General features: G+C 73.2%; 89 protein-coding genes and 2 pseudogenes (1 of these 91 running past the window's edge). 40 read left to right on the top strand and 51 right to left on the bottom strand.

Annotated elements, in window-relative coordinates; genetic code table 11:
• From infB to rimP, 4 genes are all read right to left on the bottom strand, one after another.
• Positions 1–2,228: the 5' portion of a translation initiation factor IF-2 gene (gene infB / locus ACFQRF_RS17515; protein ID WP_379872184.1), read on the bottom strand. The gene continues 733 nt to the left of window position 1, outside the view; only the first 2,228 of its 2,961 coding nucleotides appear in the window; the start codon lies at positions 2,226–2,228; its stop codon lies off the left edge, out of view.
• Between the two features lie 221 nt (positions 2,229–2,449).
• Positions 2,450–2,713, bottom strand: coding sequence for a YlxR family protein (locus ACFQRF_RS17510; protein WP_379872384.1), 264 nt, complete (start codon positions 2,711–2,713; stop codon positions 2,450–2,452).
• Positions 2,714–2,747: 34 nt separating this feature from the next.
• On the bottom strand, positions 2,748–3,788 hold the full coding sequence (gene nusA / locus ACFQRF_RS17505) for a transcription termination factor NusA (RefSeq protein ID WP_379872183.1): 1,041 nt from the start codon (positions 3,786–3,788) through the stop codon (positions 2,748–2,750).
• 24 nt (positions 3,789–3,812) lie between these two features.
• Positions 3,813–4,295: a ribosome maturation factor RimP gene (gene rimP / locus ACFQRF_RS17500; protein WP_379872182.1), complete on the bottom strand. Its 483-nt coding sequence runs from the start codon at positions 4,293–4,295 to the stop codon at positions 3,813–3,815.
• A 380-nt stretch (positions 4,296–4,675) separates the two neighbouring features.
• Here rimP and ACFQRF_RS17495 point away from each other — a divergent pair, with 380 nt between their 5' ends.
• Both ACFQRF_RS17495 and ACFQRF_RS17490 read left to right on the top strand, forming a co-directional pair.
• The gene (locus tag ACFQRF_RS17495; RefSeq protein ID WP_379872181.1) at positions 4,676–5,179 is read left to right on the top strand and encodes a hypothetical protein; all 504 of its coding nucleotides are present in this window, start codon (positions 4,676–4,678) and stop codon (positions 5,177–5,179) included.
• A 16-nt stretch (positions 5,180–5,195) separates the two neighbouring features.
• Positions 5,196–5,666 (top strand): ferritin-like domain-containing protein, encoded by a 471-nt coding sequence (locus tag ACFQRF_RS17490; RefSeq protein WP_379872180.1) that lies wholly within the window; start codon positions 5,196–5,198, stop codon positions 5,664–5,666.
• 26 nt (positions 5,667–5,692) lie between these two features.
• Here the strand turns inward: ACFQRF_RS17490 and ACFQRF_RS17485 are convergent, their stop codons facing one another.
• Positions 5,693–7,447: a proline--tRNA ligase gene (locus ACFQRF_RS17485; protein ID WP_379872179.1), complete on the bottom strand. Its 1,755-nt coding sequence runs from the start codon at positions 7,445–7,447 to the stop codon at positions 5,693–5,695.
• A 226-nt stretch (positions 7,448–7,673) separates the two neighbouring features.
• The gene (locus ACFQRF_RS17480) at positions 7,674–8,294 is read right to left on the bottom strand and encodes a hypothetical protein (RefSeq protein ID WP_379872178.1); all 621 of its coding nucleotides are present in this window, start codon (positions 8,292–8,294) and stop codon (positions 7,674–7,676) included.
• A 253-nt stretch (positions 8,295–8,547) separates the two neighbouring features.
• Here ACFQRF_RS17480 and ACFQRF_RS17475 point away from each other — a divergent pair, with 253 nt between their 5' ends.
• A complete protein-coding gene (locus tag ACFQRF_RS17475) occupies positions 8,548–9,393 on the top strand; it encodes a spermidine synthase (RefSeq protein ID WP_379872177.1) in 846 nt (281 codons plus the stop codon).
• A gap of 180 nt (positions 9,394–9,573) precedes the next feature.
• Here ACFQRF_RS17475 and ACFQRF_RS17470 read toward each other — a convergent pair whose 3' ends face one another.
• Entirely contained in the window at positions 9,574–10,260 is a 687-nt protein-coding gene (locus tag ACFQRF_RS17470; protein ID WP_379872176.1) for a hypothetical protein, read from the bottom strand.
• A gap of 303 nt (positions 10,261–10,563) precedes the next feature.
• Between ACFQRF_RS17470 and ACFQRF_RS17465 the strand changes: the two genes are divergently transcribed.
• Positions 10,564–11,517 (top strand): DMT family transporter, encoded by a 954-nt coding sequence (locus tag ACFQRF_RS17465; RefSeq protein ID WP_379872175.1) that lies wholly within the window; start codon positions 10,564–10,566, stop codon positions 11,515–11,517.
• A 43-nt stretch (positions 11,518–11,560) separates the two neighbouring features.
• Here ACFQRF_RS17465 and ACFQRF_RS17460 read toward each other — a convergent pair whose 3' ends face one another.
• A complete protein-coding gene (locus tag ACFQRF_RS17460; RefSeq protein WP_379872174.1) occupies positions 11,561–12,607 on the bottom strand; it encodes a methyltransferase domain-containing protein in 1,047 nt (348 codons plus the stop codon).
• 146 nt (positions 12,608–12,753) lie between these two features.
• Positions 12,754–12,879, bottom strand: a complete 126-nt coding sequence (locus tag ACFQRF_RS17455; protein WP_379872173.1) for a hypothetical protein — start codon at positions 12,877–12,879, stop codon at positions 12,754–12,756.
• Positions 12,880–13,976: 1,097 nt separating this feature from the next.
• Between ACFQRF_RS17455 and ACFQRF_RS17450 the strand changes: the two genes are divergently transcribed.
• Positions 13,977–14,342 carry a hypothetical protein gene (locus tag ACFQRF_RS17450; protein WP_379872172.1) on the top strand — a complete coding sequence of 122 codons (366 nt, stop codon included), beginning with the start codon at positions 13,977–13,979 and terminating at the stop codon, positions 14,340–14,342.
• Between the two features lie 46 nt (positions 14,343–14,388).
• On the opposite strand, the pseudogene ACFQRF_RS17445 reads toward ACFQRF_RS17450, so the two are convergent.
• The 3 genes and pseudogenes from ACFQRF_RS17445 to ACFQRF_RS17435 all read right to left on the bottom strand — a co-directional run.
• Positions 14,389–14,562: pseudogene (locus ACFQRF_RS17445) on the bottom strand (VOC family protein); the annotation flags it as partial.
• Positions 14,563–14,566: 4 nt separating this feature from the next.
• Positions 14,567–15,616, bottom strand: coding sequence for an FkbM family methyltransferase (locus ACFQRF_RS17440; RefSeq protein WP_379872171.1), 1,050 nt, complete (start codon positions 15,614–15,616; stop codon positions 14,567–14,569).
• Between the two features lie 370 nt (positions 15,617–15,986).
• Positions 15,987–16,289 carry a Dabb family protein gene (locus tag ACFQRF_RS17435; protein WP_379872170.1) on the bottom strand — a complete coding sequence of 101 codons (303 nt, stop codon included), beginning with the start codon at positions 16,287–16,289 and terminating at the stop codon, positions 15,987–15,989.
• A 428-nt stretch (positions 16,290–16,717) separates the two neighbouring features.
• Here ACFQRF_RS17435 and ACFQRF_RS17430 point away from each other — a divergent pair, with 428 nt between their 5' ends.
• Positions 16,718–17,920, top strand: a complete 1,203-nt coding sequence (locus ACFQRF_RS17430) for a serine hydrolase domain-containing protein (protein WP_379872169.1) — start codon at positions 16,718–16,720, stop codon at positions 17,918–17,920.
• A gap of 744 nt (positions 17,921–18,664) precedes the next feature.
• On the opposite strand, the gene ACFQRF_RS17425 is transcribed toward ACFQRF_RS17430, so the two are convergent.
• The 17 genes from ACFQRF_RS17425 to ACFQRF_RS17345 all read right to left on the bottom strand — a co-directional run bounded on the left by ACFQRF_RS17425 (position 18,665) and on the right by ACFQRF_RS17345 (position 39,908).
• Positions 18,665–18,934: a DUF6406 domain-containing protein gene (locus ACFQRF_RS17425; protein WP_379872168.1), complete on the bottom strand. Its 270-nt coding sequence runs from the start codon at positions 18,932–18,934 to the stop codon at positions 18,665–18,667.
• Positions 18,935–19,598: 664 nt separating this feature from the next.
• On the bottom strand, positions 19,599–20,708 hold the full coding sequence (gene bar / locus ACFQRF_RS17420) for a barbiturase (RefSeq protein WP_379872167.1): 1,110 nt from the start codon (positions 20,706–20,708) through the stop codon (positions 19,599–19,601).
• Positions 20,709–20,723: 15 nt separating this feature from the next.
• Positions 20,724–21,710, bottom strand: a complete 987-nt coding sequence (locus ACFQRF_RS17415) for a carbamate kinase (RefSeq protein WP_379872166.1) — start codon at positions 21,708–21,710, stop codon at positions 20,724–20,726.
• A 192-nt stretch (positions 21,711–21,902) separates the two neighbouring features.
• A complete protein-coding gene (locus tag ACFQRF_RS17410) occupies positions 21,903–22,856 on the bottom strand; it encodes an SDR family oxidoreductase (RefSeq protein ID WP_379872165.1) in 954 nt (317 codons plus the stop codon).
• Positions 22,853–24,742 carry a hydantoinase B/oxoprolinase family protein gene (locus tag ACFQRF_RS17405; protein ID WP_379872164.1) on the bottom strand — a complete coding sequence of 630 codons (1,890 nt, stop codon included), beginning with the start codon at positions 24,740–24,742 and terminating at the stop codon, positions 22,853–22,855. Before ACFQRF_RS17405 ends, ACFQRF_RS17410 begins: the two co-directional genes overlap by 4 nt.
• Complete coding sequence (locus tag ACFQRF_RS17400; protein ID WP_379872163.1) at positions 24,739–26,877, bottom strand: hydantoinase/oxoprolinase family protein; 2,139 nt, start codon at positions 26,875–26,877, stop codon at positions 24,739–24,741. The genes ACFQRF_RS17405 and ACFQRF_RS17400 overlap by 4 nt, the downstream gene beginning before the upstream one ends.
• Before the next feature lie 303 nt (positions 26,878–27,180).
• A complete protein-coding gene (locus ACFQRF_RS17395) occupies positions 27,181–27,468 on the bottom strand; it encodes a hypothetical protein (protein ID WP_379872162.1) in 288 nt (95 codons plus the stop codon).
• Between the two features lie 371 nt (positions 27,469–27,839).
• Positions 27,840–28,244: a hypothetical protein gene (locus ACFQRF_RS17390; RefSeq protein WP_379872161.1), complete on the bottom strand. Its 405-nt coding sequence runs from the start codon at positions 28,242–28,244 to the stop codon at positions 27,840–27,842.
• On the bottom strand, positions 28,241–28,888 hold the full coding sequence (locus ACFQRF_RS17385; protein ID WP_379872160.1) for a response regulator: 648 nt from the start codon (positions 28,886–28,888) through the stop codon (positions 28,241–28,243). Before ACFQRF_RS17385 ends, ACFQRF_RS17390 begins: the two co-directional genes overlap by 4 nt.
• Positions 28,879–30,282 (bottom strand): sensor histidine kinase, encoded by a 1,404-nt coding sequence (locus tag ACFQRF_RS17380; protein WP_379872159.1) that lies wholly within the window; start codon positions 30,280–30,282, stop codon positions 28,879–28,881. The genes ACFQRF_RS17385 and ACFQRF_RS17380 overlap by 10 nt, the downstream gene beginning before the upstream one ends.
• A gap of 275 nt (positions 30,283–30,557) precedes the next feature.
• Positions 30,558–32,855: an accessory Sec system translocase SecA2 gene (secA2, locus tag ACFQRF_RS17375; protein ID WP_379872158.1), complete on the bottom strand. Its 2,298-nt coding sequence runs from the start codon at positions 32,853–32,855 to the stop codon at positions 30,558–30,560.
• A gap of 215 nt (positions 32,856–33,070) precedes the next feature.
• Positions 33,071–33,652, bottom strand: coding sequence for a GTP-binding protein (locus ACFQRF_RS17370; protein ID WP_379872157.1), 582 nt, complete (start codon positions 33,650–33,652; stop codon positions 33,071–33,073).
• Between the two features lie 147 nt (positions 33,653–33,799).
• On the bottom strand, positions 33,800–34,474 hold the full coding sequence (locus ACFQRF_RS17365) for an SRPBCC family protein (RefSeq protein WP_379872156.1): 675 nt from the start codon (positions 34,472–34,474) through the stop codon (positions 33,800–33,802).
• Complete coding sequence (gene cutA, locus ACFQRF_RS17360) at positions 34,471–36,924, bottom strand: aerobic carbon-monoxide dehydrogenase large subunit (protein ID WP_379872155.1); 2,454 nt, start codon at positions 36,922–36,924, stop codon at positions 34,471–34,473. The genes ACFQRF_RS17365 and cutA overlap by 4 nt, the downstream gene beginning before the upstream one ends.
• Entirely contained in the window at positions 36,921–37,454 is a 534-nt protein-coding gene (locus tag ACFQRF_RS17355; RefSeq protein WP_379872154.1) for a (2Fe-2S)-binding protein, read from the bottom strand. The genes cutA and ACFQRF_RS17355 overlap by 4 nt, the downstream gene beginning before the upstream one ends.
• Positions 37,451–38,368, bottom strand: a complete 918-nt coding sequence (locus ACFQRF_RS17350) for an FAD binding domain-containing protein (RefSeq protein ID WP_379872153.1) — start codon at positions 38,366–38,368, stop codon at positions 37,451–37,453. The genes ACFQRF_RS17355 and ACFQRF_RS17350 overlap by 4 nt, the downstream gene beginning before the upstream one ends.
• 34 nt (positions 38,369–38,402) lie before the next feature.
• Positions 38,403–39,908 carry a solute carrier family 23 protein gene (locus ACFQRF_RS17345; RefSeq protein WP_379872152.1) on the bottom strand — a complete coding sequence of 502 codons (1,506 nt, stop codon included), beginning with the start codon at positions 39,906–39,908 and terminating at the stop codon, positions 38,403–38,405.
• A gap of 455 nt (positions 39,909–40,363) precedes the next feature.
• Between ACFQRF_RS17345 and ACFQRF_RS17340 the strand changes: the two genes are divergently transcribed.
• Positions 40,364–40,804 (top strand): hypothetical protein, encoded by a 441-nt coding sequence (locus ACFQRF_RS17340; protein ID WP_379872151.1) that lies wholly within the window; start codon positions 40,364–40,366, stop codon positions 40,802–40,804.
• 1,218 nt (positions 40,805–42,022) lie between these two features.
• On the opposite strand, the gene ACFQRF_RS17335 is transcribed toward ACFQRF_RS17340, so the two are convergent.
• A complete protein-coding gene (locus ACFQRF_RS17335) occupies positions 42,023–43,747 on the bottom strand; it encodes a PucR family transcriptional regulator (RefSeq protein WP_379872150.1) in 1,725 nt (574 codons plus the stop codon).
• A gap of 275 nt (positions 43,748–44,022) precedes the next feature.
• On the opposite strand from ACFQRF_RS17335, the gene ACFQRF_RS17330 reads away from it, so the two are divergent.
• The 8 genes and pseudogenes from ACFQRF_RS17330 (at position 44,023) to ACFQRF_RS17295 (ending at position 57,903) form a co-directional block, all read left to right on the top strand.
• Positions 44,023–44,814, top strand: a complete 792-nt coding sequence (locus ACFQRF_RS17330; RefSeq protein ID WP_379872149.1) for an oxamate carbamoyltransferase subunit AllH family protein — start codon at positions 44,023–44,025, stop codon at positions 44,812–44,814.
• A 1,297-nt stretch (positions 44,815–46,111) separates the two neighbouring features.
• Positions 46,112–47,638 (top strand): FdrA family protein, encoded by a 1,527-nt coding sequence (locus ACFQRF_RS17325; protein ID WP_379872148.1) that lies wholly within the window; start codon positions 46,112–46,114, stop codon positions 47,636–47,638.
• Positions 47,639–47,703: 65 nt separating this feature from the next.
• Positions 47,704–49,125, top strand: a complete 1,422-nt coding sequence (locus ACFQRF_RS17320; protein ID WP_379872147.1) for a YlbE family protein — start codon at positions 47,704–47,706, stop codon at positions 49,123–49,125.
• Between the two features lie 126 nt (positions 49,126–49,251).
• A pseudogene (locus ACFQRF_RS17315) lies at positions 49,252–49,392 on the top strand (DUF397 domain-containing protein); the annotation flags it as partial.
• Between the two features lie 95 nt (positions 49,393–49,487).
• Positions 49,488–50,813: a histidine--tRNA ligase gene (hisS, locus tag ACFQRF_RS17310; RefSeq protein ID WP_379872146.1), complete on the top strand. Its 1,326-nt coding sequence runs from the start codon at positions 49,488–49,490 to the stop codon at positions 50,811–50,813.
• A gap of 573 nt (positions 50,814–51,386) precedes the next feature.
• The gene (locus ACFQRF_RS17305) at positions 51,387–53,939 is read left to right on the top strand and encodes a helix-turn-helix transcriptional regulator (protein ID WP_379872145.1); all 2,553 of its coding nucleotides are present in this window, start codon (positions 51,387–51,389) and stop codon (positions 53,937–53,939) included.
• A 120-nt stretch (positions 53,940–54,059) separates the two neighbouring features.
• Positions 54,060–56,555 carry a LuxR C-terminal-related transcriptional regulator gene (locus ACFQRF_RS17300; RefSeq protein ID WP_379872144.1) on the top strand — a complete coding sequence of 832 codons (2,496 nt, stop codon included), beginning with the start codon at positions 54,060–54,062 and terminating at the stop codon, positions 56,553–56,555.
• A gap of 469 nt (positions 56,556–57,024) precedes the next feature.
• A complete protein-coding gene (locus ACFQRF_RS17295; RefSeq protein WP_379872143.1) occupies positions 57,025–57,903 on the top strand; it encodes an AMP-binding protein in 879 nt (292 codons plus the stop codon).
• Between the two features lie 218 nt (positions 57,904–58,121).
• Here ACFQRF_RS17295 and ACFQRF_RS17290 read toward each other — a convergent pair whose 3' ends face one another.
• Positions 58,122–58,616, bottom strand: a complete 495-nt coding sequence (locus ACFQRF_RS17290; RefSeq protein WP_379872142.1) for an ATP-binding protein — start codon at positions 58,614–58,616, stop codon at positions 58,122–58,124.
• 437 nt (positions 58,617–59,053) lie between these two features.
• On the opposite strand from ACFQRF_RS17290, the gene ACFQRF_RS17285 reads away from it, so the two are divergent.
• The 3 genes from ACFQRF_RS17285 to ACFQRF_RS17275 all read left to right on the top strand — a co-directional run bounded on the left by ACFQRF_RS17285 (position 59,054) and on the right by ACFQRF_RS17275 (position 62,127).
• The gene (locus ACFQRF_RS17285; protein WP_379872141.1) at positions 59,054–60,028 is read left to right on the top strand and encodes an ATP-binding protein; all 975 of its coding nucleotides are present in this window, start codon (positions 59,054–59,056) and stop codon (positions 60,026–60,028) included.
• 496 nt (positions 60,029–60,524) lie between these two features.
• Positions 60,525–61,244 (top strand): Crp/Fnr family transcriptional regulator, encoded by a 720-nt coding sequence (locus ACFQRF_RS17280; protein WP_379872140.1) that lies wholly within the window; start codon positions 60,525–60,527, stop codon positions 61,242–61,244.
• Between the two features lie 88 nt (positions 61,245–61,332).
• On the top strand, positions 61,333–62,127 hold the full coding sequence (locus ACFQRF_RS17275) for a hypothetical protein (RefSeq protein ID WP_379872139.1): 795 nt from the start codon (positions 61,333–61,335) through the stop codon (positions 62,125–62,127).
• A 197-nt stretch (positions 62,128–62,324) separates the two neighbouring features.
• Here ACFQRF_RS17275 and ACFQRF_RS17270 read toward each other — a convergent pair whose 3' ends face one another.
• Together ACFQRF_RS17270 and ACFQRF_RS17265 are read right to left on the bottom strand one after the other, a co-directional pair.
• On the bottom strand, positions 62,325–63,167 hold the full coding sequence (locus ACFQRF_RS17270) for a GNAT family N-acetyltransferase (protein WP_379872138.1): 843 nt from the start codon (positions 63,165–63,167) through the stop codon (positions 62,325–62,327).
• A 150-nt stretch (positions 63,168–63,317) separates the two neighbouring features.
• Positions 63,318–64,895: an alpha/beta fold hydrolase gene (locus ACFQRF_RS17265; RefSeq protein WP_379872137.1), complete on the bottom strand. Its 1,578-nt coding sequence runs from the start codon at positions 64,893–64,895 to the stop codon at positions 63,318–63,320.
• 404 nt (positions 64,896–65,299) lie between these two features.
• Here ACFQRF_RS17265 and ACFQRF_RS17260 point away from each other — a divergent pair, with 404 nt between their 5' ends.
• The gene (locus ACFQRF_RS17260) at positions 65,300–65,866 is read left to right on the top strand and encodes a M23 family metallopeptidase (protein WP_379872136.1); all 567 of its coding nucleotides are present in this window, start codon (positions 65,300–65,302) and stop codon (positions 65,864–65,866) included.
• A gap of 84 nt (positions 65,867–65,950) precedes the next feature.
• Here the strand turns inward: ACFQRF_RS17260 and ispG are convergent, their stop codons facing one another.
• The 3 genes from ispG to dxr form a co-directional block, all read right to left on the bottom strand.
• Positions 65,951–67,108 (bottom strand): flavodoxin-dependent (E)-4-hydroxy-3-methylbut-2-enyl-diphosphate synthase, encoded by a 1,158-nt coding sequence (ispG, locus tag ACFQRF_RS17255; protein WP_379872135.1) that lies wholly within the window; start codon positions 67,106–67,108, stop codon positions 65,951–65,953.
• Positions 67,109–67,334: 226 nt separating this feature from the next.
• Positions 67,335–68,702 carry a M50 family metallopeptidase gene (locus ACFQRF_RS17250; RefSeq protein WP_379872134.1) on the bottom strand — a complete coding sequence of 456 codons (1,368 nt, stop codon included), beginning with the start codon at positions 68,700–68,702 and terminating at the stop codon, positions 67,335–67,337.
• Positions 68,703–68,844: 142 nt separating this feature from the next.
• The gene (gene dxr, locus ACFQRF_RS17245; RefSeq protein ID WP_379872133.1) at positions 68,845–70,104 is read right to left on the bottom strand and encodes a 1-deoxy-D-xylulose-5-phosphate reductoisomerase; all 1,260 of its coding nucleotides are present in this window, start codon (positions 70,102–70,104) and stop codon (positions 68,845–68,847) included.
• 205 nt (positions 70,105–70,309) lie between these two features.
• Between dxr and ACFQRF_RS17240 the strand changes: the two genes are divergently transcribed.
• Together ACFQRF_RS17240 and dacB are read left to right on the top strand one after the other, a co-directional pair.
• Positions 70,310–71,392, top strand: a complete 1,083-nt coding sequence (locus ACFQRF_RS17240) for a trypsin-like serine peptidase (RefSeq protein ID WP_379872132.1) — start codon at positions 70,310–70,312, stop codon at positions 71,390–71,392.
• A 407-nt stretch (positions 71,393–71,799) separates the two neighbouring features.
• Entirely contained in the window at positions 71,800–73,455 is a 1,656-nt protein-coding gene (gene dacB, locus ACFQRF_RS17235; RefSeq protein WP_379872131.1) for a D-alanyl-D-alanine carboxypeptidase/D-alanyl-D-alanine endopeptidase, read from the top strand.
• Positions 73,456–73,540: 85 nt separating this feature from the next.
• On the opposite strand, the gene ACFQRF_RS17230 is transcribed toward dacB, so the two are convergent.
• Both ACFQRF_RS17230 and ACFQRF_RS17225 read right to left on the bottom strand, forming a co-directional pair.
• Positions 73,541–74,533 carry an aldo/keto reductase gene (locus tag ACFQRF_RS17230; RefSeq protein ID WP_379872130.1) on the bottom strand — a complete coding sequence of 331 codons (993 nt, stop codon included), beginning with the start codon at positions 74,531–74,533 and terminating at the stop codon, positions 73,541–73,543.
• 183 nt (positions 74,534–74,716) lie between these two features.
• Entirely contained in the window at positions 74,717–75,430 is a 714-nt protein-coding gene (locus ACFQRF_RS17225) for an OmpA family protein (protein ID WP_379872129.1), read from the bottom strand.
• A 330-nt stretch (positions 75,431–75,760) separates the two neighbouring features.
• On the opposite strand from ACFQRF_RS17225, the gene ACFQRF_RS17220 reads away from it, so the two are divergent.
• The 4 genes from ACFQRF_RS17220 to ACFQRF_RS17205 all read left to right on the top strand — a co-directional run bounded on the left by ACFQRF_RS17220 (position 75,761) and on the right by ACFQRF_RS17205 (position 81,996).
• Positions 75,761–76,897 (top strand): hypothetical protein, encoded by a 1,137-nt coding sequence (locus ACFQRF_RS17220; RefSeq protein WP_379872128.1) that lies wholly within the window; start codon positions 75,761–75,763, stop codon positions 76,895–76,897.
• A complete protein-coding gene (locus tag ACFQRF_RS17215) occupies positions 76,894–79,134 on the top strand; it encodes an ATP-binding protein (protein WP_379872127.1) in 2,241 nt (746 codons plus the stop codon). The genes ACFQRF_RS17220 and ACFQRF_RS17215 overlap by 4 nt, the downstream gene beginning before the upstream one ends.
• A 166-nt stretch (positions 79,135–79,300) precedes the next feature.
• The gene (locus tag ACFQRF_RS17210) at positions 79,301–81,238 is read left to right on the top strand and encodes a hypothetical protein (RefSeq protein ID WP_379872126.1); all 1,938 of its coding nucleotides are present in this window, start codon (positions 79,301–79,303) and stop codon (positions 81,236–81,238) included.
• A gap of 131 nt (positions 81,239–81,369) precedes the next feature.
• On the top strand, positions 81,370–81,996 hold the full coding sequence (locus ACFQRF_RS17205) for a hypothetical protein (RefSeq protein ID WP_379872125.1): 627 nt from the start codon (positions 81,370–81,372) through the stop codon (positions 81,994–81,996).
• 76 nt (positions 81,997–82,072) lie between these two features.
• Here the strand turns inward: ACFQRF_RS17205 and ACFQRF_RS17200 are convergent, their stop codons facing one another.
• The 3 genes from ACFQRF_RS17200 to ACFQRF_RS17190 form a co-directional block, all read right to left on the bottom strand.
• Positions 82,073–83,080 carry an ABC transporter substrate-binding protein gene (locus tag ACFQRF_RS17200; RefSeq protein WP_379872124.1) on the bottom strand — a complete coding sequence of 336 codons (1,008 nt, stop codon included), beginning with the start codon at positions 83,078–83,080 and terminating at the stop codon, positions 82,073–82,075.
• The gene (locus ACFQRF_RS17195; protein WP_379872123.1) at positions 83,077–83,844 is read right to left on the bottom strand and encodes an ABC transporter permease; all 768 of its coding nucleotides are present in this window, start codon (positions 83,842–83,844) and stop codon (positions 83,077–83,079) included. Before ACFQRF_RS17195 ends, ACFQRF_RS17200 begins: the two co-directional genes overlap by 4 nt.
• Positions 83,845–83,968: 124 nt before the next feature.
• The gene (locus ACFQRF_RS17190; RefSeq protein ID WP_379872122.1) at positions 83,969–84,796 is read right to left on the bottom strand and encodes an ABC transporter ATP-binding protein; all 828 of its coding nucleotides are present in this window, start codon (positions 84,794–84,796) and stop codon (positions 83,969–83,971) included.
• 296 nt (positions 84,797–85,092) lie between these two features.
• Between ACFQRF_RS17190 and ACFQRF_RS17185 the strand changes: the two genes are divergently transcribed.
• Positions 85,093–85,683, top strand: coding sequence for a hypothetical protein (locus tag ACFQRF_RS17185; RefSeq protein WP_379872121.1), 591 nt, complete (start codon positions 85,093–85,095; stop codon positions 85,681–85,683).
• 254 nt (positions 85,684–85,937) lie between these two features.
• Here the strand turns inward: ACFQRF_RS17185 and ACFQRF_RS17180 are convergent, their stop codons facing one another.
• Positions 85,938–86,885 (bottom strand): D-2-hydroxyacid dehydrogenase family protein, encoded by a 948-nt coding sequence (locus tag ACFQRF_RS17180; RefSeq protein WP_379872383.1) that lies wholly within the window; start codon positions 86,883–86,885, stop codon positions 85,938–85,940.
• A gap of 385 nt (positions 86,886–87,270) precedes the next feature.
• Here ACFQRF_RS17180 and ACFQRF_RS17175 point away from each other — a divergent pair, with 385 nt between their 5' ends.
• Positions 87,271–87,798 carry a phospholipase gene (locus ACFQRF_RS17175; protein ID WP_379872120.1) on the top strand — a complete coding sequence of 176 codons (528 nt, stop codon included), beginning with the start codon at positions 87,271–87,273 and terminating at the stop codon, positions 87,796–87,798.
• 46 nt (positions 87,799–87,844) lie between these two features.
• Here ACFQRF_RS17175 and ACFQRF_RS17170 read toward each other — a convergent pair whose 3' ends face one another.
• Together ACFQRF_RS17170 and ACFQRF_RS17165 are read right to left on the bottom strand one after the other, a co-directional pair.
• Positions 87,845–88,516 (bottom strand): YceI family protein, encoded by a 672-nt coding sequence (locus tag ACFQRF_RS17170; protein ID WP_379872119.1) that lies wholly within the window; start codon positions 88,514–88,516, stop codon positions 87,845–87,847.
• A 177-nt stretch (positions 88,517–88,693) separates the two neighbouring features.
• Positions 88,694–89,575, bottom strand: a complete 882-nt coding sequence (locus ACFQRF_RS17165) for an Fpg/Nei family DNA glycosylase (RefSeq protein ID WP_379872118.1) — start codon at positions 89,573–89,575, stop codon at positions 88,694–88,696.
• Positions 89,576–89,882: 307 nt separating this feature from the next.
• On the opposite strand from ACFQRF_RS17165, the gene ACFQRF_RS17160 reads away from it, so the two are divergent.
• The 5 genes from ACFQRF_RS17160 (at position 89,883) to ACFQRF_RS17140 (ending at position 94,079) form a co-directional block, all read left to right on the top strand.
• Positions 89,883–90,662 (top strand): DeoR/GlpR family DNA-binding transcription regulator, encoded by a 780-nt coding sequence (locus tag ACFQRF_RS17160; RefSeq protein ID WP_379872117.1) that lies wholly within the window; start codon positions 89,883–89,885, stop codon positions 90,660–90,662.
• Positions 90,659–91,606, top strand: coding sequence for a 1-phosphofructokinase (pfkB, locus tag ACFQRF_RS17155; protein ID WP_379872116.1), 948 nt, complete (start codon positions 90,659–90,661; stop codon positions 91,604–91,606). Before ACFQRF_RS17160 ends, pfkB begins: the two co-directional genes overlap by 4 nt.
• A gap of 165 nt (positions 91,607–91,771) precedes the next feature.
• Positions 91,772–92,230 (top strand): PTS sugar transporter subunit IIA, encoded by a 459-nt coding sequence (locus tag ACFQRF_RS17150; RefSeq protein ID WP_379872115.1) that lies wholly within the window; start codon positions 91,772–91,774, stop codon positions 92,228–92,230.
• A complete protein-coding gene (locus ACFQRF_RS17145; RefSeq protein WP_379872114.1) occupies positions 92,227–93,744 on the top strand; it encodes a PTS fructose transporter subunit IIC in 1,518 nt (505 codons plus the stop codon). Before ACFQRF_RS17150 ends, ACFQRF_RS17145 begins: the two co-directional genes overlap by 4 nt.
• Positions 93,745–93,809: 65 nt before the next feature.
• Positions 93,810–94,079, top strand: coding sequence for an HPr family phosphocarrier protein (locus ACFQRF_RS17140; RefSeq protein ID WP_379872113.1), 270 nt, complete (start codon positions 93,810–93,812; stop codon positions 94,077–94,079).
• A 78-nt stretch (positions 94,080–94,157) separates the two neighbouring features.
• Here ACFQRF_RS17140 and ACFQRF_RS17135 read toward each other — a convergent pair whose 3' ends face one another.
• Complete coding sequence (locus ACFQRF_RS17135; RefSeq protein WP_379872112.1) at positions 94,158–97,949, bottom strand: AAA domain-containing protein; 3,792 nt, start codon at positions 97,947–97,949, stop codon at positions 94,158–94,160.
• 273 nt (positions 97,950–98,222) lie between these two features.
• Between ACFQRF_RS17135 and ACFQRF_RS17130 the strand changes: the two genes are divergently transcribed.
• Positions 98,223–98,525, top strand: coding sequence for a VOC family protein (locus tag ACFQRF_RS17130; protein WP_379872111.1), 303 nt, complete (start codon positions 98,223–98,225; stop codon positions 98,523–98,525).
• Positions 98,526–98,735: 210 nt separating this feature from the next.
• Here ACFQRF_RS17130 and ACFQRF_RS17125 read toward each other — a convergent pair whose 3' ends face one another.
• A complete protein-coding gene (locus ACFQRF_RS17125) occupies positions 98,736–99,107 on the bottom strand; it encodes a hypothetical protein (protein ID WP_379872110.1) in 372 nt (123 codons plus the stop codon).
• Positions 99,108–99,214: 107 nt separating this feature from the next.
• On the bottom strand, positions 99,215–99,877 hold the full coding sequence (locus ACFQRF_RS17120) for a hypothetical protein (protein WP_379872109.1): 663 nt from the start codon (positions 99,875–99,877) through the stop codon (positions 99,215–99,217).
• A 622-nt stretch (positions 99,878–100,499) separates the two neighbouring features.
• On the opposite strand from ACFQRF_RS17120, the gene ACFQRF_RS17115 reads away from it, so the two are divergent.
• Both ACFQRF_RS17115 and ACFQRF_RS17110 read left to right on the top strand, forming a co-directional pair.
• Entirely contained in the window at positions 100,500–102,257 is a 1,758-nt protein-coding gene (locus ACFQRF_RS17115; RefSeq protein WP_379872108.1) for an ABC transporter transmembrane domain-containing protein, read from the top strand.
• A 290-nt stretch (positions 102,258–102,547) separates the two neighbouring features.
• Positions 102,548–104,401 carry an ABC transporter ATP-binding protein gene (locus tag ACFQRF_RS17110; RefSeq protein ID WP_379872107.1) on the top strand — a complete coding sequence of 618 codons (1,854 nt, stop codon included), beginning with the start codon at positions 102,548–102,550 and terminating at the stop codon, positions 104,399–104,401.
• A 266-nt stretch (positions 104,402–104,667) separates the two neighbouring features.
• On the opposite strand, the gene ACFQRF_RS17105 is transcribed toward ACFQRF_RS17110, so the two are convergent.
• Positions 104,668–105,510, bottom strand: a complete 843-nt coding sequence (locus ACFQRF_RS17105) for an oxidoreductase (protein WP_379872106.1) — start codon at positions 105,508–105,510, stop codon at positions 104,668–104,670.
• Between the two features lie 213 nt (positions 105,511–105,723).
• Between ACFQRF_RS17105 and ACFQRF_RS17100 the strand changes: the two genes are divergently transcribed.
• Positions 105,724–106,617 carry a helix-turn-helix transcriptional regulator gene (locus ACFQRF_RS17100; protein ID WP_379872105.1) on the top strand — a complete coding sequence of 298 codons (894 nt, stop codon included), beginning with the start codon at positions 105,724–105,726 and terminating at the stop codon, positions 106,615–106,617.
• Positions 106,614–107,450 carry an SDR family NAD(P)-dependent oxidoreductase gene (locus ACFQRF_RS17095; RefSeq protein WP_379872104.1) on the top strand — a complete coding sequence of 279 codons (837 nt, stop codon included), beginning with the start codon at positions 106,614–106,616 and terminating at the stop codon, positions 107,448–107,450. Before ACFQRF_RS17100 ends, ACFQRF_RS17095 begins: the two co-directional genes overlap by 4 nt.
• Positions 107,451–107,593: 143 nt before the next feature.
• On the opposite strand, the gene ACFQRF_RS17090 is transcribed toward ACFQRF_RS17095, so the two are convergent.
• Positions 107,594–109,054, bottom strand: coding sequence for a PucR family transcriptional regulator (locus ACFQRF_RS17090; protein ID WP_379872103.1), 1,461 nt, complete (start codon positions 109,052–109,054; stop codon positions 107,594–107,596).
• Between the two features lie 711 nt (positions 109,055–109,765).
• Between ACFQRF_RS17090 and ACFQRF_RS17085 the strand changes: the two genes are divergently transcribed.
• Positions 109,766–110,014 (top strand): hypothetical protein, encoded by a 249-nt coding sequence (locus tag ACFQRF_RS17085; RefSeq protein ID WP_379872382.1) that lies wholly within the window; start codon positions 109,766–109,768, stop codon positions 110,012–110,014.
• Positions 110,015–110,226: 212 nt separating this feature from the next.
• On the opposite strand, the gene ACFQRF_RS17080 is transcribed toward ACFQRF_RS17085, so the two are convergent.
• Positions 110,227–111,525 carry an aspartate aminotransferase family protein gene (locus ACFQRF_RS17080; protein ID WP_379872102.1) on the bottom strand — a complete coding sequence of 433 codons (1,299 nt, stop codon included), beginning with the start codon at positions 111,523–111,525 and terminating at the stop codon, positions 110,227–110,229.
• A gap of 238 nt (positions 111,526–111,763) precedes the next feature.
• Here ACFQRF_RS17080 and ACFQRF_RS17075 point away from each other — a divergent pair, with 238 nt between their 5' ends.
• Complete coding sequence (locus ACFQRF_RS17075; RefSeq protein ID WP_379872101.1) at positions 111,764–113,374, top strand: PucR family transcriptional regulator; 1,611 nt, start codon at positions 111,764–111,766, stop codon at positions 113,372–113,374.
• 18 nt (positions 113,375–113,392) lie between these two features.
• On the opposite strand, the gene ACFQRF_RS17070 is transcribed toward ACFQRF_RS17075, so the two are convergent.
• Entirely contained in the window at positions 113,393–114,019 is a 627-nt protein-coding gene (locus ACFQRF_RS17070) for a TetR/AcrR family transcriptional regulator (RefSeq protein WP_379872100.1), read from the bottom strand.
• A 109-nt stretch (positions 114,020–114,128) separates the two neighbouring features.
• Between ACFQRF_RS17070 and ACFQRF_RS17065 the strand changes: the two genes are divergently transcribed.
• Positions 114,129–114,917, top strand: a complete 789-nt coding sequence (locus ACFQRF_RS17065; protein ID WP_379872099.1) for an SDR family oxidoreductase — start codon at positions 114,129–114,131, stop codon at positions 114,915–114,917.
• Positions 114,918–115,343 lie beyond the last annotated feature (426 nt).

The following is a 115,343-nucleotide window of genomic DNA, read 5'->3' as shown; positions in this document are numbered from 1 at the left end:
CGGTCGTCCTTGACGACCAGGAAGTTGTCGCCCGCGCTGGGCACGTTGGTGAGACCGAGGACCTGCACCGGACGGGACGGCTCCGCGACCTGCACGTTCTTGCCGTTCTCGTCCAGCATCGCCCGGACGCGCCCGTAGGCGTCGCCGCAGACGATGGAGTCGCCCACCCGCAGCGTTCCGCGCTGCACGAGCACGGTGGCCGTGGAACCGCGGCCGCGGTCGAGGAACGCCTCGATGGCGAGCCCCTGCGCGTCCTGGTCGGGGTTGGCCCGCAGGTCCAGGGCGGCGTCGGAGGTCAGCACCACGGCTTCGAGCAGACCGTCGATGTTGGTGCCCTGCTTGGCGGAGATGTCGACGAACTGGATGTCGCCGCCGTACTCCTCGGCCACCAGGCCGTACTCGGTGAGCTGGGCGCGGACCTTCTGCGGGTCGGCCCCCTCGACGTCGATCTTGTTGACCGCGACCACGATCGGCACGTCGGCCGCCTTGGCGTGGTCGATGGCCTCGGCGGTCTGCGGCTTCACACCGTCATCGGCCGCGACCACGAGCACCGCGATGTCCGTGGCCTGCGCACCACGGGCACGCATGGCGGTGAACGCCTCGTGACCCGGGGTGTCGATGAAGGTGATCTTGCGCTCTTCGCCGTCGACCTCGGTCGCCACCTGGTAGGCACCGATGTGCTGCGTGATGCCACCGGCCTCACCGCTCACCACGTTGGTGTTGCGGATGGCGTCCAGCAGGCGGGTCTTACCGTGGTCGACGTGACCCATGACGGTGACCACCGGCGGCCGCGGGAGGAGGTCCTCCTCGCCGCCGTCGTCCTCACCGAACTCGATGGAGAACGACTCCAGCAGCTCGCGGTCCTCGTCCTCCGGGCTGACGACCTCGATGCGGTACTTGAGCTCCTCGCCCAGCAGCATCAGGGTCTCGTCCGGCAGGGACTGGGTCGCGGTGACCATCTCGCCCAGGTGCATCATCACCTGGACCAGGGACGCCGGGTTGACGTCGATGCGGTCGCCGAAGTCGGACAGCGAGGCACCTCGCGGCAGCCGGATGACCTGGCCGTTGCCGCTCGGGATCTTGACGCCGCCGAACGACGGCGCCTGCATGTCGTTGAACTCCTGGCGCCGCTGCTTCTTGGACTTGCGCGCACGGCCGGGACGGCCACCGGGACGCCCGAAGGCACCCGCCGTGCCGCCGCCGCGGCCGCGACCGCCGCCACCGGGACGGCCACCGAAGCCGCCCGGACGCGGACCGCCGCCACCGGCGCCGCCGCCCGCACCACGCGGGCCGGCGCCGACGGGACCGCCACGACCGGCACCACCGGGTCGGCCGCCAGCGCGCCCGCCACCGGCACCGCCGCGGCCACCGCCACCGGCGGGGGTCGGGCGCGAGGACGGCATGTTCATCGGGCTCGGCCGCGGGCCGCCGGGACGCGGGCCCATGCCGGCCGGGCTGGGCCGCGGACCACCGGCGCCGGGACCACCCGGACGCGGGGCCTGCGGGCGTGGAGCCTGCGGACGCGGCGGACCACCGGCGCCCGGACCCGGACGCGGGCCGCCGCGTTCACCGGCGCCACCGCCGGGACGCGGTGCGCCCTGACCCCCCTGACCGCCGGGCCGGGGGCCCGGACGCGGCGCGGGCTTGGCGCCCATGCCGGTGGCCGTGGACGCGAACGGGTTGTTCCCCGGACGCGGGCCGGTGGGACGCGGACCCGGACGCGGGCCCTTTCCGGCCTCGGGACGCCCGGTGCGCTCGGGACGGCCGCCCCGCTCGGGGCGTCCGCCGCGGTCGTCCTGGCCGCCGCGCTCCGGACGGGCGGGCTGACCCGGCTTGGGCGTGCTGCCGGGACGCGGGCCGGGCTTGGGGCCCGGCTTGGGGGCGCCGCCGCCGGCGGGGGTGCCGGGACGCGGCGCGCCGGGCTTGGGGCCCGGCTTGGGCACACTGGGACGCGGCGTCGGTGCGCCGCCCTGGCCCTGGGCAGGCGCCGACGGCCTGGCGTCACCGCGCGGACGCGGCTTCGGCTCCGCGGGGCGGGGCTTGCGGTCGCCGCCCTTCTTGTCGCTGGAACCGTTGTTGAAAGCTTCCTTGAGCCGACGTACGACCGGTGCCTCTATCGTCGAGGACGCCGAACGTACGAACTCACCCATTTCGTTGAGCTTGGCCAGCACGGCCTTGCTCTCTACCCCGAACTCCTTCGCGAGCTCGTAAACCCGGACCTTCGCCACTGCTCTCCTCTACTTCGGTCCGGGACATGGGCTTGTGCCGGACCGTCGCTAGCTTGAATTACTCATCGCTGCGTACTCATCGAGCGCTCATCGCAATCTCGACCCGCTTCCGACTCGTCGCTACACAACAATGGGCCAATTTCGTCTGACCTGGCGGCACAGCAAGACCCGCCGACCCGGTCGGTAATTTCAACCGACAGACCGGCGTGATCATTCCAACCTTATCTGGAACCCGGCTCGACTCCAACGCGTGGGGCACCCTCGAAACAGGCCGCAACGCGCGTGGTGTCGAGTCCGTCCCGAGTCCGGAACGCCCTTCCCCACACCCTGCGTCGTTCGGCCAACTCCCAACACCGCAGGTCACGGTGGAGGTACGCCCCTCGGCCAGGAGTCCGCTGGGCGGTGTCCGGCGTGATCACCGCACCGACCACCACCAGCCGCAACAGATCCGACTGGGCTGCGCGCGATCGGCAGCCCACGCACATGCGTACGGGGACGGCACGATCGGTGCCCACCAGTCTATCGCGCCGAGGTGTCATCGGAGGACGCCGGACGCCGCGGCCCCTGCGCCGGCGCGGACGCCCCCGAACCGCCCGCCTGTTCGGCGAGCTCGGCGTCGGACCGGATGTCGATGCGCCAGCCGGTGAGCCGGGCCGCCAGCCGGGCGTTCTGCCCCTCCTTGCCGATCGCCAGCGACTGCTGGTAGTCGGGCACGGTCACGCGGGCGACCCGGGCGGCGGCGTCGAGCACCTCGACGTGCGTCACCCGCGCCGGCGACAGGGCGTTTCCGACGAACACGGCCGGATCATCGGAGTAGTCGACGATGTCGATCTTCTCCCCGTGCAATTCGGCCATCACGTTGCGGACCCGGCTGCCCAGCGGCCCGATGCAGGCGCCCTTGGCGTTCACACCGGCCTTGTTCGACTTCACCGCCATCTTGGTGCGGTGGCCGGCCTCGCGGGCGATGGCCGCGATCTCCACGGTGCCGTCCGCGATCTCGGGCACCTCCAGCTGGAACAGCTTGCGCACCAGGTTGGGGTGGGTGCGCGAGAGCGTCACGGACGGGCCGCGGTGGCCCTTGCGGACCTGCACGACGTAGGCGCGCAGCCGGTCGCCATGGTTGTAGCTCTCGCCGGGCACCTGCTCCTGCGGCGGCAGCACGGCCTCGATCTTGCCGAGGTCCACGAGCACGTTCCGCGGGTCCTTGCCCTGCTGGATGATGCCCGAGACCACCTCGGACTCGCGGCCGGCGAACTCGCCCAGCGTCAGCTCGTCCTCGGCGTCGCGCAACCGCTGCAGGATGACCTGCTTGGCGGTGGAGGTGGCGATGCGGCCGAAGCCCGAGGGGGTGGCGTCGTACTCGCGCAGGACCTCGCCCTCCTCGTCGGTCTCGGCCGCCCAGACGGTGACGTGCCCGCTGGCCCGGTCGAGCTCCACCCTCGCGGTCGCCTCGGTCCCCTCCTGGCGGTGGTAGGCGATCAGCAGCGCGTCCTCGATCGCCTTGACGACGAGGTCCACCGAGATGTCCTTCTCGCGCTCCAAGCTGCGCAGGACACTCATGTCGATATCCACGGGGCTCCCCCTCTAGTCCGCCGCGCCGGCGTCGGCGTCGCGGCGGAATTCCACCTGGACCTTGCCGCGCCCCAGGTCAGAATAGCCGTACACCCGGCTCTCGCCGTCGATGTCCACGGTGACGCCCTCGTCGTCGGCGTGGCTGATCCGCCCCCGTACCTCGGTGCCGTCGGCGAGCGTGGCCTGGACCAGGCGCCCTCGGGCCCGCCGCCAGTGCCGGGGCTGGGTGAGCGGCCGGTCCACTCCGGGCGAGGTCACCTCCAGCACGTAGGGGGACCCGCCCATGACGTCGGAGGCGTCCAGGGCGCTGGAGATCTGCTGGCTCACCGTCCCGACGGAGTCGAGGTCCACGCCCTCGTCGGAGTCCACCACGACGCGCAGCACACGGCGCCGGCCGGCCGGAGTGATGTCGACGGCCTCCAGGTCAAGCCCGGCTTCGGCCAGGACCGGCTCCAGCAGCTGCGCGAGACGGTCGTGGCGAGCCTGCGCGCCCATCGGTGCTCCTCCTCAGCAGTCTTCCCGCTCCGCGGCCGCTCGGCGGCCTTCCCGCTCCGCAGGGGTGGTCCAGCGGTGCACGGTGCATGTTGTCGACCGCGCGTCGTCTCCGACGGCGGTTTGAACCAAGAGTATCCACAGTCTGCCGATACCCGCGCCGGTCGCGGATCCACCCCGCGCGGGGGCGGACCCCGGACCGCCACACGTTCCGCGGGTCGGGGCGCGCGAACGCCCCCTCCGGCATGGAAAGATGGATCGTGGCCGGCTCGCCGGCCATGGCCGCCGCCCCACCCGTGCGCCCGGTGCGATGCGCGGCCGTGTTCTCCGGTCTCCCGGATCTCGGTTCTCCTGGTTCTCCCGCTCCGCACGGAGGAGGCTCGTTGCGCCAGAACGCGGTCAGCCGCCGCACGGTGGTCGTCGGCGCCATCATGGGACTGGCCGCGGCCGGACTGACCGGTTGCCGCGGGGCGCAGTGGTATCCGAGCGACATCACCCCGGACGAGTACGTGCTGCGCGGCGCCATCGCGCAGAAGGAACGCGTGATCGCCCGCTACCGGGCGACCATCGCCGCCGGCGGGGAGCCGCCTGACCTCCTGCGCTTGCTGCGCACCCTGCTCGCCAACCACGAGCGCCATCTCGACGCCCTCCGCGAGCGGCTGCCCGCGGACTCCGCGCCGGAGGACGACGCGGCGACGGCCGGGCCCACGCCGGACCCGGTTCCGGAGACGGCGCTGTCGGTCGCCGCGCTGCGGGTCGCGGAGACGACGGCCGCCGGCGCCCGCGGACGGCAGCTCGCGGACGTCACCGAGGCCAGCCTCGCGCAGCTACTCGCCAGCGTCGGCGCCTGCGAGGCCGGCCACGCCCAACTGCTCGCCCAGGTCTGAGGAGCCCGGAGCCACGATGAGCGCCAGCCCCGATCCGGTGGTGTCCCCCCAGTCGTCCGACCCCGGCGAGTTCAGCGACGTGGTCGCGCTGCAGAACGCGCTGCTCGCCGAGCACGCGGCGGTGTACGGGTACGGCTTCGTGGGGGCGAACAGCACCGACGCGGCACGAGAACTCTGTTACGCGCACCTGGACGCGCACCGCGCCCAGCGCGACACGCTACGCGCGGAACTGCTGGAACGCGGCGCCGAGCCACCGGCGGCCGCGGCGGCGTACCGGCTCCCCACGGAGACCGACGCCGAGACGCTGAGCGGCTTCGCGGTCCGGCTGGAGGAGCAGACCGCGCAGGCCTACCTGGAACTCGCGGGAGCGGGCTCCCCGGACCTGCGCGACCTGGCCGGCCGCTCGCTGCAGTCGGCGACGCTGCGCTCCCTGGCGTGGGGTGCGGGTCTCCCGGCGTTCCCGGGCTACCCCGGCGGCGAGCCGTGACCGCCGCCGGGGTAGCCCGGCACGCCTCAGCCGCCCTGCCCGACCCTGGCGACGACCCGCTCCACGGCGTCGTCGAGCGCGATCTCCTCGCGGGTGCCGGCGGCACGGTCGCGTAGCTCCACCACTCCGCTGGTCAGCCCCTTGCCGACGATGAGCGCCGTCGGCACGCCGAGCAGTTCGGCGTCGGTGAACTTCACGCCGGGCGAGACGCCCTTGCGGTCGTCGACGAGGACGCGCAGGCCCCGCTGCTCCAGCTCGCCGGCGAGCCGCAGCGCCACCTCGATCTGCTCTCCCTTGCCGGTGCCGACCACGTGCACGTCGGCGGGCGCGACCTCGCGCGGCCAGATGATGCCGCGCTCGTCGTGGGACTGCTCGACGATCGCGGCGACCACCCGTGAGACGCCGATGCCGTAGGAGCCCATGGTGATGCGGCGCGGCTTGCCGTCGGGGCCGAGCGCATCGACCTCGAAGACGTCGGCGTACTTGCGGCCGAGCTGGAAGATGTGGCCGATCTCGATGCCGCGCGCGGCGTAGAGGGTGCCCTCGCCGTCGGGAGAGGGGTCGCCCTCGCGCACCTCGGCGGCCTCGATGGTGCAGTCGGGGGTGAAGTCGCGACCACAGACGAGGCCGACCACGTGGTGGTCGGGCTTGTCGGCACCGGTGACCCAGCTGGTGCCCTCGACCACGCGGGGGTCCACGAGGTAGCGCAGCTTGTTGCCGAGCAGCGCGCCGGGACCGATGTAGCCCTTGACCAGGAAGGGGTGGGCGGCGAAGTCCTGCTCGTCCAGCAGCTCCACCTCGGCCGGCACCAGCGCGGCCTCCAAGCGCCGCATGTCGACCTCGCGGTCGCCGGGGACCCCGATGCCGAGGATCTCCCAGTCCTTCTCCCCGGGCGCCCGCGTCTTGACGAGCACGTTCTTCAGCGTGTCGGCGGCGGTGAAGGTGCGGCCCAGGCCGGCGGCGTTGAGGAAGTCCACCAGCGACTCGATGGTGGGGGTGCCGGGGGTGTGGTGGACCTCGGCCTCGGGCAGCCCCGCCACGGGCCGGGCGGGCGGGGCGGGCACGCGCACCGCCTCGACGTTGGCCGCGTAGTCCGACGCGGTGCTGCGTACGAAGGTGTCCTCGCCGGTGGGCGTCTCGGCCAGGAACTCCTCGGAGGCCGAGCCGCCCATGGCGCCGGACATGGCCGAGACGATCACGTAGTCGAGGCCGAGCCGGTCGAAGATCCGGATGTAGGCGTTCCGGTGCAGCTCGTAGGAGCGGGCCAGCCCCTCGTCGTCGATGTCGAAGGAGTAGGAGTCCTTCATGTGGAACTCCCGGCCGCGCAGGATGCCGGCGCGCGGCCGGGCCTCGTCGCGGAACTTCTCCTGGATCTGGTAGAGGATGACCGGGAAGTCCTTGTAGGAGGAGTACTCGCCTTTGACCAGGAGCGCGAACAGCTCCTCGTGCGTGGGGGCCAGCAGGTAGTCGGCTCCCTTGCGGTCGGCCAGGCGGAAGAGGGTGTCGCCGTACTCGGTCCACCGGTTGCTGGCCTCGTAGTACTCGCGGGGCAGCAGCGCCGGCAGCAGCACCTCCTGGCCGCCGATCCGGTTCATCTCCTCGCGCACGACGGCAGCGACGTTCTCCAGCACGATCTTGCCGAGCGGCAGCCACGTGTAGACGCCGGGCGCGGCCCGGCGCACGTACCCGCCGCGGACCAGCAGCTTGTGGCTCGGCACCTCAGCGTCCGCCGGGTCCTCGCGCAGGGTGCGCAGGAACAGGGTCGACATCCGCAGCAGCACGGCCACTCCTTGAAGACAATGCGAGAGAACAGAGAACTCGGTGGTTGCGAGAGGAGTTCCAGGCTAGCGGCCCGGCGGGACGCTCGCAGCCCGGAACGGGCCGGACCCGGCTGGGCACGGGACGGGCGCGTACGCGAGTGCGCGCGGAGGCGCCAGAGGAGGTTCGGCACCGCCCGCCCTCGGCACATGGCGGTCGGGCGGACGGGTCTGCTCTCCCGTCCGGCGGTCAGCAGGTCCGTCCGGATTTCACGGCGACCGACCCCACGGTCATGGGCGGGCTGACCCGCGTCACGCGCGTGGGCTTGGGCGCCGCTCCCCGGTCCGGCCCGGCCGCCGCGGGACTGCTGGGCACCTCGACGCCGCGTCCCTGCCCGCGCGGCTCGTCGTAGGCGCAGATGTCGAGTCCGGTGGAGTTGGTGATCGCCACCGTCTCCTGGGAGTTCTCGCCGGTTCCCAGGTCGCGGGCGTTCTCCCGGCCCACGGGGTAGGAGTCGAGCCCCTTGAAGTAGCCGTCGTCGCCGTTGAGACCGCCCCAGCGGACGCCCTCCAGGTCCGCGTTGTTGAAGAAGCACAGTTCGCCGTTCTCGCGCGGTTCCATCCGGTCCGGGTAGCCCGCCGACTCCGTCGGCTCGCCGGTTGCGTTCGGCGGAACCTGCCGGCACGCTTCCAGTTCGGTGAGCGCGGGTACGGTGCCGGCCTGACGCGGCGCGCTCGACGTCGGGCGCGCGCCGGGCGTGTGCTCGCCGCCGGACGGCTGCCCCTGCTGCGAGCACCCGGCCACGGCGGCGACCGCCGTCGCGACCCCGGCTGCCGCGCTCAGCCCCAACCGCTGTCTCCGCGACATCATCGGCGCTCTCCTCTGCTCCACTTCGGCCATATCGGCCTCCCCCGTGCGACAGTCCACCCAATGGCGGAACAGTAGCCAGCCCCGAGAACGATCACAACAGCTCCACGTCGCGGCCCCGTCCCCATTCCGCGGGAGCCGGTGCGCCCCGCGCTGCGTCTACTGTGAAGGCGGGCCGGAAGGGCCCGGCGGGTTCGGGGCCGGGAGACCCGCGGTCTCCGCGGCGAATGAACGGGGCGGTCGGCAGGTGGCGGTCATGGACGGGCGGGACTCCGAGGTGCCGGGGCCGACGGCGGCACGCGAGGTGATGGTGCTGCGCGACGCGGACCGCCCGGGGTCCTGGTACCTGGTCGTGGACGGCACCCCACAGTCGCACGTCGACCTCGCCGACCCCACGCAGCTCGTCATCGGGTACGTACGGACGATCGGGCACGTGGTCGACCTCGCGGCGCCGCCGCGTGCGCCGCTCGACGTCCTGCATCTGGGCGCCGGCGCACTGACACTGGCCCGCTACGTGGCGGCCACCCGCCCCGGCTCCCGGCAGCGCGCGGTGGACGACGATGCGGACCTCGTCGAGCGGGTGCGCCGGGAGTTGCCGTGGGACCGTCGCGCCGGCATCCGCGTCGGCATCGGCGACGCCCGTGAGTGGCTGACCGCGCGACGGGACGGCGTCGCCGACCTCGTGGTCGCCGACGTGTTCGCGGGCGCCCGCACCCCGGCGCACCTGACGTCGGTGGAGTTCCTGCGCGAGGTCGCACGGGTGCTGCGGCCGGACGGCGTGTACACGGCCAACATCGGTGACGGGGGCGCGCTACGGCACACCCGCGCACAGGTGGCGACCGCCCGTGCGGTGTTCCCGCATGTGGCGATCGTCGCCGAGCCGGGAGTGCTGCGCGGGCGGCGGTTCGGCAACGTGGTGCTCACGGCGGCGGGCCGGGACCTGCCGGAGGAGGAGCTGGGGCACCGTGCGCACCGCGACCCCGACATGGCGCGGCTGCTCGGCGGCGAGGAGCTGGCGCGGTTCGCGGCCGGCGCGGCGCCGGTGCGGGACGCCGACGCCCGGCCGTCGCCCGCGCCACCGCCGGAGGTCTTCACCCGCTGACGACCGGCGCTCGCTGCCTCCGGTCACGCTCGCCCTCTCGCTCCCCTCCACCGCCAGCGCGAACCGGCCTACGGCGACCAGCGCCGACGGCTCCGGACGCTCAACGACTCGCGCTCCGCCCCCCGGTCGCACTCGCCCTCTCGCTCCCCCTCCACCACCGACACGGTGGGGCTCCCCGGTCTAGCCCGGGAGTTCGTGGTCCAGGAGGAACGAGAACTCCCGGTTCTGGTTGATCTGCACGCTGCCGCCGTCGCCCGGCCGGGTGGCCATACCGGTGACCTGCCCGTTGCGCCACCAGATGAGCTGGTCGGTGAGCGGTTCGTTGTCCTCGACCAGGCTCCGGAAGGTCTGGTAGATGAAGGGGATCATCGGCCGGGACCGTTGGCTGTGCAGCACCGCGTACAGCATGGTGTTCGGGTTGGGGAGCATGACGATGGCCCCGAACGGCGCCGGCTCCCGCATGATCTCCACCAGGCGCATCACGTGCGCGCTGCCCGGCCAGGTGATGCCGTGCACGACGTTCACCATGGTGTCGGCGTTGGTGGGGAAGCTCTGCTGGTCGTACTGGTCGTGCGCCATGTTGCCCAGCGCGGTGAACCACAGGTCCTGCTTGGTGAGCCCCCACGCCTCGGCGTGCCGCTTGTCCAGGATGGCCGCTTCATAGCTGGTGGGGTTGAGGCGGTAGCACAACAGGGCGGTCAGCATGGGATTGACCGAGTACGCCAGCTTGTCGGTGCCCAGGGCCGTCGGGTCGCCGGTCAGGATCACCCGCAGGTAGGGCGCGGCGTTCTGGAACGGCTCGGTCAGCAGCCGGGCGTGGATGTCGTGGCTCGGTCCGTTGTGCGGGCCCCCGTACGGGACGTTCATCGGTGTCGACTGCTCCTCGGGATGGTTACGGCGCGCCCGGCGGCAACGGGCCGGGACGTGACCCATTCTCCGACGCCGAGTCCGGTGATCGCGTTCCCTTGGCGCTTCCGGGACGGCCCCGCACTCCGGGGCGCCGGACGGACGAGTTAGAGTCGGGGCCATGCAGGAGCACCGGTTGTTCGTCACTCCGCCGCCCCGGATCTGACCGGGGCGTCCCGGCGCCGTGCGCGCCGCACGACCGCATCATCGTGACGCCCCACGCCGACGGTTCTCGTTCACCCTCGTCGACGTTGGAGCACCGCTGTGCCCGCATGTCCCGAATCCGTCTCTCACGATTCTTCCGGCCCGGCCCTCGCGGGGCCCGATCATGCCGCCGCGCACCGCGGCTTCCTGCTTCTGCTGACCGCCGGCCTGCTGTGGGGCACCGGCGGACTCGCCGGTCACCTGCTGCAGAGTGCGGTGGGTCTGCACCCGCTCGCGGTGGCGACCTATCGGCTGCTGGTCGGCGGTCTGCTGATCTCGGCCTTCCTCGCCGTCTCCGGTCGGCTGCGCCGGGTCGCGTGGTCGCGGACGCTGGTGCGCAGGCTGGTCGGCAATGGCGTTCTGCACGCCGCGTTCCAGAGCCTGTACTTCGCCTCGCTCGCCCTCGTGCCGGTCGGGCTGGCCACGCTGGTAAAGATCGGCAGCGTGCCGGTGTTCGTCACGATCGGGATCTGCCTGCTCACCCGCCGGCCGCCCGGGGCGCGGCTCGGCGGCGCGCTGGTGGCGGCCGTGCTCGGGCTGGCGCTGCTCGCCGGGTTCCCGAGCGCGGACGCCGGCCCGCTGCGGCTGGCGGCCGGGCTGGGGTGCGCGCTCGGTGCCGGGCTGGTGTTCTCGGTGCTGACGTTGCTGAACCGGCGGCCGGTCGCCGGCCTGGACCCGCTGGTGAACGTGGGTCTGGGCTGCCTGCTCGGTGGTCTGCTGCTGACCCCGGCCGGGCTGTGGGTGGGCATGCCGCTGCCCGCCGAGCCCGGCGGCCTGGCGCTGCTGGCGTTCCTGGGCGTGGTGCCCACCGCCCTCGCCTACGCGGCGTACTTCGGCGGGCTGCGCAGCTCGACCGACGCGGCCACCGCGATGGCCACCATCACCGAGCCGCTGACGGCCGCGCTGCTGTCGCTGGCGCTGTTGGGTGAACGGATGACGCCGCTGGGCGGTGTCGGCGCCGCGCTGCTGGTGGCCGCGATGCTCGCGGAATACGTGGGGCCGCGCCGACGGTGATATGGGGCGGGCGGCCGCTCCAGCGGGGTGGCCGCCCACATCCTCACCCGTGCGTGGCGGCGGTCCTCCGGGCGCTGCCGGTGACGTCGGAGGGGGATCCGATCGGGTGCTCCGGATGGTCCAGCCACACGGTCTGGCCGTCCGGCCGCACGGTCAGGCCGAACCGGGTGTGCGGCGGCTTGCCCGCGGCCTCCCACCACGCGTAAGCCGTAGCGAGCTCATCGAACAACCGCCGCGCTCCGTGCTGGCGAACGCCGTAGGAACGCGCACCGGTCCCGACCCGCCATGACGCCCACGATCCGGCGAACGTGTCCATGAGGTAGGCCGTGTACGCGCCGCCGTGTGGATCGTCGTTGTCGTACACCACCACTGACGTCATTTCGGGCACTCGCAGACCGATGGCGAACGAGGCGTCGAAGACGGACAGCGCGTGGTAGGGGTGCAGCTCCGTCGTCGTCTCTACGTAGTCATGTTCTGGACGAACATGTTCCCTCACCACTCCGTGGGGAGGACGTTGGTCGCGCACCCACATGAATGCCACGTTTCCGCCAAAGTGGCCGGACGCGGTGCCGTCCTCTCCGACCCGGAGCCGCAGCAGCGCGCCGTTGTGGAAGACGGTCCCCCAGGGAGCGACGATCCGCCCACCCGGGACGGTCTGCCGGACCCACGCGTACGGGACACGTTGGACGGCGGCGGTGGCCAGCACGCGGTCGTAGGGAGCGCCCAGGGAATGGCCCCCGGTCCCGTCAGCCGTGACAACACGCACCGGCCAGCCTGTGGCTTTCAGCGCTGCCGCGGCCGCCTCGGCGACGGCCGGATCCACCTCGACGCTGGTGACGTTCTCGGCACCGGTTCTGGAGGCCAACAGCGCGGCATTGTACCCCGTTCCCGTCCCGATCTCCAGGACGCGCATCCCCGCGTCCAGGTGCAGCGCGTCCAGCATCATCGCGACCGTCGTGGGCATGGACGCCGACGAGGATACGTAGCCCCGCCCGTTGCCGTCGCCGTCATCAAGTTGCGTGATGATCGGCTGGTCGGTGTAGCAGACCGCCAGCCACTCCTCAGGAGAATCAGCGCGGCGGACCGGCACGAGGTCTCCGTCCCGGTCGACCCACACACTGTTTGGTATGAACCGATGTCGAGGGATTTGCACGAAGTTCTCCCGCCAGTCCTCGGGGAGGCGTCCGGCTGACGCCAGGTCCGCGACAAGGCGGGAGCGCGCGTGGTCAGGAAGGGTCACTTGTCCTCTTCGTCGTCCCGTTCGTGCTTACCTCCGCCACTGCCGCCATCATTTGGGGTCGGCGGCGGGATGGGGCTGGACCACTGGCTGTCGGAGTTCGTCTTGTCCTCGTGCTTACCCATGCGCAACCTCCGTCGAATCCTGGATCGCGTTTGACCAGGGTCTTCCCGCCCGTTGATCATTGGGAAACCGTCCGATGTCGGCCAACAGCAGGTCGGGCCACGCGCTCCGGAGCCGATCGCGGCGCACCGTCCCCGCCCACTCACCGGATTCGGGGCGGAGCGGCCGACGTTCCGTCCCCGCCGAAACCGCGTCAGACGCTCCGGCCGCGCCCGGATTCGGACTCAGGTGGCTGCTGATACCGGTGCGATGCCCCCTGGCAGCACACGGTTTCCGAAAACCTCCCACGACGGTTGCTGATCTCACGAGCCGGGCATGTCACGAACGGCGCCGGGCGCGCCCCATCGCCACCCGACGCGACCGACGCCCCGCCCGCACCCGTCGGCAACGCTAGGAGGGACCATGAACCGGCCGACCATCTCTCCCCCACCCCCCGGCTGCACGTGCGGCCCAGGCTGCAGCTGCGGCTGCCAGAGCGGCGGCTCGTGCCAGTGCGGAGGCTGAAGGGACCCGCCGGCACCGCCCGGTAACCGAATTCGGCCAGCACGGTTGGTGATCTCACGAACCGGGCATGTCACGAAAGGCGACGGGCGCACCCCACAGCGCCACCCCGCGCGATCCGGCCGCCCGCTGCCGCCAGCGACTCCAGGAGGCACTATGGACCGGTCCACCGCTTCTCCCCCGCCCCCCGGCGGTTGCAACTGCGGCTCCGGTTGCGGTTGCGGCTGCCAGAACGGCGGTTCCTGCAGCTGCGGAGGCAACTGCGGTTAGCCTCCCGGGAAACGTGATCAGGTCACGATTCCGAGCGGCGGCCTCCCCCTCTCCGCTCGCTCAGGCGCGGGCCGTCCCTCGCCCCCTGGGACGGCCCGCGCCGCCTCGTCGTCGCGCAGGTCGTGCGGATCCGCTCAAGGCCGTTCGGCCGTCCCCCGGAGGGGCGCTTCTCCACTACGCTTTGTCGACATCCGACATGCTGGATTTCCGGCGCGTCAGGGTGCTTTTCGGCTTTGTCGAATGCGACAATACGTGACGCCCGCCCCACTCGGTGTCACCAGCGACGGAGCCACAGGGCGGTGTCACTTCGGCCGGGGGGATGAGCCTGATGTCCATCGACATGTTCGCATCCGCGGCGGGACAGCTCGACGATCACGAGCGGCTTCGGCTCTACATCGAGGGCGTCCGCGAGCGCGCCGCACAGGCGGTGCCGTGGGGACCGGACACGGTGGGGATACCAGCGCAGCCGACCGAGAACACGATCCTGCGGATCAACGACGCGGCCTTCTACGCCAACGCACGCACCGAGATCGCCGCCTTCGCCGACCTCTGCCTCTCCCTGCTCAGCCTGCACCGCCCGCGCGACGGCGGCGGCCTGAGCAGCGGCCCGACGACCGCCGCCCAGCGCTGCAACTGCTGCATGCTGCGCTGGCCGTGTCCGACGATCCGGGAGATGTCCCAGTTGCTGAAGTGAACACGCCCGGCGCGGCCGGATACCGGAGGTGCCGCTGGCGCGCCGGTCAGCGGTGGCTCACCACGTTGATCACCCGGCCGTTCGGGTCCCGGACGAAGAACCGGCGCACGCCCCATTCCTCGTCCGCCGGTGGACGCAGGACCTCCGCGCCGCTGTCCAGCACCGCCCGGTAGACGGCGTCCACGTCGGTGACCTCCACGCTCATGTCGGGGCAGACCGGCTCGTCAGGCGACCGGGATGCCCAGCCGCTCCAGCTCGCCGGTGTCGCGGGTGGTGAGGAACCAGTCGCGGAATCGGGTGTGCGGCGTGAGGTCGCTCGCCGGGGCCAGCGCGTGCTCGCCGACGAGGTGGAAGCGGTACCCGTGCGGCTCCAGCAGGGCGCGCAGGCGGCGCCCGTCGGCCTCGGGCAGCACTTCGCACAGGATGTCCGGCCGGTGGGCGGCGAGGAAGTCCTGGCCGTGCGCGAAGACGGCGTCCTCGGTCCCCTCGACGTCCACCTTGACCAGCACGCGGGTGCCCCGCTCGACCGCGCCGGTGAACTCGTCCAGCGCGACGACGTCGATGGGCACGCCGTCGGCGAAGGTGAGGCCGCTGGAGTAGAAGCACGGCAGCGCGGAGTCTCCGGACCGCGCGGGCATCCGGACGGCGGTCTCCGGGTCGCCCACACCGACGTGGTGCAGCGTGCAGCGGTGCAGGACGCGGTTGCGCACGCAGTTGTCGAAGAGCGTGTGGTACACCTCCGGCACGATCTCGAAGGCGTGCGCGCGCAAGTGGGGGTTGACCGCCGTGCCCACGAGGGTGAACAGGCCGGTGTAGGCCCCGATGTCGAACATCATGCCGGCCTGGCGGGCCGCGCGGGCGAACAGCCGCACCGCGAAGTCGTCGGCCGGCTGCGGGCGACGGCCCTCGCCCCAGTACAGTTCCTTGGCCACCACGCACCGGGCGGGGCGCAGCATCGTGTACTCGGCGCCGTCGACCCGTCCCACCACCTCGGGGATGGCCGCCGGGACCGGGAGCCGGCCGGTGTCGCGCAGCCGCGGAGCGGCCAGCCGCACCGCGCCCCGCATGGCGAGGTTGGGCAGCCGCCAGCCCAGGACCCGTTTGACGTGCCGCTTGGCGCCGTACCAGCTCCGCCGGCGGCCGACCGCGGTGGCCCGGTAGTCGACGTCCGCCGGTGCGGCCGCGGGGTCGGCCGGCGGGTCGGCGGGGCGGGGATCGCCACCGGGCGCCTCCTCCCGGACCTCGCCGTCACGCGTCGTCGTCCGCTGCCCCATCATCGCTCCCCTGTGGCACGCTGTCGCCCTGGCACCCACCCAGCGTAACGGCCGCACCCGCGGATATCTCGGTACCGCCGCGGTAAGGCGGATCTCACGGGGCCGCTGGCTCGCGATGCGCGCCGGGCCGAGGCGGGCGTCACCCGCCGGGAGCGGGGCGCGATCCATCTCTCCGGCGGGTGGCGCGGCCGGGCGCACCGAGGGGGCGCCCGATGCCCGGACCGTATAACTGGAACGCGTTCTAACACAAGGCACGCCGTGGCCACAGGACGGTCACCCGGCGGAGTGCGCGTGCGTGACGGGCCATGGAGCGGACGGCGATCGGGGCGGCGATTCCGCTCGCCGCCCCGATCACGAGAACATGATCCTGCTAGCCCTCGACGGTGTTGAACTGCACCGAGGCGCGGTCGGCGAGCAGCGGGCGGATGAGACGGAGGGCGGCCTGGTGCTCCGGGTGGTCCCGGTAGGCGAGGTAGTCCGACTCGCTCGCGACGTCGGCGACGACCGCGAAGTCGTAGTTGCCGGATCCGATACCGAGGTCGGCACCGTAGACGTACCCCCGGAGCTGCGGAATCCGCCCGGGCAGCCGCGACAGGACCTCCTCGACCTCCTCCACCTGCTCGGGCGTGGTGCCCGCGATCCACCGGAACAACGCGATGTGCCGAATACCCATGCGAAAAACCTACGGCACCCTGGGCGGACGGCGATGCCCGCCCTCGGTGGCCGGTGGCCGTTGGTGCGCGTCTTCGTGTGCCGGGGACGTACGTGGCCGTGGCTCGCGTTGGCCTGGTGGCCGCGACCGGGCACGGTGTTCGGTCCACGGCCGCGCACACCGGCTTCGCGTCGGAGAGCGGCCGGATCGGCGTGTGCCCATCGGCCGGGCCGAAGGCGGGACATGGCCGTCGAGACGGAACTGACGTAGCGGACCTGGAGTGCCATGAGCGGGCTGTCCAGGTGCGTCGGCATCTCACCGATCGTGGGTGCTCTTCGCCATGCCCGCGGCCGGTTCAGCGAACTCCCGCCCACGACCTAAGGTCGTACCGGCGCCCCGCCGCTCCTGGAGGCGAGGCGGGGCGCCCGTGTCGCGAGAGGAAGGTGTGCATGACCCGCATGCCCACGGGGGTGGAGATCCACGGCGCCTGCGATCCGGCGTTCGCGCGGGTGCGCCGGGTCTTCGAGAACAACTTCGCCCGGGAGATGGAGACGGGTGCGGCGATCACCGTTCACGTGGGCGACGAGCCGGTGGTGGACCTGTGGGGCGGCGTCGCGGACGAGCGCACCGGGCGGTCCTGGGATCGCGACACCCCCTGCTTCGCGTTCTCCTGCACCAAGGCGGTGACCGCGGCGGCGGCACTGCGGGTCGCCGAGCAGGGCGGGCACGACCTGACGGCGCCGGTGGCCTCGTGGTGGCCGGAATTCGGCACCGCCGGCAAGGAACGGACCACCGGGGAACACCTGCTCTCGCACCAGGCCGGGCTGCCGGTGTTCGACCGGCCGGTGTCGGTGGCGGAGGCGGCGGACCCGGCGGCCATGGCCGGTCTGCTCGCCGCGCAGCGCCCCCAATGGGAGCCGGGCACCGCCCACGGCTACCACACGTTCACCTACGGCTGGCTGGCCGGCGAGATCGTGCGCCGGCTGGACGGCCGGACCGTCGGTGACTACGTGGCGGCGGAGATCGCCGGTCCGCTCGGCCTCGACCTGTGGGTCGGCTCCCCGGACGAGGTGATCGACCGCGCGGCCCGGCTGACGACGGGTCCCGGACGCCGGAGCACCGCGCCGTCCGGGACCTCCGGGGCTTCCGCCACCGGTCCGGTGGCGGCGCTGACCCGCGCGACGCACGACCCCGGCAGCCTGCTCTCCCGCAGCATGGCCGCGCCGGACGTCGGCGCGGTCCCGGGCCGGTTCAACAGCCGGGAGGTGCTCGCGGCCGGATGGCCCGCCGCGGGGCTGCTCACCTCGGCCGGTGGGCTCGCGGGGTTCTACCGCGACCTGCTGGCCGGCCGGATCGTCTCGCCGGACACGCTGCGCGACGCCCTCGTTCCGCGCGCCACGGGTCCGGACCGGGTCATGGTGCTGGACAGTTCGTTCGGGCTGGGGTTCATGCGCCCGTCGCTCGTGTTCGCGGTACCGCGCGCCGCGTGGCCGGGCGCGTTCGGTCACACGGGCTCCGGCGGTTCCATCGGGCTGGCCGACGTGGACCACGGGATCGCCATCGGGTACGTCATGAACCGCACCGGGACCGAACTTTCGGGCGGCACCCGGGCGATGCGTCTGATCAAGGCGGTGTACGACAGTCTCGGCTGATCCGGCCGGTGCCACCGCGCCAGGCCCAGGGGCACGGAGCCCGGCCGCCGCGCCCGGACCGGGGTTTCGGTTGGGCGGCGTGGCGGCGGACCGCGGGCCGGAGCACGGCCCGACCGGGGATTCGGTCAGGAGTCCACGGCGGTCCGCCGAGCGCCCCGTCGCGGGGGGGGTGGTCCGGCACCGTCCGTCGCGAAATTCGGTGTCACGGGCGTCACACGACCACTCACTGTGACCATATGTGCAGATTGTCTGGCATTTCACAGAAAAACGAGCAGACCGGAGCACGGCAATTCCCGAACGACGGTATTCGGAGAATGGTGGACTGTGTACACCTTCGGGTGGCCATTCTCACCGGCCGGGATGCGGGAATCGGCCGGTCCACGGCCGCACGCGCTCCGGAGACAATTGGCACGGTGGCCGAGTGGCATGACCACCACGTCTCGCACCGTTTCCGCCTCCGGCGGACGGTGCCGGGCCACGGCCGGACGCACCCGGTCCGGCGGGAGGCGACGATCGTGGGGAAGGCGGCCAGAAGGGGGCCGGTCGCCGCGCCCGCAGGGCCCCGGCACCTCGGCCCGGGGGCTTCCGCTCCTCCCCCGCGCCCGGCCGGGGAGCCGGGCCCCGGACATACGGAAGCCGTCGCCGTGGACGACGGGCGACGGCGGATCGGGGCGCGGCCCGGAGGGCGCTCGCACGGGCCGCGGAAGCACCGGCGGGGCGCCGGGCCGCGCCGGGAGTTCCGGCTCAGCTGACTCGGGTGGTCAGCAGATATGCGTCCGGACTGTCCGCGTCGACGATCTCCGTCACCTTCCAGGTCTGCCCGCCGACGGTGAACGTGTCACCAACGCGGACGTCGATCATGACGTTGGGCCGCCAGTCCCGAGGGCCGCCGATCTTCGCCACCGACCGTCCCTGCTCGTCCACCCAGAACCGGCCTCCTCCCACCGGACCGCCTTCGAACCGGTCATTCCGGCCATAGGTGATCTTCTCTTGTGCGCCGACTTCGTGGGCCACGTTGGACTCTTTCCCTGCCAATTGGATGAGCCTCAGTCATGGTAGTACGGCAATGCCCGCCATTTCCGGGCATTGATTTCCTGCGCGGATTCCCCGCACTTTACCTCGCGCCGGTGAAATTGCATACCTGGGAGTTACCTCCGTTTCGGTCAGGCCGAGCCGCCTTTCCGGCCTTCGACATGCGCCGATTGCGGTCCCCGTTCCCTCCGTCACTTTCCGCTACACCTTCGTGCCGTGGCACATGCCACAGCGTCCGCGCCGGCGTCCGGCGCGCCCGGGTCGCCGACACGTGGGCCGCCCACCTCGGGCCGGGGCCGGCGCCTTCGAGGTCCGTTCGTGAGCGGTGGGCCGGTCAATGTGCCGCCCGATACGTCCCTCCCCCGCCGTCCGCATCGCGGCGGGCTCGGTGATCCCCGGCCGAACGCGTGGCCCACTCCGGCCGGTGGCCTGGAATTCCACGTGCGCGGCCACGGCCGGGCTTCCGGTCCGGGCCCGGAACAGCCGAGCGGCCCCGGACCGAGGTCCGGGACCGCCGACGCGGTGGCCGCGGCGGTCTCGCCGCTCGTGTTCCCCAGGTCTCCCTAGGCCGCGCTCACCGCCTCACTCCCCTCCACCGCCGACACGGGAAGGGCCTCCGGCCACCGGTGTCGACGGCTTCGGACGTTCAGGTTCCCAGGTCGACGATCGCGGCCACCGGCCCGCCGCCCGAAGGTCCCTGGTGCACCGCCGCGACCGAGACGAACACCGCCGGGTCGCCGGTGACCGCCGCCGTGACGCCGCCGACCGTGGCCTTGATCTGGCGGTGCCAGTGCACGTCGGAGTCGTCCAGCATGATGTTGCGCCGGCCGCGCACCCGCCCGCGGGGGTCGGCCTCGCACTTGAGGAAGACGTTCACCAGGCGGTCCGCCAGGTCCTCGCTGCGCGGACGGTCGGGCAGGGGCAGTCCGGCCGAACGGATGGCGTCCCAGATGCCGTCGGCGTCCAGGGCGTCGCGCATCACCCCGTGGCCGACCCGGAACCGGCCGCCCACGCCGCGCGCGTTGCCCACGACCACGATCTGCGCCCGGTCCAGTTCCACACCGGACGAGCAGGACGCCACCGAGGAGTAGAGCGAGAGGTCGGAGTGGATCTGCTCGGCGGCCGGCTCCTCGATCTCCCCCAGCGCGGTCGCGATGCCCAGCGCCGTGGTGGAGTTGGAGACGTCCATGGACTTCAGCGTGTCCTCGGTGAACACGTCGTGCCCGCGCGCCTTCGCGTCGTTGATGGTCTCCAGGACCAGCAGCGGGGTCTTGGTCTGCACGTAGTGGACGTCGGCCGGATCGGTGATCCCCGCCGTCCGCATCGCCGAGCGCACGCCGTCGGCGACCTTGCGCACCATCGCCGGGCGGCCGATGTCCTCGGGAAGGATCGCCTCGCTCATCGCGACGCCGACCACCACCCGGGGCTCGTCGCTCGGCCAGTACCGGCCCTCGGGCGCGTGCGCGAACACGGTGGCGTGCGGCGACAGGACACCGTCGGTGCCCCCGGACCACACCAGCGGCACCCGCGCCACCTCCTCGGCGTCCCGGCCGCCCCGGGCCAGCAGCACTTCGCGGAACGCCCGGTCGGCGAGGATCCGGGTGTAGTCGTTCACGCCGCCGTTGCCCTCGGTCTTGCCGACCACCGCGAGGACGTCGTCGGCCGCGAACACGCCGTCGTCGATCAGCCGGGCGAACCCGGACGCGTCCGTCACGCTCTCGATCGGCACCTTGTGGACTTCAACCGGTCTGGCCATCTGCCGCCGCCTCTCTCACCTGGGGTCGTGGGTCGTCGGTCCCATCCGCGCGGTCTCGCTCCTGGTCACGATCGTCCCGGCCCGGCCGGCCAGGCCGTCCGCCATCTGCGCCAGCCCGGTGATGACGGCACGCTCGCCGCCGTGGGAGACGAACCGCAGCGCCGCCTCCACCTTCGGGCCCATGCTGCCGCGCGCGAAGTGGCCGGCGGCGTGGTAGGCGGCGAGTTCGTCGGTACTCACCGTGCCGAGCGGCCGCGCCTGCGGGGTCCCGAAGCCGAGCACGGCGTTGGGGACGTCGGTGGCGATGAGCAGTGTGTCGGCCCGCACCAGGTGCGCGAGCAGCACCGCCGTGCGGTCCTTGTCCAGTACCGCCTCGACGCCGCGAAGCGCGCCGTGCTCGTCCCGGATCACCGGGATGCCGCCGCCCCCGGCGGCGACCGTCGTCACCCCCGCGGCGACCAGTGCGCCGATGGCGACGGCGTCCAGGATCTCGCGGGGTTCCGGCGACGGGACGACCCGCCGCCAGCCGCGTCGGCCCTGGTCGACCCAGTTCTGCCCGAGGGCGATGAACCGGGCCGCCTCGTCGGCGTCCAGATACCGGCCGACCGGCTTGCTGGGGGCCGTGAACGCGGGGTCGTCGGCGTCGACCAGCGTGCGGGTCACGACCGCCGCCACCGGACGCGCGGCGCCGCGACGGCGCAGCGCCTGCTCCAGCGCGTCCACCATGGTGAACCCGATGGTGCCCTGCGTCTGGGCACCGCACCAGTCCAGGGGCACCGGCGGCACGACGTGCGCAGCCAGCTCGTTCTTCACGAGGAGGTTGCCGACCTGCGGGCCGTTGCCGTGCGTGAGCACCACCTCGGTGCCACCGGCGACGAGGTCCGCCACGTGATCCATGGCGGTGGCGATCGCGGCCCGCTGGTCGCCGGGGCGGGCGCTGCCGTCGGGGGCGGTCATGGCGTTGCCGCCCAGCGCGACGACCACGCGGCGCGGTTCGGGCATCGCCCCTCCCCTCCCCGTTCGCTCGCCACGGCGGGCTCTCATCCGGACCGGCGGACGGGAAGCCCGCCTCCGGGCGGACGGTGCCGACTCTAGAGAACGGCGCCGCCCCGTCTCCTGAGCGATTGTTGCCCAACGGTCCCGGAAATCTCGCGGTTTCCTGCCGAACCGGCGCGCCGGGCCGGGGCGCCGGCGTCAGCGCGGCGCCGAGTCGAGGTCCCGTACCTCCCGGCGGACGCACTCACGCAGGGCGGTGCCCGGGCGGCGCAGTAGACCGCGCAGCGTCCGGCCGTTGCCGGGCAGGCCGTAGACGTCGTAGTAGTCGAACATGGCCGCCAGCCCCGCGACCACGTGCTCCGCGGCACCGGCGGACAGGGCGTCGCGCCGCCAGTCGTCGATCGGCACCGCCACCGGGCGGACCGGCCGGTCCATCGCCTCGGCGAGCGCCCCGGCGTAGTGCCGCACCGAGATGTTGGCCGGCCCCACGAGCTCGTACACGGCGAACGAGTGGTCGTCGTCGCCGCCCCGGTCGTCCAGCGCGGCGAGGCCGCCGACGGCCGCCCGGCCCCGCCGGACCGGGGCCGGCTCGGTGAGGCAGCGCACCGCCACCGCCGCGACGTCCCACAGGTCGACCATGCCGAACCGGACGTCGATCGAGTAGGGGACGGCCAGCCGCCCGGTCTCCCGGACCGCGGGGATGCGCGGGAGCAGGTTCTGCATGTACGGTCCGGGCTGCAGCACCGTGACGTCCAGGCCGGAGCGGAACAGTGCCTCCTCGACCCGGAGCTTGGCCCGGTGGTGCGGCATCGCCTCGGCCTGCGGTCGCAGGACCGAGTGGTACACCACCCGCCACACGCCCGCGGCGCGCGCCGCCGAGATCAGCGTCTCCCCCATCTCCTGCTCGTCGGGGCTCATGTTGGGCGCGATATGATAGAAGGCGGTGACCCCCTGGGCCGCCTCCTTGAGCACCGCCCGGTCGCGCATGTCGCCCACCACCGCCTCGTCGGCGCCGTGCGAGCGGATCTCCCGCACCTGTCCGGGCCGGTGCACCAGCGCGCGGGCCGGCACCCCGGAGTGCCGCAGCGCGGCGATGACCGCGCGTCCTGTTCTCCCGGCCGCGCCCGTCACCAGGACACGTGCTTCCGTCACAGTCGATCCACCTCCGCGTGTGCCGCGCCCCCGGACAGCAGCGCGTAGCCGGGTCCCCTGTCGAAGAAGGGGCGGTCGGCGGGGCGCTCGGCACGCAGACGGGCTCGCAGCCGTTCGGTGGCGGCGTGGTCGGGCCGGGGGTCGTCGGTCGGGCCGTTGATGACCACACCGTAATCGGCGCTCGCGGCGTCCCGGGACACTTTGCGGCAACGGACGTCCCGGACGACGGCGTCGACGTCGCGGTCCAGGGGGTCGCCCCAGCCGCCGCCTCCGGTGGTGCGGATCCGGATCACCTCTCCGGCGCGTACCGGTTCGGCGTCCACCAGCCCCGGCATCTCCCGCTCGTTCGGGCCGCCCGGGTCGATGGTGACCTGGAACGGCCGCCCGGCACGCCCGCCGTTCACTCCCCAGCAGGCGAGAATGGAGCGGTCGGCGACGGACATGAACGAGGCGTCGCGCAGCATCCGGATGTGCTTCTCGTAGCCGAGCCCGCCACGGTGCAGGCCCGGACCGCCGGAGTCGACGGCCAGAGCGAGCCGTTCCACGATGAACGGGAACCGTGACTCGGTGAACTCGGTGGGCAGGTTGCGGGAGTCCGGCACGATGTGGATGGTGTCCTCCCCGTCGGCGTGCGGCCGGCCGCCCGAACCGCCGCCGAGCACCTCGCGCATGAGGTACGGCCGGCCGGCGGCGTCGGTGCCGTGCACTCCGGTGTAGCGGATGGTCTCCTGGTCGGCGGGCATCCGGCCGCCCACGGCCTTGGCGAGGGCGCCGGCCAGCACGCCGAGCAGCCGCAGGATGACGAAGGTGCGGGCGTTGGTCGGGGCGGGGAAGACGGGGGTGAGCAGCGTGCCTTTGGGCGGGAACCGCATCTCGATCAGCGGCACCACGCCCTCGTTGACGTCGAGCTCGGCCATCCGCTCCGGGGTGTCGGCCAGGTTGCGCAGGACCGGGGCCAGCCACTTCTTGAGGAAGTTGCCGTCGGCGTAGTCGCCACAGTGGTTGATGGGGCCGCGGGCCTGCGGCGATGTACCGGTGAAGTCGATGGTGAGCCGGTCGGGCACCTTGGTGAGGGTGATGCGCTGGGCGTGCAGCCGGGGCGGGTCCACGCCGTCGTGCTCGGCGTAGTCCTCCCACACGTAGCTGCCGTCCGGGATTTTGGCGAGGATCTCGCGGCGGTAGGTCTCGGTGGTCTTGTCGAGGATCGCGTCGAAGCATGCCTCGACGGCGGCACGGCCGTAGCGGCCGAACAGCTCGGCGAGCCGGCGGGCGCCCATGAGACAGGCGGAGCACTCGGCGTCGAGGTCGGCGGCCAGCGACTCCGGCATCCGGGAGTTGCGGGTCATGATGCGCAGCGCGGCCCGGTTGGGCACGCCGCGGTCCCACAGCCGGATGGGCGGCACCATCAGGCCCTCCTCGAAGACGGAGGTGGCCCCGGACGGCATCGAACCGGGGCAGGCCCCGCCGATGTCGTCGTGGTGCCCGAACGCCTGCACGAACGCCACCACCCGCGGGCCGTCCGACCCGCCACCGTCGTCGTGGAACACCGGGACGGTGACGCACAGGTCCGGCAGGTGGCCGATGCCGCCCTCGGACTCGTAGACGTCGTTGTGGAAGAACACGTCGCCGGGCCGCATGGTGTCCAGCGGGAAGTCCCGCGCGACGGGGTGCACGAGCGCGGAGTAGGACCGCCCGGTGAGCTTGCGCAGCCGCCGGTCGTGGATGCCCACGCGGAAGTCGTGGGCGTCGCGGATCATGGGCGAGCGGGACGTGCGGGCGATGGCGGTCTCGACCTCGCGCTCCACCGAGGCGAGGGTCCCTTCGACGATCTCCAGCACCACGGGGTCGGCGGCGCGCACGCCGCCGGTCGGGTGTGCGGCGGTCATGGGCGGCGCTCCTCCTGGGTCGGCATGGCGGGCCGGTCGCCCGAGGTGACGAGCACGTTGCCGTACCGGTCGACCTCCGCGGCGCAGCCCGGATGGACGGGGATGGTGCAACCGAATTCCTCGATGACGGCGGGGCCCACGAGGCGGTCGCCCGGCGCCAGGCCGGGACGCCAGTAGACGGGTGTGTCGTGTCCGGGGTCGTCCGCGCCGCCCGCGCCGAAGTACACCCGCCGGGTGCCGGTCCGCGCGCGGGCGGGATCGCCGTCGCCGGGCGGCGCGGACACCGGTTCGGGGCGCCGGATCGGCCCGACTCCGGACACCCGCAGGTTCACCCACTCGACCTGCTGGGCCGGGTCACCGCGGAAGTCATAGCCGTACAGCCGGTGGTGCGCCTCGTGGAAGGCGGTCGCGACGCGCTCGGTGAGGAGGTGGTCGATGGGCCCGCCGGGCACCGGCACCCGGACCTCGTACGCCTGGCCGACGTAGCGGAGGTCGGCGCTGCGGTCGTGGCGCTGCGCCGGCCGGTCGAAGCCCTCCGCGTCGAGGGCGCGGGCGGCCTGCTCGGTGAGGTCGGCGTAGATCGCGGCGACCCGGTCCGGGTCGAGGTCGGCGTGCGGGCACACCGCCGTGCGCACGTAGTCGTTGCGCACGTCCACCGTGAGCAGCCCGTACGCCGAGACGTTGCCGGGGTCGCGCGGCACCAGGACACCGGCGAGGCCGAGGATGTCGATGAGGCGGCAGAGCAGCAGCGCCCCCGAGCCGCCGAAGGCGACCATGTGAAAATCGCGCACGTCCAGGCCGCGCTGCACGGTGACCTGGCGCAGCGCGTTCGCCTGATTCCACGCGGAGATCTCCAGGACGCCGGCCGCGGCCTGCTCGACGCCGAGGCCGAGCCGGTCCCCGAGCTTCGCCAGCCCCTCGCGCGCCGCCGCAGCGTCCAGCGGAATCCGGCCGCCCAGCAGGTGCGGCGGGATGCGGCCGAGGACCAGGTGCGCGTCGGTGACGGTGGGCTCCGTGCCGCCCGCGCCATAGCAGATGGGGCCGGGGTCGGCGCCGGCGGAGCGCGGCCCGACCTTGAGGGTCTCCTCGGCGGAGATCCAGGCGACCGAGCCGCCCCCCGCGCCGACGGTCACGATGTCGATCATCGGGATCTTGGACGGGAAGCGGCCGATCGTCCCCTCCGTGGTGAGGCCCGGCTCGCCGTCGAGCACGACCGAGACGTCGGTGGAGGTGCCGCCGCCGTCGAGGGTCAGCACCCGGTCGAATCCGGCGCGGTGCGCGACCAGCGCGGCACCGAGGGCGCCCGCCGCCGGGCCGGACAGCACGGTGCTGACGGGCTGGTGCACGACCTCCTCGGCGGACAGCACGCCGCCGTTGGACTTCATGATGTGGAACGGCACGCGACGGCGGTCCGTCGTGAGCCGGGCCGCGTCGAGCCGGGACCGGATTCCGGCGACGTAGCGGGAGACGCTCGGCTTGACGGCGGCGTCGACCAGCGTCGTCATGGAACGCTCGTACTCGCGGTACTCGCGCAGCACGTCGGAGCTGATGGACACCGTGGCGTCCGGGTGCTCGGCGAGCAGGATGTCGCGCACCCGGCGTTCGTGGCCGGGGTCGGCGTAGGAGTGCAGCAGGCAGACGCCGATGGTGTCGATCCCCCGGTCGCGGAACCACCGCGCGGCCGCGGCCGCCTGTTCCTCGTCCAGCGGCCGGATCTCGGCTCCGGTGTGGTCGAGCCGCCCGCCCACGGTGCGGACCAGGTCGGCCGGAACGATGCGGTCCGGTTTCACCCAGAAGTAGGAGTTGCCGTACCCGTCGGGCACGGACTGGCGGGCGATCTCCAGGACGAACTCGTACCCCTCGGTGGTGATGAATCCGAGCCGGTCGATCCGGTCCTCCAGGAGCCGGTTGGTGGCCACGGTGGTACCGTGCGCGACGGCGACGACGTCGAGGGGGTCTCCGCCGAGCTCGTCGCGGATGCGGGCGATCGCGGTCATGAAACCCTCGGCGGGGTCCGCGGGGGTGGACGGCGTCTTGGTTGCGACAGTCTCCCCGGTCGCCTCGTCGACGGCCACCACGTCGGTGAACGTCCCGCCGGTGTCGATCCCGATCCGGACCCGCCGTCGTCCCGTCATCAGCGTTCCTCCGTGCCGCAGCCCCGGCTCTGATGCGCCTGCCACGCATTCAACTTGGGCGTCAGCGGCGGGGAACCGGCAACATCTGCCAACCATGCCGGTGAACGCTGGTGATCCTCGAAGACCCTGACACGGCAGGAGGCCCTGCCGATCCCGAGCGCCGAGTCGGCACGGGGCGGTGGCACCGGACGGCGGGCCAGGGGCGCCCCCACGGCCGGGCAGCCGCCGCGCGGCGCCACCGACCACGAGGCGGAGCACCGGCGCGCCCCACGGCACCGGGCGTCCGGACGGGCCGTACCGTGCTCATCCCATCGGGAGGCGCGCCCGCTCCGCTGCCCCGTACTCGTAGGCCTCCTGCGGCCAGGTGGTGTGCACATATTCCGGCCGCGCCAGGGCGGCGGCGAGCACGCCCATCGCCGTGATGCCCTGCGGACCGTGGTGATCCCACGGCCCCTCCGGCTTCGTCCGGACGGCGAGCGCCGTCCTGAAGGCCGTGAGCAGGTTCGCAAGGACGCGGAATCTTCCGCTGACCACCGAAGCGATCCGCGCGGCGGTACCGCGCTGCCGCACCGGGGAGGCCGGCGCTCGCATCGTCGGTATCACTCGTGGATGGCGGCGGTGCGTTCGGCGGACCCGGCCGCCGCGCCGCTTGATAACGCGGACCGCCGGCACCAACGCCGACCGGAGAACCGGAAAGCCGACGCGTCCGGAGCTTCACCGCCGTTCGCCGTGGTCGAGAACCGAGGCGAGCAGCTCGCCGACGGTCGACTCGGCGTGGTCCGCCGTCACGGCCGGCCGGGGAGCCGCGCGAGGCCGTCCGTCGACCGGCGGCCGAACCCGAGCCGGTCCATGACCGCGCGCGACGGTCGGCGCACGTGCGGCATGCCGCCGCCCCTCACCCGTCGTCGTTCACATCGTCGTGCGGAGCAGCCGACAGAACGCCGGGTTCCACGGCACGGCCGTCACGACCCGGCGGACGTCCGGCGCCGTACTCGCCAGTCCGGATCCCGCACGACCTCGTACTCCTCCGCCCGGCCGAGCGCGGTCAGCACCGCCATGGTCCCGGCCGCCCGCATCGTCGCCGGTGTGGAGTCGGCCAACGTCCCCACGACGCCGGTGATCCGCACGGTCAGCGGCGCCCGCTGCGGTCCCACCAGCGCCAGCGCCTCCCGGCAGCCCCGCTCCGCGCCCGCGAACCAGTCGGGGTCCTGCTCCGGGGACGCGCTCGGTCCGCCGTCCGGATCCACCGCCGTGACCACCTCGGAGCGATCGCCCCCGCCCGTGACCCGCACCCGCACCACCGCGAAGCCCGGGACGCCGCGGACGTACCGCCGCAGCCCGTACTCGGCGTCCCGGGGAACGGTCACGACGCGCCCCGCAGGTAGGTCAGCACGGCGAGCACCCGGCGGTTGACGTCGTCGTCGGGCGGCAGGTCGAGTTTGGCGAGGATGTTGCCGACGTGCTTGCCCACCGCCGCCTCGCTCACATAGAGCATGCGGGCGATGGCTCCGTTGGACCGGCCCTCGGCCATGAGGGCGAGCACCTCCCGCTCACGGTCGGACAGCCGGGACAGCGGGTCGCGCCGGCGGCGCAGCAGCTGGCGCACCACCTGCGGGTCGACCACGGTGCCGCCGTCGGCGACCTGCCGTAGCGTCGCCGCGAACTCCGCGACGTCCACCACCCGGTCCTTGAGCAGGTAGCCGACCCGCCGCCCGTCACCGGAGTCGAGCAGGTCCGCCGCGTAGCTCTGCTCCACGTACTGGCTCAGCGCCACCACCGCGAGGTCGTGGCGCTCCCGGCGCAGGGCGACCGCGGCGCGCAGCCCCTCGTCGGTGAAGCCGGGCGGCATCCGGATGTCGGTGACCGCGAGGTCGGGCCGGTGTTCGGTCGCGGCGGCGAGCAGGGCGTCGTGGTCGCCGACGGCGGCCACCACCTCGAAGCCGAAGCGTTCGAGAAGTCCGGCCAGCCCCTCCCGCAGCAGGACGCCGTCCTCGGCGAGGACTACTCGCACGGCACGCCCGGGCCCGCCGGTCCGGTCGTCGGCTCCTCCGGCGCCGGCGGCGCCGCTGGTCGGCTCTCGTCGCACGGAAGCTCCACTCGTAGCAGGGTCGGTCCCCCGGCCGGACTGGACAGCAGCATTCTGCCGCCGGTCACCGCCACGCGGTCCGCCAGGCCGATCAGGCCGCTGCCCCGGTCCGGATCCGCGCCGCCGCGCCCGTTGTCGGCCACCTCCACGACCAGCAGGTCGCCGTGCAGATCCGCCGTCACGACGGTACCCGTCGCGCCACTGTGCTTGGCCACGTTCGTCAGGGCCTCGGCCACCACGAAATACGCGGTGCCCTCGACGTGCTCGGGCGGCCGCCGCGGCAGGTCCGCGCGCACGGTCACCGGCAGGCCGGTCCGGTCGGCCAGTTCGGGCAGCGCCGCCGCGAGGCCGCGGTCGGTGAGGATCTGCGGGCGGATCCCGCGGATGAGTTCGCGCAGCTCCGCCATGAGCTGCTTCGCCTGGTCCTGCGCGGCGGCGACCGCGGCGGCGGGCGGGCCGTCGGGGAGGTCGAGCCGGGCCAGCCCCAGCTGCATGGTGAGCGCGACGAGTCGCTGTTGCGCGCCGTCGTGCAGATCGCGCTCGATCCGGCGCCGCTCCGCCTCGAACGCGTCCACCAGCCGCGCCCGGGACCGGGTCACCTCGACCAGCTCGGCGCGCAGTTCCTCGGGCCGGGAGCCACCGAGCAGTTGCCGGGCCAGCACCCGGTTGCCCTCCGCGAGCAGCGCCACCGCGTAGGGGAAACCACCGAGGAGCAGCACGAGCGCGGCGAGCGCGAACGGAACAGCCTCGACCGGGGTGTCGACCTCCCCGAACCCGAGGCTGACCGGGCCCGAGTCCCCGACGAGCAGGAACGGGGAACACGCCAGCAGCAGCAGGAACAGCCCGACCCCCGCGATCAGCAGCACCGTCAGCGGTGCGACCAGCAGCACCAGGAGCAGCAGGTAACCGAGATCGCGCCAGGTCGCCCCCTCCGTGTAGCGGGTCCGCAGCCACGCCCACAACCCGGGCGCGTCCGGCGTCCGATGCCCGCTGAGCAGCGGGGCGGAGTCGACCATGCGCAGCCGCAGCCGCTCCAACGCGGCCACCGGCAACGCGAGCAGCGGCCCGCCGCCGGCCAGCATGAGCGTGCCGCTCGCGAGCATCAAGCCGACCACGCCGGGCTGGTAGCTCGCGCGTTCGACGATGTGGACCAGCAGCACGATCCAGGGCAGGCACAGCATCGCCAGCGGCGCGGCGACGAGACCGGTGACCGCCCAAGCGGACAGCAGGTAGCCGAGGGAACGCCAGGGCCAGGCGGAGATCAGGAAACGCCGCTGCCGGACCGCCTGGCCAGGGGTGATAGGGGTGAAAGTGGACACGTCGATCACGCTATGCGGGCCGGGCCGCTGCGACCAGCGCCCTGTCCACCGTCCGCGGGTAGGGCTGGGCCTACCGCGCTGCCGGACCGTCTCCCGTGCCGAAGGCACGAGATCCCCGGAGACGAGGCCGGGGCGGTGTCACCTCCGATCGACCGGCACGGGAGGCAGGAGTCGTTGACCCGGCTACCGGAGGCTGCACACCTTTACGCGAGCGACACGCCCGTATGCCGTCTTGATGCGGTTCATCGCTACATGACCGGGTTCCCGGACACGCCCTAGCGCTGGCCGAGGACGTTCTTCACCCGCCCCACGACGCTCTCGAACTCCGTGCTGAACGGGTGCTCGTGCACCATGTACGTCCACGTGGTGTGCGGGCGCTTCACGCCGGCCACCTCGACGTCCAGCCGGCCGTCCTGCGGTTCCAGCGCCTCGAACGTCTCCGCGGCGCGGGCCCGGGCCTCCTCGAGGAAGCCCGTGAAGGCCGGCACGGCGTCGCGGTTGAACTCGTCGAGAGGGTTGCGGCGGCCGAGAAAGCGCAGGTGGATGCCCTCGCGCAGGTCGGCGAGGAAGGCGTTGTGGTCGGTCCAGCCCCGGTCCAGGTGGTACAGGGTGATGAGCTTGGCCGCCCGTGCGACCTCCTCCTCGCCGACCGCCTCGACCAGTTCGGCGTGCTTCTCGGCGCAGTCCACGGCCAGCTGCCGGTCGCCCAGCCCGTCGGCGAGCACGAACTGGCGGTACTCCAGGACCACGCCGCGCTGCACGTCGATGAGCTGGTTGTACCGCCAGGTGTTGCGGTGCAGCTCCAGGAGCTGCCCTTCGGCCACGCGCTGGGCGTGGTCGACCGTGGCACGCCAGGCGGAGTCGGTGATCTCGCCCTCGGCGGTGACATCGGCGTGGCGGGCCTCGGGCGCGTTGGCCGCGATGAGCTCGTCCTCGACGCTGACGAAGAAGATGGAGCTGCCCGGGTCTCCCTGGCGCCCGGCGCGGCCGCGCAACTGGTCGTCGAGCCGGCTGCTCGGGTAACGGCCGTAGCCCATGACGTAGAGGCCGCCGGTCTCCACCACCCGCTCGCGGTCGGCCATGTCGCTGCCGCCGAGCCGGATGTCGGTGCCGCGCCCGGCCATCTGGGTGGACACCGTGATGGCGCCGTACGTGCCCGCCTCGGCGATCACGGCCGCTTCGTCGGCGTCGTTCTTGGCGTTCAGGACCACGCACTCCAGGCCGGCGTCGGCCAGCCGTTTGGCGAGCCGTTCGGACTCGGCGACGTCCTGGGTGCCGATGAGGATGGGGCGGCCCGTGGCGTGCACGGTGCCGACCTCCTCGATCAGGGCGTCCTCCTTGTCCTCCGGAGTGGCGTACAGCCGGTCCTCCTCGTCGACCCGCACGCACGGCTTGTTCGGCGGAACGACCGCGACCTCCAGCTCGTAGAACTCGCGGAGCTGCTCGGCCACGGCCATGGCGGTGCCGGTCATGCCGCAGCGGGTCGGGTAGCGCAGTACGAGCGCCTGCACGGTGATGGAGTCGAAAATCTCCCCGGTCTCGCTGACCGCGACCTTCTCCTTGGCCTCCACCGCGGCCTGCAGACCGTCCGGCCAGCGCTGCAGGAGCGCGATGCGCCCGCGCGACTCGTTGATCAGCCGGACCTCGCCGTCGCGCACCACGTAGTGCACGTCGCGCTGCAGCAGCGCGTGCGCGTGCAGCGCCAGGTTGACACGCGGGAGGACGGAGGTGTCCTCCTCGGAGTAGAGGTCGATGCCGCCGAGTTCGCGTTCGACCAGGTCGATCCCGCTCTCGGTGAGCTGGACGTTGCGGCCCTCGCCGTCGACCTCGTAGTGGATCTTCGGCCGCAGTCTCCGGACGAGCTCGGCCATCTCCAGGTCCGCCTCGGCCGCCTCGGCCGCGCCGGCGAGCACGAGCGGAACCCGGGCCTCGTCGACGAGCACCGAGTCGGCCTCGTCGATGAGGGCGACGTCGGGCTCGGCTACCACTCGATCCCCGGCATCGGTCACCAGGCGGTCGCGCAGCACGTCGAAGCCCAGCTCACTGACCGACGCGTAGGTGATGTCGGCGGTGTAGGCGACGGCGCGCTCCTCGCGGGTGGACTCCTGGCCGATCCACGCCACGGCCACCCCGAGCAGGTCGTAGAGCGGCCGCATCCACTCGGCGTCGCGCCGTGCCAGGTAGTCGTTGACGCTGAGCACGTGCACCCGCCGGCCGCGCAGGGCGAACCCGGCGGCGGCGAGGGCGCCGGCGAGCGTCTTGCCCTCGCCGGTGGCCATCTCCGCCACGTGGCCGTCCAGCAGCGCCATGACGCCGACCAGCTGGACGTCGAACGGGCGCTCGCCGAGCGCCCGCCGGGCGGCCTCGCGCCCCACGGCGCACAGCTCGGCGAGGTCGGTGCGGTCGTAGGGTCCCTCGGCGTTGCCGAGCTCGGCCGCCCGCTCGGTGAGCTCGGCGTCGCTGAGCTCACGCAGCGCGGTCTCCCGCTCGCCGACCGCCTTCAGCAGCTTCGTATAGCGCCGCACGTCCACCGAGCCGGGCTTCCCGAGGACCCGGCGGACACTCTCGGCCATTCGTCCGAACACCACGCCAGGGTAACGTCACGCGGCCGGGAGCGGTTCCGCCGGACCGTCACGATTCGGCGCACGGCGTTGCGCGGCGCCCGTATCGGCGCCTGGTGGCGGCGTGTCCGCGCAGGCGGACGGTGGTGACACGCCCGCGCCTGCCGGCCCGGACCGGTACCGGCCATGCCGGAAACGGAGCGCGTTCCGGCGGAGGGTGCCGCCCGCTAGTGCACGAGCTGGTGGCGCTGGCGGGCCTCCACCGCGATGGCGTGCTTGACGAGGTGGATGAGAACCTGCGCCACCGACTCACGCTGCCGGGCGTCGCACCACACGATGGGCACTTCGACCCCGAGGTCGAGCGCGTCGCGCAGTTCCTCCGCCGAGTACTGGTGGTCGTCGGCGAACGCGTTCACGGCGATCAGGAACGGCAGCCGGTACTGCTTCTCGAAGTAGTCGATCGCCTGGAAGCAGTCCTCCAGGCGCCGGGTGTCGACGAGGATGACCGCGCCGAGCGCACCGCGGACCAGGTCGTCCCACATGAACCAGAACCGCTGCTGCCCCGGGGTTCCGAACAGGTAGAGGGTGAGGTCGGTGTCGAGCGAGATGCGGCCGAAGTCCATGGCCACGGTCGTGCTCGTCTTGTCGGGGGTCTTGGAGAGGTCGTCGATGCCGGTGCTGGCGGCGGTCACCGCGGCCTCGGTGCGTACGGGGGGAATCTCGGAGACCGCTCCCACGAACGTCGTCTTTCCGACGCCGAATCCGCCGGCGACGATGATCTTGGTGGAGAGCTTCGGGGAGTCGTTCACTCGTCTGTTGTCCTCGCGACACGGGCTCTGCCGCACGCCGCCGGCAGGGGCGCGCGGTGAAGGGGGGTACCACCAAGCGAACCTAGCATCGACGCGCTGCGCTCCGTGGCGGTGCGGATGGGGAGCGTGGTACCAGGCCGCTCCATCCTATCCAGCTCGCGGACCGCCCCGGCCCGCGTTGCGGGCCGCCAGCGCCCCCACGATCACGCCCGCGAGCGCCGCCGCCGCGCCGAGGACCACGCCACCGGCGAAGTACCCCGCGGCGTCGCCCGGGTCGATCCCCGCGGGGCCGGGCGGCGGCGGGCCGGCCGGGGCGCCCACGGGTTCGGGCGGACGCGGGGCGGCGTGCCGCGGCGGAGCCGGTTCGGGCGCGGCGGACGGCGCACCCGCGAGTTCCGCGGCGAGCCGGTCGAAGAACTCCGCCGCGGTGCGGCGGGCCACGGCGGTGAGCACTCGCTGCCCCACTCCGCCGACCATGCCGCCCACCACGGCGTCGGCGTCGTAACCGAGTTCGGTCCGGCCGTCGCCGAGGTCGGTGAGCCGCACCGTGACGTCGGCCCGCACCGTGCCGGGCGCTCCGGCGCCCGAGGCGCGCAGGACGAGCGCCGCGGGCGGCTCCAGGTCGGTGAGCTCGACGTCGCCGACGAAGGTGCCCTTGATCGAGGCCACGCCCGCGCTGACGGTGCCGCGGTAGCGGTCCGTCCCGGTGCGTTCCAGCCGCTCGCATCCCGGGATGGTGCGGGCGAGCACGTCGGGGTCCAGCATCGCGGCCCAGACCCGTTCCGGGGCCGCGTTCAGGGTGGTGCTGCCGGTCACCTTCATGGTCGGCTCTCCTGTCCGGACGGGCGCGGCGCGGGCGGGACCGGGGGTCGCCGGCCGTGCAGGGGCGGGATCTCGCCGGCCGCGAACCGGCGGCGCAGGTGGAACAGTTCCGATGGTGAGATCGGCATGCGGGTGATCGGGAAGCCCTCGGCGTCCTCGACGGCGGCCGCGATGACCGCCGCGCCCGGGATGACGCCGGCCTCCCCGGCGCCCTTGATGCCGAGCGGGTTGAGGGGGCTCGGGGTCTCCAGGTGGTCGATCTCGACGGCGGGCACCTCGCTGGCGTAGGGCATCAGGAAGTCCATGAAGGAGGCGTTGAGCAGTTGCCCGTCGGAGTCATAAGCCATGCGCTCGTACAGCGCGCCGGCCACGCCCTGGGCCACTCCCCCGTGGATCTGCCCCTCGACGATGAGGGGGTTGACGAGCCGGCCGCAGTCGTGGACGACGCAGTACCGCAGGACCCGGATCTCGGCGGTCTCGGGGTCGGTCTCGACGATGGCGGCGTGCACGCCGTTGGCGAACGTGCAGCGCAACGGCGAATAGAAGTCGGTGCCCTCCAGCCCGGGAGCGTCGCCGGGGGCGACCGGCGGGCGGTCGAAGTCGGCCGGTCCGCCGAACTGCGTGGCGGCGCGGGACGCCTCGTCGAACGCGTACCGCAGCGGGTTGGCCAGCACGGCGACGGTGCCCAGGTCGATGCCGGAGGCGGGGCTGCCCTTGACGCGGACCCGGCCGCCGACGATCTCCAGGTCGTCGGGGTCGGCCTCCAGGGCATCGCCCGCGATGCGCAGCGCCTTCTCGCGCAGCCGGCGCGCGGCCAGGGCGACCGCGCTGCCGCTCATCACCGCACCGCGCGAGGCGAAGGTGCCCACCGAGTACGGCATCCGGCGGGTGTCACCCGTGGTGACGGAGATGTCGGACATCGGAACGCCGAGTTCGTCGGCGACGATCTGGGCGAGGATGGTCTGGTGGCCCTGCCCCTGGCTGGTCAGCCCGGTGGCCACCCGCACCCGGCCGCTCGTCTCCACCTGGACGTGCCCGCCCTCGTAGGGACCTGGGCCGGTGCCCTCCACGTAGCACGCGAGCCCGATGCCGACCCGGCGCCCCTCGGCGCGGGCGCGCTCGCGGTAGCCGGGGAAGTCGTCCCAGCCGACGAGCTCGCACGCCGCGGTGAGCGCGGCGGGGTAGTCGCCGGAGTCGTAGCGGAGCGGCCGGCCGTCCTGGAACAGCAGCCCCTGGTCGTAGGGCATCTCGTCGGGCTGGATCAGGTTGGCCGCCCGCACGCGGGCCCGGTCCAGGCCGAGGCGGTCGGCGATGGCGTCCATGGTGCGCTCCATGGCGTACACGCCCTGTGGCCGCCCGGCGCCGCGGTAGGGGCTCACGATCACCGTGGTGGTGTACAGGCTGTCGAACTCCACCCGGTAGGCCCCGGGCTTGTACGGGCCGAGCAACTGGGTGGCGGTCACCAGCGGCACGATCACGCCGTAGGGGAGGTAGGCGCCGTTGTCGTGCCAGATGCGCACGTCCAGACCGAGCAGCCGGCCGTCGTCATCGAACCCGACCCGCACCCGCTGGAGCTGACCGCGCTCGTGCGCCGCGGCCACGAAGTGCTCGCGGCGGTCCTCCGTCCACCTGACGTCGTGGCCGAGCACCCGGGCCGCCCAGGGCACCATCAGCTCCTCGGGCCACGGGTGCATGATCTTGACGCCGAAGCCGCCGCCCACGTCGGGGACCACCACCTCGACCTGGCCGAGCTGCAGTCCCAGCTTGGCGGCGACGGCGGCACGAACGCCCGAGGCGGTCTGGGTGGAGCTGTACATCCGCAGCATGGCGTCGGCGGCGTCCCATCGGGCGTAGACCCCGCGCCCCTCTAGCGGGGTGCACGCGGAGCGCTCGATCTCCAGGTCCAGCTCCAGGGTGTGCGGGGCGGCGGCGATCGCGGCCGGGGCGTCGCCCACCTCCTGGAGGAGGCGGGCCGCGACGTTGTCCGGCATACCGGAGTGCACGACGTGGTCCGCGCGGCGGGCCGCCTCGACGCCGACCACCGCGGGCAGCACCTCGTAGTCGACCCGGATGCGCTCGACCGCGTCCTCGGCGACGTACCGGTCCCGGGCCACCACCATGGCCACCGGTTCGCCGACATGGTGCACGTACTCGCGGGCCAGCGCGTATGGCGTGCGGCCGTCGCGGATGGCGGGGTGCGGGATGAGCAGCGGGAGCGGCTCGGCCATGGGGCCGGTGAGGTCGTCGTGGGTGTACACGGCGACGAGCCCGTCGACGTCGAGGGCGTCGGTGACGTCGACGTCGAGGATGCGGGCGTGCGCGTGCGGGCTGCGGACGAACGCGGCGGCGTGCGCCCCGGCCCCGAGGTCGTCGAGGTAACGGCCGCGGCCGGCCACCAGCCGCTCGTCCTCGGTGCGCGGGATCCGCGCGCCGAACAGCTTGCCGGTCACGGCCGGCCTCCCGCCGCGGCGGCTCCGGAGCCGTCCGGTGGGTCCGGGTGCTCACGGGCGAGTTCGGCGGCGCGCAGCACCGACCGGACGATGTTCTGGTATCCGGTGCAGCGGCACAGGTTGCCGCCGACGGCCTCGCGGGCCTGCTCCTCCGTCGGGTCGGGGTTCTCCTCCACGAACGCCGCGACGACGGCGAGGAAGCCGGGCGTGCAGAATCCGCACTGCAGCCCGTGGCATTCGCGGAAGGCGCGCTGGACGGGGTGCGGGGTGCCGTCGGCCGCCGCCATGCCCTCGACGGTGGTGATGTGGTGGCCCTGCGCACCGACCGCGAACATCAGGCAGGACCGCACCGGGCGGCCGTCGAGGCGCACGGTGCACGCCCCGCACACGCCGTGCTCGCAGCCGACGTGCGTGCCGGTGAGGCCGAGATCGTGGCGCAGGCAGTCCGAGAGCAGGCGGCGGGCGGGGACGACGGCGGTGTGCGGGACGCCGTTCACGTGCAGCCGGATCTCGTGGGTCTCCTCGGTCATCGGCCGCTCCCGGAGTCGGCGGGGTGGGGGTCGGACGCCGCCCCGAACCGGTCCAGGGCGTCCCGGGCGGCGGCGCGCAGCGCGCGGGCGGTGAGCACACCCGCGAGGTGGGCGCGGTACTCGGCGGTGGCGTGGATGTCGTCCTCCGGCTCCAGGCGCCCGGCGGCGAGCCGGCCGGCGGCGGCCGGGTCGGCGGTGTCCGGTGTTCGGCCGGCCACCGCGTCGGTGAGGTCGAGGACGACCGGGGTCGGCGCCATCGACAGATAGGCGGCGCGGGCGGCGGTGATCCGCAGGTCGGCGTCCAGGGTGACGAGCGCGGCGACCCCGCACAGGGCGTAGTCGCCGCTCCGGCGCGCCACCTCGACGAACGCGCTGCCGGTGCCGGGGGCCTGTCGCGGGAAGTAGGCGGACACCGCCAGCTCCTCCGGGCGCAGGCAGCTCTCCATGGGGCCGGTGAAGAAGTCGGCGGCCGGAACCGTGCGCCGCCCGGACGCGCCGGCCGCCACGACCGATCCGCCGAGCAGCGCGAGCACGGCCGGCATCTCGGCCGAGGGGTCGGCGTGCGCGAGGCTGCCGACGGTCGTGCCGCGGTTGCGGATGACCGGGTGGGCGACCAGCCGTACCCCCTGGCGGAGCAGCGGGACGGCGGCCGCCGCGGCGTCATCGGCCTCCAGGCGGGCGTGCCGGACCAGTGCGCCGATCCGCACGCCCCCGGCGTCGACGGTCACCTCGGCGAGGCCGGGCACTCCGTTGATGTCCACGATGTGCTCGGGGGCGGCGAGCCGCATGTTCATCAGCGGGATGAGGCTCTGCCCGCCGGCCAGGACCTTGCCGCGTGTCCCGGCCTCGGCCAGCGTGGCGAGCGCCTCGGCGAGCGACGCGGGGGCGTGGTAGCGGAAGGCCGGTGGTTTCACTGGGCTCGGGACTCCTCACGCTGGCGTTCGGTGGTCAGGTGGACCGAGGCGGCTCCCCGCTCCGCGGCGGCTCGGGCTCTTCGCTCTCCCTCCGCAGCCGCTGACGCTCCTCTCCGCTCCCGTCGGCCGGGGACGCCGTGGCCAGGGCGGCCTGGCCGGTGCCCTGCTCCTCCGCCGCGTCCCCCGCCCTGTCACCGGCCGGGGACGCCCCCGGGCGCAGTTGCGGGGGTGCGAGCCGGTGCAGCGCGTGGTAGCCGGCGATCACGATCAGCGTGCCCAGCGCGATGCCCTCGATCACGAAATCGTCGGTGATGGCCAGCCGTACGCCACCGATACCCGCGACCAGGCCCGCCGACACCGGCACCAGGACGACCGGGTTGGCGAGGTCGACCCGGTTCTCCAGCCAGATCTTCGCGCCCAGCAGGCCGATCATCCCGTAGAGGACCACGCTGATCCCGCCCAACACGCCCTCCGGGGTGGCGGCGATGAGGGCGCCGAACTTGGGGCAGAAGCCGAACAGGATGGCCACGATCGCCGCCACGTAGTACGCGGCCGTGGAGTAGACCCGGGTCGCGGCCATGACCCCGATGTTCTCGGCGTAGGTGGTGGTCGGGGCGCCGCCGACCGAGCTGGACACCGCGGTCGCCACCCCATCGGCGAGGATGGCGCGCCCCATGTACGGGTCGAGCGGCTCGCCGGTCATCTCCTCGACGGCCTTGACGTGGCCGGCGTTCTCGGCGATGAGCGCGATGACGGCCGGTAGTGCGACAAGGATCGCCGACGTGGAGAACTCCGGGGCGTGGAAGGTCGGCAGGCCGATCCACGGGGCCGCCGCCACCTCGGCGAGATCCACCCGCAGCGCCGAGACCGTGCTGCCCGCCTCCGGGCCGGGGACCGTGGCCGGGCCGGCGGCGATGTCGAGCACCCAGGAGAGCGCGAAGCCGAACGCCAGCCCGAGCAGGACGGCCAGGCGCCCGAGGAAGCCGCGGAACAGCACGGTCGCCAGGACGACGAAGACCATCGTGAGCAGACCGACCCACTGGTCGTAGGGCCAGTAGTTGTTCGCGACCACGGGAGCCAGGTTGAAGCCGATCAGCATGACCACCGCGCCGGTGACCGCGGGCGGGAACAGCCGCAGGATCAGCCGCGCGCCGACGAGGTGGATGATCAGCCCGCTGGCCGCCAGCACCAGGCCGGCCACCAGCACCGCGCCGGTGACGGTGGCCGTGTCCCCACCGGCGGCGCGGATGGTGGCGACGGCGCCGACGAACGACGCGCTGGTGCCGAGGTAGCTCGGTACCCGGCCGTTGACGATCAGCAGGAACAGGATCGTGGCAACACCCGACATCATGATGGCGAGGTTGGGGTCCAGGCCCATGATCACCGGGAACACGAAGGTGGCGCCGAACATGGCCACCACGTGCTGGGCGCCCAGGCCGATGGTCCGCCCCCAGGACAGCCGCTCGTCGGGCCGCACCGCCTCGCCCGGCGGCGGAGCACCGCCGTCCCCGTAGAGCTTCCAGCCGAACGCCGGTTTCATCCGGTTCCTCCTGCTCCGCAGCCGCTCGGACTGCCCCGAAGATCGCGTGTGGCGCGACTGGGCGCTGCCCGGTGGTGGACCGGCCGGCGGTCGCCGATCGCACGGCGGCGGGCACCGCCGCGCAGGATGCGGCACACCCTAAGGAGCGATCGAAGCCCGCAGCACCGGCGACACCTGCCGAACGGACCCCGTCCGGTTGTGCAGTGCCACCAATCCGCCGCAGGGCCGCGAGCCGGACCAGCACCGTGCGCGTCGCGCCACCCGACACGCACGTCCCCAAGTCCGGCACAGCGGTGTGACGCCACCGTCGCGCCGGGGTTACTCGTGGATTACCGATCAGTCTGCCGTCCCCGACCTGGAAGGGGACCCGTGGGGGCGCCGAACGTCGGGGTGGCCCCGCCCGGTTCCGGCCATCGCCCTGCACGGCGGCCACCAGGCCACTTACGCTGAAACGCATGGGACACAGGCACCCCACCAAGCTCGACATCGAGATGCGCCACCCGCGCGCCCGATGGCTGCTGCGCGCCGAACTGGCCTACTGCCGGGAATGCACGCGAGAGGGTGAACGGGAGGCGCTGGCCGACCTCGCGTCCGGCGGGATGTTCGACGCCCTGTGGCAGGAGTGGGTCCGCCAGACCGTCCGCCGCTGCCGCGACAAGCGCCACCCGCCGACGTACCCGGCGCTCGCCGCGGAACTGATCACCCCGGAGGAGCGGCGCCACCTCAACGCGGGGACCCGGGAGTGCCTGACGGTCTGCGTGGTCCGGGGCCGGCACGGCAACCGGGTGGAGAGCGAACACGTGCTGGAGGCACTGGCCGACCTGTCCCAGGAGGAACGGGCGCGTGTCCTGGACGACGTCCTGGACGGCTTGGCGGAGGGGGTGGCCGTTGGCTAGCAAGCACGGCAAGCCGGTCGTGCGGTTGTGCAACGCGTGCGGGGAGGTGCTGAACGCGGGGGTACGGACGTGTCCGAACTGTGGGCACTACAACGCTTGATGGCCGGGCGGTTCGCGGGGTTCTGGTGGATCGACTGGGCGGCGTAGGGTTCTGACCCGTTCTGAAGTAGCAGATCGATCACTGGCGGAGTCGTCGCAGGTGGGCAGGTATCGGCCCCGCAGGCGCGGGGATGAACCCCGCTCCACGCCGACCGGGTCGGCCGCTGCTACGCCGCGGATACGGCGTTCCTCCGGCGACCGGCGGCCTGCTCGCCTACCGGCTGATGGGCGATCCGCTCGATCAGTCGATCGCCTCGTTGAACGCGGCACTGCTCTCTGGCCGCAGTGCTATCACCGGGGCCGTCAAGCTGCTGAAGGGGCCGACGCATCGTCTGGAGCCGGGACGCCGGGGAACGGACCGGCGATATGTCGATCGCCCCGACCGGCCTGGGCCCAGTGACTTCGGCAGCGTGATCCATCGCGAGGGCCGCGCTCGTCGGGAAAGGCCGGGGCCGCTGCCCCGGCGCCCATGAAGAGCGCATGTTGAAAACGGAGTGGCACGCGGCCGTGCCCGCGCGCGGTGCGACGCCTGCTGCCCCGTCCTGACACCGGACATGGACGCAGCCCCGCCTCCGGGCCGCCTCGCCGACCGCGCCGACCGGGGGTCCGGATCACCGCCACGGAAGCGTCGGCCCGTCACCTGAGAACCCCCAGCGCCGACACCGTCCCGGCCCCGTACCGACCCCCGACGGGACGGGCACGTGTGGTCATCCCCCGACGGCGCGTTCGGGTCCCAGCAGGCTGGAAGCCGACCTCGCGCGTGCTCAACAGCCGCGCGCCGGACCGCGAGCGCCGCACCACGACCGGCGCCTCCCGCGGCTCCTTCGCGGGTGTCCTCGATGATGCCCCGTGACCCCGTGACAGGACTGGGGGGGCGAGGCTTCTCGATCTCGTCCGAAGCCGACGAGGAGCCGCTGCGCCGCGCTTCTCAACGGATGGCCCCGCTGCCGCGCGTCACGGCCGCATTCGGCAGGTCCACGATCCGCGAGCCTGCTGCGCCCACTCCCGGATCCGATCCGGCACGCGGGCTTCCTCGCGGCGGCCGTCGGCCGACTCGCCCGTGACGACTTCGCCGACGACGGTGCGACGGACGACGTGCGGGCTCGCCCGGCTACGCGGTCAGCGCAGTCCCCGCATCCGCAGCACCCGCAACGCCACCATCAGGTCCAGCCGCAGGTTCGGGTCGGTGGTGAACGGGCCGAGCATCCGCTCCAGCTTCCCGATGCGGTACCGCAGCGTGTTGTAGTGGAAGTGCAGGACCCGCGCCGTCTCCGCGACGTTGAGGTTGTTGTCGAGCAGCACCTCCAGCGTGCCGCGCAGGTCGTCGGCCTCGGGGTCGCCGGAGGCCGCGAGCGCGCCCAGGGTCTCCTCGGTGAAGGACCGGAGTTCGGCGCTGTCGGGGACCAGGCTGATCAGCCGGTAGACGCCGAGGTCGTCGAAGTCCGCCACCGCGCCCACGCCGTGGATCTGGCGGCCGACGCGCGCCGCCTGCTTGGCCTGGAGGTAGGCGGCCGGGAGGTCCTGCGGGCGGGTGACCACCCTGCTGACGCCGGTGGCGAAGGGGCGCCGGCCGCCTCCGCCGTCACCGGAGACCTGGGCGACGACGGAGCGCACCAGCGCGCCGGTGCGGCACTCGCCGCCGCCGGGGCGGTCGGCGCCCATGACCGCGACGACCTCCTGGCTGTAACCGGCCACGGCGGCGCGCGGGTCGCGGTCGCGGACGACCATGGTCCACGCGCTGGCGAACCGCTCGTGCGCCGGGCGCAGGTCGCCCGCGGCCGGCACGGGGGTGGCCGGTTCGGCGTCCAGTTCGGCGACCACGACGACCAGCGGACGGTCGATGTCCCAGCCCAGAGTGGCGCAGTGCCGGACGGCGTGCGCGGGGTCGCCGACCCCGCCGGTCAGCAGGTCGCGCAGGAAGTCGCCCTGGTACTTGCTCTCGACCGCCGCGACGGCGAGGTCCCGGGTGATGACCAGTGCGGCGGTGGCGGCGGCGCGTTCCAGCACCTGGACGTCGGTGGGGTCGATGCGCCGCTCGCGGCTGATCAGCACCACCCGGCCGTGGTCGAGACCGCCGGCCAGCACGGGCACCTGGACCACGCGGGCGTCCTCGTCGTCAAGGGCCCGGACGCCGTGTTTGAAGCGTTCGACGTGGAACCGGCCGCTGGAGGTATCGAAGAACCGCCGGTCGGTGCGGGTGGCGTCGGGGACGCCGGAGCTGGCGAGCACCCGGCCGTCGGGGGTGGTGACCATGACTCCGCCGTCCAGCAGCGCGGGGAGTTCGCCGGTGATCGCGGCCAGCCCGCCGCCGGCCAGCACCACGTTGACGAGGGCGCGGTGCACCTCCTCGACGCGGGCGAGCGTGGCGGCCTGCCGGTTGAGGATGTCGGTGAGGAGCTGGTTGAGCACGTCGTCGAAGGCCACCTCGTCGCTGAGCCGCAGGACCGGCAGCCGGAGCCGGTCGGCGGCGTGCAGCATCTCGGCGGGCAGCTCGTCCACGTACCGGCCGAGCTTGATGGCGACGGCGGCCAGGTCCCGCTCGGCGAGGTCGCGGACCAGCCCGACCAGCCCCTGCGGGGTGTTGCGAAGCGGGTAGCCGGTGGTCAGCAGCAGTTCGTCGGGCTTGACCCATGGCAGGATGTCGGGCACCTCCATGACGTTGAGCCGCCGGATGACCCGGTCGAGCCCGGCGGCGCCGGCCAGCACCGTCGTCCCGGCCAGACTGGACAGGCCGAGCGCGTCCGCCACCGTGATGCCGCGCACCAACGTGCTGGCCGCGTGCTGAGGTTCTGCGCTCGGCAGATCCTGTGCACCCGAAGCCGCATCATTGGCAGAGTTCTCCATGGGTCGACGATAGCGGCTCACATAACGTCATCCCTCGGACGGCCGGCCACGGACCTGAGGGAGGCGGCGCCGTGTTCCCGCCTACCACGCTTCGGGGCGTTCCGCACCCCCTCGCGGGGGACGCCGGTGCTTCCGCGATGGCCGTCTCCGGCCGGTCGCGGGGCAGGGCGGCCGCCGCTGACCGGCGGCGGAGCCCTCCTTACCGTCCGGGGGCGGCCGCCGCCGGACTTCTCGACATCGTGCGCGGCCCATTTCGGCCGACGCGGATACTGGGCGTGTTCCGTTCCGCGGTCTACCTTGAAATAGAGGACGCCCCACGGCCGGCCGTGATCGCGCTGCTCACGAGCGACGCGGTCCGGCTGCCCAACGGGATCGTCCTCGCCGAGCCGCAGAGCGCCGAGCCGTTCGCTTGCGTGGCCCGTTCCACGCGGGGATGTGTCGGTCGGCTCTCCGTGGTCCTCGACCGCCCTGCCGGCCCGCTTTCCGTCCGAGTGGGCCGGTGGTGGCGGCCAGCGGCGCCCCGGCCGGCGCTGCGGTCCCCTGCGGGACGGGCCGCGCTGGCCCGGGGTACCGCCGAACTCGGCCGCCTGCTCGCCACGGCCTCCGGCGGGCTGCCGGACGGCACGGCGGAGCGGCTCGGCAGCGCGCTCGACGACCCGCACCGGGCGGCGCGGGCCTGCGCACGGCTCGTGGGGCGGGGTCCCGGCCTCACACCGAGCGGCGACGACCTGCTCTGCGGCGCGCTGCTCGCGCTCCACGCGTTCGGCGGACCGGGGCGCGCCGACGTGCTGGCGGGCGCCGTGCGGCGCGCGAGCGGCGCGACGACGACGCTGTCGGCCGCCCTGCTGGAGCACGCCGTCCGCGGTGAGGGATGCCCGCAGGTGATCGACCTGGTGGACGCCGTCGCGGGGCACCGCGCTGTGGGCCCGGCGCTGGCGGCACTGCGCGCGGTGGGCCACACATCGGGGACCGACCTCGCCTTCGGCGTGCTGGCGGGAGCGCGTCTCGCCGTCGCCGCACCTGCGCGCGCGCTTCCCGGCGGCGCGCACGGGGAGCCGGGCCGATGAGCGGAGGACGCGCGGCACCGAGCGGCGTGGGCGCGGTTCGCAGCCGTGACGTCGTCCCCGGAATGGACGGCGCCGACATGCCGACCCCGAGGCCGCCCGACCCGGCGAGCGGCACCGCCACCACGCGCGTCCCCAGTGCGGACCGTCGGCCACGAGGACATGGAGGTCGGGCCATCTCCGGCCCCCCAGAGAGCGCGCTTCCGCCGCGCGCGGCAGGCCGCGCCTTGGGGGCCACCCTCAGCCTCGGCGTGCGTGCCAGGGCGGACCGCCCCTCGCAGACCGACCCGCCCGCTGCACACCGACGTCCCAGGAACCGAACCGCCGACAGCATCGCCACGCGCGGCGGCCGAGAGGCCAGGCCGACCACGAAACGCCAGCCGGATCCGGACGGTCGCGACGCACAAGCGATCCGCGGCACTCACGGCGTGGCGAACCGCAACCCCGCCCGTGCCCGGACGGACCATCCCTCGCCGACCGACCCGCCGGTTCCGCGCCGGAGTCCCCAAATCCCAACCGCCGACAGCATCACCGCGCGCGGCGGCCGAGAAGCCGAACCCATCACCGCACACCAGCCGGATCCGAACAGTCGCGACGCACAAGCGATCCGCAGCACCCACGACGTGGCCACCCGCAACCTCGCCCGGGCTCGAACGTCGTCCGCCCCGCCCTCCCGCGTCGCGACCCACCCAACAGTGGGCCTCCTAGCCGGCCTGCGACGCGGACACTCGCACGCGGTCAGCCCGGTCCTCACGCGCGCCGACCGCGCCCCGGCGGCACGGGACACCGGCGCGCTTGCCGAAGGCCTCCGTGGCTCCGTTGCCGTGTCCTCCCTTGGCGGCACGTCGTGGGAACGGACCGTCGTAAGTCCGCCAACGGGCGCATTCCGCCCCACCGTCCCGAACGCGCCCTGGCGCGACCCCACGACGGCACACCGACCACCACCGAACCAGGCCGACACGAAACGACCCCAAAACCAGAACCGCGACCGCATACCCCCGGATGCCGGCCACCCCGCGCCGCGCCATGGTGCCCGGCCGGGCCTCGACGGGCGGTCGACCACGCGGACGGCCGCACGAAGGCGGGCCGGGCCACGCCCGCCCCTGCCAGCGGGCGAGTGCGTCGGCGGCTCCGAGCGGCCGTGTCGGCTCTCGCGATCGGGTGTTCGGCGGGACCCTCGCCGTGCCCCGCGTCACCGGACCGGGCTCGGACAACGGCGGGGGCGTGCACAGCGGGCGCCCGCCGACATCGGTGGCGCGTCGTCGCGCCCACACCTCCCCCCGGCCGACAGGGAGCACACATGACCACTGACACCTTCGACACCGGAACCGTCACGGTCCGCGTCCTGCGCGGTGCCTACCGGGACTCCGTGGCGCTCATGCGCGCCAGCCGGGCGGTCGGCGCGCTGGACGGTGTGCGGTCCGCGCTGCTGGCCATGGCCACCGGCCTCAACCTGGAGCTCCTGGCCGACATGGGCGGCGCGGTGCCGGACGACGTGGGGCCCAACGACCTGTTCATCGCCGTGCGCGCCGACACGGCGGAGACCCGGGCGTCGGCGCTGCTCCGCGCCGAGGCCGAACTCGCCGCCATGGCCGCCGGCACAGGGAGCGGTGGCGCCGCCGGGGAGGATCCGCCGCGCACCGTCCGGGCCGCGGCACAGTGGGCCGCCCGGACCGGCCACCCGGCCACGGTGGCGCTGGTCGCGGTCCCCGGGCGGCACGCCGCCGCCGAGGCGTTCGAGGCGCTGGAGGCGGGCCTGGACGTGCTGCTCTTCAGCGACAACGTTCCTCTGGCGCACGAGATCGCGCTGAAGGACACCGCCGCGCGGCTCGGCCGGCTCGTGATGGGTCCCGACTGCGGTACGGCCGTGGTCAACGGAGCGGGACTGGGATTCGCCAACGCGGTGCGGCCGGGTCCGGTGGGCATCGTGGCGGCGTCCGGCACCGGCGCGCAGCAGCTCATGTGCCTGCTGGACGCGGCCGGCGTCGGCATCAGCCACTGCCTCGGGGTGGGCGGCCGGGACCTGTCGGCGGCGGTCGGCGGGCGCTCCACCCGCCAGGCGCTGCGGCTCCTGGACGCCGACCCCGCCACCGAACGCATCGTCCTGCTCTCCAAGCCCCCGGACGCCGAGGTCGCCGCCACCGTCGAGGCCGAGTGCGCCGCCCTGACGACCCCCGTCCACACCGTGCTGCTCGGCGCCTCGGCGACGGACATCGGGGCCGCGGCGGCCGAGGTGGTGGCCGCGGCGGGGCGGCCCGTGCCCGCCTGGCCACGTTGGTCGCCCGACCGGCCGACCGCCGCCCGCCCGGGCGGTGCGCTGCGCGGCCTGTTCTGCGGCGGCACCCTCGCTTACGAGACGATGCTCGTCGCGTCCACCGCGCTCGGCCCCATCGCCGCCAACATCCCCCCGCCTCCGGACCGGCCCGGCCGGACGCCCGGGGCCGGTCTGCGGTCCGACGGGCACCTGATCATCGACTTCGGCGATGACGCCCTCACCGCCGGCCGGCCGCACCCGATGATCGATCCGGCGCCGCGCGACGAGCGGCTGGCCGCCGAGCTGGCCGATCCGGCCTGCGGTGTGCTGCTCCTCGACGTCGTGTGCGGGCACGGGGCGCACCCGGACCCCGCCTCCGGTGTGGCCGCCGCACTGCGCGCGGCCCGCGCGGCCGGATCGGCACCGCCGGTGGTGGTCTCGCTCACCGGCACGGCCGACGACCCGCAGGGAACGGACCGCCAGGCCCAGACGCTGGCGGCGGCGGGCGCCGAGGTGTTCCTGTGCAACGCCGAGGCCGCTCGCCGGGCCGTCGAGCTACTGAGGACCGGCTGATGGGGTCCGGCGCGGCGGACGCGCGTCGCGCGACCGCCGATACCGCACGAGAAGGGACGCCACCGTTGACCGCATCGCCTCTGCTGTCCACCGACCCGTCCGTGGTGCTCTCGGGCGCCGGCGTGTTCGGCGACGCGCTCGCGGACCAGGCCGTACCTGTCGCCCAGGTGGACTTCCGGCCGCCGCTCGGCGCGGGAACGCTGGACGACGCGCTGGTCCGCGTGCTGGCCGATCCCCGGCGGGCGGCGGCCGACGCCGAAGCCGTCCGGCGGGTGCTCGCGATCCGCCCACAGCTCGTGGACGTGCGTCCGGCCCGGGAGGCGCTCGGCCTGGAGCCGGGAACCTTCCTGCACGCCGGGCCGCCCGTGACGTGGGACCGGGCGTCCGGGCCGCTGCGGGGCGCGCTCATGGGCGCGATGGTGTTCGAGGGGCTGGCGGCGACCCCGGAGGCCGCCGAGCGCGCGCTCGCGGACGGGACCGCGCCGTTCGAGCCGTGCCACCACCACGGTGCCGTCGGGCCGATGGCCGGGGTGGTCAGCCCGGACATGTGGGTGTTCGAGCTGGCCGACCCCGCGACCGGCCGCCGCGCGTGGTGCTCGCTGAACGAGGGTCTGGGCAAGGTACTGCGCTACGGCGCCTACGGACCGGAGGTGATCGAGCGGCTGCGCTGGATGTCGGCCGTGCTCGGCCCGCTGCTGCGCGACGCCGTGCGCGCGCATGGGCCGGTGGACGTCGGCGCGATCATCGCCCAGATGCTCCAGATGGGCGACGAGGGGCACAACCGCAACCGGTCCGGAACGCTGATGCTGCTGCGCGACCTGCTCCCGCACCTGGTGGCGAGCGCCGCGCCCTCGGCCGACATCGCCGACGCGGTGCGGTTCGTGGGCGGCAACGACCACTTCTTCCTCAACCTGGTCATGGCCGCGGGCAAGCTGATGATGGACGCCGGGCGGGGCGTCCCCGGCAGCGCCCTGGTGGTGGCGATGGCGCGCAACGGCACGGACTTCGGGATCCAGGTGTCAGGTACCGGGGACCGGTGGTTCACCGGCCCGGCGCGGGTGCCCGAAGGACTGTTCCTCGGCTCCTTCGGTCCCGGCGACGCCAACCCGGACATCGGGGACTCCGCCATCACGGAGACCTGCGGGATCGGCGGTTTCGCCATGGCGGCGGCCCCGGCGATCGTGCGGTTCGTCGGCGGCGACGTCGACTTCGCGCTGCGGACCTCGCGCCGGATGTACGAGATCACGCTCACGGAGAACCCGCAGTGGCAACTGCCGGTGCTGGATTTCCGGGGCACCCCGACCGGGATCGACGTGACCCGGGTGGTGCGGACCGGCGTCCTGCCGCAGATCAACACGGGCATGGCCGGCCGGGTCCCGGGCACCGGCCAGGTGGGGGCCGGGCTGGTGACGCCGCCCGCCGACTGCTTCACGGGGGCGCTGCTGGCGCTCGCGGAGCACGCTCCGGCGCTGCCCGGTCCGGTCTGAGACCGGCCCGCCGCCCGCCGGGGCCGTGCCTCTGCCACCCGGGCCGTGCGGAGCGGCGACATGCCGAAGCCTCGCGGTGTCTCGCGATCTTCGGCGTGAAGTCCGGCCCATACCAGCGCATCCGGTGGCGACCGCGTCGAGGGCACGCGGGCCGGCGAGTCGATCCTGGTGCGCGACGGTGAGCACCGCGACACCGGCCGCCTCGCCGTCCCGCCCGCCGAGTGGGCCGCGTTCCTGCGGACCGTCCGCCACGACCCCGCCATCTGACGCCGCCCACCAGCGGTTACCCGCAGCGCCCGGAACCACCCTCTACCATTGGAGTGATCCCATTCCGGCGTCTTGGCAAGGAGCCAGCCGAACCCATGTCCGATCAGCGCGTCACGCGTCCCACACCCATCAGCGGCTTCCCCGAGTGGTCGCCGGAGATCCGGTCCGTGGAGCTGCGCTGGCTCGACCATATCCGGGCCGGGTTCGAACGGTACGGGTTCGCCTCCGTCGAGACGCCCTCCGTCGAGGCGCTCGACGTCCTGATGGCCAAGGGGGAGACCTCGCAGGAGGTCTACACGCTGCACCGGCTGCAGGCGGACGCCGACGACGACAGTGACGCCCGGCTCGGGCTGCACTTCGACCTCACCGTTCCGTTCGCGCGTTACGTCGCCCAGCACTTCAACGAACTCGTCTTCCCGTTCAAGCGCTACCAGATCCAGCGCGTCTGGCGGGGCGAGCGCCCGCAGGAGGGGCGGTTCCGCGAGTTCACGCAGTGCGACATCGACGTCATCAACGTCGACCAGGTGCCCCTGCACTTCGACGCCGAACTGCCCCGCGTCGTGCACGAGGTGCTCTCGGGTCTGGACATCCCCGCCTGGACGCTGAACATCAACAACCGCAAGGTCCTGCAGGGCTGCTACGAGGGCCTGGGCATCGGCGATCCGGTCGCGGTGATCCGCGCCGTCGACAAGCTGCACAAGATCGGCGACGACGGCGTGCACGCCATCCTGCTCGGCGAGGTGGGGCTCTCCGAGGAGCAGGCCAAGGTCTGCCTGGACCTCGCGCACATCCGCGGGAGCGACACCTCCGTCGTGGACGAGATCGCCAAGCTCGGCGTTCGGTCCGAGCTGCTGAACGAGGGCCTGGACGAACTCGGTTTCGTTCTCGACTCGCTCGCCGACCTGCCCTCGGGCAGTGTCATGGCCGATCTGTCCGTCGCCCGCGGTCTGGACTACTACACCGGCACCGTCTACGAGGCCGCGTTCCGCGACGACCCCGGCTACGGCAGCATCTGCGCGGGCGGACGGTACGACAACCTGGCCGGCCAGTTCATCCGCCGCAGCCTGCCCGGTGTCGGCATCTCCATCGGCCTGACCCGCATCTTCGCCAAGCTGGTGGCCGAAGGCCGGATCACCGCCGGGCGGCACTGCCCGACCGACGTCCTGGTCGTGGTCCCGAGCGACGAGCGGCGTGGCGAGGCGCTGGCCACCGCCGCGCGGCTGCGCGAGGCGGGCCACAACACCGAGGTGTACCACCAGGCCGACAAGGTCGGGAAGCAGATCCGTTACGCGTCCCGCAAGGGCATCCCGTTCGTGTGGTTCCCGCCGTTCGAGGACGGCCGTCCGCACGAGGTCAAGGACCTCGCCACCGGCGAGCAGACCACGGCCGACCCGGCCGCCTGGCCGGCACGCCGGGGGTGACACGGAGGCGGGTCGCCCGCCGATGGGTGCCATCGGCGGGCGGTCTCGCTCTCATCCCGGGGCCATCGATCGATTCCACAGCGTCCGTATCCGGCCGTTACGGCGGTCCGATTCCGGCCCCTCGCGCGTCGGACGCGGAGCGAGGCACCCGGCGGGACGGGTGCCCGAGATCCAGGGCTCATCGATACCGCGCGTGGCGTCCCCTGATCCCTGCCCGCCCCAATGCTGCCTGAGATCGCCGTAGCCGGAGTTCCGTCCCGAAGGCAGACGGCGGTCGCCCGATGCGCGTGCGCGGCCCGGAGGCGTCCATCAGGAGACCGGCTGTTCCACCGGACGGCGCCGAACCGGTCCGGTCAGTGGGCGTTCCCGGGATCCGCACACCGAACGCGGCCACCGCACGGCCCGGATGGTGGCGACGCCGCCGGCCGTGCCGGCCCCGCGACCTGCGGTGCCCGGAACCGGCCACTTCGCAGACAGCCGCCCCGCCGGGTGAAACACTTGGTGAGGGGACTGTGACTCGCCGCACAGGGCAGCTCGCCGCCCCCGGGACGGTCGCTGTCAGTGAACGGGGTCATGTCGCTTCCTCGCCAGAACCCGCCCGCGTGGGCCGGAGCCTTCTTCGGGCGCGAACGAGACGTCGCCGACATCCGACGGCTGCTCCGCGACACCCGTCTGGTGACGCTCACCGGTATGGGCGGCGTCGGCAAGACCCGGCTGGCCGGCGAGGTCGCCGCGGAGGTGCCGCACCTCGACCTCTCCGACGGGGTCCACCTGGTGGACCTGTCCGGCGCCGACTCCACCGAGCGGGTGCTCGCCGCCGTGGCGCGGGCGCTCCCCCGGGACACTGGAGACGCCACCGGCTCCGCGGAGGTTCCCGGGGAGGCCGCGCTCTGCCGGCTGCTGGCCTCCCGGCGCACGCTGCTGATCCTCGACACCTGCGAGCGCGCGGTCGCCGCCGTGGCCCGGCTGTGCCGGCTGCTGCTCGCCCACTGCCCGGGCGTCCGGCTGCTCGCCACCAGCCGGGAACCGCTGCGCATCCCCGGCGAGACCATCTGGCGAGTGGCGCCGCTACCGGTGCCCGGGCCACCCGCCGACAACGGGCTGCCCGTCCCGGCCGCTCCCACCGCCGAGGAGGTGCTGCGCTACGCCTCGGCGCGGCTCTTCGTCGACCGCGCCCGCGCCGCGCGGGACGGGTTCGAGATGACGGACCGCACCGCCGGAACCGTCGCCGAGATCTGCCGCGCGCTGGACGGCCTGCCGCTCGCGATCGAACTCGCCGCCGCGCGAGTGCGGGTGCTCTCGGTCGAGCAGGTACGGAACCGCCTGGACGTCCCCTCCCGGCTGCTGGTGACGCACGACCGCGACCTGCCGGAGCGGCACCGCACCCTGGACGCCGCGGTGGAGTGGAGTTACGCGCCCCTGTCCCCGCCCGAGCGGTTACTGCTGCGGCGGCTGTCGCTGTTCCGCGGCTGGCCGCTCGACCTCGCCGAGGAGGTGTGCGCCTACGACGGCCTCACCGAGGACCAGATCCTCGACCTGCACGCCGCCCTGCTGGACAGGTCGCTGATCGTCTTCGATCGCGAGGTCGACGGCCTCGCCCGCTACCGGCTGCCGGACCCCGTCCGCCGCTACGCGGCCGCGCGGCTGCGCGAGCACGGTGAGGACGCCGCGCTGCGCGAGCAGTTCCTCCGGCTGTGCGCCGCCCGGTTTGAGGACGACGCGCGGCGGGTCGCCGGGCGGCTCACCTGGACGGAGCGGCTCAGGATGCTCCGGCTCGGCGACCGCGCGCACGCCGACATCGCCGAGACGCTCGGGTGGGCGGCGCGGCACGGCCGCGCGCCCGACGCGCTGCGGCTCTGCCTCGCGATGGGCGGCTACTGGCGGGTGCGCGGCAAGTCCGTGGAGGCCAGCGCGCTGCTCCGCCGGCTGCTGGCCCGCGCGGATTCGGGTACTCCCCCGCTGCTGCGTGCGCGGGCGCTCGCGCTGTACGCGGCGCTGTGCGCGGACGTCCACGGGGTCGAATCCGCCGAACGTGCGGCGCGCGAGGCGCTGAGCCTGGCCCGCCGGATTCCGGCCGACCGGCTGGAGTCGACGGCGCTGCTGGCGCTGGCCCGGCTCGCCCCGCATCTCGACGACGTCGCCGCCGGCCGCCGGCACGCCCGCGAGGCCGCCGACATCGCCCGCGCCGAGGGCGACTCGGAGACGGAGGCCGAGGCGCGCTACGTCCAGGGGCTGCTGGCCCGCCGCGAAGGCGACGACACCGCGGCGCGCACCGCGTTCCACGGCGCGCGGGCGGTTGCCGAGTTCCGCGGCGACGCGTGGACGGGGGCGCGCTGCCGCACCGACCTGGGGCTGCTCGACACCCGCAGCGGGGCGCTGGACAGCGCTCGGGCGCATCTCACCGCGGCCGCCGCGGTGTTCACGGCCGCCGAGTCCCAGGCCGACCGTGCCCGGTGCGCCGTGGGCCTGGGGCGGGTCGCGATCGCCGCCGGGGACTCCGACGACGCCCGCCACCATCTGGCCGCGGCGGTCCGGCTGGGCGTGGCGTCAGGCCGGCGCACCGCGGTCGCCTGCGCGCTGGAGGCGGTGGCCGAACTGGCGATCGCCGAGGAGCAGGACGAGCGCGCGGTCGTTCTCGCGGGAGCGGCGGCGACGCTTCGGGCGGAGCTGGGCCACGCCGAGCGGCACGCCCGGCGGCTGCGCGACCGGGCGGCCGGGCGGCTCGGCACGGCGAAGACCGACGCGGCCTGGCGGCGCGGCCGGGTGCTGCCGCTGGCCGACGCGGTCGCCGAAGCGCTCGTCTTTCCCGCTCCCGGCCCGTCACCGACCGTGCTGACCCCCCGTGAGCGGGAGATCTCCGGGCTCGTCGGCGCGGGCCTGTCCAACCGGGAGATCGGCGAGCGTCTGGGGATCAGCCAGGCGACCGCGGCGCGTCACATCGCCAACATTTTCGGCAAACTCGATTTCTCGGCGCGCACCCAACTCGCCGAATGGGCGTCGCGGCTGGATTCTCCCAGGAGCGGATCGGGGCGAGACCGGGCCATTCCCCCAGTTCGCCCCGGGGTTTCCCGGGAAAACCCTGGGGATTCCGGCGTACCGGTTGCGCGGGGCTGCGGCACCGATTAAGAACAGCTCTAATGCGGCAGCAGCGCTTTTCTCCCGCAGTCCCTCCTCCGCTGTCATCAGCGCCGCTCTCGCTCTGGGCAAGGCGAGGGCGACCCCCGACTGCCTACTCGCGTGATGGCCATGGCACTTCACACCGCGCCGGCGCGGCAGAACCTCCCCCTCGAACCCAACAACTTCGTCGGCCGCGAACGCGATCTCAGCGACCTGCTGCGACTCCTCCAGGCTAACCGGATGGTGACGCTCTGCGGGGTGGGCGGAATCGGCAAGACCCGGCTGGCGCTGCGCGTGGCCGCGCACGCCTCCGGCGTGTTCGCCGACGGCGTGTGGCTGGTGGAGCTGGCCGACGCCCGCACCCGCAGAGGCATCGTCGCGCGCACGGCCGCCGTGCTGGGGGTGGCCGAGGAGAGCGACCGCGAGCTGGTGGACACGCTGCACGACGCGCTGCGCCGCCGCCACCTGCTGCTGGTGCTGGACAACTGCGAGCACGTGATCGACGAGGTCGCCGCGCTGGCCCGGACGCTGGTGGACCGCTGCCCGTCGGTCACTCTGCTGCTGACCAGCCGGGAGCCGGCCCGCATCGGCGGCGAGGTCGTGTGGCGGGTGCCGCCGCTGGCCGTGCCGCCACCGGACGAGGACGACGATCCCGGTGGGTCCGAGGCGGTCCGGCTGTTCGTCGAGCGGGCGCACGCCGCGGTGCCGCACCAGCGGCTCTCCCCTGATCAGCTCCGCACCGTCGCCGAGATCTGCCGTCGGCTGGACGGCATCCCGCTGGGCATCGAACTGGCCGCCGCCCGGGTACGGCTGCTGTCGCTCGCCCAGATCGCCGACCGCCTGGACGACCGCTTCCGCCTGCTGACGGACGGCGGGCGCGGCGCGCCGGCCCGCCAGCGCACGCTGCGGGCGGTGATCGACTGGAGCCACGATCTGCTCTGCGAGACCGAGCGGGTGCTGTTCCGCCGGCTGTCGGTCTTCACCAGCTGGCATCTGGAACTCGCGGAGCGGGTCTGCGCCGACGCGCTGCTCCCGGAGGGCGAGATCCTGGACGCCATCGCCTCCCTGGTGGACCGGTCGCTGGTCGTCGTCATCGGGGAGTATCAGGGGCGGGTGCGCTACCGGCTGCTCGACACGATCCGGCAGTACGCCGCCGAGCGGCTGGCGGAGGCCGGGGAGCGGCCGGTGGTGGAGGCGCGGCTGCGCGACCAGATGCTCGCGCTCGCCGAGGAGCTGGCCGCCAACGCCGTGCGGGGGCACGGCATCGCCTGGCCGGACCGGTTCGAGGTGTGGTACCGGGTGCTCGCCGAGTACGAGAACGTGCGCGTGGTCCTCGCCCAGTGCGCCGAGCAGAACGACGTCGAGTCGGGGCTGCGGCTGTGCGTGTCCATGCGCCCGTTCTGGATGGCGTCCGGGTACTTCTCGGAGGGAGCCTCCTGGTCGGACCTGTTCCTGTCCGCCGAGTGCGGCGGCGACGCGCTGCGCGGCCAGGCCATGGTGCGCCGCGCGGAGCTGGCCTGGGACCAGCGCGACCACCGGCACGCCGCGGAGATCGGCGAGCGCGGGCTGCGGCTCTGCCGGGCGGCCGGCGACACCGCGTCGGTGGCGCTCGCCCTCAACATCCTCGCCATGGTCGACCTTCGGGCCGGCGCACGCGAGCGCGCCGCCACCCGGCTCGCCGAGGTGCTGGAGCTCACCCGCGCGGTCGGCGATCCGTGGAACGAGGGCATCGCCCGGGGCACGCTCGGCGCCCTGGCCGCGCAGCGCGGCGACCTGGCGGCGGCGAGCGCGCACTACGACGCGGCGCTGGTGATCCTGCGCGGGATCGACCATCGGTGGGGCGTCGGCCGGACGCTGATCGGGCAGGGGATGGTCGCCGAGACGCAGGGCGACCTGTTCGGCGCCGACCGCTGCTACCGGGAGGCGCTCGACATCCAGCGCGGCATCGGCGCCACGCCGGAACTGGCCCGCTGCCTGGCCGGCGTGGGCCGGATCGCCGCCCGGCAGGGCGCCACGGCCCAGGCGTACGACTACCTGAGCGAGAGTCTGCTGCTCAGTCACGGCACCGGCCAGCGCCTGGGCGTGGCGCGGGGGCTGTCCGCCATCGCACGGATCGCCGCCCCGGAGGGGGTGGTGGAGGAGGCGTGCCTGCTGGCCGGCGCCGCCGCCGCCATCCGGGAGCGCGCCGGCGCGCCCGGTCCCGCCCTGCCGTGGCCGGAGGAGGACGCCCCCGCGGGGGTCGATCCCGAGACGGTGTCGGCGTGGCTGGCGGACGGGCGTGGACTGGACCTGGACGCGGCCGTTTCGCTGGCCCTGCGCGTCACGGAGTCGCGGCAGCGCCCGCGCACGCGTCCGGCGGCAGGGCGGCCCCCCGGTGGCGCACGGCCGGTGCTGACGCCGCGGGAGCAGGAGATCGCGCTGCTCATCGGCGAGCGCATGAGCAACCGCCTGATCGCCGAGCGGCTGTTCATCAGCCCGACCACCGTCGCCCGGCACATCGCCAACATTCACACCAAACTCGGCTTCAATTCCCGGACCCAGATCGCCGCGTGGGTGCGGGACCAGAAGGGCGGTCACGGCCCGAACGGCCGGAGCAGCCACCCGGACCCGGCCGTCCCCTCCTGATGATTCCGGCGCCGCCCACGGAGCGGTAGCCGAATTTCCGAATTTCCGGAATTACAGGGACCGACCTACATATGCGCGCGCAGCGAAAACTACATATGCAGATGCACACCTGAATGCATGTGCAAACGCGCGGGAAAACGTTACTGTCATGGTCATGAGCCGGGCATGGAAATGCACCACCCATCGGATGCACCTTCCGGGTCCGGCCGTCGCGCCGTACCGGCGCGACAGTTCAGGACGCCACGCGGCGCGGCAGACCGGCCGGCCCCCGGCCCGATCCACGGGCGCGGAGGCATGGGAGAGCGGACGGCGGTCGCGGCGCTCGGGCGTCCCGAAGTCCGGGCCGCCCGGGGTGCGCTGGAGGAGGAGCACCCCGGGCGGCACGGCGGACCCGGGCTCGCCACGTGGAGGGGGCGTGACGAGCCCGGTCAACGGCCAACCCCGCCAGCCAACGGACCTGGAGGGACACATGATGGTTAACGGGTTACCGGAACTGGCTCGTCTGGACCGGCTGGGGCCCGGCTGCTGCCCGCCGCGGGGGCCGTCCCCCGCCGGGTCGATCACCGGCGGGCTGCTGCCCCGCCTGCGGCGGTGCGGCTTCCGGTCCCAGGTGGTCGACACGCACGGGGGCCGGGTCGATGCCGTGGAGTTCGCCGACGTCGTCCACCGCGCGGCCGCGGGGCTCTGCAGACGCGGCGTCTGGCCGGACGACGTGGTGGCGGTTCTCGCACCGGTCGGGCCGGAGCGGCTGATCGCGGTGTACACCGCCATGGCCATAGGCGGCGTCGCACTGCCGCTGGACCTCGGGTCCGACCTGGACACGCTGGCCGACGTCCTCGCCAGGACCGACGCCCGGCTGATCCTGGTCGCCGCCCCGCTGGCGGGAGTGGCGCTCGAATTGGCCGAGCGCTCGCGGATCCGGCAGATCATCGCGTTCGGCGACGTGCCGGGGACCACGCCGTTCCGGGAACTGCTCCGGCCGCCCGAGGACGGCAGCTCCTACGATCCCGAGCACGGGCTGTTCGACAGCGGTGTCCTCAGCTACGCCGTCCCGCACGGCGGTCTGGTCACCACGGTGCACTCCCACGTCGAACTGCTCGGCGCCTTCCACCGGCTCCAGGAACGGCTGGCGATCACGGCGTCCGACGTCGTGCTCGTGGAGCCCGGGATGGGCGAGCCCGACCGGGTGGTTCTCGCGGCCGTGGCGTTGTGGAACGGCGCGACGCTGGTCACCACCCGCCTGGAGGAGGGGAGCGCCGTGGCGCGGGCCGCCGCGGCCTTCGGCGTCACCGTGCGGGGCGGGCCGACGCCCCGGCGGATCGCCGGGCCGCTCGGCTCGGAGAACTAGCGGCTCCGGTCCGCACCGCGCTGCACCCGCGACGTGTCCGTCGCGTCGCTGTCCGCTTCCCCCCGGCCCGCCCGGCTCCGGCGCCCTGATGTGCCCCCATCCAGGTCGCCGGGGCGGGCGTGCCCCTGCTCAGGCCGCCGGCCGGGCCGCGGCGACCGTCCCGCGGCGGTCCGCCGGTGGCCTGAGCACCTTCGCAGCACCGCGCGCCGGGCGCGGACTCAGGAGAGGTCGATCTCGAACCAGGACACGTGGGTGGCGTCGGTCCAGTACTCCCCGCTGCGCGACGTGCAGTTCTGGATGATCAGCTTGCCCCGGCCGTAGTCGGCGTCGTCCTCGCGCAGCCGACGGCCGCCGGTCTGGGCGGCGTTCTTCTCGCCCTGGTCGGCCACCGCGATCCGCACGAAGTTCGGCTCGATCCGGATGAAGAGCGTCATGACCCCGCCGACCTGACCGGAACGGGAATGCAGCAGGGCGTTCGTCGCGAGTTCGCTCACGGCGAGTTCGGCGTCGTCGAGCACCTCGGGGCCCGGGCGCTCGGAGCGCTCCAGGAACTCGCGGACCCGGGCGCGGATGGATCGCACCGCCGTCAGGTTTCCGATGCAACTCCACACGGTGTGGTCGGTCGTGACACCCGCCAACTCGCCGGTGTCCAGGTCGGGCGCGTCCAGGGGGGCGGCAGCGGCGCGTTCCTGGAGTCGCTGCGAATCGGTCATCCCCGTGTCACTCCCATCACACCCGACCACCACCTTGCCCGCGCTTTGCATGTGCTTCACCCTCGGCCGGTTCCGGCCCTCACCTTAGACAAGGCTTGTCATGCACAGCACAACACACCCACGGCTTCGGTATCTCGTGTACCCCACAAAACCCGGACCCGTGTCGCTTCGCGATATGACAAAGGAAACCGTTACCGAACCAGTGAACAACCCGTGACCTGCGCGTTCAGAAAAGCGGCGGTCAACCATCCGGGTCGCGGCCGGTTCCGGCCCCCGGAGACCTCCCGGACACGCGTCCCACGGGTCGCCGCACCGATCTCGCGAAATACCGGACACCACGCGGGAACGTGAACGATAATCGTTCCCATGTTCGAGGCGGCGGAGCCGGGCACCCGGCCGCCGCCCTGCGACCACCATCCACCGCGGAAGGACTGTCCGTGAAGATCGCATTCGTCGGCAAGGGCGGCAGCGGGAAGACCACGCTATCGGCCCTGTTCGCCCGTTACCTCGCCGGCCTCGGCCTGCCGGTGACCGCCATCGACGCCGACATCAACCAGCACCTGGGCACCGCGCTCGGCGTACGCCCGGCCGAGCTGGCCGGGATCCCCGCTCTGGGTGCGCATCTGGCCGAGATCAAGGAACTGCTGCGCGGTGACAACCCGCGCATCGCCTCCCCCGAACAGATGACGAAGACCACACCGCCCGGCCGGGGATCCCGGCTGCTCGATCTGTCCCCCGGCAATCCCGTCCACCGGCGGTTCGCCCACCGGGTGGCCGGGGTCGAGCTCATGCTCACCGGCCCGTTCAGCGAGGACGACCTGGGGGTGGCGTGCTACCACTCCAAGGTCGGCGCGGTGGAGCTGTACCTGAACCATCTGGTCGACGGGCCTGGGGAGTACGTCGTGGTGGACATGACGGCCGGCGCCGACTCGTTCGCGTCCGGGCTGTTCACCCGGTTCGACCTCACGTTCCTGGTCGCCGAGCCCACTCTGCGCGGGGTCGGCGTGTACCGGCAGTACGTCGACTACGCCCGTGACCACGACGTGCGGGTCGCGGTGGTCGGCAACAAGGTGCAGGGGCCGGAGGACGAGGAGTTCCTGCGCGAGCACGTCGGCGATGCGCTGGCCGTGTGCCTGGGACAGTCGGCCTTCGTGCGCGCCATGGAGAAGGGCCGCCATCTCGACCTCGCGGAGCTGGAGGACGGTAACGTCAAGGCGCTGGCCTGGATGCGGGACGCCGTCGACGGTGTGGCCAAGGATTGGCCGAAGTTCACCCGGCAGACCGTTGAGTTCCATCTCCGCAACGCCCGCGCGTGGGCCAACAGCGCGGCGGGCGCCGACCTGACCACGCAGGTCGACCCCGACTTCGTCATGGGCCCGGAAGCCCTGGCCGCCCAGCGCGCCGCGGACTGAGCCGCCGGTTCCGCCGATCGCGCAGCGCCGGCCCCGGTCGAGACGCCCCCATGGGCGCCGGCCGGGGCCGCGGCGTTCTCCGCGGGGTGGGACGGCGGTGGGGCCTCCCCGCCGGAATTCGGCCGAGCCCCGGCTGGGTAGCCGCCGCCCGAAAAGCGGCGCGAGCCGCGGCCCGGCCCCAGATGTCCGCCGACGGACCGGGACATTCACGACGTCCGCCCGCCGCCGCGCAGATCATGCCCCGCACGTGGCATAACCCGGCACGTCCACGGGGTACGGGCCTGGATACGACGGGCATCTTCCGCCCCGGCCGCGCCGAATATCAAAGAGAACCACGACCGCGACATCCCTTAAGAGAAACACCTTTCTACCCTCTCTTCCCGTTTTCGGTTGCCCTTTTGTCGGGAATGACGATGTCCGGTCCCACCATGCACCGCCCGCTCATCCCGAACGCGATCATCCCTCGCGGCACGGAAAGCACGGAAACCCACGGAAAATGCGGCTAGATGGCTACTCACATCGTTCCTGGCCGGCCAAGAGCGTCATCGGCCGGCTCAGTGAACTCCAACGCCGTGACCTGCTCGCCCTGGGGTCCCGCCGCGAGTTCGCGGCCGGCCGGGTCCTGATCCAGCAGGGCGACTCCGGCACGCACGTGTTCGTGCTGGTCGACGGGCATGTCAAGGTGGTGCACGAGTCCGACAGCGGCCGGACGATCCTGCTCGCGGTCCGCTCCCGCGGCGACCTCGTCGGCGAACTCGCCGGGCTGGACGACAGCACCCGCATGGCGCGGGTCGTCGCGGTGGGCGCCATCGCCGCCCGGCTGCTCGGTTTCGAGGAGTTCACCGGCTTCCTGCGGCGGCACCCGGCGGCCTACCGGGTGATCAGCGGGTCGGTGGCCGCGAAACTCCGCTCGGCCACCGACAAGATCGTCGACTTCAGCAGCCTGGAGGTCCCGGCGCGGGTGGCCCGCGCATTACTGCGCATCCTGGCCGACCACGGCAGCCCCGTGGACGGCGGCATGTCGATCGGCATTCCGCTCACCCAGCCCGAACTGGCCGCCATCGTGGGCGCCTCGGAACCGGCGGTCCACAAGGCACTCGCCGAATTACGCAAGCACGACGTCATCAGCGTCGGCTACCGGAACTACGTGGTGCGCGATCTGCCCGGCCTGCGAAGGTTCGCCGAACTTCCCCCGGAATTACCGCCAAGCCCGTAGCAATACGGGATCTTGCCCACCGATTCCCGCAACGGTGGACGGCAGGACCTTCGCCGGCCCGACCACTCCCCACAGAAAGGCGATCCGAATGGACTACCCCACCCCCGCCATTCGCCGCATGTGCCTCGCCGTGGACGCCGAGTCCTACAGCCACCGCGGTCACCGCGGCCAGAGCGAGGCTCAGGAGTGGCTGGTGCGGATCATGGACATGGTCTGCGACAACGCCGGGCTGGACCGCTCGTGCTGGGACGTGCAGCCGCAGGGCGACGGCGAACTCGCGCTGCTGCAGCCCGGCATCGAGGAGGCGCGCGTGATCGCCTACTTCACCCACGAACTCGCCATGGCGCTGTACCACCACAACGCCGACCTGGCCGCCGACGCCCGGCTCCGGCTGCGCGTGGCGTTCGACCAGGGCAACGTCTCCCTCGGCGCCAACGGCTACGTGGGCGCCGCGGTCATCTCGGTGTGCCGGTTGCGCGACTCGCTGCCGGCGCGGCGGGCGCTGCGCGACAACCCCGACGTCGACTTCGCCCTCGTGGTCTCCGACTCCATATACAGCGACGTCGTCGGGCAGGGCGACTACGACCTGTACAGCAGGGAGTTCACCCCGGTCGAGATCGACGAGGAGGACAAGCACTTCCGGGCGCGCGCCTGGGTGCACGTCCCGACCACCCGCCCCAGAAGCCGGGCGCCGCAACCCGTGGCGGAGCCGGTGCCGCCCGAACCCCGCTGGGCGCCGCAGGTGCTGCACAGCGGGCCGCACGCCAACGTCCGGTACAACTACGGCACGGTCACCGTGAACGGGGTCGGCGGCGGGGCCGCCGACTCCACCGCCCGTCCGTACGACTTCCCCGATCTCCGCAGGGGCGCCGGAGACCGGTGAGGAGCCGCGCAGCGGCCACAAAATCGGGAGTGTGACCGGTCGTTCTGGCGATCGACACCGGGCACGCTCCTCCGCCCCGGCACCGCGGCACGGTCGGGCGCCGGGCGGAACCGGGGTGGCGTGCCGTGGGACGGACGCGACACGCCGCCCTGGGCGGATGGACGGGCTCGGCCGCGGCCGGCCCGTCCGGTTCCGGGCTAGAACAGCACCGACATCACGGCGTCGACCTCGCGGAAGCCCACCCGGCGGTAGGCGGCGCGGGCCGGCGTGTTGTAGTCGTTGACGTAGAGCGTCACCCGCGGCGCGAAATCGGCGCGGGCCGCCGCCACCACGGCCGCCACACCGGGCACCGAATGACCGCGGCCGCGCAGCTCCGGGTGTACCCAGACCCCCTGCACCTGGCAGACCTCGGGGGTGGCCGCGCCGATCTCCGCCTTGAAGACCACCCGGCCGTCCTCGATGCGGGCGAAGGCGCGCCCCATCCGCACCAGTTCCTCGACCCGGGCGCGGTACAGCGCTCCTCCGTCGCCGCCGTCCGGTGGGATGCCCACCTCCTCGGTGAACATCGCGACGCAGGCGGGCAGCAGGATGCCGAGCTCGCGCATGGTCACCCGGCGCACCAGAGGGTCCGGCTCGACCAGCGGCGGCCCGGACAGCTCCAGCACCGGCTGGCGGGCACGGATCGCCCTGGCCGGCCCCCAGTGCGGGCCCAGCCGCCGCCACAGGTCCGTGACGGCCGGGATCGGCCCCACGATGGAGGAGCAGCGCCGCCCCTGCCAGCGCGCGTGCTCGGCGAAGTGCCGGATCGCCTCGGGACCTGCGTTCACCGGGACGAGGTTGGCGCCGGCGTAGCAGAGCGCGGTGATGGCGCCGTTCTCGACGTAACCCCACACCTCGGCGCCGAGTTGATGAGGGTCGAGCCCGACGGCGCGCAGCCGCGAACTCACGAAGACGTTGCCGACCGGGTCGGCATCCAGCAGCGCGTGCACCTCGCGCTCGTCGCGGTCGCGCAGTACGCGGACCGATGAGGTCCGGAGCATCCGCATCACCTCACCTGACCCCTGCCGAGGCCGGCTCGGGAATCCAGCGGCCCATGAGCGACATCGTATCCAGCCGCCGCCGCGAACGCCCACGTTCCCACCGTTTCACCGCCGATCGTCCGGTACTTCCCTACCCACGTCGGCCCCGGGTCACGGCCGAACCGGAATCGGCACCCGGAAGGGATCGGCCGCGGCCTGTGCGGTACGCGGAGTCGGTTCGGGGCGCGGGGCGCAGCTGAGGTCGGCGGCGTCGGTGCCGGGGGCGGCGACCGCCTCGGGCAGCGTGCCGTCCCGCAGGTACCGGAGCACGGCCTCGTCCACGCAGGAGTTGCCGCTCAGCGCCACGCCGTGGCTGACCCCGCCGTCCTCGACGACGAGCCGCGCCCCGGGGAAGCGCTGCCGCATGGCGTACGCGCCGGCGATCGGGGTCGGGCCATCGTCGGACGCGTGGACGAGCAGTGCTCCGCCGGTCCGGGAACCGTCGACCTGGAACCACCGGCCGCTCTGTGCCGGCCAATACATGCACGGGGCGTTGTACCAGATGTTGTTCCAGCCCTGGAACGGCGCCTGCGCGTGCACCGCGCGCCCGTCGCGGCGCCACACCGCCGGATCGCGCGGCCACGCGGAGTCGGTGCACTGGGTCGCCAGGTACGCGCCGTGGGCCGGGTCGGTGGTGGCGCTTTCGCCGTGGTCGGCGCCCGCCTTCACCAGCGCGCCGGGGTCCTTCCCGGTGGCGTAGCCGGCCAGCGCGGCGGCCAGCACCGGCCAGTAGGCGCTGTGGTAGGCGACCAGCACGAAGGTGCTCTCCAGCTCGGTGGGGCCGAACCGGTCCTGCAGCGGATTCGCGGCGAGTTCGGCGCGCACGTCGTAGTAGCGGCGCCGTACCTGGTCCACGGTGCCGCCCAGCCGGTACACGTCGTCGTGCTCGGCGACCCAGGCGAAGAAGTTGTCCGCCGCGGCGTCCAGCGCCCTGCTCTGCGCGAGGTTGGCCGTGTACCACGGGGTGCCGGGGTCGACGTTGCTGTCCAGCACCAGGCGGTCCACCCGCTGCGGGAACAGCGTGGCGTACACGCCGCCGAGGTAGCTGCCGTAGGAGTAGCCGAGGTAGGAGATCCGCTCGACCCCGAGGGCGGCCCGGACGGCGTCCATGTCGCGGGCGGAGTCGACGGTGCGCATGTGGTCCAGCAGCTCGCCGCTGTTGCGCCGGCAGGCTCGGGCGTAGGACGCGGCGCGGTCCAGCAGCACACGCTCTTCCGCCCGGTCGCCCGGGACGGTGTCGGGCCGGACGGGGGCGAAGTACGCGGGATCGCAGGCGATCGCGGGCGTGCTCGCGCCGGTGCCGCGGGGGTCGAATCCGACGACGTCGTACCGGTCGCGCAGGTCGTCGGGCAGCCGGCCCGCCGTGACGGCGGCCCAGTCCCGGCCGGGGCTGCCCGGCCCGCCGGGGTTGACCAGGAGGACACCGGTGCGCTCCGCGCGGGCCGGCACGCGGGAGAGCGCGAGCCGCACGGTCTCCCCGGTCCCGCCCGGCGCGCGGTCCAGCGGGACCTCCAGCGTGGCACACTCCAGCCGTTGCCCCTCCTGCGGTTGCAGGTCGGTGCAGGTCTGCCACGCGAGCCTGCCCAGCGCCGCCGCCGGAGCCGCCGCGGCGGGCGCACCCGGTGCCAGCGCGGCCAGCAGCGTCCCCGCCACGACGGCCGCTACCGCCCCGAACCCGTGTCGTCGCACCCCGACCACCCCTCACCCCGCACACCATGACCACTCTGCGCGACATCATAGGTTCTCTGCGTAATCGAACCCGGGAGCGGGAGACGGCATGGCGGGCCGGTGGTGACCGGTCACCTTCCGGGAACGGAGGCGGCCACGACCGCACCGGAACGCGCACATGGTGTATCGCGGGTGTAGCCGGCGCCCGTTCCGGGCCGGAGCAGCCGCCTCCGGCGGGGCCGCCGGCCGTGCCGCCGGATCCGCGAGCCGCGCGATCCGCCCCGGCGCTCCGCGCCGGGATAGGGGACCCACGGTAGGGGACCCAGACCGGCCCGGGTTTCCCGCCGGATTTGGGTCTCGTCACGAGGCTGACGGTTCGCTACGTTCGGTCCCGCCGAATCCCCCGAATCGTGAGGAACGAGCATATGCAGCTTCCCACAGTCCGTGCAGCGACCCGGTCGCTCGGCGCGCTGGTCGGCACCGCGGCCCTCGTGGCGGTCCTGATGCCCAGCGGCGCGGCGAACGCGGCGGTCGGCACCGAGGCCACCCTGGCGGCGCTCAACCTGCGGACCCCGTTCGACTGCAACCAGGTGTGGAACGCCAACACGCGCACCAACCACAACCCGCAGAACTCGGTCGACTTCCAGCGCCTCAGCGGCGACGCGCTGAACAAGAACGTGCGCGCCAGCGCGCCCGGCACGGTCACCACCGTCCGCAACCTGGGCAACGAGAGCTACGGGCGCTACATCGTCATCGACCACGGCGGCGGCATCACGACCCTGTATGCGCACCTGAACTCGTTCAACGTGTCGGTCGGCCAGCGGGTCAGCACCGGCACCATCATCGGCAAGGTCGGCAGCAGCGGCGGCTCCACCGGACCGCACCTGCACTACGAGCAGCGCTCGGGTGGTTCCCCCGTGCGGGTGGTGCTGAACGGTGTGGCGATCCGGTACTTCGGCAACACCACCATCACCAGCAGCACCGGCTGCTGACCCGCCCCCGAACACACGAGGGCGGGCGCGCCACCCGGCGCGCCCGCCCGTACGTGTGTCGCCGGCCTCCGCGGGCCGGTACCGCTAACCGGCCACCGAGACCGACGGCTCACCGGACTCGACCCCGGCGTCCTTCATGTCCTCGGCCAGCCGCAGGGCCTCCTCGATGAGGGTCTCCACGATCTTGGACTCCGGCACCGTCTTGATGACCTCGCCCTTGACGAAGATCTGGCCCTTGCCGTTGCCGGAGGCCACGCCCAGGTCGGCGTCGCGCGCCTCACCGGGGCCGTTCACCACGCACCCCATGACGGCGACCCGCAGCGGGACGTCCATGCCCTCCAGCCCGGCGGTGACCTCCTCGGCGAGCGTGTAGACGTCCACCTGGGCCCGGCCGCAGCTCGGGCACGAGACGATCTCCAGGCCGCGCTCCCGCAGCCCCAGGGATTCCAGGATCTGGATGCCGACCTTGACCTCCTCCGCCGGCGGGGCCGACAGCGAGACCCGGATGGTGTCGCCGATGCCCTCGGCCAGCAGCGCCCCGAACGCCACCGAGGACTTCACGGTGCCCTGGAACGCCGGCCCGGCCTCGGTCACGCCGAGGTGCAGCGGGTAGTCGCACTTCTCCGAGAGCAGGCGGTAGGCCTGGATCATCACGACAGGGTCGTGGTGCTTCACCGAGATCTTGATGTCGCGGAACCCGTGCTCCTCGAACAGCGAGCACTCCCAGAGCGCCGACTCCACCAGGGCCTCAGGGGTGGCCCGCCCGTACTTCTCCATCAGCCGCTTGTCCAGCGACCCGGCGTTGACGCCGATCCGGATCGGGATGCCGGCGTTGGCCGCCTCCTTGGCGATCTCGCCGACCTTGTCGTCGAACTTCTTGATGTTGCCCGGGTTGACCCGCACCGCCGCGCAACCGGCGTCGATCGCCGCGAACACGTACTTGGGCTGGAAGTGGATGTCGGCGATCACCGGGATCTGCGACTTCTTCGCGATGATCGGGAGCGCCTCGGCGTCGTCGGCGCTGGGCACCGCGACGCGCACGATCTGGCAGCCGGAGGCGGTGAGCTGCGCGATCTGCTGCAGTGTCGCGTTGATGTCCGCGGTCACGGTGGTCGTCATCGACTGCACGGACACGGGGGCGTCCCCGCCGACGGGAACGTTGCCGACCATGATCTGCCGCGTTTTGCGCCGGGGCGCGAGGGGGCGCGGGCGGGGCGCGGGCATTCCAAGATCGACGCTCACTCGGTCTCACCTCACCGGCCGCCGGGGCGACCGGCGGCGTGTTCTGGATGTCGGGAACTCGGGCGCCGCCGCGCTGCGCACGCGCCGCCACACCGCGGAACGCGGGACTGGCCCTCGGCGTTCCGTACCCTGCCAGGCTACCGGCATCGGCCCGCCCGCCGTGCCGCCAGGTACGCGGCGGCCCCGCGCCCGGACGCCGGGACACGGGGCCGCGAGCGGCCGGCGGCTACTGCACCAGCCGGACCGGGTTCACGATGTCGGCGACCAGCAGCATCAGGCTGAAGCACAGGAAGCAGGCGACCACCACGTAGGCCACCGGCATGAGCTGTGCCACGTCGAACGGCCCGGGGTCGGGGCGCTTGGTGAGCCGGGCCCAGCCGCGCCGGATCCACTCCCAGACCGCCCCGAGAATGTGCCCGCCGTCCAGCGGCAGCAGCGGGACCATGTTGAAGGCGAACAGGAAGAGGTTGACGCTGGCCAGCATGTTGAGCATGACCACGGTGCGGTCGAGCACCGGGATCGGCTGGGACAGGATCTCGCCGCCGATGCGGGAGGCACCGACGATGCCCACCGGGGAGTCCGGCTGGCGCTCCTCGCCCAGGAACGCGGCGCGGAACACGTCGGGCACCTTGGCGGGCAGCGTCACGATCGCCCGGCCGACGTCCATCACGGTGCCGCCGAGGTACTGCGCGGTCTCGCCGACGCCGAGCGACTGACGCTCCTGCGCGGCGACGATGCCCAGGAAGCCGGCGGAGACGGTCTCGGGGACCTGCCGCCCCTCCTCGTCGAGGACCGGCTCGCCGTCGGCGTCGCGCTGGATGACCGGGTTGCCGTCGGCGTCGCGGGCGACGACCTGGTTCTCGATCAGCTCGACGTCCAGGGTGAGCGTCCGCCCATCCCGCTCCACCGTGAAGGTGGCGGGGCCGATGGTCTCACGGATCGCGGTGTTGACGGCGTTCCAGTCGGGCGTCTCCTCGCCGTTGATCGCCACGATGCGGTCGCCGGGGCGCATGCCCGCGGCGGCGGCCGGGGTGGGCTCGGCGCCCTCCGGGCACGTGGTGCTGGACGCGGCGGCCGGGACCACGCACTCGGTGACCTCGCCGATGGTGGTGGTGGGGCGGGGCAGCCCGATGCCCATGAGCACGATGCAGAAGAGGATCACCGCGAGGATGAGGTTCATCACCGGGCCGGCGGCCATGACGATGATCCGCTTCCACGGTGCCCGCTGGTAGAACTGGCGGTCCTCGTCACCCGGTTCGAGCTCCACATAGGACGCCTCACGGGCGTCCTCGATCATGGCGCGCCACCGCGACATCGGTCTGCCGGAGACCTCTTCGCCCTCGGGCCGCTCGCGCGCGGGCGGGATCATCCCGACCATGCGCACGTAACCGCCGAGCGGCACCAGCTTGATGCCGTACTCGGTGTCGCCGCGCTTCGTCGACCAGAGGGTCTTGCCGAAGCCCACCATGAACTGGGTGCAGCGGATGCCGAACATCTTGGCGGTGGCCATGTGCCCGAGCTCGTGCCAGGCGATGGAGAGGAGCAGGCCGATGGCGAAGAGGATGATCCCGAGCGTGGTCAGTAACGCGACCATGTAGGTCCCCCAAGCGTCTGTCTGGAAGGTCTCGCGACGGGCCACGGCGGGGTGTGGTGGCGGACGTCGGCGGGGTGGGTGGTCGGGCCGGGCGGGGGATTCGGCCGGCGCCCGGGAGTCGTGTGCACTTCGGCGGGCTCCCTCACACCGGCCTGGAGGTGATCAGTTCCCTGGCGCGCGTCCGGGCCCACGCGTCCGCGGCGTAGACGTCGGCCAGCGTCAACGCGGACCGGGTGTCCGCATCGCGGTGTTCCGAGACTACCTGGGCGACGATGTCGACGATCGCGGGAAATGCCAGTCCGCCGGCGAGGAACGCCGCGACGGCCTCCTCGTTGGCGGCGTTGTACACCGCGGGGGCGGTCCCCCCGGCGGCGCCCACCTCGCAGGCCACCCTCACGGCGGGAAAGGCGTCGTGGTCCAGCGGTTCGAAGGTCCAGGTGTGGGCGCGGGTCCAGTCGACGGCCGGCGCGGCGGCGGTGACCCGATCCGGCCACGCGAGGCCGTTGGCGATCGGGATGCGCATGTCGGGCGGGCTGGCCTGAGCCAGGGTGCTGCCGTCCACGAACTCCACCATGGAGTGGACGACCGACTGCGGGTGCACCACGACCTCGATGCGGTCCAGGGGGACGTCGAACAGCAGGTGCGCTTCGATGACCTCCAGCCCCTTGTTCACCAGGGTGGCGGAGTTCACGGTGATGACCGGGCCCATGTTCCAGGTCGGGTGGTCGAGTGCGTCGGCAGGGGTGACGTCGGCGAGCTCGGCGCGGGTGCGGCCGCGGAACGGGCCGCCGCTGGCGGTGATGATGAGGCGCCGCACCTCGGCACGGCGGGCCGCGACGTGTCCCTGGGCCAGGCCGGTCAGCTCCGCGTCCGGCACGTGGGGGAAGCAGGAAGCGACCGCGAAGTGCTCGGAGTCGACCGGCACGATCTGGCCGGGCCGGGCCGCCGCGCGCACCAGCGGTCCGCCGATGATGAGCGATTCCTTGTTGGCCAGGGCGAGCAGCCGGCCGGCCCGCAGCGCCGCCAGCGTGGATTCCAGGCCGAGCGCGCCGGTGATGCCGTTCAGCACCACGTCACACGGCCGGCCGGCCAGCTCGGCGACGCCCTCGGGGCCCGCGAGCAGCTTGGCGCCGCTGCCCCGCTCGTCGAGGCGGCGCGCGAGGTCGGCGGCCGTCTCGGGGTCGGCCACGGCGACGGCCTCCACCCCGAGCGCGGCGGCCTGGTCGGCGAGCAGATCGGGCCGGCCGCCGCCCGCGGCGATCCCGATCACCCGGAACCTGCCGGGGTTGCGGGTGATGACGTCGATGGCCTGCGTGCCGATGGAGCCGGTGGAGCCGAGGATGACGACCTCACGCGGTTCGGCGGTGGGCGGGCCTGCGGGGAGGTGTTCGGCGATAGGCACGTTTCCCATTGTCGCGCACCCGGCCGGTGCCGGCCGCCGCCCGGCGGTCGGGGGCGTGGGGAGGGCCGTTGGCGGCGGGAACGCCCGGCGTGGGCAGCGTCACCGGCGCCATCGGCATCACCGGTTTTCGGGCGAACGCGCACGCCACGCGAAATGAACCGAAAGTAAGTACGCGATCACAGAGAGTGTGGCATGATCGCGAGCCATGACTTCGTCCATCGTGCGCAAGCTCGTCGGTCCGCTCGCCGCCGTCGCGATCGCCGTCATCGGCCTGCCCGCCGGCGCCACGGCGGGCGAGACACCCGTCCCTGCCGGTTCCCCCTCGCCCACGGCGTCGGCCCAACCGGCGGCGACGCCGTCTCCCGACCATGGCGTGTTCGGTGGAGTGCTGATGCCGCTGCCGGCGGCCCTGACCGGTGTGGTCCGCCAGTCCGCCGCCACCGACGCCGCCCAGCAGCGGGAGGTACTGGCCTACTGGACCCCCCAGCGGATGGCGGCCGCCGTCCCGCTCGGCCGGATGCTCGACGACACGCTGAGCCGGCTTCCGTTGCCCGGCCCGGTGACCCCCGAGTCCGGCACCCAGGCCCAGGCCGCCCCCTCGGGCAGCAGCCGGGGCGAGCCATGGACGGGCGGCGGCAAGGTCACGCGGACCACCGGCCGGGTCTTTCTCACCAGCAACGGCCGCGACTTCTCGTGTTCCGCCTCGGTGGTACGCGCCGACAACCGCGACACCGTCATCACCGCGGGCCACTGCCTCAAGGACGGCACGGGCGCCTGGGTGAAGAACTGGACCTTCGTACCGGGTTACGACAACGGCCGGCGTCCGTACGGCAGCTTCGTCGCCCGCGAGATGCTGGTGCCACAGGAGTGGTCCAAGAGCGCCGACGACAGTTTCGACTTCGGCATGGCCGTGCTGCACACCGGCTCCGAGGGCGGTCACGTCGCCGACCACACCGGCAGCCAGCCGATCGCGTTCGCCCCGGCCGGCGAACGGCGGCTGTACGCGTTCGGCTACCCGTCGTCGGGCTCCTTCGACGGCCGGCGGCTGCACTACTGCGCCGGCACCACCACTCCCGACCGCAGCGGCACCACGGCGACCGGCATGCGCTGCCGCATGACCGAGGGTTCCAGCGGGGGCCCGTGGTTCCGGGACTTCGACCCGGGGACCGGCAGCGGCACCATCATGTCGGTGATCAGCTTCAAGTACGCCAACGACGCCGGGACGCAGTACGGCCCGCGGCTGGGGGCCGCGGCCCGCAAGGTGTACGACCGGGCGCGGACGCTGTAGCCGCGTCGCGGCGGGGCTGGCCGCAGGGAGCACCGCCCCGCCGCCGCACGCGGTCCCTCCCTGCCGACACCGGACTCGCTGCTCCGCCGTATCGGCATTCGGCCGGCGCGGTGCGACGACGTCGCCGATGACCACGCCACCCGCCTTCAGCACTCGGCGGGCGGATCGGCGGGTCCGGAAGGCCGTCGGGGGCACGGGCGCTGCGCGCTGGACGACCGGCACCGCGTCCGGCCATGGCACCGAGCCCCGCGGGTGCCCCTTCTCCTCCTCCGGTGGGCGCTGCACTCCGTTGGCGCACCGCCGGAACACACCGGTGCCCCCGAGATACTCCTCAATTCGGGAACGCGCGTTGAAGATGGGAGAGCAGCCCGCGAGGAATGCTCGCGGACCGACATGAGAGAGACGCCATGACGGTTCCCCCGGTCTCCTCCGCTCATCTCCGCCGTCCCGCCCGTTCACTGCTCGCCGCCGCGCTGGGCGCGGTGACGGGGATCGCCCTCCTCGTCCCCGGCGGTCCCGCCGCCGCGGACACCGTTCCGCCCGCTCCCACGGCCGCCCCCGGTGTGACCGACCTGCGCGCCGACATCAACGCGCTGCTCCGCGATCCGCTCCTGGAGGGGGCGACCTCCGGCCTGGTCGTGCGCAGCCTCACCGAGGGCGATGTGCTGTACCGGCGCGAGCCGGGCACTCCGCTGATCCCCGCCTCCAACGCCAAACTGCTCGCCTCCGCCGCCGCGCTCGACGTGCTCGGCGCCGGCCACCGGTTCGTCACCACGGTGGACGGCACGGCGGCACCCCGGGACGGCGTCGTGCACGGCGACCTGTACCTGGTCGGGACCGGCGATCCGACGATGACCGCCGAACGCTACGACCGGCTCGCCGCCGACGTCGCGGCCTCCGGGGTCACCGCCGTCACCGGGGACCTGCTGGCGGACGACACCTGGTTCGATGACGAACGCCTCGGCGCCGGCTGGCATCCGGCCGACGAGCCGTACTACTACGCCGCGCAGATCTCCGCCCTCACCGTGGCCGCCAACGACGACTACGACACCGGCGTCGTCGAGGTGACGGTGACGCCGGGGCGCCGCGCCGGGGACCGCGTGCGCGTCGGGCTCACGCCGGCCACCGACTATGTCACGGTGGTCAACCGGGCGCGCACGGTCCGCCCGGCGGACGCACGGGGCGTGTCCATCACCCGGGCGCCGGGCGGCAACACGATCACGGTCTCCGGGACGCTGCCCGCCGGCGGCGCGGCTCAGAGCGACCTGCGCACCGTCCACGAGCCGACTGACTTCGCGGCGCACGTGTTCGCCGACGCGCTGGCGGAGCACGGTGTCAGCGTCGGCGGGCGGATCGGTCGCGGCACCCGCCCGGCCGGCGCGGTCCGCCTGGCGCGGACCGAGTCGGCCACGCTCGCCGAGATCCTGGTGCCGGCCATGAAGCTGTCCAACAACGGTCACGCGGAGATGCTGATCAAGGCCATCGGCCAGGAGGTGTCCGGCGAGGGGAGCTGGCGGACCGGACTGGCCGAGGTGGAGGCGGCGCTCGACCGGTTCGGCGTCGGCACCCGGGGTCTGGAGCTGCGCGACGGCTCCGGGCTGGACCGGGCGAACCGCATCCCGGCACGGCTGGTCGCCGACCTGCTGGAGGCCGCCCGCGAGCAGCCGTGGTCGGCCGAGTGGGAGAACGCGCTGCCGGTGGCCGGTGCCGCCGACCGGATGGTCGGCGGCACGTTGACCAACCGCATGCGCGGCACCGCGGCGGCCGGGAACGTGCGCGCTAAGACCGGCAGTCTGACCGGAGTGAGCAGCCTGTCCGGTTATGTGACCGGTGCCGATGGCGAGCGGCTGGTGTTCGCCATCCTGAACAACGGTTACTCGGGCTCGCCGCCGCGCCCGGTGCAGGACGCGATCGCCGTGCGGCTGGCGGAGTTCAGCCGCACCACGCCCACGCCCGGTGTGCCGCGGGTCCCGGCCGCGGGCGTCGTCCCGCTCCGCGCGGCGGAGACCGGCCGCGCCGGGGAGGCCGGGGAGCTGGAGTGCACCTGGGCGAGGGCCTGCTAGCGTCCGGCCACTCCTGCGGCGACGGCCCGCCGTCGTGCGTCTCCCCGGGCCCGGGGGTGTCCGCGCCCGGGGAGAGCCGCTCGCGTCAGCGGTGTACGACGCGCATGCCGTCGGGCGTGTAGCGGTCGCCGGCCACGACGCCGGCCGGGGCGACTTCTTCGATGGCGTCGAGGTCGGCCTTGGTCAGCGTGATGCCGGACGCGGCGACGTTCTCCTCCAGGTACCGGCGGCGCTTGGTGCCGGGGATGGGGACGATGTCCTCGCCCTGGGCGAGGACCCACGCGATGGCGAGCTGTGACGGCGTGGCGTCTTTCGTGGCGGCGAGTTCCCGCACCTTGTCGACGACGGCGAGGTTCTTGGCGAAGTTCTCACCGCTGAAGCGGGGGTGACCGCGCCGCCAGTCGCCCTCGGGCAGGTCCTCCGGGCTGCGGAACGCTCCGGTGAGGAAGCCGCGCCCGAGAGGACTGTAGGCGACGAACCCGATGCCGAGTTCCCGCACGGTCGCCAGCACCCCGTTGTCCTCGACGTCGCGGGTGAACAGTGAGTACTCGGTCTGCAGGGCGCTGATGGGGTGCACGGCGTGCGCGCGCCGGATGGTCTCGGGCGCCGCCTCGGAGATGCCCAGGTAGCGCACCTTGCCGGCCTGCACCAGCTCGGACAGCGCACCCCACGTCTCCTCGATCGGGACGTCGGGGTCGACACGGTGCTGGTAGTAGAGGTCGACATGGTCCACCCCGAGCCGCTGCAGCGACCCGTCGATGGCCTGCCGCAGGTAGTCCGGCCGCCCGTTGACCCGCCGGGTCTGGCGGCCCTCGGAGTCGACCTCGTTGCCGAACTTGGTGGCGAGGACGATCTCGTCCCGCCGCCCCCGGATGGCGCGGCCGACCAGCCGCTCGTTGGTCCACGGGCCGTACATGTCGGCGGTATCGAGGAAGGTGACGCCGAGTTCGAGCGCGCGGTCGATGGTCCGCAGCGACTCCTCGTCGTCCTGCCCGCCGTATCCGTAGGACATCCCCATGCACCCGAGTCCCTGCTCGGTGACGGTGAGTCCCTGTCCGCCAAGTGTGCGCTGCCGCATGTCGATCTCCCTGTCGTTGGAGGGGGACGACGCCGTCCGGGCGCCGGGCGGCGATCGATCCAAGGTGCGGACCTGCCCCGGCGGCTGCACGGCGAAACCGGCAGGCCGCCCCTTGTCCGGAGAATCCCACCAAAGTTCAACATCCGCGGCCGGACCGGCGGAACCACCGGGTGACGGCCACGATCAGCCGTCGCTGGCCAGGTCCGCGACGACCTGCACCCTCCGGTTGGCGTCGCGCCCCTCGGGCGAAGCGTTGTCCGCAACGGGCCGGTCGGCCCCGTGGCCGGTCACCTCCACCACCAGGTCCCCGTCCGCCAACTCGGCCCGCAGAAAGTCGGCGACGGCACGCGCCCGGTCGAGGGAGATCGCATCGTTCACCACGTCCGGCCCGGTGGAGTCGGCATACCCCGCGACCCGCACCCCGCGCACCTCGTGGCGCTCGATCTCGGCCACGAACTCCGCCAGCACCGCACCCGCCTCGGGACTCAGCCGATAATCACCGTGCGCGAAAAACACCCGCGTTTTCATCTCCGCCGGATGCCCGACCAGAGCGGGAACGGATTCCGCATCGCCCACCGCACCGGAAACCGAATTACCATCGGACCGCATCTCCACCCCGACCCCGGCCGCACTGGCCACGGCGACGTCGTCCTCCGGCCCCGCCACCGTCCCGACCGGCGCCAACGCCACCCCGAGGACCAGGTACGTCGTCAGCAGCACCCCGAACAACGGCAACGCGGGCACAAACGGCCAGAACGCCGGATCCGTCCCCGCGAACCACTCACCCCTCCGCGCCGACCCCCGCCGGGCGCGCCGCCTTTTCGCTGTTTCTCGTGCCACCTTCCGAAGAATAGAAAAGCCGGAGATCAGCGCGATCAGCGCCGAAAAAATGGCCACGCCCAAATCTCACGCCGACTTTCACCCAGCGCGAACACTCCCACCGTTTCCACGCACTGGCCCGGGGCACCCGCGAAGCACGTCACGAAGTGGCCGGTTTCGGCCACACGAAAACCCACTGCGTGATCTGCGCCACACACAGAAGTCGCGCTGGTGAAACGCACATCGCAGCCGGACAACCCGCAGATCACCCCGGTGCCCGACCGAAAACACCGCCACGTTGGGCGCCCCGTGTATCACCGGCATTTCTCCCGAGCCGACCGCCGGGTCAGGCATGATCGGTAAAATGGCGCTCTCGCCCGTCTTTCGCCCCACCCAGCAGGAGCGCGAGTGTTCGACCTGGCCCGCATTCCGGATATCCAACAACGGATCCGGGAGGCGACGGCGCGGGATTCGCGGCTCCTCGACGGTGTACTCGGCGACGTCCGCACGCTCAGAGCGCAGGTCCGGCCGATCCAGCCCCGGCACAGCAGCGCCGTGTCCCTGGTCGCGTCCGACGGTGGCAACAACCAGCTCCGCTTCAACCCCTTCACGCTGCAGGTCGTCCGAATCGTGGACAGTCACGGCGTCGAGATGTTCCTGGACGTGGTGTCCCCCTCCACCGACACCGTGGAGCTGGGCCGCCGCCACCTCGACGACCCGCACAGCGTCCTGGGGACACTGATGCGTGACCTCGGAGTCACGTCACTGGCCGAGCTGACCCCCATGATCCCGCCACGGCCGCGGTTCGCGCAGTGGCCCGCCGTCTTCCGCGACCTGTGCGAGTGGGCGGTGCTCTACGACCTGGTCTGCTACCGCGACTGGGGCACGAACACGCTGATCGTGCGGGATGGCCTGCTGCGGTCCCGGATCTTCGCCGGCGACCTCTTCCACGCTATGTACGAGCGGATGTGGGAGGCGATCGCCTTCGCCAGGCGACGGTGGAAGCGCGACATCTTCCTCGTGGGCATCGCCAAGCGATCGGAGGTGGTGGACCGCTACCGGCTCGCCATGTCGATCGCGGACCTGTTCCCCACCGGGCACCCCTACTACGCCGCCGTGCCCTACGAACTCCAGCGCAAGATCTACGGCCGTGCCGACTACATCCGTCCGCCCGACGACACGGACAGCTCGGGCGACGAGGACGTCCCGCGCCACAACATGGGGGCAATGCACCTGGTGCGCTTCGGCGGGGAGTCCGGGGACCCGGTGTGGACCGTCGACCTGCTGCACCCGCAGCGGGACCGCGCGCAGGAGGTGTTCGGCTCGCTGCTGTACGACGCCCAGTCGGGCTTCCCCATGCCCTACTACCCGCTGAGCCTGCAGGAGGCCGACCAGCACGCGCAGGTCGCCGACTTCGACCTGGAGATCCTGCAGGACTCGCTGGAGGACGCCGTCCGGGAGCACATCGACCCCGAGCGTCGGCACCTCTTCGACGCCTTCAACAAGCTGTACGTGTCCGACGTCGCCGCCCGAAGGTACCGATGAGCCTCTTCCACTCCGCCGTCACCGTTGGCACGTTCCTCGGTTTCTCCGAAGGCGGCATGGAGTTCCACGCCGACCTCGTGCTCCCCTACCGGAGCGACTTCCAGTCCTCGCCCATGCATGGGCAGTTTGTGCTCGTCGGCCTGGAGCACGACTCCGAGGCGGTGCTCGGCCGCATCACCACAATTTCGGCCCATGGCCGGCTGGTGTCACCCACCGGCGAGGACTACGCGATCCGCCAGCAGCGCGAGGACCGCCCCATACCTGAGAACCTGCGCGACCAGTACCTGAAGTACCGGGTGGACATCCGCATCCTCGGCGTGCTGCGAGAGAAGGAGCCGGGGCGTCCGCCGGTGTTCGTACCGTCCCACCGGCGGCTGCCGCACGTGGGCGCGAAGGTGGCCTTCCTGTCCGACGCGATGCTGCAGCACGTCGCGGGCGCCACCGCGGATCCGGCCGCGACCGCCGAACTCGGGTTCCTCGCCCTCGGCGAGTTCGTCTACGGGGCGGGCGACCCCCGGGCCGATGGCGACCCGCGGCTGGAGCTGCGCAAGCCCGTGGTCGTCCCGCGGTTCGACATCCGGCACCTGGTGAGCCGCCGCTCCTTCGTCTTCGCTCGCGCCGGCTTCGGCAAGTCGAACCTGGTCAAGCTGCTCTTCGCCAACCTGTACGGCGGCGGACAGGCCCCCACCGTCGAGAAGCGCGGCGGGCGCCGCGTACCGGTCGGCACCGTCGTCTTCGACCCAGACGGCGAGTATTTCTGGCCTGATGACAAGGGGAGGCCCGGCCTGTGCGACGTGCCCGGCCTCATGGACCAGGTCGTGGTGTTCACCGACAAGGAGCCGCCGAGCGACTTCTACGGCGCGTTCGTCGCCGTGGACACGGTGAAGCTCGACATCCGCGAGCTGCCGCCGGCGCGCGTCGTCTCCCTGGTCATCCCGCCCGAGCGCCAGGACCAGCAGAACGTGGTCAAACTGCGCCAGCTCAAGCGCGACGAGCGGTGGGCGCGCCTGGTGGATGCGGTCCACCGGGACGGCAACGCCACGGACCTGAAGGTCTTCTACGAAGTGCTGCGGCTCAAGGACGACGGCACACAGGACGCGGAGGCGATCGCCGCGCGGTCCAACATGGCGCGGGTGGTGGACACGCTGCACGACCCGGCCAGCCGGCTGCTCCAGGCGCTGAAGACCGCTTTGGGCGCCGGCCGGCTATGCATCGTGGACGTTTCCAAGCTGCGCGGCCCGCAGGGCCTCGCGCTGGCCGGGGTGCTGCTGGAGGACATCTTCGAGCACAACCAGGAGCAGTTCACCAGGCGGGATTCGCGCACCATCCCCACGATCGCGGTGATCGAGGAGGCGCAGTCCATGCTCGCCCCCGCTGGCGCACACGGGGAAGGCCCGTTCGTGGCGTGGGTGAAGGAGGGACGCAAGTACGACCTGGGCGCGGTGCTCATCACCCAGCAGCCCGGCTCCATCTCGACGGAACTGCTGTCCCAGGGCGACAACTGGTTCGTCTTCCACCTGCTCGCCGAACGCGACCTGCGCGCCCTGCGCCAGGCCAACTCACACTTCTCCGTCGATCTGCTGTCGTCCCTGCTCAACGAGCCCATCCCCGGCCACGGCGTCTTCTGGTCCAGCGCGGGCGAACGCCCCTACCCCATCCCGCTGCGCGCCCTGCCCTTCGAAAGCACCTACGAGGTCGCCGACCCCACCGCCACCCGCCCGGCCCCCGACGTCTCCGCCTCCCGGCTACGAAGGGCCCTGGACGCCGAACTGACCGCCTCGATCACCAAGGCCGGCGGCCCGGTCGTCACCGACGGCACATCCGTCGACGCCGTCCAGACCCACGTCCAAGCCGCGATCCAGGGCCTGCGGAAGCGCGAGGAGTTCCACCGCAAACTGCACTCCACGAGCGGCATCCCGTGGGCCCAGGTGGAGAAACTGCTCAGCGAGGAGATCCCCGCTTCCCTGAGCCCGGACCCGGTGCGCTGGATCCGCACCCACGGCGTCGTCAAACGCGCCCTCAACGAAATCCTTGGCTCCCAGAACCAGGCGTGGTCCACCGAAAAGCGCCCGTCTGTCCACACGGGTCGGCACCCCACCTGGATCATGCCCCTCGGAGATGTCCCTCCGCCCGACGACCGCCCACGACCTCACCGCCGGCCCGGGCCGCCACTGAACGGCGTCTACGTGGAGACCGACTTCGACGACGACGAACCCTGGCACGGTCCGCCGCGGTGATGACCTCCGCACCTCGCGGATTCCCGCCTTTCGCGTCTGCCACGTTCGCTGCTCTCTGGCAGACGGACCTTCTTCCAGGTATCACGATCCTGCGCGAATGCGTTACGGAATCACGCCATTGCTGGTTACATGGCTGTACATCCCCATTTCCACGGAGTGATCCCCAATGCCGTTGGGATATCGTGGCATCTTCGAGGTCGACGCCACCACGGACGCAATTCAACTCGCCACTCAGGAGTTCCGTACCTGGCTACAGGGCCAGTCCTGGGCCACAACGCACGACTGGGAGGGGCCCGGGCACTTTCTGATCGGGCCTGATGCCAGTCTCACCATCCTGGAGCACTCCGCCGAGGACGGCCGGCGACTCTTGCGGCTCCGCTCCACCAGCACGAACAACGGGCTGCGGTGGACGACAACCCTGACAGCCGTAGCGGGATCGCGAAAGTCAGCCGGCGGTGATCTCATCTGGATCGATGTCCGCTCCGACCGGCTCAAGAACACCACGGGCAACTCCGCGCGGATGACGGCGTCCGTCCCCCGGCTCGCGCGGCAGATCCTGGAGACGACGGTCGTGCGCGACGGCCGGGCGGAGATCGCGGCGCTCCCCCGGATCGTGCGCGGAACCGACCCGCTGGAGGTCGAGAACCTGCTGGAGGTCATCACCGATGACGCACGGCAGATCGGCGTTGTCGTCGCCGGGGCGTTTCCGGGCCTGTCGGTCGAGCTGTGGCGGGACACCGTTGCCAAGGTGCTCCGCGAGTCGGTGGGCTTGCACGCCGGCTACGTGCTGGACGAAGCGGCCTTCGACGCGCTGAACGCGGCGCTGCCGGGAGAGCACGCGGTACCCCAGGCCGGTCTGCGGACCTATCTGCCCGGCGTCGATCTGAGCGATCCGCTCGACGGCACGCGGCACCGTGTCCTCTCTCCCGCCGCCATTGACGCCGGATACGTCCGAGGGCGAGTGACACGGCGTCTTCAGTGGACGCTGGGGCACGCGGTCCGGGCCCATGCCATGGAGCGGGCGCTCCCTCGTGACGTGCGGCGTGCCGACCAGATTCTCAACCGCATCGAAACCGACACCCTCCTCGCCTCGGTCGAATCCGGCGACCGGAAACGGAGCAAGGCCGCAACGCCGCCCGCTCCCACACCAGCCCCGCGCCCGCCAGCGGTCGTTCCCGAGGAGAAGCCCGTCCGCGAGGTGCCGCTCGTCCGGCCCGGCACTGCCCACCGGGAACCCGATCCGGCGGCCGCCTCGGAGCCGGACTACCTCACCGCACTGCGTGACCTCCTCGCCGACGCCGTCGGCACGGAGGATGTCACTCGCGAGGCGCTTCATGAGCTGCGGAAGGTGGTCCGGTCGGCCAGTACCGCGGAACGGCGTGAGGCGAAGCTTCGCGACCAATTGGAGAACATGCAGCTGCAGATCTACGAGCTCCAGTACGAACAGGAGCGGCTCCAGCGCGAACTCGATGACGCGCAGCAGGAGCACAGGGGGTCCGAGGAGCAACTCCACGAAGCGCACGATCAGGTGCGCTGGCTGCAGAAGCAGCTCACCGAACTCAACGCGCCGCACATCGCCTGGTCTCAGGTTCCGGCGGACGAGCGAATGAGTGCTCCCGACTCCTTCCACGAGCTGGTGCTGCGCCTGGAAAAGGAGGATCTGCAGTATCTCCGTTTTACCGGTGACCCCGAAGTGACGCTTGACCTGATGTCACGCGACCGCGCGGGCGCCTGGGCGGGAAAGGCGTGGGAAGCCCTGCTGGCGCTCGACGACTATGCCAGGTACCGCGCCGAAGGCAACTCCTGCGAAGGCGTGCACGCGTACCTGAAGCAGACGCCCGCGGGCTGGCGATCCTACTCCGCTAACCGGCATGCCGCTACGGAGAGCCGGACCGTCCAGACCAACACGAAATGGCAACAGCAACGCATCCTTCCAGTGCCGAGGGACGTCCATCCCGCCGGCAAAGTCTTCATGGGGGCGCATTTCAAGATCGGCGCCGGTAACGCCGTCAGTCCTCGGCTCTACTACTACGACGACACCTCCAGCACTGGTCTCATCTACGTGGGATACCTGGGGCGGCATCCGGACAACACCCAGTCCTAACCCGGCTCACCGGCGACGGTGTTTCGGCTTGGTTCGCCCTCCTCTGGTTGACATATACCGCCTCGCCGCGAATGCTCTCGGACCACGGTCCCGTGCCGGACCGCATGCCGACGGCCACGAGGAGGCCCCCTGTGAACGAGTTTCTGCTAGTCCTGACCGGAGGCGCCGTCAGTCTCGTGACCAGTGCCGCCGTCACCTGGTCGCTGGGGCGGCAGGCCGCGCGCGGGCGGGATCGGGAGGTGGCTCGGGAGTCGGCTCGGCAGTTGACCGGGTTGTTCATCGCGGCGCGGGATGCTCGTGGGGCGGCGGTCGAGACGTTGACTGAGGCCGAGGTCGTGGCCGTGGGGATCACGGACCGGGTGGTGCGCGAGCGGGTGCGGGATGTGCTGCGGCTGCTGCGGGAGCACCACCTGCCGGAGATGGAGGAGCTGAGCGGGGTGCGTTCGGAGCAGGCGCGGCGGGCGTTGTGCGATCACGTGCTGGAGGTGCTGGGTGCGCACTTCCGGGGGGAGCGGGTGCCGGCGCTGCCCGACCCGTTGCGCCGGATGCTGGACGTGGAGAACGAGGTGCTCGGCATCCGGTCGGGCGCGGGTGGCGCGGCGGGCGGTCAGGCCGTTCCGGTGGAGGCGGACGCCGCCGATGGCGGGGACGCGTCGGCGCCGGCTCGTAAGGGGCGGCGCAAGGCCGGGACCACGTCGCGGGCGGGGGCGGCCGCGTCCGGGTCCCCGGGGGCGTCGAAGGACGAGTCCGACGGCTGATCGCGCCGGCCGCCTTCCGCCGCCCCTACTGTTCCGCCGCCCCCCTACTGGGCGACGCCGCACCGCCGGGACGGCGTCAGTTCCCCTCTTCGCCGGCCACCGTGTCGAAGACGAGGTCCGTCCAGCCGCCGGGTGTCCGGTCGATCTCACCGATCTCGTTCATGAAGGCGCTCAGGCGTTCCAGCCCCTGCGGGGTCGTGGTGAACTCGGTCCCCTCACGAGTGAGGTAGTCCTCGTACTGCTCGGCCGTGATGTCGCCGTCCTCCGCCTCGGCGAGGATGCCGGCCGCCCGGCTCGGGTCGCCGGTGATGAGTTCGTTGGCGCGTGCCACGTTGGCGTACAGGGCCTCGATGACGTCCGGGTTGGCCTCGGCGTACTCCTCCAGCGCCGTGACGACGTTGAAGCCGTGCGGCCCGCCGAACGCCTCGTAGCTGTCGACGAGGATCCGCGCCCCCTGCTCGACGGCCTGGTACTGCGACGGCGGCGCGGTGACGGCCGCCGCGATCTGCCCGCTGAGCAGCGCCTGGAGCGCGTCCGGGTGCGGCATCGCCACCAGGTTCCCGGTGAACCGGTCCGGGTCGCCGTACCGGTCCTGCGCCGCCTTGGCGAGCGCCATGGCCTGGATGGAGCCGGGCTGCGGGGTGGAGATGCGGTCGGAGTCGGTGATGTCGTCCAGGCTCTGGATCCGCTCGTCGAGCGCGACCATCCACAGCGGCATGTTGTTGAGCGCCGTGACGACCCGCCACGGCACCCCGCTCGCCCACGCCTGGACGAAGGGGGCCTGGCCGCTGGTGCCCAGTTCCAGGCTGCCGCCGAGCAGCCCGTCGCGGCTGGCCGAGCCGCCGCTCAGAATCCGCCACTCGACCGTGCGGTCCGGCAGATCCTCCTCCAGCCAGCCCTGCGCCTGGATGATGGTGAGCGGCGCGTAGCTGAGGCCGTAGCCCGACGCGATGGCGACCCTCCGGTCGTCACCGGAGGCCGCGCCCGGCCCGCCGCACGCCGAGAGCGGCCCGACGACGGCGGCGCCGAGCAGCACCCCCACACCGCCGCGCAGAACGGCACGGCGTCCGGGACCACGGCTCATGTCACTGCTCCTTGCTTCATTCCCCAGCGAACGACGGTCTGCCGTTCGAGGACCGAGAACACGAGGTCGAGGGCGATGCCGATGACGGCGATCGTGACGAGCCCCGCGAAAACGTCCGGGATGTCGAGGTAGAACCGGGCGTTGTTGATGAAGAATCCGAGGCCGCCCTGGGCGCCCGCGACCCCGAAGACGAGTTCGGCGGCGATGATGGTCCGCCAGCCGAACGCCCAGCCGGTCTTGACCCCGGCGACCGTATGGGGCAGGGCGGAGGGCAGGTGCACGTCGCGGATCAGCCGCCAGCCGCGCAGCCCGAGGGAGCGTCCGACCATCAGCGTCGTCTGCGGAACGGTGCGGAACCCGGTGCCGAGGTTCACCGCCATCGGCCAGAGCACCGCGTTGGCGACCACGAAGACCAGCGCGGTCTCGTTGAGGCCGAACCACAGCATGGCGAGCGGCAGCACGGCGACCGAGGGCAGGGGGTTGATCATGGCGGTGAGCAGCGAGAGGACGTCCTCGCCCACGCGCGTCGCCACCGCGAGCGCGGTGAGGGCGAGGGCGAGCGCCATGCCGATGACCATGCCGAAGCCGAGGATGCGCAGCGTGGTCAGCGTCGGCCCCACCAGTGCGCCGCTGCCCCATCCCTCGACGAGCGCGACGGCCACGTCCCACGGGGAGGAGAACACCAGCGGGCTGACGTCGGCGACGGCCACGTAGAGCTGCCACAGCCCCACGAGGGCCGCGAACAACAGCGTGCGCCGCAGCACGGCGGGCAGCCGGGACCAGGGTCCCGCACCGGCGCGGCGCGGAGGGCGGGCGGCACCGCCGCCGGCGCGGGGCGCCTTCCCGGACCCCCGGTTCCGTGGCCGCTCTCGCCCCGCGCGGGGCGGGCTAGTCGAAGACGCCATGGGCGGCTTCCTCCTCCTCCGACGCCAGCAGCCCGCGCAGGTGCCGCCGGGCCTGGACGAACCGCTCCTCGTCGGGCTGTTCCAGCCCGGCGACGTCGACGTCGTCGCGGACGCGGGACGGCCGTCCACCGAGAACGATCACCCGGTCGCCGAGCAGGATCGCCTCGTCGATGCTGTGGGTGACGAACAGCAGGCTCGCCCTGGTGCGGCGGGCGAGTTCGGCGAGTTCGTGCTGGAGACGGCCGCGGGTCTGCGCGTCCAGTGCGCCGAACGGCTCGTCCATCAGCAGCATCCGGGGGGCGAGGGCGAAGGCGCGGGCGATGGCCACCCGCTGTTTCATCCCGCCGGAGAGCTGGTGCGGGTAGCGGTCGAGGGCGTGGTCCAGGCCCATGAGCGTCAGCTGTTCCCCGGCCTGCCGCCGTGCCTCGGCGCGCGGCGTGCCGGTGGCGCGCAGCGCGTAGGCGACGTTGCCGATGACGGTCCGCCACGGGAAGAGCTGGTCGAGTTCCTGGAAGACCACGGCGCGGTCCGGCCCGGGCTCCAGATCGGCGCGGCCGTCGAAGACGACGCGGCCGGAATCCGGGCGCAGGAAGCCGGCGACCGCCTTGAGCAGGGTGGACTTGCCGCAGCCGGACGGCCCCAGCAGGATGACCTTCTCGCCCTGCCGGACCTCGAAGGTGGCCTCCCCCACGGCGGGGACGTACCCCTGTGGCTGGTGGTAGCCGATGGCCACTCTGTCCACGGTGAGCAGCGGCTCACCGGAACCCCCGGGTGTCGTGGCGGAGTCGGTCGCGCCGGCCGTCTGGGACACCGTCCCACCTCCTTTCCGGTGTCGCATGTGGCACCATGCCCGCTTTCCCCTCTTAACCCGCCAAACATACCAAATAAGTAGACTAACGATCACCTCCCCGGCGCGGGTTTTCCACAACCCCGGAATCCCGGTTTTCCGTGCTTCCACCGTGAATCGAGACTGGAGGAGTTGGATCGGCTACAGCACCTCAGGCCCGAGCATCTCCGTACCGGCCATCGCCGTCGAACGGCCGCCAGCACCGAGCCCCGCACCGGACCGGATCCGGCGCCGGGCACTCCGCCGAGCTAGGAGGCGCCATGCCCACCGTGCCCCGTCAACCCCGCCGTTCGTCCGCACCCGCCCGCGCCGCGCTGTGCGTCCTGCCGACGGTCCTGCTCGTCCTCCTCGTCGCGGGCGGCTCCGCCGAGCCCGCCCGAGCCGCTCCCGGCCGCACCGGCGGCCCGCCGTCCGGCGCCGTCGGCGTCGGCGTCGAGTGCGACGGCGGGGCCGTCCGCGGCCGGGCACGCGCCTACTGCGTCCAGATGGTCCGCGAGGGTCTGGTTCCCCGGGTGCGCAGCGAGGCGCTGTTCGACACCGGGCGCATGTCGGGCGTGTGGCGCCACTACGACTTCGCCGACGGCGCCCGGGTCCGCATCACCGTGTACGAGGGCGGCGCGGTACCGCCGACCTTGGAGAACGCCGTGGCCGAGCACGGCGGCTTCGAAGCCGGCCGGCCGTTCCTGCTCGACGGCCGCCGCGCCCGGGTCGCCTCCGGCCGGGTGGCCTTCGAACCCGCCGACGCGGAGCTGGCGCCCGGCGCGGGGCCCGCCGCGGTGGTCGTCGAGTCCGACGTCCCCGACGATCTGACCCCCGTCGGCATCGCCCAGGGCATCGTGGTGCTGCCGTGAGCGGGCGTTCAGCGGCGGACGGCCGCGCGGACCCGGAGGAAGTGGCCGGGAATCCCGCCCCGTCCGGGCACGAGGCGACCTTGCCGGCGGCGGTCCACAGGGCGCCGTCGATACCGGTCCGCGCGCCGGCACGGGCGCGGCGCCGGGAGCAAGGCGCAGGCGGGTCGGCGCTCCGGCGCGCCACGTCGTGGCCGGTCAACGCCGGCCCGGCGGGCTCCTGCGGACGGTCACCGTGGGAGCCCGCCGCCGGCGGGTCAGTTGAGGACCCGCACCGGCGCGCCGTCCAGGAAGGCCACGATGTCCTCCACCGTCTCGCGGTAGAAGACCCGGTAGGTGTCGTGCGTGCCGTAGCCGATGTGCGGGGTCAGCACCGTGTTGGGCGCGGTGCGCAGCGGGTGGTCCGGCGGCAGTGGCTCTGTCGAGTAGACGTCCAGGGCGGCTCCCCCGATCCGGCCGGTCACGAGGGCGTCCAGCAGCGCCGCCTCGTCCACGATCGGGCCGCGCGAGGTGTTGACCAGGTAGCTGTCCGGCCCGATCAGATCCAGCTCCCGCCGCCCGATCAGCCCGCGGGTGCGGTCGCTCAGTTTGAGGTGCAGGGTCACCACGTCGCAGGTGCGGAGCAGTTCGTCCTTGGGCACCAGCCGCGCACCCGCCTGCTCGGCGCGTTCGGCGGTGAGGTTGCTGCTCCAGGCGAGCACGTCCATCCCGAACGCCGTGCCCACCCGCGCCACCCGGGTGCCGAGGCGGCCCAGGCCGATCACCCCGAGCGTGCGGCCCGCGAGGTCGCCGCCCACCGTGTGCTGCCAGCCGCCCTCGCGGACGGCACGGTCCTCGGCCGGCACCCGGCGCAGCAGGGCGAGGATGAGCGCCCAGGTCAGTTCGGCGGTGGCGGCGGGGGCCGATCCGGTGCCGCTGACCGTGATCCCCAGCTCACGGGCGGCCGCCATGTCGATCGAGGCGTTCGCCATGCCGGTGGTCACCAGCAGCCGGAGTTCGGGCAGCCGCTCCAGCACGGCGCGCGGGAACGGCGTGCGCTCCCGCATCGCGCACACCACCGTGAACGGGGCCAGCCGCGCCACCACGGCCTCGGGGTCGGCGAGGTGGTCGGTGAAGACGGTCGGTCCGGCCCCGGGCGGCAGGCGGTCCCAGTCACCGTAGCGGCGGGCGATGTCCTGGTAGTCGTCGAGTACCGCGATCCGCATCGTCACCCCGGCATCCTACGAGGCGCGGCGGCGCCGCTCCAGCGGCCGGCCGGCACGGTGACGGCGCCTGTGCGGGCGAGCCGGGGCGGCGAGGTCACGGACTCCGGCGCCATGTGTCCGCGTCGCCATAAGACGCTTACCTTCCGCCCGCCGACCTGCTACCGGAGCGGGCGGCTCCGTTCCGGGGCCGAACGGACCGGTGTACCAGGTCGCGGCCCGCTCGCCCCGGTCCGCCGACCGGCCCGCGGGGTGCCGGCGTCACCGGTGGTTCGCCGCGGTGACCGTTCTCGGCTGTACAGCGTTCGACGGCATCCCTCTTCCGTACGCTGCGCGTTTGGCGTATTACTCAGGAGTCACATTCCGTTGGCACGAAGGGATCCCCCGGATGCGTCCCCCCGCTCGACGCCTCACCCGCTCGCTCTTCGCGGTGCTGCTGGCCGGCCTGTTCTCGCTGCTGAGCTCCGGCGTCGCGCACGCCGCGCTGCCCCCCGCCCAGCTCCAGGCCGTGACCGACGACTACCTGTACAACCGCTCGCTGCCGGAGTTCGTCTCGATCCGCGCTCAGCAGCCCTACGCCGACCAGCTCGACTGGAGTTCCGACGCGTGCAGCTGGTCGCCCGACGCGCCGATCGGCTACGACTTCACCAGCAGCTGCAACCGGCACGACTTCGGGTACCGCAACTACAAGCTCCAGTCGCGGTTCACCGAGGACAACCGCCTGCGGATCGACAACAACTTCCGCGACGACATGTACTCGGTCTGCGGAAGCAGCTCGGTCTGCCGCGGTGTCGCGAACATCTACTACCAGGCCGTCCGGCAGTTCGGCGCCTCCAGCACCAGCACGGCCGAGGCCCTCGCCCAGGCCAACGCCGTGGAGAAGGCCGAGCTCTACGTCGCGCGCGCGGCCGAGTGACACCCGCCCCGCGGCCGGGCCGGTCCCCGGCCGCGGGGCCGGCCGCTCAGCGCTGGTCGATGACGGAGCGCTTGCCGGCCAGGAAGCGCTCGGTGAAGAACCGGATGTCGGTGTTGATGAGGGCGACGTCGAGCTCGATCTCGATGTGCCGCCCCACGAAGAGCTTCATCCCGGGCAGCGGCGGGAAGCTCTCGATGCCGAACTCGAACCGGTCCAGCCGTCCCGAGCCGGTGAAGCTGGCCAGCGCGGCGTCCCCGAAGGGGTACGGCTGCTCGCCCAGGAACCGCCCCACCAGCGGCACCGGCCGGGTGACGCCCCGCAGGGTGAGGTCGCCGTGGAACACCCACACTTCGGGGTCCTCCGTCGGCTCGGCCCGGTGGCCCTGCCACGTCATGGTCGGGAAGCGCGCCGTGTCGAGGAAGTCCGGGGATCGCAGGTGGTTGTCCCGCCGCTCGATCCCGGTGTCGACACTGGCGGTCTCCACGGTCACGCTCGCGGTACTGCGCTCGGGGTTCTCTCCGATCCACACCACACCGGACACCTTGCCGAACCGGCCGCGGATGCGCACCAGATCCTGCATGCCGGCGGCGAATCCGATCGTCGAGTGCACGGGATCCACGTACCAGGTGTCCGCTCTCGGGATGCGCACGGTCCTCGCCCGCGGATCGCCGTCCCGGACGACGTACAGCCGCCCGGACTCTCCGCCACCGCTGTCCATTCGCCTGCTCCCCTGGTCGGCGTCTCCGGCTTCGCGCCGGGCTCGGTCGTCGTCCGGAGATCACGCTAAACCGGCCCGTGGGGCGGAGCGGTCACCGACCGGGGAAAGCCCGACGGAGCTTCACGGAAGAGATAGGGTTCCGCAACCGGAACGTGGCTGCACCGGCCGCGCCCGGCCTCAGGCGGCCTGGCATTTGGGGCACCAGTACAGCGTCCGGCCGGCCAGCCGCGCGGACCGCACCTCGGCCTGGCACACCCGGCACGGTTCGCCGGTCCGGTAGCTGACGTAGAACGCGTCCGAGCGCGGCACCGGCCCGGGGCCGGGGTCGGCGCGGTCCGCGGGACGGGTGGTGATGATGCGGCCGTCGCGGACGCCGTCCCGCAGCAGCGCCACCAGGTCCGCCCACAGCAGGTCCCATTCTTCCCGGCTGAGGTCCCGGCCCGGGCGGTAGGGATCGATCCCGGCACGGAACAGCGACTCGGCCCGGTAGATGTTGCCGATCCCGGCGATGACGTCCTGGCGCATCAGCAGCGCGGCGATCGAGGTCCGGGACCGCCGGATCACCTGCCACGGCAGATCGGGGTCGGCGTCGGCCCGCAGCGGGTCGGCGCCGAGGGCGGCCTGGGCGGCGTCCTTCTCCCCCGCGCTCAGCACCACACAGGCGGACGGGCCGCGCAGGTCGGCCCACCCGGCGGAGCTGACGAATCGGGCGCGCACCGTGCCGGCCGGCGCCGGTGGGACGACGAAGCCCTCGTCGTCCCGATCCAGGACACGCTCGCCGCCGCCCTTCACCCGCGGCGCGCCGAGGCTGCGCTCGCCCGCGGCGTTGCCGAACGTCCACGCGCCGTACAGCCCCAGGTGGACCCGCAGCCAGGAGCCGGAGTCGAACCCGAGGAACAACTGCTTGCCGTGCGCCTCGCTCTCGACGAGCCGGCGGCGGTCCAGCAGGCGGGCGCCGTCCGCGAAACGTCCCTGGGGGCTGGAGACCCGCACCCGCCGGCCGCCGTAGTTCTCCGCGAAGTACGCGGCCAGCCGGTGCAGCGTGTGGCCCTCGGGCACTCGTTCCCTCCCCGCGATCGTCGGCCTGACGGCGGCTCGCCGCACCCGGCCGCACCGCACTCTATCGGCGGGCGGCGGCTGGTGGGGGCGCCTGCGGGCGGGCACGATCGGGATGGCGGACGTTCCGGCCGACTCCGGCCAGGGCGGCCGCGGCGAGCCGGGTATCACCGGATCGCGGGGCTGCGCGAGAGCCGTTCGCCGACGTGAAAAGCCGTTATCTTCCCCCGTTGTGTTGACATATCACACAAACAAACGTATTCAGATACATACGGACTTCAATCACCAGTCAACCGGACAGCGGACGGAGGTGAACGCGGAGTTGTACGCGCCCGAGCGACACCAGGAGATCCTGACGCGGGCACGGGAACGGGGCCGCATCAACGTGCGACGCCTGGCCCAGGCTCTGGAGGTGGCTCCGGAGACCATTCGCCGGGATCTCGCGGCGCTGGAGCGCCACGGCATGCTACGCCGGGTGCACGGCGGCGCCATGCCGGTGGACCCCGCGTGGCCCCCGCCCTTCGGCCCCCTCGCAGACGAAGGGGACGCAGCCACCTCCACCGTGGAGGAACGCGTCGCGCGCACCGCCCTGGCCACGATCCCCGACTCCGGGGCGATCCTGCTGGACGCGGGGTCCATCACTCCACGGCTGGCCGCCCTGCTGCCCCGCGACCGCGATCTGACCGTCATCACCGCGTCCCTGCACGTCGCCGCGCTGGTCGCCGACCGCCCCGGCATCCACCTGCACGTCCTCGGCGGCCGGGTACTCGGCCGCTCCCCCGCCGCCACGGGGCCGTGGACCATCAGCGGACTCGACGACCTGTGGGCGGACGTCGCGTTCCTGGAGGCCGACGGCATCACACCGGACGGCGTGACCGCCACCGACCCCGACCGCGCGGACGTGCAGCGCTCCCTCCTCCGCGCGGCACGGCGCGCGGTCGTGCTCGCCGACCACAGCAAATTCGGCGGCGAGGAACCCGCGGCCGTCACCACACTGGACGCCGTCGACCGCGTCGTCTCCGACACCGACCTTGACCCCCAGATGGCCGAGGCGATCACCGCGGCCGGAACCCGGATTGAGCTGGCATGATCGTCACCGTCACCCCGAACCCCAGCATCGACCGCACCCTGGAGATCTCCGCCCTCGTGCGGGGCGAGGTGCTGCGTGCCCACGGCTCCCACTCCCAGGCGGGCGGGAAGGGCGTCAACGTCTCCCGGGCACTGCGCAACCACGGCGCCGCCACCACCGCCGTCCTGCCCACGGGCGGCGCCGACGGTGACCAGCTCATCACCCTGCTGCGCGAGCACGACGTCAACGCGGTCACCGTCCCGGTGGCCGCCACCACCCGGTCCAATCTGACCATCGCCGAGACCGACGGGACCACCACCAAGCTCAACCTCGCCGGCCCCAGCCTCACCGAGGCCGAGGTCGACGCCCTGATCGCCGCCACCGACGCCGCCCTCGCCTGCCGCCCGTCCTGGCTGGTCGCGAGCGGCAGCCTGCCCGGCGGCGCGCCCACCGACCTGTACGTGCGGATCGCGTCACGCGCCGCCGCGCTCGGCGTGCCGGTCGCGCTCGACACCTCCGGCGCGCCCCTGGAGGTGGCCGCGCTCGCCGGATCGTTCGCACTGCTCAAGCCCAACCACGAGGAGCTCGCGGAGCTGCTCGGCCGGGAGCTGCCCACCGTCGGCGACGTCGTCGGCGGCGCCCGCGAGGTGCTCTCGTGGGGGAACGAGACCGTACTCGTCACCCTGGGCGGGCACGGCGCCCTGCTGGTCGACCGCGAACGCAGCTGGTGGGCCGGCGCCCCGCGGGTGACGCCGCGCAGCACCGTGGGCGCGGGCGACTGCACGCTCGCCGGCTACCTGTACGCCGAGTCCGAGCCGGCCGAGCGCCTGCGCCGCGCCGTCGCCTGGGGCACGGCCGCCGTCGCGCTGCCCGGCACCATCGTCCCCGGCCCCGGCGACGTGGCGGCCGCCGCCGTCGAGGTGGTCCCCGACCCCGATCCGGCGCTCGTCGTCAAGGAAATGTGATCGCATGCCCGCACCGCCCCGCCACCCCGCCGCCGACCGGGCGCCCGCCGCGGTGGCCCGGCGGTGCGAGAGCGATCCCCACCCGCGCACGTGGCCCCGCCCCGCCGGCGGTGCCCTCCACGGCGTGCGCCGCCCCGCCGAGAGCGTCCCGAAGGGAGCACTGACATGCGCGACCCGCACCTGATCACCGCCGACCTCGTCCTGCCCACCCTCACCGCGACCGACCGCGAGGACGCCACCCGTCAACTCGCCACCCTGCTGCACCGGGCCGGCCGGGTCACCGATCTGGACGGCTTCCTCGCCGACGTGCGCGCCCGCGAGAGCCAGATGGCCACCGGCCTGCCCGGCCGGGTCGGCCTGCCGCACGCCCGGTCCGCGCACGTCACCGTCCCCAGCCTGGCGGTCGGCCGCTGCCCCGACGGCGTGGACTTCGCGGGCCCGGACGGCACCGCGACGCTCGTCTTCCTCATCGCCGCCCCGGCCGGAGGCGATGCCGACCACATGCGCATCCTGGCCGCTCTCGCCCGCAGACTCGTGCACACCGAGTTCCGTTCCGCACTGCTCACCGCCCCCGGCGCCGCGGAGATCGCCGCCACCGTCACGCGCGAGGTGGTCGTGTCATGAGGTTCGTGGCGATCACCTCGTGCCCGACCGGCATCGCGCACACCTACATGGCGGCCGAGGCCCTGGAGCAGGCGGCGCGCGCCGCAGGCCACGAGATGCACGTGGAGACGCAGGGCGCGGCCGGGTCGGCCCCGCTGGATCCCGAGGTCATCGCCGCGGCCGACGCCGTCATCTACGCGGCCGACCTGGAGGTGCGCGACCGGGACAGGTTCGCCGGCAAGCCGTTCGTGGACGTCGGGGTCAAGGCGCCGATCAACGACGCCGCCGCGGTGCTCGCCGCCGCTGCGGAGGCGGCGGAGAACGCGGCCGTCCCATCGGCCACGGACGCCGGAACCGGGGCCGTCCCGGATGGCGGCGCCCCGGCGCCGGTCACCAAGGTCACGGCGCACGGCGGCGCGGCCACGAGGGTCCGCCAATGGCTGATGACCGGTGTGTCGTACATGATCCCGTTCGTGGCGGCCGGTGGCATCCTCATCGCGCTCGGCTTCATGGTCGGCGGATACCAGATCAACACCGCGCAGCCGGACGAGATCGTCAACGGGTTCGACGTCACCTCGGCGCACGCCTGGGGCGCGCTGCTGTACCTCACCGGCTCGGCGGTCTTCGCCTTCCTGGTGCCGGTGCTGGCCGGATTCATCGCCTTCGCCATCGCCGACCGGCCCGGCCTGGTGCCCGGATTCCTCGGCGGGGCGGTCTCGGTGACGGTCGGCGCGGGCTTCCTCGGCGGGCTGGTCGCCGGGTTCCTGGCCGGATTCCTCGCCCTCGGCCTGACCCGGCTGCCGGTGCCGGCCGCGGTCCGCGGCGTCATGCCGGTGGTCGTCACCCCGCTGGTCGCCTCCTTCGGCACCGGCCTGGCCATGTTCGTGGTCCTCGGCCGGCCGCTGCGGGCCCTGATGGAGGCGCTGAACGGCTGGCTCGGCTCCCTGTCGGGCAGCAGTCTGGTCCTGCTGGGCGCGCTCGTCGGCCTCATGATGGCGGTCGACATGGGCGGCCCGGTCAACAAGGTCGCCTACACGTTCGCCACCGCCGGGTTGGCGGCCGTCGGCGCGTCCGCCGACTCCGGCGCCGTGGAGTTCACGATCATGGCCGCCGCGATGGCCGCCGGCATGACACCGCCGCTGGGTCTCGCCCTCGCCACGCTCGTGCGCCCGCGGCTGTTCACGCCGGGCGAGATCCAGAACGGCAAGGCGGCATGGCTGCTCGGCGCCTCGTTCATCACCGAGGGCGCCATCCCGTTCGCGGCGGCCGACCCGCTGCGGGTCATCCCGGCGCTGGTGGCCGGCTCCGGCGTGACGGGCGCCCTCGTCGCCGTGTTCGGCGCCACGCTGCGCGCACCGCACGGCGGGATCTGGGTGACCCCGTTGATCGGCGACCCGCTGCTGTTCCTGCTCGCCCTGCTCATCGGCACCGCCGTGACCGCCCTCGGCGTGTGCCTCCTCAAGAGTCTCGGCCGCCGCGCCGCGACCGCGTCCGCCGACGCCCGGAGCGAGTCCGCCGCCCCTGCCGGGGTGTGACCCGCTCCACCCAGTGACCGCGTCACCGAGCACCCCGCTCGTCCAGAGAACGAAGGAGAACCCCCATGCCCCAGCGCATCGCCACCATCGGCTCCTCGGTCGGCCTGCACGCCCGCCCGGCAGCCCTGTTCGTGCAGGCCGCGACCGCGACCGGTCTTCCGGTGACGATCGCCAAGGAGGGCGGCAACCCGGTGGACGCCCGCAGCCTGCTCACCGTGATGAGCCTTGGCGCCGTGAACGGCGACAAGGTGGTCCTGACCGCCGAGGGCGAAAACGCCCAGGCGAAGCTGGACGAGCTGGCCACCCTGCTGGAGACCGACCTCGACGCGGCCTGATCCGCCGCAGACCGGGGGCGGTGCGACGGCCACGTGCCGGGCACCGCCCCCGCGGCGTACGGGCGGCCGTCGACCGAATCACGTGCCCGCGGCCAGGATCTCCTTGGCCATGACGTCCGGGTCGTGCAGGCAACGCCACGCCGGCGCCCGGACCACCGGCTCACCGGAGATCCGGCCGAGCAGGGCGCGGCGGTCGAGCAGCCTGCGCAGTTCCCGGCCGGAGCCGGAGCGGTCCACCAGGACGAGCGTGGACCCGTGCGGGGTACGTACGCGCAGATCGGCGTGGTGCCCGTCGACCGCGACGTCCTCGGTCACCTCGTCCGACATGCTGCGGAGCGCCGCAAGGAGTGCCTGCCGGGCGGGATCGTGCGCCGGCCGGGCGGGCGCAAGCCCGGCCGGAGGCCGGGTGCGGGCGCCGGCCACCACCTCGCGTCCGGGACCGGCTCCAGCGGGGAGACCCAGGGCTCCCAGCTCGGCCGGCAGACCGCCGCAGGCCGACCAGAACGCCGCGTCCCCCACCACGATCACCCGCCGCGTGGCCCGGGTCAGGGCGGCGTGCCAGGGGTCGGCGCGAGGTGCCGCCCGGCGCACCAGGTCGGGCGGCGCGCCGGCACAGACCGTCGGCGACAGCACCACCACGTCGTGCTCCCCCGAGCGGAACGTCTCGACCGAGCCGACCCGGACCTCCCGGCCATGGCCGCGGCGCCGGATGAGCCGGCGCAGCAGCGCACGCTGTGACCGGTACGGCGCGAGCACGCCGACCGTGGCGCCGTCCGGCAGCGTGGCGTCGAGGTCGCGCACCACCGCCGCGACCGCGTTGGCCTCCTCCGGGTTGACGTAGGACCGGCCGGTGGTGCTCGCGCAGCCGCCGAGGACGTTGCGCCACTCCACGGTGCGGGCATCCGGGGCCGGTGCCCGGCCGGGGTGGGCCCGGTCGGTACCGGACCGCCCGCCGTAGAAGTGCCGGTCGGCCAGCGCGGCGAGACGCGGGGGCCGGCCCTCGGGCTCGTCCAGCCACAGCACCGGCCGTCCGGTCGCGGCCAGGGCCGCGGCGCAGGCGTGGTAGGCGGAGTCGCCGATGCCGCGCAGCGCCCGCTCGGTGAGCCAGCGCTCGCCCAGGCGGGCGGCCGTGCGGTGGCGAAGCTCCTCCTCCGGTTCGGGGCCGGTGGGCGACGCCGCCCGCCGCGGGTCGCCGATCACCAGTGCCCGCTCCGCCCGGTAGAGGAGCGGCAGTGCCTCGGCGACCGGGCAGTTCCCGGCGTCGATCAGTACGAGCAGGTCGAACAGCGCGGCCTGCGCGGGGAGCGCGCGGGCGTCGGAGGCGGTGGTGGCCCACGCGGGGACGGCCGTCAGCAGCGGCGGGAACCCGGCCCGGTTTCCCGCCCCCTGCCGGTTGAGGTCGCGCAACCGGTCGAGGACGGCTCCCCGGCCGTCCGCGGCCCTGTGGGCCACCGCGGCGGCCAGGCAGTCCCGGCTGGACACCCGGTGGCAGCCGGACGCGGCCTCCAGGTTCGCGGCGGGGTCGGCGGGGACGGCGCTGCGCTGCCACCGGTCCAGCGCGACCCGCCAGTCGTGCTCGGCGCGGGCCGACCGGCAGAGCCACGCCAGGCTCGCGGAGTCGGTGGGCACGCCCAGGCCGCGGCGGATCGCCCTCCGCCGCAGCGCGCCTACGGCCCCGCGGCGGAACGCGCCGTCGATCCGGCGCGCCCACTCCCCGGGTGGCCGGCGGCCGCCGTCGAAGAGCGCCCGCGGGTCCCATCCGGCGGACGCCAGCCGCGCCCGGGTCAGCGCCAGGAGGGCGAGCTCGTGCTCCTGCGCGGCGACCGCGTCGAGGGTCCACCGTGCCGTCCGCAGGCTCGCCCAGTCCTCGCGCAGGCTGGCATGCCGCGCCGCCGGGTCACCGGAGTCGTCGCCACGTTCGAGGAGTTCGGCGAGCGCCCGCGGCTCGGCGGCTCGGTGCCGGCTGCCGCCGGTGCGCACCACGAGCGGGCGTGTCCCGGCCTCGGCGCACCGCACGGCCGCGTCGAGGGTGGCGGTGTCCGGGGCGGCGATGAGCACGCTCTGCCCGGCGACGATGGCGGTCTGCACGGCGGCCGCGGCCAGAGTGCCCGCCCCGGTACCGGGCGGGCCGGCGACGACGGTGAGGCGTTCGGTCATCGCCGAGCGCAGCGCGTCGTGCTGCGCCTCGCCGAGCCGGCCGGTCACGACGGGCGGGCCGGGGTCGGAGCCGGCCGGGCGGGGCTCGGCGAGAGCGCCCAGCGCGGTGCCGGGGACCTGCCGCACCTGCAGGGCGTTCGCCTCGTCGCTGGCGAGGTCGGCGAGGATCCCGGAGGTGATGCCGGCGGGTGGCACCGCACGGAACAGCAGCGCGACGTTGCGCGCGCCCGCCCGGGGCGGCTGCCGGGCGAGCCCGCCGTGCAGGCGGGCGGGATCGATGTCGTCGAGCGGTTCGACGCCGAGATCGGAGAGCAGCCGGCGCGCCTTGCCCGCGAGGTCGGCGATCGCGGGGCCGTCCGGCTCCTGCCCGTCCACCAGCCAGTCGCGTAGTTCGAGCATGTCGGCGCGGCCGGAGTGACCGAGCGCGCGGAGCACCGCCGGATTGACGGCGGGGGCCGAGAGCGCCCGCAGCCGCGGCCCGGTGATGCCGGACTCGGCGGTGACGTCCACGACGAACAGCGGGGCCGCCAGCAGGCCGGTGCCGGGCCGGTCGCCGTCGGGGGCGGCGGGCAGGGCGGCCGGGTCGAGCAGCACCGTCGGGTATCCGTAGCGCACGGTGTCGCCGCGCTCTCGCGCCGCCTCGATGAGGCCGGCGGCGGCCGAGCCCAGCGCCGGGCGGGGGTCGGCGCCGCTGAACAGCGGTTCGGGACCCGCCGGCCAGCAGACGTGCCCGCCCGCGCGGTCGAGGTCGGCGAACGACCGGATGACCGCCGCGCGGCGGGTGCAGGCCGCGTGGTAGCCGAGCAGCGCCCGCCAGCGCGCGTCGTCCAGGGGCAGGGCCGGGTCGTCCTGGGGCTGCTCGGGCAGCGAACTGGGACCGCGCGCGGGCCCGAGATGGCCGACGAGCGCGCCGGAACCCGCGCGTTCGGGACCGCCCGCGCCGCGCCCGCGGACCAGCCGGACCGCGCCGCCGTCGTCGCCGAACGGCAGCACCACCGGTCGTCCGCGCCGGGTGATCGGGCCCAGGTCCGCCCGCAGGTGGTCCACGAGGTCGCGCACGTCCACCCAGCCGTCGCCGTCACGGTCCTCCGCCGCCCCGGCCAGCGCCGCGGCCGCCGCGAGGGTGAGGACGCCGCAGTCGGCGTGCCCGAGCGCGCCCGGGCGTCCGGGAATCGAGCGTCCGGCCGGATCCGGGGCGGCGACGTCGCGGTCCGCCGCCGAGACGACCACGCCGGCACCGGCGAGTTCGCGGCGCAGTTCCACCTCGGGAAGGCCCGGCCGGGCGCCGCCCGCCGAGGAGTCGCCGGCCACCCGGTGCCAGCAGTCCAGCAGAACCGCCGCGGCGCGGGCGGGGGCGGCTCGCAGCAGGTCGCCCAGCAGGCCGACCGGGATGGCGGTGCGCCGCGGACGGCAGGCCGCCGTGTCACGGGCGGCGAGGAAGAGCCGGCCGTCGCCGGTGAGGAGTCCGTATCCCGCGAAGTAGAGCAGCAGAAGGTCGTCGGGCCGGGTGTCGGCCAGGAAGGACCGCGCCGCCGCCAGCGCGCGGGCCCGGTCCGGGGCGAGCAGGAGCGTCGTCTCGTCGAACCGGCCGTGCGCCCGCAGTACCGCGTCCAGCGTCCGGGCGCCGGCGCGTGCCACCGGCAGGTCGGCGAGGACCGGATCGGTGTGGGACGTGGCGGCGATCAGCAGCGCCCGGCGGCGACCGATCCTCATGTCAACGGCTCCGCATCGCCGTTCCTGGAGACCCCTGCTGGAGCTACCGGCACGTCGCACCTCTGTTGTTCCCGGCTGTCCGGACTGGCGATCACACGGTGACGATGTCGTCACGCACAGCGATCATGTCATTGTTACGCCAGCTCATGGCGGCACATCGGGGAAACGCCGCCGATTCCCGCGCCGTGGCCGACTTCGGCCATCGACCGCGATCCGGACGCTGGTGTGCTAGAGAGGCCGCGCGGCGACGTCCGGGGCCGTCAGCCTCCCCGCGTGATCGGCCATCTGTCGCCGCGAGTGACCGACGTCCAGATCAGTGCCGCCTGCTACGACGCGGTCCTGGCACCGCTGGGAGGCCGGCGGCTGCTCCGGCCGCGCACCGCGATCGGCTACCGGACCGACCGAGTCACCCTCTGGCCGAGGTCCTCGCGCACGTCCGACGCGGCACGCGGAACGCACGTCGCCGTCACGGCCGCCGACCGCGCGGCGGTCACGGCGTTCCACGAGGCCGCCGCGGCCGTGGGAGCCGAGGTGCCGCACGCGCCACGGCCGTGGCCCGAGCACCACGACCACTAATTCGCCGCGCCCCTCCGTGATCCGGACGGCGATCACGTGGCGGCGGTGTGCCACGAGTACGAGTGCCGGGTGGCGCTGGCGCGTGCCCGCCCCGGCCGCACGTGAGGACGGGCCGGAATCACCCGTCCGGGGCCGGTGCGCGGAGCGCGCACCGGCCCGGGCGGTGACCGGCCCCTCTCCCTGCCCCCGGTCACCGCCCCGGGGACGCGGTCAGATGTCCAGGGTCGCCTCGATCGCCCGGAGCCGGTGCCGGGCCAGGGCCAGGTTGGACCGGTGCCGGTCCAGCGCCAGGTACAGGAAGAGGCCGGTGCCCTTGCGGCCGGAAAGGGGGCGGATGAGGTGGTACTGGTTCGACAGCGTGATGAGAATGTCCTCGATGGTGTCCTTGATCCCGAGCTGGTCCATCGTGCGCATCTTGGCGCGGACGACCTCGGTGTTCCCGGCCGAGGCGACCATGAGGTCGAGGTCCTTCGACGTGCCCAGCGACCCCAGCGCCATCCCGCTGCCGTAGTCGACCAGGGAGGCGCCGATCGCGCCGTCGATGGTCATCATCTCTTTCAGCCCGGTGTCGATGTCGGCCATTGCCAACCCTCCGTTCATCTGTGGTGGTACGGGGAGGTCATGGGAGGCGCGCCAGGGGCGCCACCATGCCCGGAGCAGCCGGCGGGTGCGGCTTCGGGATGTTCGCGTCATCGGGGGCGGACCCCCGCCAGCAGTACGGAGATCCCGATACGCAGCGGCGGGACGCACATGGTGCGCAGGGCGCCCAGCACGCGTTCCAGCGTGGCGCGGTCCGGTGGCGTCCATCGGACTCCGTCCCGGCCGCGCGCGGGGCGGTCCGGGTCGCGCTGGCGCACCGGCAGCCCGGCGCCGTTGCGTGGCGCGGGCCCGCCCGTGCCCGGGCCGTGCCCGCGCCGACGCTGCACCGGCACCGAGGGCGCACGCCCGAACGCCAAAAGGTCGGCCGTGGGCTCGGCGGCGAGCCGGCGCGCGAGCCGGAGGATCGCCTGCCGCGCCATGGCCAGATTGCCGGTCGCCCGGTCGAGGCGGAGCTGGATGTGGCACCGGCTGCGCACCCCCCTGCTCCTGCGGACGACCGCGGCGAGCAGGTAACCGGAGTCGGTGGTGATCACGACGTCCTCCAGGTCGGCCTCGCGGTCCGGCCGGGCGAACGGCTCGTTCTGCAGGATCGCGCGGATGACGGCCGCCGTGCCCGCGGCCTCGCCCGGCACCGCCGTGGGGTCGTGACCGCGACGCGCCACGACTCGGTCGCTGGTGTGGTCCACGAGGGACACACTGCGGGCACCCGGAATCGCCAGTAGCTCCTTCATGTGGTCGTCGATCGCGAGCACTGCGTTCCTTCACGGGTTCGGACGGCGGGACGGGCCGGTACCGGACCGGTTCGCCGTGAATTGCCGATACTCCGGGACAACTATCAAGCCTATTCGCGATCGGCGCCGGACGCAGCATTTCTGGCGGAATTCACATTTAGGGCGAGCGGCCGACCACGCGACCGCGTCGCACCGCCGGAAAAACACCCCACCGGAATCCGAGAACAGACCGGCTGTGGCCGATACTCACACCGCTCCCCCACCAGAAGGGAACAGGTCGAAAGTCCCGGAAATACGGGCCGAATGTCGGTCCACCTCCAGAGCCACCCCCACGGCGCGGTGGCGCGTTCGCCACCGGCCGCCCGACTCCCGTCACCAGGAAGTGCCGACAATGCCGACGTTTCCCCGAAGACCACCTTTCCCCATCCGGAAATCAACCGCCATCCGCCCCACAGTGCCCTTTACGCCACCACTCACGTGAAGAAGGTGACAAAAGCGCACACGCGGGAATTGCGATGACGGAAATCACCACCCCGAAGATCGGTTTCGGGCGTCCCTCCGTTCCCCGGCTCGATACATCTTCCGGGCGACCTGGGAAAACGACTGGCTTTGATACACACATTCGAGCTATGGTCACTTGCCTATGTACGCCATCCCCGCCCCCGACCCCGGCACGCCGGACCACCGGTCGCCGTGGCGCTACGTGGTGTGGACCGCTCGGCGGCAGTGGCGCACGCTGGTCCTCGCCAGCCTCCTGAGCATCCTGTTCATGGGCGTACAGGCGCTGCCGCCCGCCCTCATCGGCCGCGCGCTGGACGCCGGGCTGTCCGAGCGTGATCCGCGCGCCCTGCTGTTCTGGGTGGCGATCCTGCTGGCCGCGGGCGTCGCGCAGGCGGTGCTGGCCGCCCTCGCGCACCGGGCCGACGTGTACAACTGGTTCCACGCGGGCTACCGCACGATGCAGATCGTCGCGCGGCGGGCCGGCCGGCTCGGGATCACGCTCCGCCGGCGGGTCTCCTCCGGCGAGGTGGTGGCGGTCGGATCGTCGGACATGGAGGAACTCGGCGAACTCACCGAGTACACCGGCATGCTCGTCGGATCACTGGTCACCGTGGCCGGGATCAGCGCCTACCTCCTCGCCTCCTCCGGAACGCTCGGCCTCCTGGTCGTGGTCGGCGTTCCGGCGATCGTCGTCGCCATGGGACCGCTGATCGCCCCGTTCCACCGCCGCACCACCACGCACCGCGAGCGGCTGGCCGACCTCGCCGACCAGGCCGGCGACATCGTCGCCGGCCTGCGGGTGCTACGCGGCATCGGCGGCGAGCGGATGTTCGCGCGCCGCTACCGGGCCGCCTCCCAGGAGACGCGGTGGGCCGGTGTGCGCGTCGGGCGGTTCGACGCCCTGCTGCGCTCCGCCGAGATCCTGCTTCCCGGCCTGCTCGTCGCCGCCGTGGTGTGGTTCGGAGCGCGCGCCGCGCTCGCCGGGGAGATCACGCCCGGCCAGTTGGTGACCTTCTATGGCTACGCCGCCTACCTGGTCGTGCCGCTGCAGGCGCTCACCGCGGTGCTCGGCACGGCGGTCGCCGGACACGTCGCCGCGACCCGGATCGTACGGGTGCTCGCCCTGCGGCGCGACATCGTCGACCCCGCCGTCCCCGTGCCCGGCCCCGCCCCCGGGGGCGGCCTGTCCGACCCCGTGAGCGGAGTCGTGGTGCGGCCGGGCGTGCTCACCGCGGTCGCCTGTGCCCGGCCGGCCGAGGGCCTTGCCCTCGCGGAGCGGCTCGGCCGACTGCGCGACAGTGATCCCCCCGTGCTCTTCGGCGCGGTTTCGGGGGCTTCCACCGATCCCGCCCCGCCGGACGCCGCCGACGTGGTCGCGCTCCGCGACATGGCCCTGGCGGAGGTGCGTCGCAGGATCCTGGTGAGCGACAACGACGCGTGGCTGTTCCCGGGGCCGCTGCGCGCCGAACTCGCCCCGGACGGCACCTCCGAGGAGCGACTGGCGGCGGCGCTGCACGCGGCCAGCGCCACCGACATCGTGGCGGCGCTGCCGGGCGGACTCGATGGCCTGGTCGCCGACCGCGGCCGGGAGTTCTCCGGCGGACAGCAGCAGCGGCTGCGGCTCGCGCGTGCGCTGCTCATGGAGCCGGAGGTGCTGGTCCTGGTCGAACCGACCTCCGCCGTGGACGCCCACACGGAGGCCGCCATCGGTGAGCGGCTCGCCAAGTACCGGTCCGGGCGCACCACCGTGCTCGTCACGACGAGCCCGCTGCTGCTCGACCGCGCCGACCGCGTCTGCCACGTCGCCGACGGCCGGTCGGCGGCCGAGGGCACCCACCGCGAGCTCCTGGACCGCGATCCCGGATACGCCCGCCTGGTCCGGCGCGGAGCCGGGACGTGACGGCCGGCCGGGACCCCGCGCCACCGGGGGCGGCTCCCCGCGCCGGGCGGCCGTCGCCGGGGGCGGCCCGGGCCACGGTCACGCCCGTGGCGATACCCGTGGCCCGCGCGGCACCGCCGGTCCCCGGCATGGCCGGACCATTCCGCCGTGCGCGGTACCCCCGGCACAGGTCCCGACCGGGCGGACCGGACACCACCTAGCAGCGGGCGATCGTCCCGCACGTCCCGCACGGTGCGGGATCCGGCCGGCCGCACCGGCCCGCACGACCACTCGCGACCACCGGAGTTCCGATGACCACCGAGACGCCGACCCGCGGCCTCCCCGTCGCCGACGGCCGGGAGGTGCGGGCGTTCGCCCGCGCCACGCTGGCCCGCCACCGCCGTCCGGCGTCGGGGGTTCTGCTGCTGCACGGCGCGGCCTCCGCCGCGGGGCTGGCCGCCCCGTGGCTGCTCGGCCAGGTCGTCGACGGTGTCACCACCGGCGGCGCCGACACCGGCCGGATCGACCTCGCGACGGCCGGGATCGCCGTCTGCCTGCTGCTGCACGCCGCCCTGAGCTACCTGTCGGTGACCGCGTCGATCCGCCTCGGCGAGCGGATCCTGGCCGAACTGCGCGAGGACTTCGTGGAGCGGGTCCTGCGGCTGCGGCTGGCCACGGTCGAGCGGGCCGGCACCGGTGACCTCGTCGCGCGCACCGGCCGCGACATCGACCACCTCGCCAAGACGGCGCGGGAAGGGCTGCCCGAGATCGCGATCTCGCTGGTCACCTGCCTGCTCACCGTCGCGGGCATCACGCTGGTCGACCCGGTCCTGGTGCTGCCGGCGCTCACCGCCCTGCCGCCACTGTGGCTGGGCACGCGCTGGTACCTGCGCCGCGCCCCACAGGGCTACGTCGCCGAACTCAACGCCTACAGCAACCTGCTCCAGGGGCTCAGCGACACCGTGGAGGGCGCGCACACCGTGGAGGCGCTGCGCCGGGAGCACCAGCGCGACCGGCTGACCGACTCCGACATCGCCCGCAACTACGCCGCCGAGCGGTACCTGCTGTGGCTGCGCACCATCTGGTTCCCGACCGTGGAGATCAGTCACATCCTGCCCATCGCGGCGACCCTGCTCACCGGCGGCTGGCTGCTGTCGAACGGGCAGGCGTCGCTGGGCGAGGTGACCGCGGCGACACTGTACGTGCAGCAGCTGGTCGGGCCGGTGCAGCAGTTGTTCGAACAGGTCGACCCCACCATGAACAGCTACGCGGCCCTGCGCCGGCTGCTCGGCGTGCGCCGTGCCGAGCGGCCGGACGAGGGGTGCGGTCCGCAGCCCGAGCCGACGGATCCCCCGGCGGAGCGCGACGGGACCGCGCCCGCCCGGGCGGCGGCTCCGGCGACAGCGGGTGAGCGAACCGCGGCGGCACCGACCGACGGAAGCGTGCTGCTGCGCGGCGTGAGCTTCGGCTACCGCGCCGGCGAGGACGTCGTACGCGATGTCGACCTCGACCTGCGGAGCGGCGAGCGCCTCGCCATGGTCGGCCCGAGCGGTGCGGGCAAGTCCACGCTCGGCCGTCTCATCGCCGGGATCCACCGGCCGCGCACGGGCGACGTTCTGGTCGGCGGCCGGCCGCTCGCGGGCCTGTCCCCGGAGGAACAGCGCGGCCGGGTCGCCCTGGTCACCCAGGAGGGGCACGTCTTCAAGGGCACGCTGGCCGAGAACGTCGCGATGGTGCGCGACGGCGCCGCCACGCCGGAGGAGATCCTGGCCGCCCTCACCGCCGTCGGCGCGGACGCCTGGCTCCGGGAGCTCCCCGACGGCCTGGACACCCGGGTCGGCTCCGGCGGCCTGGCCCTCGACCCGGCCCGCGCGCAGCAACTGGCCCTGGCCCGACTCGTGCTGGCCGACCCACGCGTCCTCATCCTGGACGAGGCGACCTCCCTCCTGGATCCGCGCGCCGCGCGGGACCTGGAGCGGTCGCTCTCGGCGGTGCTGGCCGGCCGCACGGTCATCGCGATCGCGCACCGGCTGCAGACCGCCTACGACGCCGACCGCATCGCGGTGGTCGAGGACGGACGCATCACGGAGCTGGGGACACATGACGAGCTACGCGCGGCCGGGGGGACGTACGCGGCGCTGTGGCGCACATGGCATGGGGAGTAGGGGGTGCGGATAGCCGGCGATCGGCGGCCGAAGGCTGTTGTTCGCCCGCACCCACATCAACGTGCACGGCCACTACTCGTTCCTGCTCCCCGATATGCCCGGCGGGCGCCGCGAACTCCGCGACGGCGACGAGGAGGAGTGAATCCGTGTCCGATGCGGTCACGCCCCGTACCGCCACTCGCGAAAGCGTGCGGGCGGGGCCGGCCGCATCAGTGGCGGGCCAGGGGTTGATGATGCCTCGGGCCGGTACCGACGCGGGGACGGTCTCAGCCGGTCGTGGGGAAGTCGGCGCTGCGTGACAGGTCCTCCCACGCGGTGAACTCGGTGCGCAGTTGGTCGAGCTTCTCCAGGGCCATGTCGTAGGCGGGGCCGCCCAGCAGCAACCGGTGCGGGGGCCGTTGCGCTTCGACCGCGGTGATGATGGCCTGGGCCGCACGGGCGGGGTCGCCGGGCTCGCTGCCGGTGTTGGCCCGGAAGTTCGCGCGTGCGGCACCGGCGGTGTCGGCGTAGTCGGCGATCTCGTGCCCAGGCAGGGTCTCGTTGGCCGAGCGTCCGGCCCAGTCGGTGCGGAAGGGGCCCGGCTCGACCAGCATCACCCTGATGCCCAGCGGCTCCACCTCCTGCCAGAGGGCCTCGGACAGGCCTTCGACGGCGAACTTGGTGGCGTTGTAGTAGCCCACCGCGGGGAAGGAGCGCAGCCCTCCGATGGAGGAGAAGTTGACGATGGTGCCGCTACGGCGCTCGCGCATGCCGGGCAGGACCGCGCGGGTCATCTCCGACAGGCCGAAGACGTTGATCTCGAACATGCGGCGGATCTCGGCGTCGGTGCTCTCCTCCACCGCGGCGAAGTAGCCGATCCCGGCGTTGTTGACCAGCACGTCGATGCCGCCGAAGCGATCGGAGGCCGCGGTGACGGCGGCGCGGACCTGGTCGGGACGGGTCACGTCCAGCTCCAAGGCCAGGGCACGTGCGCCGGAGTCGGCGACCAGGTCGCGGATCTGGTCGGTGTCGCGGGCGGTGACCACCGCCCGGTCGCCCCGGGCGAGTACGGCAGCGGCGAGCCGGCGGCCGAACCCGGTCGAGCAGCCGGTGATGAACCAGGTCTTCACAGCAGATGTCCTTCCACGTGGTGCGTTGGTCACGGCGGGCCGCCGTCCTCGTGGGCGGTCGGCCCGAGCCGCTGTGTTCCCAGCTCACCACCGTCGGGCCCCGCAGCGGGTCCCGGTTGAGGGGGCGGCATTTCCCGGGCACCGGGTGCATAGGACGCACCAACCCCCTTTGGGGACGAATCGGGCACCGCTCTGCGGGGCATCATGGTCGCCATGAGCCACAACGTGGAGCTGGGCGAGTTCCTACGGCACAGCCGGGCCCGGATCAGTCCGGAGTCGGTGGGCCTGCCCGAACGCGGGGCCTTTCGGCGGGTGCCGGGGCTGCGCCGTGAAGAGGTGGCGCAGTTGGCCGGGGTGAGCACCGACTACTACACCCGCCTGGAGCAGGGACGCCGGATCAGCCCCTCCGACAGCGTGCTGGAGGCGATCGCCGACGCTCTGCGCCTGTCCGAGACCGAGCGCTCCCACCTGTTCCACCTGGCCCGCCCCAGGAGCGCCCGCGACCGGCGCGAAGCGGGACAGGTACAGCGGGTGCGTGCGGGGGTGCGCCGGATGCTGGACTCCTTCACCGACCAGGCCGCCTTCGTACTGGGCCGGCGCGGGGACGTGTTGGCCACCAACCGCCTGTGCCGGGCTCTGCTGGCCGACTTCGACTCCATGCCCTACCGGGAGCGCAACCTGACCCGGTGGATCATCCTGGACGAGGCCGCCCGGGAGCTGTACGTGGACTGGGAGCGCATCGCCTCGGAGATGACCGCGATCCTGCGCCTGGACGCGGGCCGCCACCCCGAGGACACGCGCACCGCCGAACTCGTGGGCGAGCTGGCGATGAAGAGCGAGCACTTCCGCCGGTGGTGGGCCGACCACAAGGTGCTGGCGCGCACCTTCGGCCACAAACGCCTGCGCCATCCGCTCGTGGGCCCGCTGACCATCGACTACCAGGCCCTGACCCTGCCGGGTGAGGAGGACCAGACCCTGTTCGTCTACCTGCCCGCCCAGGACCAGGCCTCCCAGGAGGCGTGGCGGCTGCTGGCCAGTTGGTCCGCCGAGCAGCCCGCGCCCCGCCCGGAGTCCGTTGAACCGCGCACACCCAGGAGTACGCCATGAGCACCACACCCACCGGTCCGTCCGAGCGTCCGTTGGCGCTGGTGACCGGCGCCTCGGCCGGAATCGGCTACCAGCTGGCCCTGCAACTCGCGCAACAGGGCCACGACCTGGTGGCCACCGGCCGCAGCGACGGCGTCGACCGGGCCGCGGCCGACTTCGAAGAACACGGTGCCCGGGTCTACCCCGTGCGCGCCGACCTCGCCGAGCGCGAGGGCGTGGACGCGGTCTGGGAGGCGGTCCAGGCCACTGGGCGGCCGCTGGAGGTGGCCGTGCTCAACGCCGGGCGCAGCATCGGCGGGGCCTTCCTGGACACCGACCTGGACGACGAGCTCGCCCTGGTCGACCTCAACGTCACCTCCGTGGTCCACCTGGCCAAGCACGTGGCCCGGCACATGGCCGCCCACCGTAGGGGGAGGATCCTGATCACCTCGTCTCTTTCGGCCACGCTGCCGACCCCGTATGAGACGGTCTACGGGCCCTCACGAGCCTTCACCCGCATGTTCGCTCTGGGGCTGCGCGAGGAGCTCAAGGAGCACGGGGTGAGCGTGACGACCCTGCTGCCCGGCGCCACCGACACCGACTTCCACTCCCGTGCGGGCATGGACAACACCGCCTTCGGACCCGGTGCGAAGAAGAACAGCCGCGTCCAGGTGGCCCGCCAGGGGCTGGAGGCACTCCTGGCCGGGCGCGCCCAGGTGGTCGGCGGCGACCTGGCCACCCGGTGGGCGTATGTGAAGCACCGTTTCCTAGCCGAGACGTACAAGGCCGCCCGCCATGCCCTCAAGGCCCGGCCGCGCACCGGCTCGCCGTCGACCGCCCCCGCCGAGCGCTGACAGGCCGGCCTCGCGGCTTCCGCGCTTCCTCACCCCCCCGTACCTGTGCGGATGACCAGGGACGAGGTGTGGTGGGGGTGAAGCCCCGCACGCGGGGGGGGCGAAAAACGGCCGGCCGGTCGTGCCGGCGCCCGTGCGTCGCGCTATGCCTTCTCCTGTACCCGCAGGGCCAGCCACAGCTCCGTCCGGTAGTCCGGGTCGTCCAGGTCCCCCGGGAGCAGCTCCCGGATGCGGGTGATCCGGTACCGCAGGGTGTGCCGGTGGATGCCCAGGGACTCCGCCGCCGCGTCCCAGCGGCCCGCGGTGGCGAGGAAGGCGCGCAAGGAGGCGATCAGGTCGCTCGCCGCGCGCTGGTCGCGCAGTGGGGCGAGGAGATCGTCGGCCAGCCGGGTCCCGGACGGAGTGTCGACCAGGCCGAGGAAGCCGCCCGGCAGGTCGGCGTGCCGGACGAGGCGGGCCGCACCGCGCTGGGCCGACTCCAGGGCCCGTTCCGCCTGGGTACGGCTGGTGGACAGGTCGGTGTAGCCGGTGGGTTCGCCGACTCCGACCGGGCCTCCGGTGACGCGGGCCAGCAGCTCCCCGGGGTCGTCCGCCACGCTGCCGAGCAGCACCACCCGGCCGTCCAGCTCGGCGGCCAGCTGGCCCTCCAGTTGCGGGTCCGCCGCGACACTGGTCTCGGGATCGGCCGCCGCCACCGCCACGGCGACCGGCTCGGCGGGCAGGGCGGCCCGCAGTCCCGCGGCCGCCGCGCCCCCGACGTCCACGGCGCCGCCGAGCAGGGCGCTGAGCAGCCCCACCCGGAGTTCGGCTCCGCTGCCGGGTGAGCTGCGTTCCATCTCCAGGGACAGCAGCGAGATGGCGGCGCTCACCAGGGTCCGCTCGTCGGCGCCGAGCAGGTGCGGGGAGCCGACCGCGAGGAAGCCGCGCAGCCGGCCGCCCACACCGAGCGGCTGGATGGCGACGTTGTCGCCGCCGTTGGACACCGACACGCTGGCGCGGTGCGGTGAGCCGCGCAGCCGCCGTACTTCGGCGTCGAGTGCCGTGGCGTGCTGGGCGGCGTCGGCGGGGAAGGCGTGCCGCAGCGCTCCGCCCGGGCCGAAGAGCAGCACCCACCCGCCCAGTTCGGCGCCGAGCCGGTCCACGACGGCGTCCGCGCCGCGCAGCGCCGCCTGGGTGAGCTGCCGCTGCGCCACGAAGGCACGGGTCAGCCCTTCGTACTCCTCCCTGGCCAGCAGCCGCGAGACCTCCTTGCCAACGGCCACGAACGGAGTGGGCGTGGGCACCTCGACGAGCGGCAGCCCGAGCTCGGTCGCGGCCTCCAGCAGGTCGGCGGGCACCGTCTCGTGGGCCACCCCGATCCCGAACCCGAGTCCGGTGACGTCGCGTTCGAGGAGGCGGCGGACGTAGTCGCGCGCCGTGCCCGGTTGCTCCGCCCAGCGGATGCCGGTGGTCAGCAGGAGCTCGCCGCCCTCCAGGTAGGGCGTGGGGTCGGTCAGCTCGCTGACGGCGACCCACCGCACGGGCCGGTCGAGCCGGGCGCCTTCGGTGAGCAGCCGCAGCCGGAGTCGGGGAATGCGAAGGACGGCGCCGAGAGTGGGCGGCACAGCGGGCTCCTCGGTCAGCGGACGTAGGGGATGGTCACAGGACGGCGGGCACGGGCGGGCGCCACGCGTGAGCGCCGGCCGGTGGGCACCATTGCCACACGCGACTCGCCAACCAGATTGGCCAACTGCCTACCGTGATCTTATCCACCATGGAGATAACTTCCGCAATGCCGCGGGGCAACGATTCAGCGCCGCAACCAGGGTTGCAACCGGGGAGGGCCGGCCGGTCACGCGAACGCGGCCGCCCCGGCTCCGCGGCACGCTCGGGCCGCGCGCCGGCGCCCGCCGCGCACGAGACGTCGATGGTAACGCGCCCGACACGCCGTGAGTGCCGGATTCGCCCTGTTTCGCGGCCGGGATTACGGCTCGGACACGGCACTCGACGCGCCGGACGGGAACGGCCCGGGTTTCGGGCACGCGAATCCCCGACCCGCCGCACCGTAGGCGATGGCGCCGAGCCGAGGCGGCGACCACCGCCCGGGAGTTCCGCCGACTTCCGACCCATATGTCACCCGATCCGGGAACCCGTGCGCCGACATGTTCGACTTGCAGCTACTTAGAGTTAGTATGGCAACGCTCTGAGTGACAAAAATCGGCCTGGACTATTCCGGTGCCCGAGGGTTTCTGGTTCAATAAAGAGCCGGTAACTATTGGCCCGCCAGACTGTCCTAAACCACGGGGGGAGCAAGGACGTTGAGCGGTCTGAGCATGATGTGCGAGCGAAGCACAGCAAATGCGGACTCAAGCGGCAGCATCTACGTGTTCGACCCCGGGGCACTCACCCCGGCGCAACTGATGGGCGACGCCTGCGCCATCTGCCACGCCAAGTGGCCCCGCCCGCGCCAGCCGCTGGGCGAACTGCCCGACGGCTCGGAAGTGTTCGGGTGCGACGAGTGCGCCGGAATCGTGGTGGCGCACAACGCCCGTAGCGTACGCGCACACGCCCTGGCGGCACACTGACCCGCGACCGGCCGAGGGCCGACGACGGACGGTCGCTGACGTGCGGTGTTCACAGCGCCGACGGGCACCGTCCCGGGTGAGCATATCCCTCTAGGGCGCGCCAGGCCACCTCCGCGTCCCGGACGGGCACCGCGTGGCGGAAGCATCCCGGATCCGGGGGGTAACCCGGGCGCTTCCGCCGCGGTCCGCCACGGTCGGGCGGTGCCGTGTGCTCAGCCGACCGCGTCGGCGTTCACCGTCCTCAGTGCCTCGATCAGGATGTCGCGCCCTTCCCGCGCCTCCTCCTCGGTCAGTGTCAGCGGCGGTGCCATGCGCAGCACGTTTCCGCGCAGCCCGCCCTTGCCGACCAGGAGGCCGCGCCGCCGGGTCTCCTCCAGCACCGCGCCGGCGAGTTCCGGGCTGGGCGCGCCGGTGCCCGGGTCGATCATGTCCACCGCGAACATCAGGCCACGGCCGCGAACCGCCCCCACCGTGGCAAGCGAGCCGGCCAGCGGGCGCAGTCCGTCCAGGACCACCGGACCGAGCCGGGCCGCGTTGGCCTGAAGGTCGTGGTCGAGCACGTAGTCCAGCGTGGCGTTGGCGGCAGCCGTCGAGACGGGGTTGCCGCCGAAGGTGGACACGCCGTTGGCGGTCAGCCCGTCCATGAGGTCGCCGCGCGCCACGACCCCGCCGATCGCGAACCCGTTGCCCAGGCCCTTGGCGAACGTGAGCGCGTCAGGGGTGACGCCATGGTTGCCGATACCCCAGAAGCCGCTACCGGTGCGTCCCCATCCGGTCTGCACTTCATCGGAGACGAACAGGATGCCGTGCTCGTCCAGGACCTCCTTGTAGGCGGCGAAGAGCCCGTCGGGCGGCATGGCGAAGCCGCCCACGCCCTGGATCGGCTCCGCGATCAGGCACGCCACGTCCGGCGCGGTCGCGGTGGCGAGCACGTCGCGCAGGTCGGCGACGCAGGCGGCGATGTAGTCGGCGTCGGACATCCCGCGGAACGCGGGCAGGTCACGGTCGGTGCCGTGCAGGTAGTGCACGTTCAGCGGCGACAGCGCGGAGTTCTTCCACCCCCGGTTGCCGGTGACGGCGATCGTTCCGTAGGAGCGGCCGTGGTAGCTGTTGCGCATGGCCAGCACCTGGTCACTGCCACGAGCGCAGGTGGCCAGGAGCAGGGCCGTCTCGTTGGCCTCCGTTCCGGAGTTGGTGAAGAAGACCTTGGCGTCGGGGATTCCGGACAGCCGCGCGATCTTCTCGGCCAGTTCCACCTGGCCGCGCAGCAGGTAGAGGGTGGAGGTGTGCACCACGCCCCGGGCGATCTGCCGTTCCACGGCCTCCCGCACCTCGGGGACGTCGTAGCCGAGCATGTTGGTGACGATGCCGGCGAAGAAGTCGAGGTAGGTCCGGCCTTCGGAGTCGGTGACCCGGTTGCCCTTGCCTGCGGTGATCTCGATGGGTGCGTCGTAGTAGAGGGCCAGCCACGAGGGCATGACCGCGCGATGGCGAGCGAGCAGATCCGACATGGTCTCAGTCTCACCGCGCGCGCCGTGCTCCGCCAGCGCCGGCCCGGCGTTTCCCATCCATGGATTTAACAACATGTCATGACGAATCGGTCATGCGTCACCGTTCCCCACATTACGTCACACTCCGTGATGGACCACGCCCGCAGTGCGATCCGCTACCGCGCGCCCGGCCCGTCCGATTCCAGGCTGTAAATCGGCTCCCCCGTACGCTGACACAGCGCTGGTTAGACTTGATCACGTGCTGCCCTCCCTCGCCGACGTGCTCCGGCTCCCGGCCCTGCGCCGAGCCCGGGCGCGCGTCGTCGTCGGTGCCGACCTGCTCGACATCGCCGTGCGCTGGGTGCACATCGCCGAGGTCACCGATCTCGCCCACCTGCTGCACGGCGGCGAACTCGTGCTGGCCACCGGCATCGCCATGCCGGACGACCCGGACGCCCTGCGCCGCTATGTGACCGAACTGGCGGAGGTGGGGGTCGCGGGGATCGCGGTGGAGCTGGGCCGCAAGTACCAGAGCGAACTCCCCGCGGCGCTGCTCGACGCCGCCCGCGAGGTCCGGATGCCCGTCATCTCGCTGGGCCGCGGGGCCAGGTTCGTGGAGATCACCGAGGCGGTGCACATCCGCGTCGTCAACGAGCAACTGGCGGAGCTGCGCGAGTCCGAACGCCTGCACGAGGTCTTCACCCGGCTGTCGGTCGAGGGCGCGCAACCGGGGCAGGTACTGCGCGAGGTCCAGCGGCTGTCCGGCTGCCCGGTCGTGCTGGAGAACCTCACCCACCAGGTACTCGCCTGCGAGCCGGGCGGCGAGGACCCCGGCCCGCTGCTCACCTCCTGGGAGAGCCGGTCCCGCCGGGTGTCCGCCACGGCCCGCACCGCGCACGACCCGGCCACCGGCTGGCTGGTGACCATGGTCGGCGCGCGCGGGCAGGACTGGGGGCGGCTCATCCTGGTCTGCGGCGGCTCCCCCACCCCGCGCCAGACCATGCTCGTGGAGCGCGCGGCCAGCACGCTCGCCCTCGGCCGGCTGGTGGAGCGGCACGAGGAGGGCCTGGAGCGCCAGACGCACCGCACCATCATCGCCGGCATCGTCGACCGCGCCTACTCCGACCCGGAGGAGGCCCTGGTCCGGGCGCGCGCGGTCGGGGTCCCGCTGAGCGGGCGCAACCTGCTCGGCATCGTGCTGCGGCTCCGGGAGAACGGCACCGGCATCGCCGCGCAGGCCCGGCTGGCCGACTCCGCCGAGGGCGCCGCTCGCGCCTGCCGCGAGTTGCGGCTTCCGGCGCTCGTCGGCTCCCTGGACGACCAGCGGGTGGGCATCCTGCTCGCGCTGCCCGATCACGAGCCGATGGACTCCTGCCTCGCCCGGCTCGCCGAGCGGATCCGGGACCGGGTCGGCGACGGCTCGGTGCTCGCCGTGGGTTCGCGCGCCGACGGCATCCGCGACGTGCGCCGGTCGTTCCTGGAGGCCCGGCAGGTCGGTGACGTCGCCCTGCGGCAGACCGACGACCGGCCGTACTACCGGCTGCCGGACCTGCACCTGCGCGGGCTGCTGCACCTACTGCGCGATGACGAGCGGGTGCAGACCTACGTCGAACGCGAACTGGGCCCGCTGCTCGCCTACGACGCCCGCCACGGCAGCGACCTCACCGAGATGCTGCGCTGCTACCTGTCCGCCGGGCGCAACAAGGCGCTCGCAGCCAGCCGGGCCCACCTGTCCCGGCCGGCGTTCTATGAGCGGCTGCGCCGGACCTCACGCGTGCTGAACGTGGACCTGGACTCCGTGGAGACCTGCCTGTCCTTGCACGTCGCGCTGCTGTCCCTGGATTCGGTCCGCGAGCGGTTGCACCACTGAGCCGCCGCCCGGCCGGGCTCATCCCGCCCGGTCCGCGGACCCGATGCCGTGCAGCAGGGTGTTCACGACCTGGCTGGCCAGTGCGTCGGTGTCGCCGTCGGCGGGAGGATGCTGGGTGGCCTCGTGGATCAGGGCGTAGTACACGCGGCGGGCCCAGTCGATCTCGACGTCGGCCCGCACCACGCCGGCGTCACGAGCCCGGCGGAACAGCCGGTCGCACTCGGCGCGTACGTCGGCGTGGATCCGCGCCACCTCGGAATCCGCCGCGCCGCCCCGGCTCATGGCGTACCCCCAGCCGATCTTGATCCGCAGCACGTCCGCCGTCACCTGGTGGAGCGCGACCAGCGGCGGCAGCGTGTCGGGCCGGTCGGCCAGGACGGCGGCGCCGAACTGCCGGACGGCCCAGAGGGTCATCTCGTCAATGAGCGCCTCGCGGGAGGCGAACCGCCGGTGGATCGTGGTGCGCGCGACACCGGCGGCCTCGGCGATCCGCTCGACGGGCGCCGCCGGATCGTCCCGCAGCACGCGTTCCGCGGCCTCCAGAATCCGCCGCACCGTCCGCTCGGCGTCCGAGCGCAGGGCCCGCCCCGCCGAGCCCCGGTCGGTCTTGTTCCGCTGCTCGTCACCTGCCATGTCTCGTCGCATCGACGAAATACTACACCGACGATGCCATTTCACCATCACTTGCAACATTCATGTTGCAAGTACTACCGTTCTGGCATCACAGATGATGCAACGAGGACGGGAGAGTCCGATGGACCTGAAACTGGCCGGGAAGACCGCCGTGGTGACCGGTGCGAGTCGTGGAATCGGCCTCGCGGTCGTCCGGAACCTGATCGACGAGGGCGTGCGGGTGGTGGCCGGCGCGCGCACGGTCACGCCGGAACTGCGCGACACCGGAGCGATCGCCGTATCGGTCGACCTCTCGACCGCGGACGGCCCCGGGCGGCTGGTGGAGACCGCGCTCGGCGAGCTGGGGGATCTCGACGTCCTGGTGAACAACGTGGGCGGCGGTGACACCGGCGCCGACCAGGTCGGCGGCTTCCTCTCATTCGACGATGACCAGTGGCGAGGCCACTTCGACCTGAACTTCCTCAGCGCGGTGCGCACCACCCGCGCCGCCGTTCCCGCCCTGCTCCGCCGCCGGGGCGCCATCGTCAACATCTCGTCCAACGGGGCCCGCATGCCGCACTCCGGCCCCGTCCCCTACACCACCGCCAAGGCGGCGCTCACCGCCCTCGGCAAGGCCCTGGCCGAGGAGTTCGGTCCGCAGGGGCTGCGGGTCAACACCGTCTCCCCCGGCATGGTCCGCACCTCGCTGTGGGAGGGGCAGGACAGATACGGCGCCGCGCTCGCCACGGCGATGGGGACCGAACTCGGCCAGCTGCTCACCGAGCTGCCCGCCGCCATCGGGATGACGACCGGGCGCATGGTCGAGCCGGAGGAGGTCGCCGCGCTGGTCGTCCACCTGGTGTCACCGCTCGCGGCGAGCGTCACCGGCGCCGATCACGTGATCGACGGCGGCGCCGTCAAGACCGTGTGATCGGGCGGTCCCGGTGATCGATCCGGGCGGACCGACGGGACGGCCCTGCCCGGCCACCGGGTCACACGTAATGGGCCACCGCACCCGTGAAAAGCCGCGGCGGACCGGTAAACCCCCACCGGCCACTTGGCGTCCTACCCCGTGACGGCGGCCGCGCCTCGCCCCCGAGGGGCACGGCCGCCGTTCCACGTCCACGGAGGGTGAGCCGCCGAGTGTCCGGAGTCGTCGGCGTCCCCGGGCGGAGCCCCCGATGCCGGCGGCGAAGGAAAGCGAGACGGCGAACCCGACCATAAGCACCAAGGGTGAGCCGCCGAGTGTCCGGAGTCGTCGGCGTCCCCGGGCGGAGCCCCCGATGCCGGCGGCGAAGGAAAGCGAGACGGCGAACCCGACCATAAGCACCAAGGGTGAGCCGCCGAGTGTCCGGAG

The sequence above is a fragment of the Marinactinospora rubrisoli genome (assembly GCF_042664915.1).
Classification (GTDB): domain Bacteria; phylum Actinomycetota; class Actinomycetes; order Streptosporangiales; family Streptosporangiaceae; genus Marinitenerispora; species Marinitenerispora rubrisoli.
This window is presented reverse-complemented; position numbering and strand designations above follow the sequence as displayed.

Bases quoted from the DNA above. Each gene is read 5' to 3' on its own strand.
- ACFQRF_RS17470 (WP_379872176.1), bottom strand. From the start codon at position 10,260: ATGAACGTCCCGTACGGGGGCCCGCACAACGGACCGAGCCACGACATC.
- ACFQRF_RS17455 (WP_379872173.1), bottom strand. From the start codon at position 12,879: ATGGGTAAGCACGAGGACAAGACGAACTCCGACAGCCAGTGGTCCAGC.
- ACFQRF_RS17185 (WP_379872121.1), top strand. From the start codon at position 85,093: ATGCCCACCGTGCCCCGTCAACCCCGCCGTTCGTCCGCACCCGCCCGC.
- ACFQRF_RS17510 (WP_379872384.1), bottom strand. From the start codon at position 2,713: ATGTGCGTGGGCTGCCGATCGCGCGCAGCCCAGTCGGATCTGTTGCGG.
- ACFQRF_RS17270 (WP_379872138.1), bottom strand. From the start codon at position 63,167: ATGCTCCGGACCTCATCGGTCCGCGTACTGCGCGACCGCGACGAGCGC.
- ACFQRF_RS17260 (WP_379872136.1), top strand. From the start codon at position 65,300: ATGCAGCTTCCCACAGTCCGTGCAGCGACCCGGTCGCTCGGCGCGCTG.
- ACFQRF_RS17080 (WP_379872102.1), bottom strand. From the start codon at position 111,525: ATGTCGGATCTGCTCGCTCGCCATCGCGCGGTCATGCCCTCGTGGCTG.
- hisS (WP_379872146.1), top strand. From the start codon at position 49,488: ATGTCCGATCAGCGCGTCACGCGTCCCACACCCATCAGCGGCTTCCCC.
- ACFQRF_RS17400 (WP_379872163.1), bottom strand. From the start codon at position 26,877: ATGACGGGACGACGGCGGGTCCGGATCGGGATCGACACCGGCGGGACG.
- ACFQRF_RS17305 (WP_379872145.1), top strand. From the start codon at position 51,387: ATGTCGCTTCCTCGCCAGAACCCGCCCGCGTGGGCCGGAGCCTTCTTC.
- ACFQRF_RS17145 (WP_379872114.1), top strand. From the start codon at position 92,227: ATGAGGTTCGTGGCGATCACCTCGTGCCCGACCGGCATCGCGCACACC.
- ACFQRF_RS17240 (WP_379872132.1), top strand. From the start codon at position 70,310: ATGACTTCGTCCATCGTGCGCAAGCTCGTCGGTCCGCTCGCCGCCGTC.
- ACFQRF_RS17135 (WP_379872112.1), bottom strand. From the start codon at position 97,949: ATGAGGATCGGTCGCCGCCGGGCGCTGCTGATCGCCGCCACGTCCCAC.
- ACFQRF_RS17355 (WP_379872154.1), bottom strand. From the start codon at position 37,454: ATGACCGAGGAGACCCACGAGATCCGGCTGCACGTGAACGGCGTCCCG.
- ACFQRF_RS17085 (WP_379872382.1), top strand. From the start codon at position 109,766: ATGTGCGAGCGAAGCACAGCAAATGCGGACTCAAGCGGCAGCATCTAC.
- ACFQRF_RS17430 (WP_379872169.1), top strand. From the start codon at position 16,718: ATGACCCGCATGCCCACGGGGGTGGAGATCCACGGCGCCTGCGATCCG.
- ACFQRF_RS17440 (WP_379872171.1), bottom strand. From the start codon at position 15,616: ATGGGGCAGCGGACGACGACGCGTGACGGCGAGGTCCGGGAGGAGGCG.
- ACFQRF_RS17200 (WP_379872124.1), bottom strand. From the start codon at position 83,080: ATGAGCCGTGGTCCCGGACGCCGTGCCGTTCTGCGCGGCGGTGTGGGG.
- ACFQRF_RS17125 (WP_379872110.1), bottom strand. From the start codon at position 99,107: ATGGCCGACATCGACACCGGGCTGAAAGAGATGATGACCATCGACGGC.
- ACFQRF_RS17280 (WP_379872140.1), top strand. From the start codon at position 60,525: ATGCGGCTAGATGGCTACTCACATCGTTCCTGGCCGGCCAAGAGCGTC.
- ACFQRF_RS17450 (WP_379872172.1), top strand. From the start codon at position 13,977: ATGTCCATCGACATGTTCGCATCCGCGGCGGGACAGCTCGACGATCAC.
- ACFQRF_RS17345 (WP_379872152.1), bottom strand. From the start codon at position 39,908: ATGAAACCGGCGTTCGGCTGGAAGCTCTACGGGGACGGCGGTGCTCCG.
- ACFQRF_RS17480 (WP_379872178.1), bottom strand. From the start codon at position 8,294: ATGATGTCGCGGAGACAGCGGTTGGGGCTGAGCGCGGCAGCCGGGGTC.
- ACFQRF_RS17405 (WP_379872164.1), bottom strand. From the start codon at position 24,742: ATGACCGCCGCACACCCGACCGGCGGCGTGCGCGCCGCCGACCCCGTG.
- ACFQRF_RS17230 (WP_379872130.1), bottom strand. From the start codon at position 74,533: ATGCGGCAGCGCACACTTGGCGGACAGGGACTCACCGTCACCGAGCAG.
- ACFQRF_RS17210 (WP_379872126.1), top strand. From the start codon at position 79,301: ATGCCGTTGGGATATCGTGGCATCTTCGAGGTCGACGCCACCACGGAC.
- ACFQRF_RS17150 (WP_379872115.1), top strand. From the start codon at position 91,772: ATGCGCGACCCGCACCTGATCACCGCCGACCTCGTCCTGCCCACCCTC.
- pfkB (WP_379872116.1), top strand. From the start codon at position 90,659: ATGATCGTCACCGTCACCCCGAACCCCAGCATCGACCGCACCCTGGAG.
- dacB (WP_379872131.1), top strand. From the start codon at position 71,800: ATGACGGTTCCCCCGGTCTCCTCCGCTCATCTCCGCCGTCCCGCCCGT.
- ACFQRF_RS17340 (WP_379872151.1), top strand. From the start codon at position 40,364: ATGGGACACAGGCACCCCACCAAGCTCGACATCGAGATGCGCCACCCG.
- ACFQRF_RS17475 (WP_379872177.1), top strand. From the start codon at position 8,548: ATGGACGGGCGGGACTCCGAGGTGCCGGGGCCGACGGCGGCACGCGAG.
- ACFQRF_RS17275 (WP_379872139.1), top strand. From the start codon at position 61,333: ATGGACTACCCCACCCCCGCCATTCGCCGCATGTGCCTCGCCGTGGAC.
- ACFQRF_RS17395 (WP_379872162.1), bottom strand. From the start codon at position 27,468: ATGCGAGCGCCGGCCTCCCCGGTGCGGCAGCGCGGTACCGCCGCGCGG.
- ACFQRF_RS17415 (WP_379872166.1), bottom strand. From the start codon at position 21,710: ATGCCCGAACCGCGCCGCGTGGTCGTCGCGCTGGGCGGCAACGCCATG.
- ACFQRF_RS17325 (WP_379872148.1), top strand. From the start codon at position 46,112: ATGACCACTGACACCTTCGACACCGGAACCGTCACGGTCCGCGTCCTG.
- ACFQRF_RS17065 (WP_379872099.1), top strand. From the start codon at position 114,129: ATGGACCTGAAACTGGCCGGGAAGACCGCCGTGGTGACCGGTGCGAGT.
- ACFQRF_RS17295 (WP_379872143.1), top strand. From the start codon at position 57,025: ATGATGGTTAACGGGTTACCGGAACTGGCTCGTCTGGACCGGCTGGGG.
- bar (WP_379872167.1), bottom strand. From the start codon at position 20,708: ATGGCCAGACCGGTTGAAGTCCACAAGGTGCCGATCGAGAGCGTGACG.
- ACFQRF_RS17070 (WP_379872100.1), bottom strand. From the start codon at position 114,019: ATGCGACGAGACATGGCAGGTGACGAGCAGCGGAACAAGACCGACCGG.
- ACFQRF_RS17140 (WP_379872113.1), top strand. From the start codon at position 93,810: ATGCCCCAGCGCATCGCCACCATCGGCTCCTCGGTCGGCCTGCACGCC.
- ACFQRF_RS17115 (WP_379872108.1), top strand. From the start codon at position 100,500: ATGTACGCCATCCCCGCCCCCGACCCCGGCACGCCGGACCACCGGTCG.
- ACFQRF_RS17300 (WP_379872144.1), top strand. From the start codon at position 54,060: ATGGCACTTCACACCGCGCCGGCGCGGCAGAACCTCCCCCTCGAACCC.
- ACFQRF_RS17290 (WP_379872142.1), bottom strand. From the start codon at position 58,616: ATGACCGATTCGCAGCGACTCCAGGAACGCGCCGCTGCCGCCCCCCTG.
- ACFQRF_RS17490 (WP_379872180.1), top strand. From the start codon at position 5,196: ATGAGCGCCAGCCCCGATCCGGTGGTGTCCCCCCAGTCGTCCGACCCC.
- rimP (WP_379872182.1), bottom strand. From the start codon at position 4,295: ATGGGCGCGCAGGCTCGCCACGACCGTCTCGCGCAGCTGCTGGAGCCG.
- ACFQRF_RS17170 (WP_379872119.1), bottom strand. From the start codon at position 88,516: ATGGACAGCGGTGGCGGAGAGTCCGGGCGGCTGTACGTCGTCCGGGAC.
- ACFQRF_RS17180 (WP_379872383.1), bottom strand. From the start codon at position 86,885: ATGCGGATCGCGGTACTCGACGACTACCAGGACATCGCCCGCCGCTAC.
- ACFQRF_RS17110 (WP_379872107.1), top strand. From the start codon at position 102,548: ATGACCACCGAGACGCCGACCCGCGGCCTCCCCGTCGCCGACGGCCGG.
- ACFQRF_RS17250 (WP_379872134.1), bottom strand. From the start codon at position 68,702: ATGGTCGCGTTACTGACCACGCTCGGGATCATCCTCTTCGCCATCGGC.
- ACFQRF_RS17175 (WP_379872120.1), top strand. From the start codon at position 87,271: ATGCGTCCCCCCGCTCGACGCCTCACCCGCTCGCTCTTCGCGGTGCTG.
- ACFQRF_RS17335 (WP_379872150.1), bottom strand. From the start codon at position 43,747: ATGGAGAACTCTGCCAATGATGCGGCTTCGGGTGCACAGGATCTGCCG.
- ACFQRF_RS17100 (WP_379872105.1), top strand. From the start codon at position 105,724: ATGAGCCACAACGTGGAGCTGGGCGAGTTCCTACGGCACAGCCGGGCC.
- ACFQRF_RS17435 (WP_379872170.1), bottom strand. From the start codon at position 16,289: ATGGGTATTCGGCACATCGCGTTGTTCCGGTGGATCGCGGGCACCACG.
- ACFQRF_RS17215 (WP_379872127.1), top strand. From the start codon at position 76,894: ATGAGCCTCTTCCACTCCGCCGTCACCGTTGGCACGTTCCTCGGTTTC.
- secA2 (WP_379872158.1), bottom strand. From the start codon at position 32,855: ATGGCCGAGAGTGTCCGCCGGGTCCTCGGGAAGCCCGGCTCGGTGGAC.
- ACFQRF_RS17365 (WP_379872156.1), bottom strand. From the start codon at position 34,474: ATGAAGGTGACCGGCAGCACCACCCTGAACGCGGCCCCGGAACGGGTC.
- ACFQRF_RS17095 (WP_379872104.1), top strand. From the start codon at position 106,614: ATGAGCACCACACCCACCGGTCCGTCCGAGCGTCCGTTGGCGCTGGTG.
- nusA (WP_379872183.1), bottom strand. From the start codon at position 3,788: ATGAGTGTCCTGCGCAGCTTGGAGCGCGAGAAGGACATCTCGGTGGAC.